Here is a 115,343-nt window from a genome sequence, read left to right on the forward strand (position 1 = left end):
GAACGTCTGCGTGACGACGGCTGGCGCCCGTCGGTCGTGTTCATGGACGCGACCGACGAGGCGCTCGTGCGCCGGTTCGAGTCGGTGCGCCGACCGCACCCGTTGCAGGGCGAGGGGCGCATGCTGGACGGCATCATCCGCGAACGTGAGATCTTGCGCGACCTGCGCTCGAACGCCGACATCCTCATCGACACGAGCGGTCTCAACGTCCACCAACTGTCCGCGAAGGTGCACGAGCTCGTCGGCGACACGGGCGGGCCGGCGTTGCGCGTCGCCGTCATGAGCTTCGGGTTCAAGTACGGCATCCCGCTCGACGCCGACCTCGTCTTCGACATGCGTTTCTTGCCGAACCCGTTCTGGAACCCGGAGCTGCGCCCGTTCAGCGGAAAGGACGAGGTCGTGCGTGATTTCGTCCTCGGTCAGCCGGGGGCCCGTGAGTTCCTCGACGGCGTCCTCGCGCTGCTCGAACCGATGACGCAGGGCTACCTGCGCGAGGGGCGCAGCTACGTCACGCTCGCCGTCGGCTGCACCGGCGGCAAGCACCGCAGTGTCGCGATGGCCGAGGAACTGGCGAAGCGCCTCGCCTCCGATCAGCTCGGGACCCTCGTCGTCCACCGTGATCTGGGGCGGGAGTGAAGCGCCCCGCGGTCGCGGCCCTCGGTGGGGGGCACGGCCTGTTCGCCTCGCTGGAGGCCCTGCGTCTCGTGACGGACAAGATCACCGCCATCGTCACCGTCGCCGACGACGGGGGCTCTTCGGGGCGCCTGCGCGAGGAGTACGACATCCTCCCGCCCGGCGACCTGCGCATGGCGCTGGCCGCTCTGTGCGACAACTCGCAGTGGGGCATCGCCTGGCGTGATGCGCTGCAGCATCGCTTCCCCGGCGAGGGCCCGCTCGGCGGGCACGCCCTCGGCAACCTGCTCATCGCGGGGCTGTGGGATTCGCTGGGAGACCCGATCCAGGGTCTCGACATGGTCGGGCGCCTGCTCAGCGCGCGCGGGCGCGTCCTGCCCATGTCGTTGCAGCCGTTGCGCATCGACGCCAAAGTCCGCGGCGTCGACCCCGCAGATCCGGACGGGGTGCGCGAGGTCTCCGGCCAGGTCGCGGTCGCGCAGACGCCGGGCACCGTGCTCAACCTGCGCCTGTTCCCCGACCCGCCGCAGCCGTGCCGCGAGGCGATCGACGCGGTGCTCGACGCCGACTGGGTCATCCTCGGGCCGGGTTCGTGGTTCACCTCCGTCATGCCGCACCTGCTCGTGCCCGACCTGCTCGACGCCCTCGTGCAGACGAAGGCGAAGCGTATGCTGACGCTCAACGTCCAGATGGACACGGGCGAGACCTCCGGTTTCTCGGCCAGCGATCACCTCGAGGTGCTCGCGGCCCATGCTCCGGCCCTTCACCTCGACGCGATCCTCGCCGACCCGGGCGTCGTCGGTGATGACGCCCGCGCCCGCGAGGCGCTCGAGTCGTCGGCGGCCGCGTTGGGCGCGAGCGTCGTCTACAAGCCGGTCGCCGACCAGGAGAGCGCCGGCGTCCACGACACCCTGCGCCTCGCGACGGCGTACCGCGACGTCATGGAATCGGCCGCCCGCGCCCAGGCGCGGCGTCGCGCGTGACCACCCGTTTGGGCCGGGTGCCACGCGTTCGGCACAATAGATCCTTCGTCCCGCAGGGCGATCGACGAGGAAGGTGCACGACGACATGGCGATGACGGCAGCGGTCAAGGACGAGCTGGCCCGGGTGGTGGTGACGCCGCAGCAGACCCGCAAGTCCGAGGTCGCGGCCATGCTGCGCTTCGCCGGCGGGCTGCACCTCGTCGCCGGGCGGGTCGTCGTCGAGGCGGAGCTCGACACCGGCGTCGCCGCGCGTCGTCTGCGGACGAACATCACGCAGCTCTACGGTCACACGAGCGAGCTCGCCGTCATGAGTGCCGGCGGCATCCGTCGTCAGACGACGTATCTCGTGCGCGTCGCCAAGCCCGAGCTCGCCGTGCAGACCGGCCTCGTCGATGCGAAGGGCCGCCCGGTGCGCGGGCTGCCGCCGAAGATCGTCAACGGCACCCTCGACGACGCCGCCGCCGCGTGGCGCGGCGCGTTCATCGCCCACGGGTCGCTCACCGAGCCGGGCCGTTCGTCGTCGCTGGAGATCACCTGTCCCGGTTCCGAAGTCGCCCTCGCCCTCGTCGGCGCGGCGCGCCGGCTGGGTGTGCCCGCAAAGGCGCGTGAGGTGCGCGGCGTCGACCGCGTCGTCATCCGTGACGGCGAGGCGATCGGCGCGATGCTCACCCACATGGGCGCCGAGGACGCGCGCCTCGTGTGGGAGGAGCGCCGCATGCGCCGTGAGGTGAGGGCCACCGCGAACCGTCTCGCGAACTTCGACGACGCCAACCTGCGCCGTTCGGCGCGCGCTGCCGTCGCCGCGGGCAGCCGCGTCGCGCGGGCGATGGAGATCCTCGGCGAGGACGTGCCCGATCATCTTCGTCAGGCCGGTGAGTTGCGCATCGAGCACAAGGAGGCGAGCCTCGAGGAGCTCGGCGCCCTGGCCGACCCACCGATGACGAAGGACGCCGTCGCCGGACGCATCCGCCGGCTGCTCGCGATGGCCGACAAGCGCGCCGCCGATCAGGGCATCCCCGGCACCGACGCGAACCTCACGCCCGACATGCTCGAGGACGACTGACCCTGCCGCGCCCCGTTCAGCGGCCTGACTGACCGGTAACCTGCCCCGCGGTGCCCCGCGGCCCGCCTGCGTGTCATAGGGTGGAGGTGTTGAAAGACCTCGCGCCTTTCTGGGCGCGTGAGCACTCGATTCCTAGGGAAGGGCAGGGTCCTCAAGTGACCGTCCGCGTTGGTATCAATGGCTTTGGCCGCATCGGCCGCAACTTCTTCCGGGCCGTGAAGGCCTCGGGCGCAGACGTCGAGATCGTGGCGGTGAACGACCTCACCGACAACAAGACGCTCGCCAACCTCCTCAAGTACGACTCGATCCTCGGCCGTTTCGACGGCGAGGTCTCCTACGACGAGAACTCCCTCACGGTCGACGGCAAGAAGATCGCCGCGTTCGCCGAGAAGGACCCGGCGAAGCTCGACTGGGCCTCGGTCGGCGCCGACATCGTCATCGAGTCCACCGGTTTCTTCACGGACGCCGAGAAGGCCAAGGCGCACCTCACCGGTGGCGCGAAGAAGGTCATCATCTCCGCCCCGGCGAAGAACGAGGACATCACGATCGTCATGGGCGTCAACGACGACCAGTACGACGCGTCGAAGCACACGATCATCTCGAACGCCTCGTGCACGACGAACTGCCTCGCCCCGATGGCCAAGGCTCTCAACGACGGCCTCGGCATCGAGCGTGGCCTCATGACGACGATCCACGCCTACACGGGTGACCAGCGTCTGCACGACGCGCCGCACAGCGACCCGCGTCGCGCCCGCGCCGCCGCGATCAACATCGTTCCGACCTCGACGGGTGCCGCCAAGGCCGTCGCGCTGGTGCTGCCGGAGCTCAAGGGCAAGCTCGACGGTTACGCGCTGCGTGTGCCGACCCCCACAGGCTCGGCGACCGACCTGACGTTCGAGGCTCCGCGCGAGACGACCGTCGAAGAGGTCAACGAGATCGTCAAGAAGGCCGCGAGCGAGGGCCCGCTCAAGGGTTACCTGCAGTACACCGAGGACCCGCTGGTCTCGACGGACATCGTCACCGACCCGGCCTCCTGCATCTTCGACTCCGGTCTGACGAAGGTCATCGGCAACCAGGTCAAGGTCGTCGGCTGGTACGACAACGAGTGGGGTTACTCCAACCGCCTCGTCGACCTGACCACGCTCGTCGGCTCCTCCCTCTGATCGGGTCAGGCGTGAAGTCCATCAGCGATCTGGGTGATCTGCGCGGCAAGACAGTGTTGCTGCGCAGCGACCTCAACGTCCCGCTCGACGGTTCGACGATCACCGACGACGGCCGCATCCGCGCATCGGTCCCGACGATCCAGGAGCTGACGAAGGCCGGCGCTCGCGTCGTCGTCGTCGCGCACCTGGGCCGCCCCAAGGGCGAGCCGGAGGCGAAGTACTCGCTGCAGCCCGTCGTCGGGCGTCTGTCGGAACTGCTCGGTCAGGACGTGGCGTTCGCCACCGACACGGTCGGCGACTCGGCGCGTTCCACGGTCGAATCCCTCGGTGACGGCGACGTCGCCCTGCTCGAGAACCTGCGCTTCAATGCGGGCGAGACGAGCAAGGACGAGGCCGAGCGCAAGAAGTTCGCCGAGCAGCTCGCGTCACTGGCGGACGTGTTCGTCTCCGACGGCTTCGGTGTCGTGCACCGCAAGCAGGCGTCCGTCTACGACGTGGCGCAGCTGCTGCCGTCGGCGATGGGTGGGCTCGTCAAGACCGAGGTCGAGGTGCTGAAGCAGCTCACCGAGAACCCGAAGCGTCCGTACGCCGTGGTCCTCGGTGGCGCGAAGGTCGCCGACAAGCTGGCCGTCATCGAGAACCTCATGCAGACCGCGGATCGGCTGCTCATCGGCGGCGGGATGGTGTTCACCTTCCTCGCGGCCGAGGGGCACGAGGTCGGCAAGAGCCTGCTCGACACCGAGCAGATCGAGACGGTCAAGGGCTACATCGCGAAGGCCAAGGAGCTGGGCGTCGAGATCGTGCTGCCGAGCGACGTCGTCGTCGCGCCGGAGTTCGCGGCCGACAAGGGCCACGAGGTCGTCTCGATCGACGCGATCCCGGCCGACCAGATGGGTCTCGACATCGGCCCGGAGTCGGCGAAGCTGTACGCGAGCAAGCTGACGGACTGCAAGACGGTGTTCTGGAACGGCCCGATGGGCGCGTTCGAGATGGAGCCGTTCGCCGCCGGGACGAAGGCTGTCGCGCAGGCGCTCGTCGAGGCCACCGAGAACGGTGCCCTCACCGTCGTCGGTGGTGGCGACTCGGCCGCCGCCGTGCGTCAGCTCGGCTTCTCCGACGATCAGTTCGGGCACATCTCCACCGGTGGTGGGGCGAGCCTCGAATACCTCGAGGGCAAGGAACTGCCGGGCATCTCCGTGCTCGGCTGATCTGACCTCCACAGCTGCGAGCCCCGCCTCCGTCGCTTCGGCGGGGGCGGGGTTCGCGGTATCCGATCAACGTGAAAGGGGAAGCCGGCATGGCTTCGACGAAGAACACGCGCACGCCGCTCATGGCGGGCAACTGGAAGATGAACCTCGACCACCTCGCGGGCACTCACCTCGTGCAGAAGCTCGCGTGGGGCCTGGAGGACAAGCGCCACGACTTCGGGGCCGTCGAGGTCGCCATCCTGCCGCCGTTCACCGATCTGCGTTCGGTGCAGACGCTCGTCGACGGCGACAAGCTCAAGCTCGTCTACGGCGCACAGGATCTGTCGCAGCATGACGAGGGCGCGTACACCGGTGAGATCTCGGGCGCATTCCTCGCGAAGCTCGGCTGCACCTACGCGTGCGTCGGTCACAGCGAGCGCCGTCAGTACCACGGTGAGACGGACGAGATCGTCCGCGCGAAGGTCGAGGCCGCGTACCGTCACGGCCTCACGCCGATCCTGTGCGTCGGTGAGCCGCTCGAGGTCCGTCAGGCGGGCGAGCACGTCGAGCACTGCGTCGCCCAGGTGCGCGCCGCCGTCGCCGGTCTCACGCCCGAGCAGGCGTCGACGCTCGTCGTCGCCTACGAGCCCGTGTGGGCCATCGGCACCGGCGAGGTCGCGACGCCCGCCGACGCTCAGGAGGTGTGCGCCGCCGTCCGCGTCGCCCTCGCCGACGCGTTCGACCAGGAACTCGCGAACAAGGTCCGCGTTCTCTACGGCGGCTCGGTGAAGCCGGGCAACGTCGCGGAGATCATGGCCGGGGACGACGTGGACGGTGCCCTCGTCGGCGGCGCGTCGCTCGTCGCTGACGACTTCATCGGCATCTGCACCTACCAGAACGCCTGAGGCTCGGGCACGCGGTACGCTGGGGGCTGATTTCGCGCGGGCTCACGCCCGCCCCGTCGTGAGGTGAGATTTCTTCGTGGACATTGTCAAGATCCTGCTGCAGGGCCTGCTCGTGCTGAGCAGCCTGTTTCTCGTGCTGTTGATCCTCATGCACAAGGGCAGCGGCGGCGGTCTGTCCGACATGTTCGGCGGTGGCTCCGGCGCCAACCTCGGCGGATCCTCGCGCGCTGAGCGCAACCTCAACCGCATCACCGTCGGCGCTGCGACGATCTGGATCCTCGCCATCATCGGCTTGGGGCTCGTCGAACGCTTCAACTGACGGATTCCATCGGCGCCCATGAGCGCCGACGCGACGAAGCTCGTCATCTCCAGCGGGAGGTGACGAGCTTCGTCGCGTTGGATGGGTGCTTCAGGCGCCGGGCCCGGCTGCCGCCTCGTCGAGCCACCAGATCGTGCGTTCGCGTCCGTGTACGCCGGAGGCCGGGTGAGCGGTTCGATCCGTCGAAGTCGACGCGGCGCGCACCGCGTCTGCCTTGTCGGCCCCTGCGATCATGAGCCACACCTCGCGCGCCGCGTTGAGCGCAGGGAAGGTGAGGCTGATGCGCTGCGGCGGCGGCTTGGGGGAGTCGTTCTCCGCCACGACGCTCGTGTCGTCGACGCGTGTCGTCGCGTGCCCGGGAAACAGGGACGCCACGTGCGTGTCCGGACCCATCCCGAGCATGACGACGTCGAACCGTGGCGCCACCGTGGCCAGCTCGTCGCGGTAACGCGCAACGGCCGCGTCGAGGTCGTCACCGTCCGGGCCGTCCGACGCCGCCATGGCGTGCACGTTCGCCGCGGGCACGCCGACGACGTCGATGAGCACCACCCGAGCCTGCGTCTCGTTGCGCTCGGCGTCCCCCGCGGGCAGGAACCGTTCGTCGCCCCACCACAGGTGCACGTGCGCCCAGTCGATGTCGTCGAGGGAGGCGAGAGCTCGCGCACTCGCCTCACCCATCGACCCGCCCGTCAGGACGACGTGGGCGACGCCCCGGGAGGCCACCGCGTCGGCGATGACCTCCCGCAGGCGTTCGGCGATCGCGTCGGCCAGATCAGCCTTCGTCGCCGCCACGCGTCGTTCGACGTTCGCAGCGCTCACGCGTCGTCCTCGGCGGCGAGCTTCGGCAGGCCGCGCACGAGGGCGTCACGGTAGACCTCGTCCTTGTCGAGGCGCCGCAGCTCCTCGGCGAGGGATGCGACCGCGTCCGGGCGCTGCAGCGCCATCTGACGGTCCGGCTGGCCGGGCTGGCTCAGGATCGCCTGCTCACCGTGACGCGTCAGCAGGATCGGGCCGGAAGCACGCTCCAGCTCGACGCTGATGAGGCCCAGACCGGGTTCACCGAGTCGACGCTCGACCGGGCAGCCGAGTTCGACGCCGAGCCAGCCGCCGAGCAGGTCGGTGGAGGCCGAGTCGCTCGCTCCGGTGACGATGACCTTCGTGACCGGCTCGTACGGCGGCACGTCGAGTGCCCCCGCGAGCAGGCCGCGCCAGCGCGTCGTCCGGGCCCACGCCATGTCCGTGTCGCCGGCGGTGTAGTGCATCGCGCGGCGCAGGATCTCGCTGCGCGGGTCGGCCGACAGCGACGCGTCGGTGATGCGACGCTGCGCCATCCGACCGATCGGGGTCTCACCGATGTTCTCGTCGGCCTCCATCGGCCACCACGCGACGACGGGGGAGTCGGCGAGCAGCAGCGGCGTCAGGGCCGACGCGCCGTGCTGCGCGAGGTCACCGTGCAGACGCAGCACGATGATCTCGGATGCACCGGCGTCGCCGCCGAGACGGATCTCGGCGTCGAGCCACGCGTCGGCGGCATCCGGGTCGGCGACGAGCGCGATGATGCGACTCGGGTGCAGACGCGTGGCCTCCGCCGCGACGTGCAGCGACTCCTCGACGTCCTCACCGCGGCAGACGGCGACGAGCGTCATGACACGCCCGATCGTCATCGAGCCGACCTCGTTGCGCAGTTGGACGAGCTTCTTGGAGATCTCCGTCGTCGACGTCTTGTCCAGGTTGACGATCACGGCATCCTCCAGTGGCGTCCGTCGCGGGCCATCATGTCGTCAGAGCTCTGCGGCCCCCACGTGCCCGACTCGTACTGATCGGGCTGCGCATCCATCGAGGCCCAGAAGTTCTCGATCGGGTCGAGGATCTTCCACGACAACTCGACCTCTTCGTGCCGCGGGAACAACGGCGGATCGCCGAGCAGCACGTCGAGGATGAGACGTTCGTACGCCTCCGGGCTCGAGTCGGTGAACGCCGAGCCGTAGCCGAAGTCCATCGTCACGTCGCGCACCTCGAAGCCGTTCGAGCCCGGAATCTTGGAACCGAACCGCATCGTGACGCCCTCGTCGGGCTGCACCCGGATGACGATGGCGTTGCGGCCGAGCTCCTCGGTCTGGTTCTCGTCGAACGGGGTCACCGCGTTCTTGAATACGACGGCGATCTCGGTGACGCGCTTGCCGAGTCGCTTGCCGGTGCGCAGGTAGAACGGCACACCCGCCCAACGCCGCGTGTTGATGCCGAGCTTGACGGCGGCGTACGTCTCGGTCTGCGAGTCGGGCTTGATGCCCTCCTCCTGCAAGAAGCCGGGCACCTTCTCCGCGCCCTGCCAGCCCTCGGCGTACTGCCCGCGAGCCGTCGAGGCCGCGAGATCCTGCGGCAGCTTCACCGCGGCGAGCACCTTCTCCTTCTCCGTGCGCAGATCCTTCGCGTCGAAGGTCAGCGGCTGCTCCATCGCCGTGATGGCGAGCAGCTGGAGCAAGTGGTTCTGGATGACGTCGCGCGCCGCCCCGATGCCGTCGTAGTAGCCCGCGCGGCCACCGATGCCGATGTCCTCGGCCATGGTGATCTGCACGTGGTCGACGTGGTTGTTGTTCCAGATCGGCTCGAACATCTGGTTGGCGAAACGGAACGCCAGGATGTTCTGCACCGTCTCCTTGCCGAGGTAGTGATCGATCCGGAAGATCGAGTCGGGCGGGAAGACGCTCTCGACGATCGCGTTGAGCTCGCGCGCGCTCTCGAGGTCGTGCCCGAAGGGCTTCTCGATGACGACGCGGCGCCACGCGTCCGGCTTCGTCTCGCTCGGCTTCGTCAGGCCGGCCGTCTCGAGCTGCTCGCAGACCTGCGCGAACGATCCCGGGGGGATCGACAGGTAGAAGGCCGTGTTGCCCTCGGTGCCGCGGCTGTCCTCGAGTTCCTTGAGCGTCTTCGCCAGGTTCTCGAAGGCGGAGGCGTCGTCGAAGGTGCCCTGGACGAAACGGATGCCGTCGGCGAGGTTGGTCCAGACCTCCTCGTCGTAGCCCGTGCGCGCACGCTCCTTGACCGACTCCTTGACGATCTGCATGAAGTCCTGGTCCTCCCAGTCACGTCGGGCGAAGCCGACGAGGGAGAAACCGGGTGGCAGCAGACCACGGTGGAACAGGTCGTAGATGGCCGGCATGAGCTTCTTGCGGGCGAGGTCACCCGTGACGCCGAAGAGCACGACGCTGCAGGGCCCGGCGATGCGGGGCAGGCGCTTGTCCTCCTTGGAACGCAGGGGGTTGTGGCCCTTGGAGATCTCCGTCGGCGGCGTCACCGAGCCTCGCCTCCGGACATCTTCGTCAGGGCCGCGACGACCTGCTTCAGGCCCGCGTCGTGGTCGGCGAGGTGCAGCCGCAGGACGGGCCGGCCGTGGTCGGCGAGGACGGAGGCGTCACCACCGGCCTGCGCATCGCAGAACTGCCCGAAGGTGAAGTCGCGCCCGGGCACGGCGAGATCCTCGCCGGGGACGGTCGTGATCTGCAGGTACACACCGTTCGCCGGGCCGCCCTTGTGGTACTGGCCGGTCGAGTGCAGGAAGCGCGGGCCCCACCCGAAGGTGACGGGTCGTTCCAGCGCACTCTGCAGCGGCGCGCGCGTCGCGGCCAGCTCGGTGTCGGCGAGACGGTCGAGGTAGGCCATGACGGCGAGGTAACCCGTCGGCGTCAGCTGTGCGACGAGCGCCTGGAGCGCCGCATCGAGCGTGTCGGCGCCCGCGAGGAAGTCGGGGCCCGCCGTGCGAACCTCAACGGCGCCGTCGACGAACGCAGGAGCATCAGCGGCGCCCATGCCCGCGTCGAGCAGTTCGCGCGCCGCGGCCTTCGCCGACTCGACGTCCGGCTGGTCGAACGGGTTGATGCCGATGAGGCGGCCGGCGACGGCCGTCGCGACCTCCCACAGCAGCATCTGCGCGCCCAGCGAACCCGAGACGGTCGTGACGGAGTCGCCCTCAGGGGTGCGCTCGTCGTCCTCGGCCGTGAGCAGGACCAGGTTCTCGTCCGCGGCGAGGCTCGAGGGCTCGTCACGCCCGACGACGACGGGCAGCAGGCCCTTGCCGTCCTTGCCCGTCGACTCGGCGATGAGCTGCTCGATCCAGTCACCGAAGCCCGGGATCTGCGTCCCGGCGTCGGCGAGGATCACCTTGTCGCGCAGGGGAGAGGTGCCCCCGAGCACGGCGCCCAGCTGTAGGCCCGGGTTGGCCCCGTCGTCCTCGGCGAGCAGGTCCGTGACGGACTCGGCCTCGTCGAGCAGGGCCTCGACGTCCGCGCCGGCGAGGCCGGAGGGGACGAGACCGAAGGCGGTCAGAGCCGAGTAGCGCCCGCCGACGTTCGGGTCGGCGTTGACGACGGTGAAGCCGCCGGCACGCGAGCTCTCGTCGAGCGGCGAACCCGGGTCGGTGACGATGACGATGCGCTCGGTCGGGTCGATGCCCGCGTCCTCGAACGCCTGCTCATACACGCGACGCTGGCTGTCGGTCTCGACCGTCGAGCCCGACTTCGACGAGACGACGACGAGGGTGTGCTCGAGGTCCTCGGCGAGGGCGGTGCGCACCATGTCGGGCTGGGAGGAGTCGAGCACGACGAGCGGAACACCCGCGGTCGCGCAGATGACCTCCGGCGCGAGCGACGAACCGCCCATGCCGCACAGGACGACGCGAGTCAGGCCCTGGGAGGTGAACTTCTCGCGCAGCGCGGCGATCTCACCGACGAGAGGACGGGATGAGCGGGCGAGGCCCACCCAGGACAGTCGTTTCGCGGCTTCGGACTCGGCGTCGGAACCCCACAGCGTGGGATCCTGCGCGAAGAGTCGGCTCGCGAACTTCTCGGCGACGAGCGCCGGGACGGCAGCGTCGATCGCTGCCGCCCCGGCACCCACGGTGCCGAGGCTGACACCGGAGGAGGTCACTTGTTCTCGCCTGCCTTCTCGAGTTCGGAACGGACGGAGCCGAGCAGCTCTTCCCAGGACTTCTCGAACTTGTCGAGGCCCTCGGTCTCGAGCTTGTCGACGACGTCGGCGTAGGAGACGCCGGCGTGCTCGAGGGCGTCCATCGTCGCCTTCGCCTCGTCGTAGGTGCCGGAGATGCGGTCGCCCTCGACCGTGCCGTGGTCGGCGAGCGCGGCGAGCGTCTTCGGCGGCATCGTGTTGACCGTGTTCGGCGCGGCGAGCTCGGTCACGTACAGCGTGTCCGGCAGGCTCGGGTCCTTGACGCCCGTCGAGGCCCACAGGGGACGCTGCACGTGCGCGCCGTCGTCGGCGAGGGTCTGCCAGCGCGGCGTCGAGAAGACCTCCCCGAACGCCTGGTAGGCGAGGCGCGCGTTGGCGATGCCGGCCTTCGACTTGAGGGCCTTCGCCTCGTCGGTGCCGACGGCGTCGAGACGCGCGTCGAACTCGGTGTCGACGCGGCTGACGAAGAAGGAGGCGACGGAGCGGATCTTCGACAGGTCCTTGCCGTTCTCACGGGCCTGTTCGAGGCCGGTGAGGAAGGCGTTCATGACGCCGCGGTAGCGGTCGAGGGAGAAGATCAGCGTGACGTTGACGCTGATGCCCTCGGCGAGCACGGCGCTGATCGCGGGCAGACCCTCGACCGTCGCCGGGATCTTGATCATGCAGTTCTCGCGCCCGATCGTCTCCCACAGCTGCTTCGCCATGGTGACGGTGCCCTCGGTGTCGCGCGCCATGCGCGGGTCGACCTCGATGGAGACGCGCCCGTCCTCACCGTTCGTCGCGTCGTAGACGGGGCGCAGGATGTCGCACGCGGCCATGACGTCCTTCGTCGTGATCGCGAAGACGGCCTCGTCGACGCCCTGGCCGGCTGCTGCCAGCTCGGCGACCTGCTCGTTGTAGGCGGAGCCGTCGGACAGGGCCGTCGCGAAGATCGTCGGGTTCGAGGTGACACCGACGACGTTGTTCGTCTCGACGAGCTTCGACAGCTCGTCACCGGTGACCATCGGACGGTTGAGGTCGTCGAGCCAGATGGAGACGCCCGCGTCGGACAAGGCCTGGGTGTTGGCGTTCTGAGTCATGGATGAATCACTTTCCTTCGACAGCTGCGATGGATGCTTCGGCGGCCTCGACGACCTTCGCGGGCGTGAAGCCGAACTCGGTGAACAGCGTCTTGGCGTCGGCCGAGGCGCCGAAGTGGTCGATGCCGACGACACGACCGTCCGTGCCGACGATGTCGTACCAGCTCATCGGGTGGCCGGCTTCCACGGCGACGCGCGCCTTGATGTTCTTCGGCAGCACGCTCTCCTTGTAGGAGTCGTCCTGTGCGTCGAACCACTCGCGGCACGGCATGGAGACCACACGGGTGGCAACACCCTTGGCCTCGAGTTCCTTCCGCGCCTCGACGGCGAGCGACAGCTCCGACCCCGTGGCGACGAGGATGATGTTCGGCTCGCCCTCGCTGTCGGCGAGAACGTAGCCGCCCTTGGTGGTGCCCTCGGCGGATGCGAACTCGGAGCGGTCGAGCGTCGGCAGCTCCTGACGGCTCAAGATGAGGCCGGTCGGGGCATCCGTCGTCTCGAGGATCTTCTTCCACGCCTGAGCCGTCTCGTTCGCGTCACCGGGGCGCACGACGTTGAGGTTCGGGATGGCGCGCAGCGCGCTCAGGTGCTCGATCGGCTGGTGCGTCGGGCCGTCCTCACCGACGCCGATCGAGTCGTGCGTCCACACGAACGTCGACGGGATCTGCTGGATGGCGGCGAGGCGCACCGCGGGGCGCATGTAGTCGGAGAACACGAGGAACGTGCCGCCGTAGGCGCGCGTCAGGCCCTCGAGCTCGATGCCGTTGAGGATCATGCCCATGGCGTTCTCGCGGATGCCGAAGTGCAGCGTACGGCCGTACGGGTTGCCCTTCCACGTGCTCGTCGAACGCTCTTCGGGGATGAACGACGGCTGATTGTCCATCGTCGTGTTGTTCGAGCCGGCGAGGTCGGCGCTACCGCCCCACAGCTCGGGCACGACGTCGGCGAGTGCGTTGAGCACCTTGCCGGACGCGGCGCGCGAGGCGATGCCCTTGGCGTCGGCCTCGAAGACCGGGAGGACCTCGTCGAAGTTCGCCGGCAGCTTCTTGGCCTGGACGCGCTCGAGCAGCTCCGCCGCCTCGGGGTTGGCCGACTTCCACGCGTCGAACTTCTTCGTCCACTCGGCGTGAGCGGCCTGTCCGCGCTGGATCGCCTTGCGGGTGTGCGCGATGACGGCGTCGTCGACCTCGAAGGTCTGCTCCGGGTCGAACCCGAGCAGCTCCTTCGTCGCCTTGATCTCGTCCTCACCGAGCGCGGAACCGTGGGCCTTGCCCGTGTTCTGCTTCGTCGGCGCGGGGTAGGCGATGATCGTGCGCAGGATGACGATGGACGGCTTGTCCGTGACCTTCTTGCCCTCTTCGATCGCCTCGAACAGCGCGTCGACGTCCTCGGTGTACTTGCCGCCGTCCTTCGCGGAGGCGCGCCAGTCGACGACGCGCACGTCCCAGCCGTACGACTCGTAGCGCTTGGCGACGTCCTCGGAGAAGGAGACGTTCGTGTCGTCCTCGATCGAGATGTAGTTCTCGTCATAGACGAGGGTCAGGTTGCCGAGCTGCTGGTGACCGGCCAGGGAGCTGGCCTCGGCCGTCACACCCTCCATGATGTCGCCGTCGGAGGCGATGACGTAGACGTGGTGGTCGAACGGCGACTCGCCGGCCGGCGTCTTCGGGTCGTACAGGCCCTTCTGACGGCGCTGCGCCATCGCCATGCCGACGGCGGAGGCGAGGCCCGATCCGAGCGGGCCCGTCGTGATGTCGACGCCCTTGGTGTGGTGCACCTCGGGGTGGCCGGGGGTCTTCGAACCCCACGTGCGAAGCGCCTTCAGGTCGTCGAGCTCGAGGCCCGAACCGGACAGGTAGAGCTGGACATACTGCGTGAGCGAGGAGTGACCGCAGGACAGGACGAAACGGTCGCGGCCGATCCACTCGGTGTCGGTGGGGTCGTACGTCATGAGGTTCTGGTAGATGAGGTAGGCGACGGGTGCCAGGCTCATCGCGGTGCCAGGGTGGCCGTTGCCGACCTTCTGGACAGCGTCGGCGGCCAGCAGGCGGGCCGTGTCGACGGCCCGGACGTCGATGTCGCTCCAGCCGGCCTTGTCAGCCTTCGGCAGGGCGAGTGCGTCGGAACGCTCGGGGGTGGACTGATCCGTGGTCACGGGTCTGGCTCCTTCGTGTCGGAATCGAACTCGAGGCGAGCCTAGTCCTCGTCGAGGTCGCGAGTCACCCTGAGTAGACTGGCCTGAGACGGACCCTCGTCCGCCTGCCCCGATCGCACCGATGAAGGACACCGTGACAGCGCTCGAACAGGACACGACCGTGCCGAACCGCGAGGCCACAGGCCCCGTCGGTGACCGCTCGCTCAAGGCGAAGATCGGCGACTACATCGCGCTGACGAAGCCGCGCATCATCGAGTTGCTGCTCGTCACGACGTTCCCGGTGATGTTTCTCGCCGAGCGCGGCGTACCGGAGGCATGGCTCATCGTCGCGACGCTGGTCGGCGGCACGCTGTCGGCGTCCTCGGCGAACGTGCTCAACTGCTACCTCGACCGCGACATCGACAAGCTCATGCACCGCACCGAGGGGCGACCGCTCGTCACGGGGGCGATCACGCCGCGGGCCGCGCTGATCTTCGGCCTCGTGCTCGGCGTCGCCGCGACACTGTGGCTGGGGCTGCTCGTCAACTGGCTGAGCGCATGGCTCTCGCTCGGCGCCATCGTGCTGTACGTGGGCTTCTACACGATCCTGCTGAAGCGCCGCACGTCGCAGAACATCGTGTGGGGCGGCGTCGCCGGATGCATGCCGGTGCTCATCGGCTGGTCCGCCGTCACGAACTCGGTGTCGTGGTCGGCGCTCGTGCTTTTCCTCGTCGTCTTCTTCTGGACGCCGCCGCACTACTGGCCGCTGTCGATGCGGTTCAAGGACGACTACGCGAACGCCGGCGTCCCCATGCTGCCCGTCATCGCCGAGGACGTGACCGTCGGCAAGCAGATCGTCGCCTACTCGTGGGTGACGGTGCTGACGTCGCTCGCGCTCATCCCGATCGCGCCCATGGGATGGATCTACGCCGTCATCGCCGTCGTCTCCGGCGCCGTGTTCCTGCTCGAGGCGCACATGCTGCTCAAGCGCGCGAAGGAAGGCGCCCCGTACTCGGTGCTCAAGCCGATGCGCCTGTTCCACTACTCGATCAGCTACCTGACGCTGCTGTTCATCGGCGTCGCCCTCGACCCGATCTGGTACTACGCGGTCATCCGCTGATCACACCGAGTCACCGACACGCATCGACTCACTGACGAAGCGGGCCCCACCATCTGGTGAGGCCCGCTTCGTCGTCCGGTGGACACACTCGCGATTCATGTCCACGCCTGCGATTTTCGTCCACATTCGCGGCCACCTGGTCAAGTCCGACGATTGCCGCCGCCAGCGATGAGACGGGTCGTGGTGGAGGGGAAGTCGGCGGAGCAGGCGTCTCAGGGGCGCTCGCGCAGGGAGCAGAGGGCCCAGGTCATCCACGTGACGAGCAGGCACGCGCCGAGCATGTGGAACAGCACCGGCACCCACGGCACGCCCGTGAAGTACTGGACGTAGCCGAGCACGCCCTGCAGCAGAGTGATGACGAGCAGGCCGATCCAGGTGCGTCGCGTGGTGGCAGGGCTGCGCAGGACGAACAGCGAGAGCAGGACGGCGACGACGAGCCCGCAGAACAGCATGACGGCGTCGGCGTGCAGCCACGCGACGCTCCGCGCGTCCCACCCGGTGCGGGCGGGCTCGTCGGCATCGCCGCTGTGCGGACCGGAACCGGTCACCATCGTGCCGAGCACGAGAACGACGAACGCGAGAACGGCGGCGATCTTCGCGACGACGGCGATGGGCGTCGGCACGAGCGGTCGCTTCGGCCCGTCGCCCTCGCGCCCACGCCACACGAGCCACGCGGACGCCGTGACGAGCAGCATTGACAGCATGAAGTGCAAGGCCACGATGAACGGGTTGAGATCCATGTGAACCGTGATGCCACCGACGACGGCCTGCAGCACGATGCCGAGGACGACGCACCCGGCGGGCAGGAGCAGGCGACGACGCGTGCGAGCCCAGAAGAAGATGCCCAGGCACAGCGCGATGGCGACGATACCGACGACGCCCGTCAGCGTCCGGTTGCCGAACTCGATGTACTTGTGCCAGGACTGTTCCTGCTCCGGCACCGGCGTGTACGAGCCGGGAACGCACTGCGGCCATGTCGGGCACCCGAGCCCCGAACCGGTGAGACGCACGAGCCCACCCGTCACGACGATGCCGATCTCGACGACCAGGTTGAGCCAGAACAGCCGCTTCAACCACGGGTTGACGGGACGAGATTCAGGAGGCGCGACGGGCGCGGCGCCAACGGCCGCGTCGGACGTCATCGGGGAGGAGTGAGTCACGACATCCAAGCGTAGTGGGCGCCCATCACAGATCGGACGCCCGGGCGCGCCTGGGGCGGGGGACCTTCGTCACCACCTGCCGGAGCCACGTGGGCGCTAGGCACAGGCTCGCTTGCCACGCAGCAGGGAAAATTTCAGTCGGACCAGCGGAACAACCGCGACGCGGCGAACGTCAGCACAGCACCCCAGATGACGAGCACGACGAGGGGGAGCGCCAGCGGTCCCGAGCCGGTGAGCGCCGAGCGCAGACCGTCGCCGAGCGCGCCGGTGGGCAGGAAGCGCGCGATCGGCTCCCACCACGACGGGTACTGCGTGGTCGCGAGCAGCAGGCCACCGCCGACGGCGAGCAGGACCCACAGCAGGTTTGCGACGACGAGGACACCCTCGGCGCGGATCCGGCCCGCGACGACGAGAGCGAGCGCGACGAATACCCAGCACGCGAGCAGCAGGAACACGATGGCGAGCGGCACGCCCACCCAGTGCGGGTGCCAGCCGAGCACGAGCCCGAGCCCGCCGAGGACGAGCGTCTGCACCGCGACGACACCGGCGACCGCCACCGCCTTGGCGACGAGCAAGCCGCGGCTGCCGAGGGGCGTCACACCGAGCAGTCGCAGCACGCCGTAGCGTCGGTCGAAGCCCGTCGCGATGGCCTGGCCGGTGAACGCCGTCGACACCACGGCGAGCGCGAGGATGCCCGGCGTCGCGAGGTCGATCCGGCGCCCCGGGCCGAGATCCGGCGTCGAGGCGAAGTGCAGTCCGAGCAGGGCCATCGCCGGGAGCAGCAAGGAGACGAGCAGCTGCTCGCCGTTCGCGAGCAACGTGCGGCCCTCGAACGCCGCCTGGGCGCGCATCCGTCGGCCGGGCGCAGCCGCCCGGGTCGTCGCGTCAGCAGCCATCGAGCGCTTGGAGGGCACCTCGGCCATCGATGTCGTCGAGGACGCCGACGTCGCCGGGGTCGAATCGGGGCGGGTCATCGCGCGGCCTCCGTCAGGTCGAAGTAGACGTCCTCGAGGTCACGCCCGTGGGTGACCGCATCCAGCGTGCCCTGCGCCACGCACGTTCCCGCGTTCATGATGACGACGTGGTCGGCGAGGCGTTCAGCCTCCTCGAACGAATGCGTCGTGACGACGACGCTCGCGCCGCGGTCGCGTTCGTCGCTGATGATCGCCCACACCTCGCGGCGGGCGTGCGGGTCGAGGCCGGCGGTGGGTTCGTCGAGGAACAGCAGGTCGGGCTGCCCCACCATCGCCGCCGCGAGTGCGACCCGCTGGCGCTGGCCCCCGGACAGGCGTCGCACGCTCGTGCGGTTGTACGACGGGATCTCCAGGCGCGCGGCGAGCTCGTCGACGTCGCGGGGGGCGCGGTAGAACGACGCGAGGTGACGCAGCAGCGCCATCGGCTTGGTTCCCATCGGCAGCCCGCCGTCCTGCAGCATGACACCGACGCGCGCGCGATGATCGGCATCGGCGTTCCACGGTTCGACCCCGAGCACCTGGATGCTGCCCGAATCGGGGCGCCGCAGCCCCTCTGCCATCTCGATGACGCTCGTCTTGCCCGCGCCGTTGCGGCCGAGAACGGCCGTCACTCGACCGGCGGGAGCGCTCCACGACAGCCCGCGCAGGGCGGGGTTGCCGGAGTAGGCGTGCGTGACGTCGCGGATGTCGACGGCAGCCCTCGCGGCGCCGTCGTCGGGGCTTGCGGGCAGTTTCGGCACCCGTGAAGTCTACGCGCGACCCGGCGCCGGGCCCGGGCGCGTCGACTCCCGCGTCGAGGTGAGGTGAACCTCAGTTTCACTCTCCGAGGGAATTACGCAACATTGGTGTTGTTAATTTAGGTGTGAGCCGTTCACGCGAAGGAGGTCGACCATGAACACGCCCACGAACGTGAGCACGCAGCAGGCGGCCTCGAACGCAACGGCACCGGCCACCTCGACCCGCGAACGCGTCCGTACGGCCGTCTCCGAGCACGGCCCCGTGACGGCGGCCGAGCTGGGGCAGCGGATGAACCTCACGCCCGCGGCCATGCGCCGTCACCTCGACGCTCTGCTCGCTGACGGCCTCATCGCCGAACGCGAGGCCCCGACGACAGGTGCACGCCGGCGCGGTCGCCCTGCGCGCGCCTACGTCCTCACCGAAGCCGGCCACGGCGCGATGCCCGACGGCTACGATGCTCTCGCCTCGCAGGTCATCGAGCACCTCATCGAGCTCGGGGGAGAGCAGGCACTCGTCGCCGTCGCGCAGGAACGTGCCCGCGAGCTGGCCCACAGCGTCCGTCCCGCCGTCGAGGCCGCCGGTGACGACCCCGACGCCCGCGCCGACGCCCTCGCACGCGCCCTGTCCCGTCAGGGCTTTGCCGCCTCGACGCGTCCCGTCGCGGAGGGAACCCCGCTCGCCGGCGTACAGCTGTGCCAGGGGCACTGCCCGGTGCAGCACGTCGCGGCGAGCCACCCCGAGTTCTGCGAGGCCGAGCGTGCCGCGTTCTCCGAGGTCCTGGGCGTGCACGTGCAGCGCCTGGCCTCCCTCGCGCACGGTGACCACGTCTGCACGACGTTCATCCCGACGCCCGCCGTGCCACGAGTGCAGGACGCCGGCCCGCCAGGACCGCACGCCGCGCCCGGCGTAAGCCGCCACCTCGACACCCCCGACCAGACCGACGCCCACCAGAAGAAGGAGCAGCGATGAGCACCATCGAAGAGCTCAACCCGGGTCTTGCCGACCTCGGCCGCTACGAGTACGGATGGGCGGACACCGACACCGCCGGCGCATCCGCGAAGCGTGGCCTCAACCCCGACATCGTCGCGGACATCTCGGACCGCAAGAACGAGCCGGAGTGGATGAAGAAGCTGCGCATGAAGTCGCTCGGCCTCTTCGAGAAGAAGCCGATGCCGAACTGGGGCAGCGACCTCACGGGCATCGACTTCCAGAACATCAAGTACTTCGTGAAGTCGACGGAGAAGCAGGCCACGACGTGGGACGAGCTTCCCGAGGACATCAAGAACACGTACGACAAGCTCGGCATCCCGGAGGCTGAGAAGCAGCGCCTCATCGCGGGCGTCGCCGCGCAGTACGAGTCTGAGGTCGTCTACCACCAGATCCGTGAGGACCTGGAGGAGAAGGGCGTCATCTTCGTCGACACCGACACGGGCCTGCGTGAGCAAGAGGAACTCTTCCGCGAGTACTTCGGCACCGTCATCCCCGCCGGTGACAACAAGTTCGCCGCGCTCAACACGGCCGTATGGTCGGGTGGCTCGTTCATCTACGTGCCGAAGGGTGTCCACGTCGACATCCCGCTGCAGGCCTACTTCCGCATCAACACGGAGAACATGGGCCAGTTCGAGCGCACGCTCATCATCGCCGACGAGGGCTCGTACGTTCACTACGTCGAGGGCTGCACCGCGCCGATCTACAAGACCGACTCGCTTCACTCGGCCGTCGTCGAGATCGTCGTGAAGAAGAACGCACGCGTGCGCTACACGACGATCCAGAACTGGTCGAACAACGTCTACAACCTCGTCACGAAGCGCGCCACCTGCGAGGAGGGCGCGACGATGGAGTGGATCGACGGCAACATCGGTTCCAAGGTGACGATGAAGTACCCGGCCGTCTTCCTCATGGGCGAGCACGCGCGCGGCGAGACGCTGTCGATCGCGTTCGCCGGCGAGGGCCAGCACCAGGACGCCGGCGCCAAGATGGTGCACGCCGCCCCGAACACGAGCTCGACGATCGTGTCGAAGTCCGTCGCCCGTGGCGGTGGCCGTACGTCGTACCGCGGTCTCGTGCAGGTGCTCGAGGGCGCCGAACACTCGAAGAGCTCCGTCGTCTGCGACGCGCTGCTCGTCGACCAGATCTCCCGCTCCGACACCTACCCCTACGTCGACGTCCGTGAGGACGACGTGCAGATGGGCCACGAGGCGACCGTCTCGAAGGTGTCCGAGGACCAGCTGTTCTACCTGCGCAGCCGCGGCCTGTCCGAGGAAGAAGCGATGGCGATGATCGTCCGCGGCTTCGTCGAGCCGATCGCCCGCGAGCTGCCGATGGAATACGCGCTCGAACTCAACCGTCTCATCGAACTCCAGATGGAAGGAGCCGTCGGCTGATGACCGCCGAGATCTCTGAACTGGGCAAGACCTCCCAGGCCACCCTCGCAGGCCAGCACACCGACGGCGGGTTCGTGCCGGACCAGTCGCGCGCCGAGCGCAAGAAGTCGTTCGACGTCGCCGACTTCGGCGTGCCGAGCGGGCGCGAGGAGGAGTGGCGCTTCACCCCCGTCGACCGCCTCTCGCCGCTGCTGGCCGAGAAGGTCACGGACGACGACGCGCTCACCGTCACGATCGAGGGTGAGGGTTTCGAGACCGGCACGCTCGCGATCGGCGAGGCCCCGCGCGGCACCGTCCTGACGCCGGGCGACCGCGCGTCGGTGCTCGCGCACGCGCTGACGCAGGACGCGAGCCACCTCGTCATCCCCGCCGAGGCGGAGCTGACGCAGCCGGTGCGCCTGACGATCCACGGTGAGGGCGCCGACAAGCGCGCCAACGGCCATGTCGTCATCGAGGCCAAGCACCACTCGAAGGCTCTCGTCATCCTCGATCACACCGGCTCCGCGCAGGTGACGGCCAACGTCGAGATCATCACCGAGGACGGCGCCGATCTCACGCTCGTCTCCGTCCAACGCTGGGACGACGACGCGCTGCACCTCGCCGATCACACGGCCCTCGTCGGTCGTGACGCGTCATACCGCCACATCGCGGTGACGCTCGGTGGCGCCATCGTCCGCATGAACTCGAACGTCCGCTACGCGGGCCCCGGCGGCGAGGCGACGCTGCTCGGCGTCTACTTCTCCGACGCCGGTCAGCACCTCGAGCACCGCTCGTTCGTCGACCACAACGCGCCGCGCTGCACCTCCCTCGTCACGTACAAGGGCGCACTGCAGGGCGAGACGGCCCGTACCGTCTGGGTCGGTGACGTGCTGATCCGCGCCGAGGCCGAGGGCATCGAGACGTACGAGCTCAACCGCAACCTCGTCCTGACGGACGGCGCCCGCGCCGACTCCGTGCCGAACCTCGAGATCGAGACCGGCGAGATCGAGGGCGCCGGCCACGCGAGCTCGACGGGCCGTTTCGACGACGAGCAGTTGTTCTACCTGCAAGCACGCGGTATCCCCGAGGCCGAGGCGCGTCGTCTCGTCGTGCGTGGCTTCTTCGCGGACATCATCAACAAGATCGGTGTCCCCGAGGTCGTCGACCCGCTCATGCAGGCCATCGAGGCCGAGCTCGCGGCGACGCAGGAGATCGTCGAGGAGCAGGCATGAGTGAGAACGTCGAGTGGGTCAACCTTGCGAGCGTCGAGGAGATCCCGCAGCCCGGCGCGATCAAGGTCGACGTCGACGACCTCGTCATCTGCCTCGCGAAGGACTCGAACGGCGTCATCCACGCGCTCGATGACACGTGCACGCACGCGGCCGTGTCCCTGTCCGAGGGTGAGGTCGACGACGACGGCATCGAGTGCTGGTTGCACGGCTCGAAGTTCAACTATGAGACGGGCAAGCCGATGAGCCTTCCCGCGATGCAGCCCGTCAACGTCTACCCGACGAAGATCGACGGCTCGGCCGTGTTCGTCGGCATCCCCGCCTGAGCCTGGCGCCGGCGCACCCACCAACTTTTCGAACGAAGGACGAAACACCATGTCTACGCTTGAGATTCGCGACCTCCACGTCACCGTCGAGACGGAGAACGGGACGAAGGAGATCCTCAAGGGCGTCAACCTGACGATCAACTCGGGGGAGACGCACGCCATCATGGGCCCGAACGGCTCCGGCAAGTCGACCCTCGCGTACTCGATCGCGGGTCACCCGAAGTACACGATCACCTCCGGCACCGTGACGCTCGACGGCGAGGACGTTCTCGCGATGGACGTCGACGAGCGCGCCCGCGCCGGCGTCTTCCTCGCGATGCAGTACCCCGTCGAGGTTCCCGGCGTCACCGTCTCCAACTTCCTGCGCACCGCGAAGACAGCCGTCGACGGCGAGGCGCCGAAGCTGCGCACGTGGGTCAAGGACGTCAAGGACGCCATGGGCAACCTCAAGATGGATCCGGCGTTCGCCGACCGCAACGTCAACGAGGGCTTCTCCGGTGGCGAGAAGAAGCGCCACGAGATCCTCCAGATGGAGCTGCTCAAGCCGAAGATGGCGATCCTCGACGAGACCGACTCCGGCCTCGACGTCGACGCGCTGCGCATCGTCTCCGAAGGCGTGAACCGCGCCAAGGCGGAGACGAACTGCGGCGTCCTGCTCATCACGCACTACACGCGCATCCTGCGCTACATCAAGCCCGACCACGTGCACGTGTTCGTGAACGGCCGCGTCGCCGAGGAGGGTGGCCCCGAGCTGGCCGACCGTCTCGAGGCCGAGGGCTACGACCGGTACGTCAACGCGGCGGTCGGCAGCGAGGTCAAGGCCTGATCATGGCTGACGTTTCGTTCGACGCGGCGCGCGTGCGAGAGGATTTTCCCGTGCTCGCGCGCCGCGTCCGCGACGGCAAGCCGCTGGTCTACCTCGACTCCGGCGCGACGTCGCAGAGCCCCGAAGCCGTCATCACGGCCGAGGGTGATTTCTACCGGACGGTGAACGCCGCGGTGCACCGCGGTGCGCACCAGTTGTCGGAGGCGGCGACGGATGCCTACGAGGCGGCTCGTGCCACGATCTCCGGCTTCATCGGTGGTGAGGCCGACGAGATCGTGTTCACGAAGAACGCGACGGAGGCGCTCAACCTCGTCGCGTACGCCTTCAGCAACGCAGGTTTCGACGGCGCGCTCGACGGCGTCGACCCGGAGCTGGCCGAGCGGCTGCGCATCGGCCCGGGTGACGAGATCGTGATCACGCCGATGGAGCATCACGCCAACCTCGTGCCGTGGCAGGAGCTCGCGCGCCGCACTGGCGCCACGCTGCGCTGGTGCGAGATCACCGACGACGGCCGCATCGACCTCGACTCGATGCGGGCGACCGTCGGCGAGAAGACGAAGATCGTCGCCTTCTCACACGTGTCGAACGTGCTCGGCACGATCAACCCCGTCGACGAGATCAGCGCGATCGCCCGTGAGGTCGGTGCGTGGGTCGTGCTCGACGCGTGCCAGTCGGTGCCGCACATGCCGGTCGACGTGCGCGAGCTCGACGTCGACTTCCTCGCCTTCTCCGGCCACAAGATGCTCGGCCCCACCGGCATCGGCGTGCTGTGGGCGAAGAACACGACGCTCAACGCCATGCCGCCGTTCCTCACCGGCGGTTCGATGATCGAGATCGTCCGGCTCGAAGGCTCGACATACGCGCCCGCACCGCAGCGCTTCGAGGCGGGCACGCCGAATGCGGCACAGGCCATCGGTCTCGCCGCAGCGTGTGACTACCTCGACGCGCTCGGGATGGCGAACGTCTTCGCGCACGAGCAGGATCTCATCACCTACGCGCTCGAGGGCTTCGCGGCCCGGCCGTGGACCACCGTCCTCGGCCCCCTCGATGCCGCTTCCCGCACGGGCGCCGTCGCGTTCACCGTCGACGAGGTGCACCCGCACGACGTCGGCCAGATCGTCGACGACGCCGGGGTCGCCATCCGCACCGGCCACCACTGCGCGTGGCCGCTGCACCGGCGTCTCAAGGCCGTCGCGAGCAGCCGCATCAGCTTCAACGTGTACTCGACCCGCGAGGACATCGACGCGTTCTTCGCGGCGCTCGATCGCGTGCCGAGCATCTTCGGACTGGAGGTCTGAGATGGATCTGTACCAGGAACTCATCCTCGATCACTCCAAGCACCCGCAGCACGCGGGGCTGCGCGAGCCGTTCGGGGCAGAGAGCCACCACGTCAACACCTCGTGCGGCGACGAGATCACTCTGCGCGTCGACGTCGAGGGCGAGGGTGACGACGCCGTCATCAGGGACGTCAGCTACGACTCGATCGGTTGCTCGATCTCGGTCGCGTCCGCGTCGATGCTCGCCGACAACCTCGTCGGGCACACGCTGCGCGACGCGCAGGAGGTCTTCGGCGCGACGCGCAGCATGCTGACGAGCAAGGGCAAGGACGCCGGCGACGAAGAGGTCATCGGTGACGCGATCGCGCTCGCCGGGGTCTCGCAGTACCCGGCGCGCGTCAAGTGCGCGCTGCTGTCGTGGTCGGCCCTGCAGGATTCGCTCGGCAAGCTCGGCCTCGACCTCGCCGGGAGCGCCGCGAACAGCACGAACAGCGACACCACCGCCAGCAGCGACAAGGAGATCACGGCATGAGCGAGACAACCACCCCGCCCGTCGAGTCGGACGTCGAGGACGTCAAGGAGGCCCTGCGCGACGTCGTCGACCCCGAGCTCGGCATCAACGTCGTCGACCTCGGCCTCGTCTACGGCATCACCGTCGACGACTCCAAGCACGCCGTCATCGACATGACCCTGACGTCCGCGGCGTGCCCGCTGACCGACGTCATCGAGGAGCAGGTCGCGACGGCGCTCATGGACGTCGTCGCCGGCCACTCCCTCAACTGGGTCTGGATGCCGCCGTGGGGCCCGGACAAGATCACCGACGACGGCCGCGAGCAGCTGCGCGCCCTCGGGTTCAATGTCTGAGCCACCGCTACCGTACGACGAAGCCCGCCACCTCGATGGAGGTGGCGGGCTTCGCCGCGCTGTGCGGCGTGCGTCAGGATCGAACGGATCAGACGCGGCCGAAGCGGTAGGAGGAACCGGCGCGCGCGAGCTGCACACGAGAGCCGGGTCGCGGTGCGTGCCAGACCATGCCGTTGCCGGCGTAGACGGCCGCGTGGTAGGCGTAGCCACCGGAGGTGAGGAACGCAAGGTCACCCGGGCGAGCCGAAGCGCGCGAGACGCGGTACGAGGCTCGGTACTGCTGGTTGGCCGTGCGGGGGATCGAGCGACCGACCTGGCGGTAGCTCCAGCTCGTCAGACCCGAGCAGTCGAAGCGCCACGGGCCGGCCGCACCGTAGACGTAGGGGGCGCCGCGTCGGGACGAGGCGCTGGAGACGACGCGGCGAGCGCTCGCCGAGGTGACGGAGGCGCTGGCGGACGAGGCGGTGCCGACCGAGACCGCGCCCAGCGCGGAGGTGGCGAGGGCGGTGCCGACGGCGACCTTGGACGTGTTTCCCAGGAACGAGCGGCGGGACATGTTCTTCATGTCGGATCTCTCCAGGAGCGCTTACGAGGCATGACCTGTCGGGTTCGAGATCCTAGATTCTCGGCCGGCCTGAGCCGGCTTCACCCCAAGAGCCACCAAGGTGGCTCGGATGCTGGGTGCACCGCTCCCGTCGCTCCGCGCAATGCGGTGATACCTGGCCTTCGTGACGGGACTCAGCGACGAAGCAGGGCCGCACCGACGTCGGTGCGGCCCTGCAAGATTACCGTCGGCTCACGGTCGGAACAAATTGAGCGTGCAATCACTTTTGGTCAATTTTCCGACCCGTCCGAGCGTTTTCACGACCTCACTCGACGCTGTCGACGTTGAACGTGTCACACGAGTTGAGGTCGCCCTTCTCGTAGCCGGTCATGAACCACTTCTGCCGAGCCTCCGACGAACCGTGCGTCCAGCTCTCCGGCGTGACGCGACCCTGGGCCTTCTGCTGGATGCGGTCGTCACCGACGGCCGACGCCGCGGACAGCGCTGACTTGATGTCGTCGTCGGTGACCGGCTTGAGCAGCGTGTTGCCGTTCTTGTCCTTCGACTCCGTCGCGTGGGCGACCCAGATGCCGGCGTAGCAGTCGGCCTGCAGTTCGGTACGCACCGAACCCGATTCGGCACCCTTCGGATCCTGCTGTGCGCGGCCGAGGGCACCGAGCAGGTCCTGCACGTGGTGGCCGTACTCGTGGGCCACGACGTACTCCTTCGCCAGGGCGCCGCCATCGGCACCGTACTTGTTCGTCAGTTCTTGGAAGAAGGCGGCGTCGATGTAGACCTTGCGGTCGGTCGGGCAGTAGAACGGGCCCATCTGCGAGCTGGCCGTACCGCAGCCCGAGGACGTCTGCCCGCTGAAGATCACGGTCGGGACGTTCTCGTACTGCGTCCGGCCGTTCGTGAACTTCGGCAGCGCGCTGCCCCAGTAGTCCTGCACCGCGTTGACGGTGCCGACGATGCGGCAGGTGTCGTCACGGTTGGCGTCCGCACCCGTCTTGCACTGCTCGATCGCCTGCGCGACGGAGTCATTCGAACCCGACACGTCCTGCGTGTCCTGGGCATAGCCGTTGAGGCCTGAGCCGTACGAACTGCCCGATGAGCCGGTGCTGCCGCCGCCCGAACTGTCCGGCCCGCCGGTGAGGTTTGGCCCGAAAAGAGCGAAGATGAGCATGAGGATGAGACCGCCGATGCCGCCGACGACCGGGCCCCCGCCCATGCCACCGCCTCCGCCACCGAAGCCACCTGAACCGCCCGAGGTCACCTGCGAGGTGTCGAGCTGCGCGTTGTCGTTGAACGTCAAGAGAGCCTCCGTCTGTCGAGGCGGACGCTGCGTCCGCCTCCCACCATCTCTCGTAGAATACGTGGGTTGGCTTCCCGCCGCAGCGCCCTCGCCGCTGCGCGTCCCGACGCCGCCCCACACCGCCGTCGGCCCACCTCGACGCACCTGCCGCCCCTGAAGGAGCGATTTCACCCGTGATCACCGCCGAAGGCATCGAACTGCGCGCCGGCTCGCGCATCCTGCTCGAGAACGCGACGTTCCGTGTCGCCCCGGGCGACCGCGTCGGCCTCGTCGGGCGCAACGGAGCCGGCAAGACGACGCTGACGAAGGTGCTCGCCGGAGACGGCATCCCCGCAGCGGGCCGCGTCGTCACCTCCGGCGAGGTCGGCTACCTGCCGCAGGATCCACGCACCGGCGACCTCGATGTCCTCGCCCGCGACCGCATCCTGTCCGCGCGCGGCCTTGACGCCATCGCGCGCGACCTGCGCACCGCCGAGACGAACATGGCCTCCGAGGACGACGCCGTGCGCGAGAAGGCGATGAAGCGCTACACGCGCCTCGACGCCGAGTTCACCGCCGCCGGCGGGTACGCCTCGGAGTCGGAGGCCTCGTCGATCGCGAGCAGCCTCGCCCTCGACGAGCGCATCCTCACCCAGCCGCTGCGCACGCTCTCGGGTGGTCAGCGACGCCGCATCGAACTCGCGCGCATCCTGTTCTCCGGCGCGCAGACGCTGCTGCTCGACGAGCCGACCAACCACCTCGACGCCGACTCGATCCATTGGCTGCGCGACTACCTCAAGGCGTACAAGGGCGGGCTCATCGTCATCAGCCACGACGTCGAACTGCTCGACGCCGTCGTCACCAAGGTCTTCCACCTCGACGCCAACCGCGCCGAGCTCGACCAGTACAACGTCGGCTGGAAGGCCTACCTGCAGGCGCGTGAGCAGGACGAGAAGCGTCGCAAGCGCGAGCGTCAGAACGCGGAGAAGAAGGCCGGAGCGCTCATGGCGCAGGCCGACAAGATGCGCGCGAAGGCGTCGAAGGCGACCGCGGCGCAGAACATGGCCAAGCGCGCCGAGCGCCTGCTCGGCAGCCTCGAGGGCGAGCGTCAGCAGGACAAGGTCGCGAAGCTGCGCTTCCCGAAGCCGTCGCCGTGCGGCAAGACGCCGCTCATGGCCGAGGGGCTCTCGCGCTCGTACGGATCGCTCGAGATCTTCACCGACGTCGACCTCGCCATCGACCGCGGCTCGAAGGTCGTCGTCCTCGGTCTCAACGGTGCCGGCAAGACGACGCTGCTGCGGATGCTCGCCGGCGTCGACGCACCCGACACGGGCCGGATCATCGCCGGCCACGGGCTGAAGATCGGCTACTACGCGCAGGAGCACGAGAACCTCGACGTCGAGCGCAGCGTCCTCGACAACATGAAGTCCGCCGCGCCCGATCTCGGCGAGACCGAGGTGCGCAAGGTGCTCGGCTCGTTCCTGTTCTCCGGCGACGACGTCGAGAAGCCAGCCGGCGTGCTCTCCGGTGGTGAGAAGACGCGCCTGTCGCTCGCGCTGCTCGTCGTGTCCGCGGCCAACGTCCTGCTGCTCGACGAACCGACGAACAACCTCGACCCGGCCAGCCGCGAGGAGATCCTGGGCGCGCTGCGCGGCTACGAGGGCGCGGTCGTCCTCGTCAGCCACGACGACGGCGCCGTCGAGGCTCTCGAACCCGAACGCATCCTGCTGCTGCCCGATGGCGTCGAGGATCTGTGGGGCCCCGACTACGCCGACCTCATCTCGCTGGCCTGAGGAGCTCACATGTCCATGGGCGCCGGCTGGCAGATGATGCGCTCGATGTCACGCGACTCGAGCGTCAAGGATCAGCGTCTCGCCCCCGGCACGGTGCGCCGCGTGGCGGGCTACGCCCGCGGTTATCGCCGCACGATCGCGGCGTTCCTCGTCCTCGTCGTGCTCGACGCCGTCATGGTCGTCGCGTCACCGCTGCTGCTCAAGCACATCATCGACGACGGTGTCGTGCCGCGACATCGCGACGTCGTCGTGTGGCTCTCACTCGCCGTCGCGCTCGTCGCCGTGCTCAGCGCGGGCGTCACGATCACGCAGCGCTGGCTGTCAGCGCGCCTCGGCGAGGGTCTCATCTTCGACCTGCGCGCCGACGTGTTCCGCCACGTGCTCGCCCAACCCATCGCGTTCTTCACGCGGGCGCAGACGGGTGCCCTCGTCACGCGCATCAACTCTGACGTCGTCGGTGCGCAGCAGGCGTTCACGACGACGTTGTCGACGGTCGTCAGCAATGCCGTGAGCCTCGTCGTGCTGCTCGTCGCGATGACGTCCTTGTCATGGCAGCTGACGCTGGCCGCCCTTGTCCTCGTGCCGTTGTTCCTGCTGCCGACGCGCTTCCTCGGCCGCCGTCTGGCCGGTCTGACGCGCGAGCAGATGACGTTGAACGCCGAACTCGGCGCGCGGATGACGGAGCGGTTCAACGTCGCGGGTGCGCTGCTCGTCAAGCTCTTCGGGCGCCCGGACGAGGAATCGGCGCAGTACGACGCCCGCGCCGCACGCGTGCGCGACATCGGTGTCTCGATCGCCGCGCAGCGCAGCATGTTCCTCGTCGCGCTCACCCTCATGGCCTCCCTCGCGACCGCGCTCGTCTACGGCCTCGGCGGGGTGCTCGCGGTCGACGGCGCGATGACGGTCGGCACCCTGCTCGCGCTCGCAGCGCTGCTCGGGCGCCTCTACGCACCACTGACGGCGCTGTCGAACGTCCGCGTCGACGTCATGGCCGCGATGGTCTCGTTCGAGCGCGTATTCGAGGTGCTCGATCTCGAACCGCTCGTGCGCGAATCACCCTCCGCCCGGGCGCTTCCTGACGGGCCACTGGGCGTGAGGTTCGACGACGTCACCTTCGCCTACCCGGACGCCGACGTCGTCTCGCTCGAATCCCTCGAGGCGAACGTGACGGGGGACAGACGCGGGGGAGAGGACGTGCTGCGCGGCATCGACCTCGACGTGCCCGCCGGGGCGCTCGTCGCGCTCGTCGGGCCCAGTGGCGCAGGCAAGACGACGCTGACGAACCTCGTGCCGCGTCTGTTCGACCCCACGTCCGGTGCCGTGCGCGTCGGCGGGCTCGACCTGCGCGAGGCGAGCCTCGCCTCCGTCCGCGACCGCATCGGCGTCGTGACGCAGGAGGCGCACATGTTCCACGACACCGTGCGCGCCAACCTCCTCTACGCCCGTCCCGACAGCACCGACGACGACCTGGAAAGCGCCCTCCGTGCCGCGCACGTGTGGAGCCTCGTCGAGCGGCTGCCGCTCGGGCTCGACACGGTCGTCGGCGATCGTGGACACCGCCTCTCCGGCGGGGAGAAGCAGCGCCTCGCCATCGCACGGCTGCTGCTCAAGGCGCCCGACGTCGTCATCCTCGACGAGGCGACCGCGCACCTCGACAGCGAGTCAGAAGCCGCGGTGCAGGCGGCACTCGCGAACGCGCTCGTCGGGCGGACGTCGTTCGTCATCGCCCACCGCCTCTCGACGGTGCGCGACGCGGACGTCATCGTGGTCCTCGAGGCCGGCCGCGTCGTGCAGACCGGCACGCACCGGGAGCTGCTCGCCACCGGTGGGCTCTACGCCCAGCTGCACGCGACCCAGTTCAAGGAGGACTGAGCGCGCTTCAGAGCGTGCGCAGCGCCCCGCCGTCGACGGGGATCGCGATGCCCGTGAGGTAGGACGCGGCCGGGCTCGTGACGAACGCGGCGACGCGGCCGAACTCCTCCGGCGTGCCGTAACGCCCCAGTGGGATGCCCGCCTCGGCCTTCGCCTTCGACGCCTCCGCATCTCCCGTACCGGCGTCGAGGCTCTTGACGCGGTCGGTGTCGATGCGCCCCGGCAGCAGGACGTTGACGCGCCCGCCGCGCGGGCCGTACTCGTCGGCGAGGGTCTTGGCCGCCATCGCGAGGCCTGGACGCAGCCCGTTGGAGATGGCGAGGCCCGGGATGGGCGACTTCACTGACGACGACAGCACGAGCGTCACCGCCATGCCCGAGGCGGGGTCGAAGGGCGTGTCGAGCACGGCGCGGGCCATGCGCAGCCCACCGAGGAAGACGCTCTCGAACGCGTCACGCCACTGCTGTTCGCTCGTGTCCTCGAGGCGGCCGGCGGGCGGGCCGCCGACGGAGATGACGGCGCCGTCGAGGCGTCCGTAGGCTTCCTGCGCCGTGGCGACGAGTCGCTGCGCAGCAGACTCGTCCGCGAGGTCGGCGACGACGGCGCGCACCCCCGCGGGCGAGTCGAGCCGCGCGGCGGCGTCGTCGATGCGCTCCTGATCGCGAGAGGCGATGACGAGGTCGGCACCGTCAGCGGCCAGCGCCTGCGCGCTCGCGAAGCCCAGGCCCGACGAGGCACCGGTGACGACGTAGCTACGGCCGTTCAGTCCACAATCCATGTCACCATCGTGGCACGTCCGGCGCGTGTGCGGAACACGCCGCCCGCCCCTCGTGAAGGGGACGCGCTCAGGCGTCCTCCTCGTCCCAGATGCGCTGCTTGCGCGGGCGGGGTTTCTTCGCGGGCTTCTTCGTCGGGCGGGCGGGTGTCGTGGATCCGGTCTCTGTGAAACCTGTCGCCGAGGCGCTGTCACCGCCTGCCTCGGTGTCATGCGCCACCGGTGCCTCGTCCGCCAACTCCAGCGAGTCCAGGTACTCACGGCGTGCACGCAGCAGGACGAAGGCATACCCGGCGATCGCACCGAGCCACCACTGCAGCGCGTAGCTGAGGTTGATGCCGGCCGCGGAACCCTGCGACGGCCGGTCGAGCGCGGCGGGCCGCGGCGGTGTCGAGCCGTCGGCCAGCTTCTCCGAACGCATTCGGACGTACCCCTGCGCGAGCGTCGCGCCGGTGGCACGCTCCACGTCAGCGACGGAGATCGACGAGACCTGACCGTTCACCTCGGCGCGGCCCAACGATTTCTCGCTCGGGCGGACCCAGCCCGTCAGCGTCACCTCGCCCGTCGGTGCCTGCGGGATCGACGCGGGGCGCGCCGCGGTCTCGCCGTTCGCGACCCACCCGCGGTCGACGACGACCTTCATCCCGTCGACCTCGAACACGCCGAGCGTCTCGTAGCCGAAATCGCCGCCGGGGCCGGGGCGGTTGCGCACCAAGAGTGGTTCGCCGACGTAGTGGCCGCGCCCGGTGACCTGCTTCCACTCGTCCGACTTCGCCGGCGGCCGCGAGGTGCTCAGCTCGCGGCTCATCGGGGTGGGGGTCGCGTCATAGTTGGCGTCGATGCGGTTCTGGACCGTGCTCTTGTCCTCCCAGCGCCCCCACTGCCAGAACCCGGCAATGACGCACAACGTCGCCCACAACGTGGCCACGAGGAGCCAGGTCAGCCAACGTCGGGTCGTGAGAAGTCTCAGCACCGCACCAGCCTATCGACGGGCGCTGAACGTCGCGTGGGCGGCCGCCTCAGCCGTCGGTGGCGCGCAGCTCGGCCGGCCGCACGGTGTCGCGGTGGAAACCGCGCATCGACAGGAACTCGCGCAGTGTCGGCTCGTGCTCGTCGCAGGCGAGCCACACCTTGCGCCGCTCGGGCGTGTGCAGCGTGGGGTTGTTCCAGCGCAGCGCCCAGGTTGCCTCGGCGCGGCAGCCCTTCGCGCTGCAGCGCAGCGCCGGAAATGCGGTGCCGGGTTCGTCACCGGGGGCGGAATCAGCGAGGTTCGCGCGCAGATCCATGGATCTCCTTGTGTGGCACCGGTGGTGGTGTGACGGCGCCCATCGTGTCGATGCGACGCTTGCCCGTCGCGTTCGCGAAGACGACGGCGACGTACGGCAGGATCGCGGCGAGGGCGAAGAACACGAGGCTGAGAGGGCGAAGGGGTGACCAGGTGAGGACGGCGGCGATGAAGCACACCGTCCTGATGCCCATCGAGATGAGATAGCCGCGAATGCGGCGGCGCTGATCGTCCTGCGCCGATTCGGGCAGGCTCGTGGCCGAGAGCCGTCGCTGCCCCTGATCCGCCATGGCCTCACTGTATTCGAGGGCCCCCGGCTGCCCGAAACGCCCCGGATTGGTCTACCCGGGGGTAGTCGATAGCGTGCGACGAAGAACACACCGCCCCATCCCGGAAGGTCCGCATGCCCACCTCGCCCGAGACCACCAGCGCCCCGTCGCGCCGCCGCACCGTCCTCGTCACCGGGGGCAACCGCGGCATCGGGCTCGCCATCGCGCGACGCTTCCAGGCGCAGGGGGACGCCGTCGTCATCATGTCGCGCTCCGGTGAAGACGTCGAGGGCATCCCGGCCGTCACGGGTGACGTGTCGAACTCCGAATCGGTCGACGCGGCGTTCGCGAAGGCCGCGCAGATCGCCGGCGGGCCGATCGAGGTCGTCGTCGCCAACGCCGGTATCACCGACGACGGCCTGCTCATGCGCATGAGCGACGACTCCTTCGAGAACGTCGTCGACACCAACCTCGCCGGCGCCTTCCGCTGCGCTCGTGCGGCGTCGACGGGCATGATCCGGCGCAAGGGCGGGCGCATCATCTTCGTCTCCAGCGTCGTCGGCCTGTTCGGCTCCGCGGGCCAGACCAACTACAGCGCGTCGAAAGCCGGGCTCGTCGGCCTCGCCCGCTCCATCGCGCGTGAGCTCGGCGGGCGCGGCATCACCGCGAACGTCGTCGCGCCCGGCTTCATCGAGACCGACATGACGGCCGCACTGCCCGACGAGCGTCAGGCGGCGTACAAGGCGACGATCCCGGCGGGTCGGTTCGCGCAGCCCGACGAGGTCGCCGCGGCCGTCGCGTTCCTCGCCTCCGACGACTCGGCCTACATCAACGGCGCCGTGATCCCCGTCGACGGTGGCCTCGGCATGGGTCACTGACCGGCGGCCACCCGCCAGTCACCCGCGCACGCACGCCCCCAGTTCCCGCACCATCACGAAAGGCCGGCCATGGGTCTGCTCGAAGGCAAGACGCTCCTCATCACCGGTGTCCTCATGGACTCCTCGATCGCGTTCCACGTCGCGCGCATCGCGCAGGAGGAGGGCGCGCACGTCGTCCTCACGAGCTTCGGGCGCACGATGAAGATCACCCAGACGATCAGTCGGCGCCTGCCGCAACCCGTCGAGGTCGTCGAACTCGACGTGACGAACACCGAGCACCTCGACACGCTCGCCGAGCGTCTGCGCCCCCTCGTCGGCGAACTCGACGGCGTGCTGCACTCGGTCGGCTTCGCGCCCCAGGGCGCGTTCGACTTCATGAGCGCGACGTGGGAGGACGTCTCGACGGCGCTGCACGCGTCCGCGTACTCGCTCAAGGCCCTGGCCGCCGCCTGCGAACCCCTCATGTCGCCGGGGGGCGCGATCGTCGGGCTGACGTTCGACGCGAAGTTCGCCTGGCCCGTCTACGACTGGATGGGCGTCGCCAAGGCGGCGTTCGAGTCGACCAACCGCTACCTCGCGCGCGACCTCGGCCCCAAGGGGCTGCGCAGCAACCTCGTCGCTGCCGGCCCGATCCGTACGACCGCCGCGAAGTCCATCCCGGGCTTCGAGCAGTTCGAGCAGACCTGGGACGAGCGCGCGCCGCTCGGGTGGAACGTCGGCGACCCGGTGCCCGCCGCGCGCGCCTGCGCGGCGCTACTGTCCGACTGGTTCCCGGCGACCACCGGCGAGATCGTCCACGTCGACGGCGGCGTGCACGCGATGGGGCAGTAGGACCAGGGCCGGCCTCGTCCAACCCGTGTCCCGTGGGTGCGCCCCGCTCGCCGGACGCCTACGCTTTCGCCCATGACTCCTGAACCGGCGCACGCGCGAGTCGAGTTGCTCGGCAACCGTGTTCTCGATGGCCCCAACCTCTACTTCACCCGTCAGGCGATCAAGACGACCCTCGACCTGGGGGCGTGGTGCGCGGCCCCCGAGGAGACAGTCTCCGCTGCGTTTCGGGCCCTCGATTCCCGCCGCCCCAAGATCGGCGAACCAGGCGGGCCCGTGCGCGACCGGTGCGTCATGCGCCTCGCGGAGGTCGTGACGCGTCAGATCGCTCAACTGAGCGGCACGGGCCGTCTTGGCGTGCGCGTGCGCCACGGGGAGGAGCCGGGCGAGTACGTCGTCGCCTTCCCGTGGAACCGGCGCGAACGTGGCCGTGCACTGGGGCGCGCCATCGCGCGTGCCCTCGACGATCTGCTCGACACCGAGCGCGCGAACGGCGCCTGTGTGCGCGCCGCCGCCGACGTGAGAGACGCCGAGCAGGGACCGCGCGAGACGCTGCCGCGGCCGCGCGTCCCCGTCATCTCGATCACCGGCACGAACGGCAAGACGACGACGACGCGCCTCGTCGCGCACATCGCGATGACGGCCGGGCGCACGACGGCGTGGAGCTCGACGGACGGCGTCCTCGTCATGGGTGAGCACATCGAGCATGGCGACTACTCCGGCCCGGCCGGCGCGCAGGCCGTCCTCGCGACGCCGGGGCTCGAGGTCGCGGTGCTCGAGACCGCGCGCGGCGGGTTGCTCAACCGCGGCATGGGCGTGCCGTACAACGACGTCAGCGTCGTCACGAACGTCACGTCCGACCACCTCGGCAGCGGCGGCATCAACACCGTCGACCAGCTCGCCGAGGTCAAGGCGATCATCACGAAGGTGACGCGACCCTCCGGCTGGTGCGTGCTCAACGGGGACGACCCGCGCGTGTGGGCGATGCGCGTCGGCACCCCCGCCCAGCTCGTCGCGTTCACTCTCGACCCCAACGCCCCCTGCATCCGCGAGGTGCGCGCGGCGCGCGGCAAGGCGTTCACCGTCATCGACGGCTTCATCGCGTGCATCGAGGACGGCGGCATCGACATGCTCGTCAGCCTCGACGACGTACCGATGACGCTCGCCGGGCTGTCGCGCCACAACGTCGCCAACGCGCTCGCGGGAGCAGCGGGGGCGCTCGCGCTTGGCCTGCCGCGCAGCGCCGTCGTCCAGGGCCTCAAGACCTTCGCGCCCGACGCGACGCTCAACCCGGGGCGCATGAACGTCTACAGCCTCCCGCTCGGGGCAGATCAGCAAGCGAGCGTGATCGTCGACATGGCGCACAACGAAGGTGGCCTCGAGGCCCTGCTCGACGTCGGCCGCGGCCTAGTCGCGCCCGGCTCGCGGCTGCTGCTCGGCCTCGGCACCGGCGGCGATCGCAGCGACGAGATCCTCGTCGCCCTCGGCGAACTCGCCGGGCGCGGCGCCGACGTCGTCCACGTCGTGCACAAGGAGCACTACCTGCGCGGTCGCACGATGGAGGACCTCGAGAAGCACCTGCGCGATGGGCTGTCGCATGTGGGCGCGCACGCGGAGGCGAGCCACGAGACCGAACTCGACGGTCTGCGTGGCTTGCTCGACGTTGCCCACGACGGTGACGTCGTCGCCGTCATGACGCACAGCCACCAGGCCGAACTGCACGCGTGGCTGCTCGAGCACGGCGCGACGACGGACGGCCCACGCGAGATCCGCCGCAAGGTGCGGGCCGCCCGCGGCAGCGGCGACGCCCCCATCGATTCGGTGCCCGACGAGGCACGCGACGACGTCCGTATCGCCATCGACGCGCTCGAACGAGCGGCGTCGCACGACACGTCACCGAGTGTCTTCGGCGACATGGCGACGAGCCTCAAGGCACTGCTCGAGTCGCCCTGACGGCATGCTCGCCGAGGCGACCGGAACACGGACAAGCGGCCGCCACACGACGAACCCCGGCTGCGATCACACAGGATCGCGGCCGGCGTTCGTCGTGTGCCGGCGTCAGCTGCTGGGCAGGAGTTCGTCGATCACGTCGTCCTCGGGCGACTCGAACACGGCGTCGCGGCTGAAGTCGGGGTCGCCGGGGTGAGCGGCCTCGTCGGCGTGGGCGCCGGGCGTCGCGAGGTGCGTCAGGTCCTCGAGCGCGGCCATGACACGGGCGTGCTTGTCGGCGCAGATGACGACGAGGTCGCCGGCGCGCGCTGAGTCGATCGCCACCTGCGTCGCCTCGAGTTCGTCGAGCACGGTCTCGACGCTCGCGGCGCGTGCCTCACCCGAGTCGATCGCCTGCTGGGCACCTTCGGCGACGAGGGCTGCGGTCTCGCCGGGCGCGCGGCGCCGCAGGTTGTCGTCCTCGCGGATGATGACGTGGTCGAACCACTTCGCGGCCAGTTCGCCCATCTCGCGGATGTCCTGGTCCCGTCGATCCCCGGCGGCGCCGACGACGACGGTGCGCTGCACGCGCGTCGACTTGTTCTTGCCGGCGACGTAGCGGTCGACGAACTCGCCGAGCAGCTGCAGACCGGCCGGGTTGTGGCAGTAATCGACGAACACCTCGGCGTGGTCGACCTCGATGCGGTTGAGGCGGCCGGGGGAGAGGTAGTAGCTCGTCGTGAACGTGCGCAGCCCCTGGCGGATGTCGTGCAGCGGGGCACCCGCGGCGAACGCGGCGCCGGCCGCGGCGAGGGCGTTGGCGACGTTCATGCGCGCAGCGCCGTTGAACGTGCTCGGCAGCAGGTGCGTCCACGCGAGCTGCATGGAGCGTCGGCCCTGCTTGAGGACGATCATCTCGCCCTTGTCCGTCGGCTCGAGCACGACGGCGCGGTCGCCACGCACGCAGCGCTCGTCGATGAACTGGCGCACGCGACTACCGGGCGCCTCCATCGAGAACCACACGATCGTGCCGCGGCACACGCGTCGCATGCGGCGCACGTACTCGTCGTCGGCGTTGAGGACGGCGAACCCGTCGCGCGGGACGGCCTCGACGATGACCTGCTTGACGTTCGCGAGATCTTCGAGCGAGTTGATGCCGCGCATGCCGAGGTGGTCGCTCTGGATGTTGGTGACGACGGCGATGTCGTTGCGGTCGTAGCCGAGGCCCTCGCGCAGGATGCCGCCGCGCGCCACCTCGAGCACCGCGAAGTCGACGCGCGGGTTCTGCAGCACCATCTTCGCTGACTTGGGGCCGGAAGCATCACGCGTGATGAGCAGGCGTTCGTCGATGACGATGCCGTCGGTCGAGGTCATGCCGACCTTCTTGCCGAGGCCCTTCATGATGTGCGCGAGCATCCGCGACGTCGTCGTCTTGCCGTTCGTGCCGGTGACGGCGACGATCGGCACGCGCGAGGGTGAGCCGGGCGGAAACAACAGGTCGACGACCGGCTTGGCGATGAACTGCGGCTCACCGACCGTCGGGTGGGTGTGCATGCGGAAACCCGGCGCGGCGTTGACCTCGCAGATGGCGCCGCCGGTCTCACGTACAGGGACGGTGATGTCGGGGCAGATGAAGTCGATGCCCGCGACGTCGAGGCCGATGAGGCGCGCGGCCTCCTCGGCGATCTCGACATTGTCGGGATGCGCGTCCATGGTGCGGTCGATCGAGATGCCCCCGGTCGACATGTTGCCCGTCAGCGCGAGCTTCACCGTCTCGCCCTCGGGCACGACGGCGTCCATCGCGTAGCCCTGGTCGGCGACGAGGTCGCGGGCGGCGTCGTCGACCTTGATCTTCGTCAGCACCTTCTCGTGCCCGTAGCCGCGCCGCGGGTCGGCGTTCGTCAGTTCGATGAGCTCGTCGACGGTGTGCTCGCCGTCACCGACGACGTGCGCGGGCACGCGTTCGGCGATGGCCGCCATCCTGCCGTCGATGATGAGGCAGCGGTAGTCCTTGCCGGTGACGAACGACTCGACCTGCAGCACGCCGCGCCGGCTCTGCGCCATCGCGATGTCGTAGGCCTCGCTGACGGCCTCGTCGTCGGTGAGGTCCAGGCACACGCCGCGGCCGTGGTTGCCGTCGAGCGGCTTGACGACGACGGGGAAGCCGATCTCGCGAGCCGCCTGGATCGCGCCCTCACGCGTGCGCACGACCTCCGACTTCGGCACCGGCAGCCCGGCCGAGCCGAGCAGGTCGAGCGTCAGGCTCTTGTCGCACGCAATGTCGACGGCGAGGGCCGACGTGCGGCTCGTCATCGTCGCGCGGATGCGTTGGGCGTGCACGCCCTGGCCGAGCTGAACGAGGGAGGCGCCGTTGAGGCGCGTCCACGGGATGTCGCGGCTGACGGCCTCGTCGATGATCGCCTGCGTCGACGGGCCGAACGCGCGGCGCTGCACGAGGGCGTGGAACGTCTCGAGCGCGGCCTCGACGTCGAAGCCGTCCTCGGGGTGCACGACGTGGTTGACGATGCGCACGGCGAGCTGGCCGGCGGCAATGCCGACGCTCTCCTCGAGGTAGGCGTAGACGACGTTGTAGCGCCCCTCCTCGCCCTTGACTCCGCGCGTCTTGCCGCGGCGCACGTCGTGCCCGGCCTCCTGCTGCAGCTGCAGCGCGAGGTGCTCGGCGACGTGGCCGAGCCAGGTGCCCTCGTGGAGGCGCTCGACGAAGCCGCCCTCCTTGCCACGCGAGCACGAGTGGTGCTGCAGGCCGGGGAAGAGTTCGACGAGGCGATCCGCGAAGCCGGGGATCGCGTGCGTCGGGTAGTACTCGAGCACGCCGAGATCGACGACGAGGTGGATCGCGGGGTCGTAGGACCACACGTTCGGGCCGCGGTAGACGCGCGTGCTGACGATGCGCAGCGACGGCTCGATGGGGCCCGGTGCCTGCGGGATGTCGATGACGGTCATGTTCTGTTCTTCCCCTCGAAACGACGTGGACGCGATCAGTGACGCAGCGCGGCGGCAGCGGTCGCGGTGTCGTGCTGGTCCTTCGCCGCGGTGACCGCGACGTCGGCGTGCTGTTCGACGAAGTCGGTCAGCGTGGCCGTCTCCAGGTCGAAGGTCGCCCCGTAGGGCAGCGAGTGCACGACGGCACCGGTGACGAGCAGCGGCGCGTCGCGGCGTGCCTCGTGCGCGTCCGTCTGCGCCATGCGCGCGTCGACGACGAATACGGCGCCGGAGCCGATGATCGTCATCTCCCGTCCGTTCGTGATCTCCGCGGCGGTGTCCTCGTCGATGCCCATGCCGAGCAGGCTCGGTGAGCCGGCGACGAGGGAGAGCAGGCGCCCGTAGCGCGAGCGCTGGTCGAAGTGCTGGTCGATGATGACGCCCGGCACGAGGCCGAGGCCCTGCGTCAGCTGGCTCGCGCGCTGACGGGGCGTCACGCCCTCCTCGCCCATCGAGATCATGAACTGGCTCATGATCGACGCGCCGGCGCTCGTGCCGGCGATGACGGCGCCGCGCTCGTGGGCGCGCAGGATGGCCTTGCCGAGGGGCGTGCCGACGATGAGCTGGCTCAGCTTGAGCTGGTTGCCGCCGGAGATGAAGATGCCGCTCGCGGCGTCGATGCGCTCGACGAGTTCTTCTGAGGATGAGTCGACGCGCGACTGCGGGTCGACGCTGCCCACGCTCGGGCAGCCGAGGCGTGTGAAGACGGTCGAGTACACCTCGATGACCTCGTCCGCCATCGACGATGCCGTCGGGATGACGACGATGTTCGACTTGCGGCCGCCGGCGAGGCGCACGAAGCGGCGCAGGATGGTCACACGGCCGATCTTGTCCTCGGCGCCGCCGATGATGAGCAGGGAGCGTCGGGGGTCGCTACGTTCAGGCATGCGCCATATGTTAGGCGTCACGCTGCGTCGCCGCAGCGGCGTCCACGTCCGTCGCGTCGAGCATGACGGTCGCACCATCGGGCGTCTCGAGCGCGTCGAGGTCGTCGGCTTCCTCGATGTCGTCGCGGCTGATGCCGAGGAAGAACAGGACACTGTCGAGGTATGGGACGTTGACAGAGGCGTCCGCCTGCGCCCGCACGACGGGCTTGGCATTGAAGGCGATGCCGAGGCCCGCGAGGGCGAGCATGTCGAGGTCATTGGCGCCGTCGCCGATCGCGACGGTGCGCTCCAGCGGCAGGTGCTCGGCCTCGGCGAACGCGGCGAGCGCACGTGCCTTGCCCTCGCGGTCGACGACGTCGCCGAGGACTCGCCCGGTCAGCGCGCCGTCGACGATCTCGAGGGTGTTGGCGCGCGCGTGGTCGATGCCGAGGGAGGCGGCGAGGGGCGCGACGACTTCGATGAAGCCGCCGGAGACGACGCCGACGGTGAAGCCGAGCCGCTTGAGGGTGCGCACGAGCGTGCGGGCGCCGGGCGTGAGGCGGATCTCGGCGCGCACCTCGTCGAGCACGCTCGCGGGTAGCCCCGCGAGGGCCTCGACGCGTTCGTGCAGCGATTCGGCGAAGTCGATCTCGCCGCGCATGGCGCGCTCGGTCACCTCCGCCACCTCGGCCTCGCGGCCCGCGCGGGCGGCGAGCAGTTCGATGACCTCGTCCTGGATGAGCGTCGAATCGACGTCGAGGACGACGAGTCGGCGGCCACGGCGCGCGAGCCCGGCCTCGGCGACGCTCGCGTCACACCCCGTCTCGTGCGAGGCCTCGAGCACCCGGCGGCGAAGCTCGATGACCTCGACGCCCGAGACGTCGAGCTCGATCGCGGTGACCGGCGTGCGCGCGAGGCGGCGCACGCGGTCGATGTTGCCGCCGTGGTGGACGACCTCGGCCGAGATCTCCGCGAGGGCCTCGGCGGGCAGCGTCGGTGCGAGCAGCGTGACGACGGCGCGTCCGGGCAGGCGCACGACGTCGTCGCTCATGCCCTCGGCGAGCGTCAGGGCGAGCGAGCGCAGGCGGGCGAGGCGCTTCATCTCGAGGACGAGTTCGTCGGGTTCGGCTGCGCTGACGAGGAACGACAGCGTGATGCCACCGCCGAGGACGGCCTGGCCGACGTCGACGATCTCGACGCCGAACTTCGTCATCGCGTCGGTGAGCTCGTGGAACAGCCCGGGGGAGTCGGTGCCCTGGAACGTCAGGCCCAACAGGTCGGTGCGGCGCGCGTCGTTGTTCACCCCTCATTCATAGCGTGAAGGCGCCGCGTTCGCATCCGGTGTTCACGACGTGAGGCCGACCCGCGCCCGAGCGCGAATCGGCCTCACCCCCAGGGGCGTAGCTCGATCAGGGGGTCACGACGGTGCCCTTGCCGACGACGACGATGCCGGAGTCGGTGACGGTGAAGCCGCGGGCGCGGTCGGCGTCGTGGTCGATGCCGACGTGGGTGCCCTCGGGCAGCGTCACGTCCTTGTCGATGATGGCGCGGCGCACGATGCACGAGCGTCCGACCTTGACGCCGTCGAGCAGGATCGAGGAGTCGATGTCGCTGAACGAGCGCACGACGACGATGGGCGAGAGCACCGAGTGGCTGACCGTCGCGCCGGAGATGATGCAGCCGGGGGAGACGATCGAGTCGACGGCGGTGCCGGTGCGCCCGTGGCTGCCATGGACGAACTTCGCGGGCGGCAGGCTCATGCCGGACGTCGTGTGGATCGGCCAGCGGTCGTTGTAGAGGTTGAAGATCGGGTGGATCGAGACGAGGTCCATCTGGGCGTCGAAGTAGGAGTCGATCGTGCCGACGTCGCGCCAGTACCCGCGGTCGCGGTCCTCCGCGCCCGGGATCTCGTTGTCCTTGAAGTCGTAGACGAACGCCTCACCCCGCTCGACGAAGGCGGGGATGATGTCGCCGCCCATGTCGTGCTTGCTGTCCTCCAGGTCGGCATCACGTGTGACCGCCTCGATGAGCGCGTCGGTGGAGAAGACGTAGTTGCCCATCGAGGCGAGCACCTCGTCGGGGCTGTCCGGCAGCCCCTGCGGGTCGGTGGGCTTTTCGAGGAAGGCGCGGATGCGCGCCGGGTTCTGCGGGTCGACGTCGATGACGCCGAACTGGTCGGCGAGCGAGATGGGCTGACGGATCGCGGCGACGCTCGCCTTAGCACCCGAGGCGATGTGCGCATCAACCATGTCCGCGAAGTCCATGCGGTAGACGTGGTCGGCGCCGACGACGACGACGTAGTCGGGCTTCTCGTCGTGGATGAGGTTGAGGCTCTGGTAGATCGCGTCGGCCGAACCGAGGTACCAGTTCTTGCCGACACGCTGCTGCGCGGGCACCGGCGTCACGTAGTTGCCGAGCAGGGAGCTCATGCGCCACGTCGTGGTGACGTGACGATCGAGGCTGTGCGACTTGTACTGCGTCAGCACGACGATGTGCAGGTAGTTCGAGTTGACGAGGTTGCTCAGCGCGAAGTCGATGAGGCGGTAGATGCCACCGAACGGCACGGCGGGCTTGGCCCGGTCCGCCGTCAGCGGCATGAGACGTTTGCCCTCGCCGCCGGCGAGGGCGATGGCGAGAATCTTGGGGCCTCCACGGTTTGGCATGTGACGAGAATATGCCCCGACGTGGCTTCCCTCACACCCCCCGGCGCGGATAACGTTCATGGGGTGAGAGTCGACATCCTGACCAAGGAATATCCGCCCAACATCTACGGCGGGGCCGGCGTGCACGTGGCCGAGCTCGTCAAGGCGCTGCGCAGCAGCGGAATCGACACCCAGGTCCGCGCGTTCGGCGAACCGATCGACGAGCCGGGCACGCAGGGCTTTCCCGACCTTCCCGAACTCGCCGACGCGAACGGCGCCCTCAAGACCCTCGGCGTCGACCTGACGATGGTGCCCGCCGTCGCCGGCGCTGACGTCGTGCACTCGCACACCTGGTACGCCAACTTCGCCGGCCACCTCTCCTCGATGCTCCACGGCATCCCGCACGTCGTGAGCGCGCACAGCCTCGAGCCGATGCGGCCATGGAAGGCCGAACAGCTCGGCGGCGGCTACGCGATCTCCTCCTTCATCGAACGCACCGCCTACGAGGGCGCGGCCGCCGTCATCGCCGTCTCCGAGGGCATGCGCAAGGACGTCCTCGCGAGCTACCCGCAGCTCGACCCGGCGAAGGTCCATGTCGTCCACAACGGCATCGACGCACAGGCCTGGGCGCCCGACCGCAGCGACGCCGCCTTCGAGATCGCGCGCCGTCATGGGGTCGACCCCGAGCGTCCGAGCATCGTGTTCGTCGGGCGCATCACGCGTCAGAAGGGCGTGCCGTTCCTGCTGCGTGCGATGCGTCAGGTGCCTGCGAACGTGCAGCTCGTGTTCTGCGCGGGCGCGCCCGACACCCCCGAGATCCTCGCCGAGGTCGAGGGCCTCATCGACCAGCTGCGCGCCGAGCGCGACGGCGTCGTGTGGATTCCCGACATGCTGCCGCGCGAGGAGGTCGTCGCGCTGCTGTCGCAGGCCACGACGTTCGTCTGCCCGTCGGTGTACGAACCCCTCGGCATCGTGAACCTCGAGGCGATGGCATGCGAAGCGGCCGTCGTCGCAACCGCGACGGGCGGCATCCCCGAGGTCGTCGTCGACGGCGAGACGGGCTGGCTCGTGCCGATCGAGCAGGTGAACGACGGAACGGGTACGCCCGTCGACCCCGATACGTTCGTCGCCGATCTGGCGCGCGCCCTCACCGAGGCGACCTCCGACGTCGAAGAGGCCCGCCGACGGGGTCGAGCCGGGCGTCAGCGCGCCGTCGAGCACTTCGGGTGGGACGCGATCGCCGAGCGCACCCAGCAGGTCTACGCGACGGTGCTCGAAGGCTCCCGTACGGCCTGATACGTCATTGCCGGAGACACGCCGCTCTGAGCACACCGCAACGCGCGATCAACGCTGCCCGTCCTCATCGAGGGCGGGCAGCGTCGTGTGCGAGGCCGATGGCAGCCGCCGTCGCGGCCTGTGCGAGAGCGAGTTCGGCCTCGTCGAGCAGGGAGCGCAGCGTGCGCTCGCGCGCTGCGACGCTACCCGCGTCGAGGCCGCCGCTCGTCGTCAGTGCCTCGTCGAGGGCGGCGACGACGAGGCCGGCCGTCGTGATGATGCGCAGCGCCCGCGGGTGCAGGCCCGGTGGCAACGCCCAGCGCGCGCCGTCGAGGCGTTCGTCGACGCGCTCGCGGGCCGAGGAGCCGAGGAACGGTGCGATCTGCAGGGATTCGAGCACCCCGACATGCGCCAGCAACGCCTCGCGGAAGCGCCGGTCGATGTCGGCCAGGGCGAGTGCCTCGAGGCGGTGGATCGGAATCGGGTCGCTGTCGTGCGGTTCGAGCGTGAGCTTGAGGCCCTCGTCACCGGCCGGCCCGTAATACTCCAGCCGCGGCACGAGAACCCCGCCGAGCGACGGCACGAACAGGCATTCTCCGGCTTCTATCGCAGCCTGCGTCGCGGGTCCGCCGGGCGGCAGCAAACCGCCGTGGAGCCCCGGGCGGGGCAGGTCGATGCAGACGATGCGTTCGCCGAGGTCTCGCCACAGTTCGAGGCGCGGCAGGCCACCCTCGACGGCGTCGACGTCGGGCAGCGCGGCGCCGAGCGCCTCGCTGAGCGGGCGATCGGCGGCGATGGCGTGCGTGGCCCACAGGGCGAGGCGCACGGAGGCAGGCAGTTCGTACACGATCGCCCAGCCTAGTGGCGACAGGTCAGTGCGCCAGAGCCGACGGAAGGTGCTTGCGCGAGAACATCAGGACGACGCCGAGGCTCAGCGCGGCGAGCACGACGCCACCGACGAACATCACGGGGTAGCTCAGCCAGTGGCTGACGACGGCGAGCGCGGCGGGCACGAAGAAGCCGAGGTAGGTGATCGAATAGTAGACAGCCGTCAGTCCCGCGAGGTCCTCGGGACCGGCGATGCGCTGCACCTCCTGCAGGCCGGAGACGAGCAGCATGCCGTAGGCGAGACCGAGGACGGCGGCCGCGACGAGCGCGAGCCACGGGCTGACGAGGCGCGCTGCAAGTGCGGCGATGCCGAGGCCGGGCAGCGTCATCGTCAGGGCGATGATGATGGCGCGCGCGGAGCTGACGTCGTCGAAGCGCTTGCCGACCTGCTGGATGAACAGCCCGCAGCCGAGCGCGACGAGGCACAGCAGGCCCGAGAAGGCGATGCCGAACGAGCCGGTGCGATCACCCATGACGGCGGGCAGCACGGCATAGGCGCATCCCGCGCAGCCGAACACCCACGGCGCCATCGGCAGGACGACGAACAGGAAGCGACGGTGGCCCGCAGCGGGCACGCGCAGGTCGTCGAGGAAGCGTCCCGGCATCTCTTGGGCGGCATGCGTCTCGGGGGCGCGCGTCAGGAGCACGAAGCTCGCCGCCGTGATGACGAGGTGGACGAGGTAGCACAGCTCCGCGGGCAGCGGCGCGAACTGGGCAAGCGCCGCGGCGGTAGCGGCGCCGAGCGCGAATCCGGCCGTCAGGCTGATGGAGGCGCGACGCGCGCCCGCGGCGGCGTCGGCCTCGGCGTCGAACGGCGGGCTCGACAGTTCTTTGATCCACGAGCCGCCGACAACCATGGCGAGCCCGAGCGCCAGGCCGGAGAAGATGCGGCCGACGAAGAGCACGGCCGGCGACCCGGAGCCGACGGCGAGCAGCACCGACGCGATGATCGCGAGGATCGGCGCGGGCAGCATGAGCGGGCGACGGCCCCAGCGGTCGGAGGCCGGCCCGCCGAGCAGCAGCGCTGGCATGATGCCGAGCACGTACGCACCGAGCAGCAGGTCGACGGCGCCCGTCGAGAGCGCGTCGATGTCACGATAGAGCCCGAGCAGCGGCGTGAACTGGTTGCCACCCCACGCGACGGTGAACATCGCCGCCCCGACCGGCAGCCAGGCGGCCCGCGCGCCCCCGGCGCCGGCGCGCTCGGGGGAGTCGACGCTCGTCGTGACGCGTTCGTGGCTGGTGGTGCGGGTCGGGGTGTCGAGTGACACGCGGGGGCCTTTCGTCGGGTGTGGGTGAGTGGGGTGAACTCGGGTGGGCGAGAGGCTCAGGGGAGCAGCCCGTCGTAGGAGTGGTGCAGGTGCGCCGTCAGCTCCTGCTCGAAACCGGTCGCGTCGCCCGCGGCGACGAGGTCGACGAGACGGGCGTGGGCGGTGAGGACGTCGCGGCAGCGGCGATCGTCCTTCCACAGGATGCGCGCGGCCATGCGGCGCTGACGTTCCCCGAGACGCTCGTAGAACTCGGTGAGGATGGCGTTGCCACCGGCCGCGACGAGGTGGGTGTGGAACACGCAGTCGGTCTCGGTGAAGTCGTCGTGGTCGCCGGTTTCGAGGCTCTGGCGCTGCCGGCGCAGGATCTCGCCGAGATCGATGGCGACGTCGCGGTGCTCCTGCGCCTCGACGACGCTGCGCGCCGCACGCGACTCCACCGCGATGCGCGCCTCGACGACGTCACGCACCTCGCGCGGTTCGACGGCGCGCACGAGCGCGCCGCGCTTGGGGTACAGCGTCATCCACCCCTCGGCCTGCAGCCGGACGAACGCCTCGCGCACGGGGGTGCGGGAGACGTCGAGCAGTTCCGAGATCTCACCCTCGCTGATGAGGGCACCACCGGCGATCGAGCCGTCGAGGATGCGGCCCTTCACCTCGCGGTAGACCGCGTCGGCCGCGGAGATCTTCGGCTCGCTCATGCTCGCTCCTCGTTCGGGTGGTCGATCTGCTGCCCACGGTGGTAAGCGTTCGACGCAACATAGATACAAGTTGTAGCTTACACCCGTGTCGGTTGGGCGCCAGGCGCGTCCACGACGTCATCCGTGCCGTGTCGCGTGGCATTCGACCCCGTCGAGTCAGTAGGGTCACGGGTATGAGCGATGTGTTGTCCCTCTCCGGGATCGGTGTCACGCGCGGCGCGCAGAAGCTGCTCGACGACGTCTCGTGGGAGGTGGAGGAAGGCGAGCGCTGGGTCGTCGTCGGCCCCAACGGCGCCGGCAAGTCGACACTGCTCAACGTCGCCGCCGGTCGCATGCATCCCTCGACGGGCGTCGCCGGCATCCTCGGCGAAGTGCTCGGCGCCGTCGACGTGTTCGAGCTTCGCCCCCGCATCGGCCTCGCGACGGCGGCCCTCGCCGAGCGCATCCCCGCCGGTGAGAAGGTCTCCGACGTCGTCGTCACCGCGAGCTACGGCATGGTGGGACGCTGGCGTGAGAAGTACGACAGCTTCGACCACGAACGCGCACGCGAACTGCTCGACGAACTCGGCGCCGCGCACCTCGCCGAGCGTCGCTTCGGCACGCTGAGCGAGGGGGAGCGCAAGCGCGTCCTCATCGCCCGCGCCCTCATGACCGACCCCGAGCTCATGCTGCTCGACGAGCCCGCCGCCGGGCTCGACCTCGGTGCCCGCGAAGACCTCGTGCAGCGCCTCACCGCGCTCGCCGAGGACGTCGACGCACCGGCGCTCGTGCTCGTCACCCACCACGTCGAGGAGATCCCGCCGGGCTTCACCGACATCCTCATGCTGCGCGAGGGCCGCGTCGTCGCCGCCGGCCCGATCGAGTCGACACTGACGGCCGAGAACCTCTCGGAGACGTTCGGTCTCGCGCTCGAGCTCGATCGTCACGGTGAGCGCTGGAGCGCCCGCGCCGCGCAGGCCTGATCGCCGGTGCCGATCCGCATCACCTCACCCGACGACGACCGCGTCGCCGACTACTTCCGCCTCACCGACGTCGCGCTGCGCAAGAAGCTCGAAACCGAGCGCGGCCTCTACATCGCCGAGAGCGAGAAGGTCATCCGCCGCGCCCTCGCGCGCGGCGACCGTCCCCGCAGCTTCCTCATGGGCCAGCGCTGGCTCGACGACCTCGCCGACATCGTCGCGGACGCCGAGGCCGCCGACGTCCCCGTGTACGTGGGGGAGGCCGACGTCATCGAGTCGATGACGGGTTTCCATCTGCACCGCGGGGCTCTCGCGTCGATGAACCGCCCCGCGCTGGCCTTGCCCGAAGAACTGCTGCGTGACGCGCGGCGCGTCGTCGTGCTCGAGGACATCGTCGATCACACGAACGTCGGTGCCATCTTCCGATCGGCCGCGGCGCTCGGCGTCGACGCCGTCCTCGTCACCCCGCGCTGCGCAGATCCGCTGTACCGCCGCTCGGTGCGCGTGTCGATGGGCACCGTGTTCCAGGTGCCGTGGACGCGCATCGACCCGTGGCCCGGCTCGGTGACGCGACTTCAGGAGGCCGGATGGACGGTCGCCGCGATGGCGCTGGCTGACGATTCCGTAACGCTCGACGAACTCGCGGCGCGTGAGCCCGAACGCCTCGCGCTCGTCATGGGCACCGAGGGCGACGGCCTCGGAACGCGAACGGTCGCCGCGTGCGACGTCACCGTCCGCATCCCAATGGCAGGTGGCGTCGACTCGCTCAACGTCGCGGCCGCCAGCGCCGTCGCGATGTACACGCTACGCGTGTGACGGGGCGCGCCGAGGCCCCGACGTCGACGAGCATCCACTCGTGGGCATCGGGGCCTCGTGCTGTGTCGGCTGGCAGCCGCTGAGATCAGTGGCCGGGACGATCAGTGACCGTACAGGCCCGTCGTGACGCCGCGTGCGACGGTCTGGAAGACGGCGTTGAAGCTGAGGACGGCGGGCGTGACCGAGTCGTCGATCGCGAGAGGGTCACCCTCGATCGCGTGGACCGCGAACATGTATCGGTGCTTGCCGTCACCTCCGGGCGGGCACGGCCCCATCCAGCCCTTGACGCCGCCATCACCGGCGACGTGGAAGGCGCCCTCGGGCAACGCGGCGTCACCCGATCCGGCGCCCTCGGCGAGTTCGGTGACGTCCGCCGGGATGCCTGCGATCGCCCAGTGCCAGAAGCCCGACGGGGTCGGCGCATCAGGGTCGAAGCAGGTGACGACGTACGACGTCGTCGTCTCCGGCGCACCGCTCCACGACAGCTGCGGCGAGACGTTCTGCCCGTTCACGCCCCAGCCGTCGTAGACATACGTCTCGGTGAGGTCGCCACCGTCGCTGAAGCTCGTGCTCGTGACGGTGAGGGCCGGGAACACCGGCAGGTGGTCGTAGGGGTTGGGCGCAGTGGTTCGTTCGATGCTCATGGTTCGACCCTACCGACCGCGCCCCAGGATTGAGCGGGTATGGGCCTGAGCCAGCTCAGCGCACGAGCCGGTCGACGAGACGTTCGAGGGTGGCGCCCGGGTCGTTGCTGACCCCGCCGTGCATCGGGCCCGGCTGGACGATCGTCGAACGCGGCGCGCTGATCCAGCCGAAGCGTTGCCCCAGCTTCGGCAGGTCAGGGCGCCCGGGGCACGGCTCGCCGCGCACGTCGGCGCACAGCGAGGCGAGCGACTGCTCGACGTCTGCGGCGGCGAGCGTCGGAGCTAAGGCGGCGAGGCGGGTCGCGTCGAGGTGGAAACGGGCGTCGAGGAAATCGGCCATCTGCGCGTAGAGCGCGACGCCGACGTTGAGGAACTCCTCGCGCTCGATCGACGGCACGAGACGCAGCACGACGTACTGGTAGCCGACGCTCATCGCATCTCACCCGCGAACGCCGGCGACCATGCTTGCGGGGCGGCGAGGCGCGCGAGCAGGTTCTCGACGTAGGCGGCGCGCACGTCGTCGGCGTGCGGCATCGACTCACTCGTCTCGAGCCATTCGTCGGGCACGAGCGTCAGGATCTCGCGCAACAGGCCAGGGGTGACGAGCGCAGCAAGACGCTCGTGTGCGGCCGCTGCGGCCGCGGGCGAGGGGTCGACCACCCCGGCCATGATGTGGGAGCCCAGATCGAAGCGCTGCGCCGCGAAACGCTCCGGGTGGGAGCCCTTCGACGGCCACGAGTAGTGGAAGTACAGCGCCGCACCGTGGTCGATGCACCACGTCTGCCCGTGCCAGCGCACGAGGTTCGGGTTGTGCGGGGTGCGGTCGATGTTCGCGGTGAACGCATCGAGCCACAGGATCGTGGCGGCCTCGTCGGCGGGCGGCGGGATGGAGCCGTCATAGGCGAAGGCGCCCGGCAGCAGGTCGACGCCGAGGTTGAGCCCGACGCTCGCCGTCAGCAGATCTTGCACCTCCTCGTCGGCCTCGTACTTCGCGATGGCCTCCGGCAGCTCGACGAGCTCGAGCTCGGGCACCCGCAGGCCGAGCGCACGGGCGAGTTCGCCGACGACGACCTCGGCGACGAGCACCTTGAGCCCCTGGCCGGCTCCGCGGAACTTGACGACCCACGTCCCGAGGTCGGAACCCTCGACGACGCCGGGCAGCGAGCCGCCCTCACGCAGGGGGACGACGAAGCGCGTCGCCTCGATCTGTTGCAGCACCGCGTCAGCCTAGCGGGATTAGGCTGGTGGACATGGAACTCGTCTACCCTCCCGTTCTCGCCATTGCGCGCAGCCTCTTCGCCGCGCAGGGGCTCAAGTTCACCCTCGTCGGCTCCGAGAACCTGCCGCGCACCGGTGGCGCCGTCGTCATGATGAACCACTTGTCGTACATGGACTTCACGTACGCGGGCTTCCCGGCGATCAAGCAGCGCCGCGTCATCCGATTCATGGCGAAGAAGGAGGTCTTCGACCACAAGATCTCGGGCCCGCTCATGCGCGGCATGAAGCACATCGCCGTCGAGCGCGGCAACGGCGCGCAGAGCTACCGCGACGCCGTCGCTGCCCTGAAGCGCGGCGAGCTCGTCGGCATCTTCCCGGAGGAGACGATCTCCCGCTCATTCGAGCTCAAGTCCTTCAAGACCGGCGGCGTGCGCATGGCGCAGGAGGCCGGGGTGCCGATCGTGCCGATGATCCTGTGGGGTTCGCAGCGTGTGTGGACGAAGGGCAAGCCGAAGCGTCTCGGGCGCACGAACACGCCGATCACCGTCGCCGTCGGTGAGCCGATGACGTACGACGAGACGCTCAGCCCCGAGGAGAACACGCAGCGCGTCAAGGACGCGATGCAGAAGCTGCTCGACGCGGCACGCGCGAATTACCCGACGCTGAGCGGCGCCGACCTCGAGTTCCTGCCCGCCTCCATGGGTGGCACCGCGCCGACGCTCGAGGAGGCCGAGGCCGACGACGCCCGCATCGCCGCCGAGCGGCGTCGCAAGCGTGCCGAGAAGGCTGCGGCGGCGTCCTCGTCGCAGGGCTGAATCCGCGTCGTTCTGGGGTTGTCGGTGTCTCGTGCCACAGTTCGTCCCATGAACGCTGAACACGACACCGGCTTCGACGCCGTCGCCTCCTCCGTGCTGCACGCCCTGGCCGGGCCGGACGCTCGCCTGCGCGACGATCAGCGCGTCGCGGTCGAGGCGCTCGGTCGGCCGGGCGCGCGCGTCGTCGTCGTCCAGGCGACGGGGTGGGGCAAGTCGGCCGTCTACTGGGTGGCGACGGCGATCGCCCGCAGCCGCGGCGCGGGCCCGACGCTGGTCGTCTCACCACTGCTCAGCCTCATGCGCGACCAGGTGGCCGCCGCCGAGCGTGCGGGGTTGCGGGCCGCTGCGATCCACTCCGGCAACCTCGACGCCTGGGGCGCCATCGAGCAGGCCGTGACGGCCGGGCAGCTCGACGTGCTGCTCGTCTCGCCAGAGCGCCTCGCGAACCCGACGTTCGGTGAACGCGTCATGCGTTCGCTCGCGGGTGATTTGGGGCTGCTCGTCATCGACGAGGCGCACGCCCTGTCCGACTGGGGGCACGACTTCCGCCCCGACTACCGCCGCGTCGCCGACGTCCTGACGACGCTCAACCCGGCGACACCCGTGCTCGCGACGACGGCGACGGCCAACGAGCGCGTCACCGAGGATCTGGCGCAGCAGCTGGGGGAGGCCTCCCTCGTGCTGCGGGGGCCGCTCGCCCGCTCGTCGCTGCACCTCGCGGTGCTGCCGGAGATGACGGCGTTGCAGCGCTACGCGTGGGTCGTCGACCATCTCGCGTCACTGCCGGGCAGTGGCATCGTCTACACCCTGACGGTCGCGGACGCCGAGCGTCTCGCGGCGGCCGTGACGGCCGCGCACGGTGACGAGCTGCCCGTCGCTGCGTACACCGGTCAGCTCGAGGCGGCTCAGCGAGAACAGCTCGAGGATGATCTGCGCCACAACCGTGTCAAGGCGCTGATCGCGACGTCAGCGCTCGGGATGGGCTACGACAAGCCCGACCTCGGTTTCGTCGTCCACCTCGGCGCGCCGGCGTCACCGGTGTCGTACTACCAGCACATCGGGCGAGCGGGCCGTGCCATCGACTCTGCCGTCGTCGCGCTGCTGCCCGCCGCGGGCGACGAGAACATCTGGGAGTACTTCGCGACGGCGACGATCCCGAAGAAGGAGCAGGTCGCGACGCTCCTGACCGCACTGCAGGCCGCGGCCGAGCCGATGAGCGTCGTGGCCCTCGACGCGGAGACGGGCCTGCGACGCAACCGGGTCGAGCTGCTGCTCAAGCAACTCGCCGTCGACGGCGTCGTCGAGCGCACCCCCGACGGCTGGCGTGCCACCGGCGTCGAGTGGAGCTTCGACGAGGAGCACTACGCGGGCGTCATCGCGACGCGGGAGCGCGAGGCCGACATCATGCGCCGCTACATCGCCGGCGCCCAGTGCCTCATGAAGCTTCTGCGCACGGCCCTCGACGACCCCGAGGCCGCCGACTGCGGCCAGTGCTCGGTCTGCCTGGGCCACCTGCCCGAGCCGCTGACGACGGACATCAACCCCGCGACGCTCGAACGCATCGCGGCGGTGCTGCGCGCCGAGACCAACACCCTCGAACCGCGCAAGATGTGGCCCGGTGGCGCGTTCGGCACCCGCGGGCGCATCCCCGCGAACCTCGCCGCCGACCCCGGGCGGGTGCTCATCCACGCCGACGCAGCCGAGTGGGAGGACGAGCGGCGAGAGGATCGGCGCGCCCAGGGCACGCAGGAGGCGTCGCAGGCGCTGCAGGAATCCGCGGTGCGCGTGCTCGCGGCCTGGTCGAAGACGTGGCGCCAGCGCCCCTCATGCATCGTCGCGCTGCCGACGCGGGTCGGCTCGGGCGAGGTCAGCACCGCCCGGGTCGAGTCGCTGGCCGCGCACCTCGGCGCCGCGGGCAAGCTGCCGCACACGACGTGGAACGTCGTGCCGCCCAACGTCGGCGATGCCTCGGGCGCCGAGGTGGCGACCGCGTGGCGCGAAGCCCTCGCCGGGAGCGCTCCGCAGGTCGCGGGAGCGAGCGTCCTGCTCGTCGTCGACACCTCGTCGACGACGTGGGAGCCCACCGTCGCCGCGGCCGCGCTACGCGAGGCGGGCGCCGTCTGCGTCCTGCCGCTGCTGGTCCACCGAAGCGTCGGATGACCTCCTGCCCGGGGCCTAGAGTTGGAGTCATGCGCGCACTCACCGTCCTGCCCCTGAGCAAGGATTCCCTCGCCGTCACCGACATGCCCGACCCGACGCCCGGGCCCGGCGACCTGCTCGTCGAGGGCATCGCCCTCGGCGTGTGCGGCACCGACCACGAGATCGCCGACGGTGCCTACGGCTGGGCGCCCGAGGGCGCCGAGCGCCTCGTCCTCGGCCACGAGTCGCTCGGGCGCGTCCTGCAGGCTCCCGAGGGCTCCGACTTCGCCGAGGGCGACCTCGTCGTCGGCATCGTCCGCATGCCCGACACCGTGCCGTGCGTCGCGTGCGCCGCGGGGGAGTGGGACATGTGCCGCAACGGCGAGTACACCGAGCACGGCATCAAGCAGATCCACGGGTTCGGTTCGCAGCGCTGGAGCATCCCCGCCGACCACGCCGTCAAGCTCGACCCGTCGCTGGAGAAGGTCGGCGTGCTGCTCGAGCCGACGACCGTCGTGACGAAGGCCTGGGAGCAGGTCGAGCGCATCGGCGCCCGCGCGACGTTCGCGCCGAAGAAGGTACTCGTCACCGGTGCCGGGCCGATCGGTCTGCTCGGCGCGCTCATCGGCGCCCAGAAGGGCCTCGACGTCTACGTCCTCGACCGGCCCACCGACGGTCTCAAGCCCGAGCTCGTGCGCGACCTCGGCGCCACCTACGTCACGGGCGACGTCATGGAACAGATGCAGCAGATCGCCCCCGACGTCGTCATCGAGGCCACCGGCGCGGTGCCCGTCATCTCGGGCGTGCTCGCCAACAACGTGCCCTACGGCATCGTGTGCCTGACGGGCATCTCCGCGCCGAAGGAGCAAGAGGTCGACCTGGGCCACATCAACCGCGACCTCGTGCTCGACAACGGAGTCGTCGTCGGCTCGGTCAACGCGAACCTGCGTCACTACCAGGGCGCGGCCGAGGTGCTCGCGAAGGCCGACAACGCCTGGCTGGAGCGACTCATCACGCGACGCGTGCCGCTCGAGAAGTTCGCCGAGGCCTTCGAGCGCCGCGACGGCGACGTCAAGGTGGTCATCGACCTGGTGTGAGAGACGACGCCAGCATCGTCCACGTCGACCTCGACGCGTTCTTCGCCTCGGTCGAGCAGCGCGACAAGCCGAGCCTACGTGGACGCCCCGTCATCGTCGGTGGTACCGGCCTGCGCGGCGTCGTCTCGACGGCGTCGTACGAGGCGCGAGCGTTCGGCGCCCGCAGTGCGATGAGCACCGCCGAGGCACGGGCCATCTGCCCGGCCGGCACGGCGTTCCTCTCGCCACGGTTCGAGGCGTACCGCGCGTCGTCGCTCGCCGTCATGGCCGTGCTGCGCGAGCTGTCGCCGCTCGTCGAGCAGGTCTCGATCGATGAGGCGTACGTCGACCTGCGCGGCGCCGACCTCGAGGTCTCGAGCACCGCGCACGTGCGCGAGGTGCTCGAGACCCTACGCCGTGACGTCGCCGACGCAACGGGCGGTTTGAGCGTCAGCGCGGGGGCGGCGTCGTCGAAGATGCTCGCGAAGATCGGCTCCGACCTGAACAAGCCGGCGGGCATCACCGTCGTCGAACCGGGCAGCGAGCTCGAGTTCCTCGCGCCGATGTCGGTGCGCGCGATCAGCGGCGTCGGCCCGGCGACTGCGGCGCGGCTGCGCACCTTCGGTGTCGAGACGGTCGAACAGCTGCGCGCGATGACGCACGTCGATCTCGTCAGCATCTTCGGTGAGCGTCACGGGCATTCCCTCCACGAACTGGCGCGCGCCCGCGACGATCGGGACCTCACCCTCACCCGCGAGGCGAAGAGCGTCTCGCACGAGGAGACGTTCGAACGCGACGTCCACGATCGCGCCGTGCTGCGCCGCGAGATCGAGCGCATCGCGCAGGCCGTCTCCGCTCGCTGCGAGAAGGCCGGAGTCTTCGGGCGCACCGTGCACCTCAAGGTGCGCCTTCCTGACTTCAGTTCGTTGACGCGCAGCTCGACATCACCGACCCCGAGCCGTGACGCCGACGTCATCGCCCGCACGGCTCAGCGCCTGCTCGACGGGCTCGACCTCGCGCAGGGTGTGCGTCTCATCGGTGTGGGCGTCAGCGGTTTCGTCACGCACGCGCAGTCGGGGCTGTTCGAACTCGAGGCTCCCGTCGACACGCCGGCCTTTCCCGAGGCTGTCGGTGAGTCGTCGACAGCCGCCACCCCCAGCAGCGACGACGCTGACCCCGACGCCGACGAGGCGCCGTCGACCCTGCCTCAGGAGTTGACGACGCGTTTCAGCCCCGGCACGACGCCGTCGTGGCGCCCCGGCATGGACGTGCATCACGACGAGTTCGGCGCGGGTTGGGTGTGGGGTTCAGGGCGTGGCCGCGTCACCGTCCGGTTCGAGGGCCCGCTCACCCCGAAGGGTCCGGTGCGTACCTTCGCCGTGGACGATCCGGCGCTGACGCCCGGCGAACCGCCGGCCTGGGACGACGCCGCTGCCGCGTCGCCGTGAGGTAATCGTTAGGTTCTCGGGTCGAACCGGACGAGCGTTCCACGTAGATTGCAGGTACGAAGTCGTCGAAGCGGGGAGCTGGACCGAGCATGAACAACAGTGCATGGCTGATGTGGCTGGGCGTCGCCCTCGCGATGGCCGCCGTCGAGGCTGTCACGGTCGACTTCGTGTTCATCATGCTCGCGCTCGGCGCGCTCGCGGGCGCGATCGCGTCGTACTTCGGTGCGGACTTCGTCATCAGTGCGCCGATCGCGGTGGCCGTCGCCGTCGGGTTGTTGTTCACGCTGCGCCCGATGCTGCGTCGCCGTCTGCGCCCGACGCGCGACAACACCGACATCGGGCCGCGTTCGGTCGTCGGTCAGACGGGGTTCGTCGTCGAGCCGGTCTCCGAGTCGCAGGGCCTCGTCAAGGTGCACGGCGACCTGTGGAGCGCGCGCACCGACGTGCGCACGACGCTGCCCCTCGGTTCGCCCGTCCACGTCATCGACCTGCAGGGCGCGACTCTGCTCGTCGACCCCACCACCACCGAGCGGCGCTGAGCGAGCACTCCCGCCAGCGTCCGCGCATCACGCCGGGTTCGCCCGGCCACAGGGAGGGAACATGTCCCCAGGACTCATCGTCGTCATCCTGCTGCTGGTCTTCGCGGTCGTCGTCGTCATGCGCACGATCCGCATCGTGCCGCAGCAGACGGCTCAGATCGTCGAGCGTCTCGGCTCGTACAACCGCACGCTGACGGACGGTCTGCACATCCTCGTGCCGTTCATCGACCGGGTGCGCGCGAACATCGATCTGCGTGAGCAGGTCGTCACGTTCCCGCCGCAGCCCGTCATCACGAGCGACAACCTCGTCGTCAGCATCGACACCGTCATCTACTACTCGGTGACGGATCCGAAGTCGGCCGTCTACGAGATCGAGAACTTCATCCAGGGTATCGAGCAGCTGACGGTGACGACGCTGCGCAACGTCATCGGTTCGCTCGACCTCGAGCAGACGCTCACCTCGCGTGACCAGATCAACGGGCAGCTGCGCGGCGTGCTCGACGAGGCGACGGGCCGCTGGGGCATCCGCGTGAATCGTGTGGAGCTCAAGGCGATCGACCCGCCGGCGTCGGTGCAGGATTCGATGGAGAAGCAGATGCGCGCCGAGCGTGACCGCCGCGCAGCCATCCTGAACGCCGAGGGTTTCAAGCAGAGCCAGATCCTCACGGCCGAGGGTGAGAAGCAGAGCCAGATCCTGCGCGCCGAGGGTGAGGCGCAGGCCGCCGTCCTCAAGGCCCAGGGTGAGGCGCGCGCCATCCAGCAGGTGTTCGACGCCATCCACCGCGGCAAGCCGACGCAGCGTCTGCTCGCCTACCAGTACCTGCAGACGCTGCCGCAGCTAGCGCAGGGCGATTCGAACAAGATGTGGGTCATCCCCTCGGAGGTCACCGACGCGCTGCGCGGCATCTCGAGCGCTCTCGGCGGCGACGCCGGGCGTCCGGGCGACAACGATGACGAGGAATGGGTCGACCCCGGCACGAACGACGACAACGCGTTCGCCGACACGAAGCTCGAGGACCCTCAGGTCGCGCTCGCCAACGCGCGTGGCCAGGTCGACCAGGCAACGAACGAGGCGGAGGATTCGACGTCCCGCCCGCAGCACCCTTCCGGCGCTGACGACGGTGTGCCCGCCCTCGGCGCATCGGCGATGCCGCAGGCGCCGCGCGGCGCGCAGACGAGGCCCGCCAGCGGGTCCGACGCCGGTCTGCAGCCCGAGCCGGTCGACGCTCCGCGCGAGACCCAGCAGCAGCCGCAGCGTCAGATCCGTCTGCCGCACCGCCCCGAGCAGGACGGCGAGCAGCCGACGGGCCACGCCTGAGCCGAGCCGATGTGCACTCCAAGCGAACGCCTGGTAATGTTCTTCCTCGTTGGAAGGGCGCGAAAGCGGCCGGAAAACACCACCTGTCCGGGTGGCGGAATGGCAGACGCGCTAGCTTGAGGTGCTAGTGTCCTTTATCGGACGTGGGGGTTCAAGTCCCCCCTCGGACACACTTCACGAGAACGCCCCGGTGAGATACCACCGGGGCGTTCTTGCGTGCTGCCCACGCAGGAATGAAAAGGTGGAGCCATGGCTTCTCAGACCTCCTCCGAATCCGACGTCCTGCGCATCTGCCGCGATCTGATCCGCATCGACACGAGCAACTACGGCCCGGGCACCGAGGGCCCCGGCGAGCGTGAGGCGGCCGAGTACGTCGTGGGCCAGCTACAGGAGGTCGGCCTCGAACCCGAACTGTTCGAGAGCGAGCCGGGGCGCGCGAACGTCGTCGTCCGCATCCCGGGGGCCGACCGCGAACGCGGCGCGCTCGTCGTCCACGGCCACCTCGACGTCGTGCCAGCCGACGCCGCCGATTGGTCGCACGACCCGTTCGCCGCCGACGTCGAGGACGGCTGCGTCTGGGGCCGCGGCGCCGTCGACATGAAGGACATGGACGCGATGATCCTCGCGACCGTCCGCGACTTCGCCCGCCGCGGCGTCACTCCGCCGCGCGACCTCGTCGTCGCGTTCTTCGCCGATGAGGAGGCCGGCGGCGTCAAGGGTTCGCACTGGGCCGTCGACCACCGTCCCGAACTGTTCGAGGGCGCCACCGAGGCGATCAGCGAGGTCGGCGGCTACTCCGTCACCGTGCCGAAGAAGGGCGGCGGCGACCAGCGCGCCTACCTGCTGCAGACGGGGGAGAAGGGCATCCGTTGGATCCGCCTCACCGCCCACGGCCGCGCCGGCCACGGCAGCGTCCCCAACGCCGAAAACGCCATCGCGCGCCTCGCCGCGGCGATCGGCCGCATCGACGCCCACGTCTGGCCGCGCCAGTACGTCGCGAGCGTCCGCCAGCTGCTCGACGGTCTCGCCGACATCACGGGCACGACCTACACCGACGAGGACACCGACGCGCTGCTCGCGCACATCCCCGGCGCGCGCACCTTCGTCGAGGGGGCCCTCGCGAACGTGTCGAACCCGACGATGCTCGACGCCGGCTACAAGCACAACGTCATCCCGCAGACGGCGTCGGTCAACGTCGACTGCCGCTTCCTGCCCGGGCACGAGGACGAGCTGATGGACGTCATCGCCGAACTCGCCGGCGAGCACGTGACGATCGAGACGCTGCATCGCGACATCGCGCTCGACGCGCCGTTCGAAGGCCACCTCGTCGAGCGGATGAAGGACGCGCTGCGCACCGAGGACCCGGGCTGCGAGATCCTGCCCTACTGCCTGTCGGCGGGCACCGACAACAAGGCACTCAAGCAGCTCGGCATCAACGGCTACGGCTTCACACCGTTGCGGCTGCCGTCCGATCTGCTCTTCGCGCCGATGTTCCACGGCATCGACGAACGCGTGCCCGTCGAAAGCCTCGAGTTCGGGCAGCGGGTGCTCGCGCGTCTGCTCACCGACTGCTGATCAGAGCCAGCCGCCGTTGTCCTGCGGGCGCATGCGGATGATGCGGCGCCGCAACCAGATGCGGCGGACCCCACCGAGGTAGATGCGGGTGCGGGCCAGCTCCCAGTGCCCGTACTCGGCCTCGTCGGTGAGGCTCTGGCGGATGTCGCTGCGGCTCGCGTCACGCGCGAACGTGAGCGTGCGGTATTCGTACTCGGCCATCTGCACATTCTTGCGCGATCGGGGTAGCGTTTTCCACATGAACGCCGACCCGCGCGCTGCCCTCGAAGCCCTCACACTCGCTTTCGAACGTCACCTCGAGGCGTGCTCAGCGCGTCGCGGTGACGACGACCCCGCCGTCATCGCGGCATCCGACGCCCTGGCCGACGCGTTCGAGACCTACGACGACGCGTTGCTCAACGCGTTCAACGAGATGACGCCGCTCGTCCTGCTCGACGACGACGATTTCGATGATGATGACTTCGACGACGACGATTTCGATGACGACTTCGACGACGAGGACGAGGACGACGATGACCTCGACGATGCTGACGACGAGACGAGCGGCGACGAAAAGCACCGCTCTGCGCGCGGCCGCGGCTGAGGCGAACGCCCCATTGGGCCGAACGCTCGGCCACGGGGGCCGAGCGTTCTGACGACCAAGGCCGCCCGCCGTCAGGCGCCGGCGACCTCGTCGAGCGCCACGACGATCTCGCGCGGCACACTCAGCTCGCCGGCGTGCAGCGCGACACGCAGTTGAGCCGCGGTGCGAGACCCCGCGACGACGGCGTCGATGCCGGGCGCGTGCAACGACCAGGCGAGGGCCAGTTCGGCGGGGTGGACGCCGAGGCCGTCGGCCGCCGTCGCGAGTGATTCGACGACGGCGCGCGTCGTCTCACGTGAGGCTCCGCTCGCCACGAGATCGCCGGAGGCGCGACGCGAATCGGCCGGCGTGCCGTGGCGGTACTTGCCCGTCAGCACGCCGCGCGCGAGCCCGGCGCCCGCGATGACGCCGTAGCCGCGCGCCGCGGCGGCTTCGACGACGTCCGTGGCGTCGGCGCGCAGCAGGTGATGTTCCACAGCGTGCGCGACGAGGTGGACGCCGCGCGCCGCGAGCAGGTGACTGACGTCGACCGCGCGCCAGGGGGGCACGTCACTCAGGCCGACGTCGCTCGCCCGGCCCGTCGTGACGGCCCACTCGAGTGCCGAGGCGACCTCGACGCTCGGGGTGACGCCGTCGTCACCTTCGACGAGCCACAGGTCGACGTGCTCGGTGCCAAGACGCTCCAGCGTCGCATCGAGCGCGGCCATGAGGCCGGCGCGGGAGGTGTCCGGGCCCGGGGCGAAGGGGAGCGCTCCGTGACGGCCGTTGCGCGCGACGAGCTGGTACTCCTCGCGCCGGCGGCCCTCGAGGGCCTCACGCAGCCGCACCTCGGCGGCGCCCGCGTCGACGTCGTTCGTCTCGAACGTGTGCCCGCCGGCAGCGAGGTAGGTGCTCGCCATCTCCTGCGCGCTCTCCGCCGTCACGCCGCGGGCCCACCCGGAAACGCCGAGCACGAACGCGCTGACACGCGTCCCGCTGCCGTTGAGCACGCGCGTCGGCACCCGCGGCGCCGCGTCACCGATGTGGCGAACCACCATCACAACCATCCAGACTTCTTGAACGCGCGCCACAGCAGCACGCCGATCGTCGCGAGCACGGCGATCATCAGGTAGTACCCGTAGTAGAACTCGTACCCACCGCCGCGGCCGCCGAAGTGCACGGACGCCTCCAGCTCCGGCACCGAGTGGAAGTTCGTGCCGTAGATGCCGGCGAGCATCGTCGGCACCGTCGCGATGGCGACCCACGCCGAAATCTTGCGCATGTCGTTGTTCTGCTGCACGCCGACCTGCGACAGGTACGCCGACAGCACGTCCGACAGCAACCGATCGTAGGTCTCGATGTGCTCGCTGACGAGTTGCAGGTGATCGAGCACGTCACGGAAGAACGGCGCGAACCCCTCGTCGACGAACGACGACGCGACGAGGCGCCGCGTCGGCTCGATGAGCGGCTGCACAGCCCACCGCGCCTCGAGCAGTTCGCGCTTCAGTTCGTAGATGTCGCTGACGTCCGTCGTCACGCTCGGCGTGAACACCTGATGCTCGATCGCGAGGACGTCGTCGCTCAGCTCCTCGTCGATGGCGAGGTACTTGTCGACGACCGCGTCCATGACCGAGTAGATGACCGCGACGGGGCCCTTCTCCAGCAGCCTCGGGTCGTGCTCCAACGCGGTGCGCACCGTCTCCAGCGGCGTCGGCTCACCGCGCCTGACGGTGACGACGAAGCGGTCGCCGACGAACACCATGAGTTCGCCGGTCTCGACGTCGGACGTCGCCTCGATGTAGCGCAACGTGCGCATGACGAGGAACGCCATGCCGTCGTAGACCTCGAATTTGGGGCGTTGCCCACCGCCGAGAGCGTCCTCGACCGCGAGGGGGTGCAGGCCGAACTCCGTGGCGATGAGCGAGAACTCGCCGGCCGTCGGATCCTTCAACCCGACCCACAGGAAGCCGTCGTCGTGCTCGCGCAGATCGGCGAGCCCGGCGTGCAGGTCGCCGCAGTCGATGCGCTTGCCGCCGCGATAGACGGCCTGGTCGATGATCACCGTCGTATTCTGCGCTACCGCGCTGCCCGCGCCGTGGCGCGACACGGGTCATGGACGGCCGGGCCGGTAGCCTGGCTTCGTGGCCACCATCATCCTGCTGCGGCACGGGCGCACGAGCGCCAACGCCTCCGGCGTCCTCGCCGGTTGGAGCCCCGACGTCCATCTCGACGAGCTGGGGCGCGCCCAGGCCGACGCCGCCGCCGCGGCGATCAGCGCCTGCTGCACGCCTGAGCGCATCGTCGCCTCGCCGCTCGTGCGCTGCCAGGAGACGGCGGACGCCCTGCGCGCGGCGAGCGGCGCCGCTGTCGAGACCGACGACGCCGTCGGCGAGTGCCGCTACGGCGCCTGGACGGGGCGCAAGCTCAGCGACCTCGCCGGCGAGGAGCTGTGGAAGCAGGTGCAGGAACACCCGTCGCAGGTGACGTTCCCGCCGAGCCCGCAGTTCGAGCACGAGTCGATGCTCGCCATGCAGCGACGCGCCGTCGACGCCGTGCGCGCCCTCGCGCGCGAGCTGGACGAACGCAGCAACGACGAGCAGGGCGGTTCGGGCGTGGGCGTCGTCGTCAGCCACGGGGACGTCATCAAGTCGGTGCTGTCGGACGCGCTCGGTCAGCACCTCGACGACTTCCAGCGCATCGTCCTCGCACCCGCGTCGATGAGCGTCATCCGCTTCGTCGGCGATCGCCCCTTCGTCCTCGCGATGAACGTGACCTCCGGTGGCCTCGGCGAGGCCGTCGGTCTGGCGCGCTCGACGAGCGCCGAATCCACCGTCGGTGGCGCCACCGGCGCGACGCAGTAGGCTCACGGACATGTCTGTAGTCGAGTTCAACCAGCCCGCGCGCTTCGTGGCGGGCACCGTCGGTGAGCCGGGCTCTCGCGAGTTCTACCTGCAGGTGCGTGACGCGCGCCGCGTCGAGGGCGTCGCCATCGAGAAGCAGCAGGTGGCTCTGCTCGCCGAGCGCCTCGAAGAGCTGCTCGACGAGGTCGGCGCCGACCGCGACGAGCCGGCCACCGCACCCGACAACGACCCGCTCGAACTGCCTGTCGACCCGCTGTTCCGCGTCGGCAGCATGAGCGTCAGCTGGAATCCGATGGAGCGCGTCTTCGCGCTCGAGTGCCACGACCTCGACGCCGAGATGGACCAGGACGATGACGGCGCCGCGATCACCGCCATCACGGGCCTGCGCGTCGTGCTCGCCCCGCCCGCCGCGCGCGAGTTCACGCGTCGTTCGCTCGCGCTCGTCGCGCAGGGCCGCCGTCCCTGCCCGCTGTGCAACGAGCCGCTCGACCCGCGCGGCCACGTCTGCCCCCGCGCGAACGGGTACCGACGCCGGTGAGCGAGACGCGCGACGTCACCTCCCGACCACTCGAGCTCGGCACGCCCGAACTGAGCGAGCTCGAGTGGCAGATCGAGGGTCGCCTCGTCGACGCCTCCAACGTCGTCGTGCGGTTGATGACGGCGACGGGGGAGCGCGCCGTGTTCAAACCCGTGCATGGTGAACAACCGTTGCGCGACTTCCGGTCGGGGACGCTCGCGCACCGCGAGGTCGCGACCTACCTCGTCGCCGCCGCGGCCGGCATGCGCTGCGTTCCGGAGACGACGTGGCACGTCGACCCGCAGCTCGGCGAGGGATCCCTGCAGCGCTGGGTCGGACCGCTCGAACCGGCCGAGCAGGACCAGGTGGCGTTGCTCGACGAGGACGAGCTGACTGACGACGTGCACGCGATCGCCGCGTTCGACACCGACGAGGGCCCCCTCGTGCTCGCTCACCACGACGGTGACCCACTACGCGACGTCGCGCTGCTGGACGTGCTGACGAACAACGCCGACCGCAAGGGTTCTCACCTCATCGAGGACACATCGGGCGGGGGAGACATGCAGCTCTACGCCATCGATCACGGCCTGACGTTCCACATCGACGACAAGCTGCGCACCGTCCTGTGGGGCTTCGCCGGTGAACCGTTGAGTGCGGCGCACGACGCGTGCCTCACGGCGCTCCTGGCCGCGCGAGACGGGCTCGGCGCGCAGCTCAGCGCACACCTCGACGATGACGAGGTCGAGGCGTTCTTCGAGCGCGTGGCGGCGCTGCGCACCGCCGGCGTGTTTCCACAGCCGCCGTCCGATCGCTACCCGCTGCCGTGGCCGCCGCTGTGAGAGCCCACGAGGGCCTCGCCGTGACGCGTCCGCCGGGCGGAGGCGTCGGTCGTACCCGTTAGGCTGAGGCGGTGAAATCCTGGTCTCGCCCTGCGCTCAACCCCGTCGCCTCCCCGGCTGGAGCCGACATCGACGTCCGCCTCTTCGACACGGCAGCCGGTGAGATCGTCCCGATCGACCTCGGCGAGCAGGCCGGGCTGTACGTCTGCGGCATCACGCCGTACGACGCGACGCACCTCGGCCACGCGGCCACCTACGTCACCTTCGACATCGCCCAGCGCGTCATGATCGACGCGGGCGCGCAGGTCACCTACGTGCAGAACGTCACCGACGTCGACGACCCACTGCTCGAGCGGGCCGCCCGCGACGACGTCGACTGGCGTGAGCTCGCGACGAGCGAGATCGAGCTGTTCCACGGCGACATGGAGGCCCTCGGTGTCATCCCGCCGCAGCACTACGTCGGCGTCGTCGAGTCGATGACCTTGCATTCGGCCAACGTCGCCCGGCTGCTCGAGCGCGGCCTCGCCTACACCGTCGACGTGCCCGCCGCCGAGAATGCCGGTGCCGGCGCGAAGGACGTCTACCTCGACCTCGCGCAGCAGCCGACGTTCGGTTCGGTCTCGCACTGGGACCGTGAGCAGATGATGGCCGTCTTCGCCGACCGCGGCGGCGACCCAGAGCGTGAGGGCAAGCGGGACGTCTTCGACCCGCTGCTGTGGCGCGCCGAGCGTGAGGGAGAGCCGGCGTGGGACGGCGGCCCCGGCGTCGGACGCGGCCGGCCTGGCTGGCACATCGAGTGCACGTCGATCGCGCTCGAGCATCTCGGCAATGGTTTCACGCTGCAGGGCGGCGGCACCGATCTCATCTTCCCGCACCACGAGATGAGCGCCGTGCAGGCCAACGCGCTGACGGGGCAGCCGCCGTTCGCGCACCACTACGCGCACCAGGGCATGGTCGGCTACGACGGCGAGAAGATGAGCAAGAGCAAGGGCAACCTCGTCAAGGTGTCCGTGCTGCGCCGCGAGGGCGTCGACCCGATGTCGATCCGGCTCGTCCTGCTCGACCAGCACTACCGCACCGACTGGGAGTACACCGACGCGCGGCTCGACGCCGCGAAGGAGCGCCTCGCGACGTGGCGACGCGCCATCGAGGCGGATGGCGTCGACGCGACGCCCACGATCGAAGCGGTCCGCCGCGCCCTGCGCAGCGACCTCGACACGCCCGCCGCGCTCGCCGCGATCGACGCCTGGTGTGCAGCCGAGGGCGAAGAAGCCGTCGGCTCCGCACAGCAGATCCACGACGTCGTCGACGCCCTGCTCGGGGTCAAGCTGTGACCACGACGATCAGCACGGCCAGCGCCGCGACGATGTTCGTCCTGCTCGAAGGCCCGAGCGACGTCGCGGCCGTCGCGGCCCTCATGGAGCGTGACGGGCTCGCGAGCCCGAACGTCGAACTCGTCAACCTGCAGGGCGCGACGAACGTCGGCCGTGTCCTCGGCGAGATCCGGCAGATCCGATCCGACGCCGACGTCGTTGGGCTCTGCGACGCCGCCGACACCCGCGCGGCCGAGAAGGCGCTCGCCGACGACGGGCTGCCCGTGCTCGACGCGAGCGACCTGCCCGTCTATGGCTTCTTCGTCTGCGAACCCGACCTCGAGGGGGAACTGATCCGCGCGCTCGGCGCCGAGCGCGCGAAGGCCGCCATCGAGGGCGCGGGTCTCGGCAGCAAGTTCGATGCGCTGCGCACACAGGCCGCGTGGGCCGACGAACCGCTCGCGGATCAGCTGCGCCGGTTCGCGCGCGCCGCGTCCGGTCGCAAGGAGAACGCGGCCGCTGTGCTGGCCGCGGCGCTCGGCGACGAGGTGCCCGAGCCGCTCGCGATGCTGCTCGACCGGATCAGGTACGCCTGAGCGCAGCTGCCTCCGGGGGCCCTTCGAGCGCGGTCATGACGTGAACGCATCGAAAGCCCAGCGCGGCTTTGCGCGCGAGGATGGCGGTGTTCGTCTCGGCGCAGTAGGTTTGGACCCATTGCGTCGCGCTCGCCTGCGGAAGTGACTGCAGGTGCTCGAGATTGACGACCTTGAGCGCCCGCGCGACGCCCGCACCACGGCAGGAGCGGTCGACGAGCGTGTCGTCCTGCAACGCGATCTGCGGGGCGTCGCTCGCCAGCAGGATCTGCGTGTACCCGGCCGGCCGCCGAGCCAGGCGAGGGTGCGCACGAGGAGATACCCCTCCTCGACGTGACGCTCGTCCTCGCGGCGGCGGGCGTCGCCGTCACGCTTGCCGGGGCGGGTCAGGCCGCCGAGCGGGACGTCGTCGGCCATCTGAGCGGCCAGCGCGTCCCAGTGCGGCGCGAGGTCGGCGGCGGGGGAGCCCGACGAACGAGGTGAACGTCAGGCGTTCGCTGATGGCGCGTTCGGCGCGCAGCGCGGCGTGTCGACCGGCAGCGCGCGCAGCAGCCGTTCCTCGCGGGTGGCGCGCCTCGAGGCCGTGAGCCTCGGCGAACCGGACGCCGCCGTCGTCGTACATTTCGCACTGCAGCGTGACGTCGGGGCCCAGCACGTCGAGCACCGCCGCGGCGAGGGCCGAACCGAAACCGCGTCGTCGGGTGACGTGGGCGTCGTGCGCGCCGCGGGCGACGTGCCCGTCATGGTCGACAACACGTTCGCCACGCCCGTGCTGCAGCAGCCGCTCGCGCTCGGTGCGACGTTGAGCGTGCATTCGGCGACGAAGTTCATGGGTGGTCACGGCGACCTCATGGGCGGCGTCGTCGCGTGTGACGAGGCGTGGGCGTCGCGGCTGCGTCAGGTGCGCGCCATCACGGGGGCGCTGTTGTCGCCCTCGAACGCGTACGGGTTGCACCGTGGGCTGCAGACGCTGCCGATTCGGGTCAAGGCGCAGCAGGAAGGCGCGCGCGCCGTCGCCGAGTGGCTGCTGACGCGCGGCGAGGTGGACGCCGTCATGTGGCCGGGGTTGCCGCAGTTCGACGCCGACGGCGTCGCGGCCCGTCAGATGGCCGGGCCCGGTTCGGTGCTCGCGTTCGGCATGGCCGGCGGTTTTGATGCGGCCGCCGCCGTGACGTCGGCCTGCCGCGTCATCGTGCACGCCGTCTCGCTCGGGGGAGTCGACACGCTCATGCAGCACCCGGCAGCCCTGACGCACCGTCCCGTGGAGGGGGACGCGAAGCCGTCACAGTCGGTGCTGCGCCTGTCCGTGGGCCTCGAAGACCCCGCCGACCTCATCGCCGACCTCAGCCAGGCCTTCGACGCGGTGCAGCAGCGCGGTTGAGCGTGTATCGCTGGGCTACCGGTGGCGGTCACCGCGCTGCGGTGGCCGCCACCGTCCGGGCCGGATGACGCGTGACGCGGCTCAGGTCCTGCACACGCCTGGCGTCAAACCCGATCTCGTCGAGGTCTTCAGCGGCACCCAGCGCCGCCGTCTGCGCGCGATCTGCGCGCGGCCTCATGCGCCGACGCCCCGCGGGGTTCAGCACGCAGCTCCAGACCCAGCGCGTCGAGGACGGCCGTGAGCTTGTCGAGTCGCACCGTGGCCTTGTTCTGCTCGAGCGAGCGGACGAAGCGTCCGGAGACATCAGCCAGTTCGGCCAGCTCGATCTGGCCGAGGCCGAGGCTGCGCCGCCTCGTTCGCACGTCCTGACCAGGCTCATGCACCCTTCATCGGAACGATCGTGCCGTCAGAGCACTCGTCCTAGGCCGATTCGACCCGCGGCACGATCGTTCCGCTTTGGGGTTGCACACACTGCTCGCGCCAACACCGGCACGATCGTCCGACGAGGACCCCTGCTGCCGTCGTCGCGAGAAACTCGGCACGATCATGCCGCTCACGCCAGCCGTTCCGACGGCCCGTCAGACCGTGTCGCCCCCAGGGCCCTGCTCCCCGCGGCGGCTGTCGCCGTCCCGCCGGCGCAGGAACTGCTCGAACTGTTCGGCGATCGCATCGCCGGAGGCCTCGGGCAGTTCGGTGACGTCCATCGAGTGCTCGAGCGTGTCGACGTAGGAGGTCATGTCGCCGTCCTGCGCGACGAGTTCGCTGACGCCACGCTCCCAGGCCCGCGCCTGCTCCTCGAGATCGCCCTCGGGCAGCGCGACGTCGAGCAGTCTCGACAACCCCTGCACCATCGTCCACGTCACCTTCGGCTGCGGGCTGCCCAGCGCGTACTGCGGCATGACGACCCACTGCGCGATCGTCGTCACATCCGAGCGCCCGAGCGCATCGATGAGAATGCCGACGATGCCCGCCGGGCCGACGTACGTCGGCGTCTTCGCGTCATACGCCTCACGCGTCGCCGGCTGCGGCGACGTCAGCGTGACAGGCAGCGGCCGCGTGTGCGGCGTGTCCCCACCGAGCGCACCGCACACCACGACGCGCGCCGGCTCGCTCGCATGGATGGCGTCGAGCAGTTCGGCGAGAAACGCCTTCCACCGGAACGACGGCTCGATGCCCTTGACGATGAGCACGTCGCCCACGGCGTCGAGTCGCGTGTGGAAGATCTCCGTCGTGCGCCAGATGACGCGGCGCTCGCCGTCGACGACGTCGATGCGCGGTTGGTTGACCTGGAAGTCGTAGTAGTCCTCCGGGTCGACGTCGGCCCACAGGCGCGCGCCGGTGGCCTTGACGAGGTGATCCATCGCGTCGAACGCGGCGCCGGTGACGTCGTTCCAGCCCTGGAAGGCGACGAGGACGGTCGGTGGGGTCGACGTGGTGAGGTCGAAGTGACGACGCACAGCGTGTCTCCTTCTGCAGGTCGTGAGAGTGGATCGGGCGCGCGGCGACGATGCGGCGAGGGCCTGACATTCCAGTATGCGGCCAACGGCGTGCACGCTCCAAGGCGGGGCGACGCCGCTCGATAGCATGATGCGACATCCACCCGCCCTCGAAGGGACGTCACGTGAGCAGCCGCTCCAAGGCAACCGACCCGACCACGACCGACCACGACGCCCGCCGCGACGCAGGCGGGGATCGCAGCGAGGAGCTGGCCGCGCTCATGCGTGAGCGAATCCTCGTCATGGACGGCGCGATGGGCACGATGATCCAGCGGCACGGGTTGAGTGAGGACGACTACCGCGGTGAGCGGTTCGCCGACTGGCCGAGCGACCTCAAGGGCAACAACGACCTGCTGTCGCTGACGCAACCCGACATCATCGAGGGCATCCACCGCGAGTACCTCGAGGCCGGCGCGGACATCGTCGAGACGAACACGTTCAACGCACAGCGCATCTCGTTGGCGGATTACGACATGTCCGAGCTCGCGTACGAACTCAACGTCGAATCCGCGAAACTCGCTCGCACTGCTGCCGATTCGGTGACCACCGGGGCGCGTCCGAGGTTCGTGGCCGGCGCGATCGGCCCGACGAACCGCACGGCGTCGATCTCACCGGACGTCAACGACCCGGGCGCGCGCAACGTCAGCTTCGACGACCTCGTCGGCGCCTACCTCGAGCAGGCCCGCGGCCTGGCCGACGGCGGCGTCGACCTCATGCTCATCGAGACGATCTTTGACACGCTCAACGCGAAGGCCGCGATCTTCGCGCTGGAGCAGCTGTTCGAGGAACGCGGGCGGCGCTGGCCCGTCATCATCTCCGGCACGATCACCGACGCCTCCGGCCGCACCCTGTCGGGGCAGACGGGCGAGGCGTTCTGGAACTCGGTGCGTCACGCGCGCCCGCTCGCCGTCGGACTCAACTGCGCGCTCGGCGCCGACGAGATGCGCCCCTACGTCGCCGACCTCTCGCGCATCGCCGACTGTTTCGTCTCCTGCTACCCGAACGCCGGCCTGCCCAACGCGTTCGGCGAGTACGACGAGACACCCGAGGCGATGACGCAGACCGTCGCCGCATTCGCGGGCGACGGCCTCGTCAACCTCGTCGGCGGATGCTGCGGCACCTCGCCCGATCACATCGGGGCGATCGCCGACGCGGTCGCCGCCACGGCCCCGCGCAGCGTGCCCGACGTCGCGCCCGCCCTGCGCCTGTCCGGGCTCGAGCCGTTCACCGTCGACGAGGATTCGCTGTTCGTCAACGTCGGTGAGCGCACGAACATCACCGGTTCGGCGCGCTTCCGCAAGCTCATCAAGGACGGCGACTACGCGACGGCGCTGTCCGTCGCCCGTCAGCAGGTCGAGAACGGCGCGCAGATCATCGACGTCAACATGGACGAGGGCATGATCGACGGCGTCGCCGCGATGGATCGCTTCTGCAAGCTCATCGCCTCCGAACCCGACATCTGCCGCGTCCCGGTCATGGTCGACTCCTCGAAGTGGGAGGTCATCGAGGCCGGGCTGAAGTGCATCCAGGGCAAGTCGATCGTCAACTCGATCTCGATGAAGGAGGGCGTCGAACCGTTCATCGAGCACGCCCGGCTGTGCAAGCGCTACGGCGCGGCGATCGTCGTCATGGCGTTCGACGAGGACGGCCAGGCCGACACCCTCGAGCGGCGCAAGACGATCACGAAGCGGGCCTACGACATCCTCACCGGCCCCGACGTCGACTTCCCGGCCGAGGACATCATCTTCGACCCGAACATCTTCGCGATCGGCACGGGCATCGAGGAGCACGCCAACTACGGCGTCGACTTCATCGAGGGCACGCGATGGATCAAGGCGAACCTGCCCGGCGCCCTCGTCAGCGGTGGCGTGTCGAACGTGTCGTTCAGCTTCCGCGGCAACAACCCGGTGCGCGAGGCGATCCACGCCGTCTTCCTCTACCACGCGGTCGCCGCGGGGATGGACATGGGCATCGTCAACGCCGGCGCGCTCGTCGTCTACGACGAGATCGACCCCGAACTGCGCGAGCTGATCGAGGACGTCGTCCTCAACCGGCGCGCCGACGCGACCGAGCGGCTGCTCGAGGCCGCCGAACAGTACAACTCGAGCGGTGAGCAGGCGGAAGCGAAGACGGAACAGTGGCGCGAACTGCCGGTGCGCGAACGCATCACGCATGCGCTCGTCAAGGGCATCGACGACCACGTCGAAGCCGACACCGAGCAGATGCGCGCCGAGCTGGAGGCCGAGGGCAAGCGTCCGCTCGAGGTGATCGAGGGCCCGCTCATGGACGGCATGGGCGTCGTCGGTGACCTGTTCGGCGCCGGCAAGATGTTCCTGCCGCAGGTCGTGAAGTCGGCGCGCGTCATGAAGAAGGCCGTCGCCTACCTCATCCCGTTCATCGAGGCGGAGAAGGAAGCGAGCGGCGTCACGAGCAAGCAGACGAACGGCACCGTCGTGCTCGCCACCGTCAAGGGCGACGTGCACGACATCGGCAAGAACATCGTCGGCGTCGTGCTGCAGTGCAACAACTACGAGGTGATCGACCTCGGCGTCATGGTCGCTCCGCAGAAGATCCTCGACGCTGCGCGCGAGCACGACGCCGACATCATCGGGCTGTCGGGCCTCATCACGCCGTCGCTCGACGAGATGGTGCACCTGGCCTCTGAGATGCAGCGTCAGGGCTTCACTCAGCCGCTGCTCATCGGCGGCGCGACGACGTCGCGTGCGCACACGGCCGTCAAGATCGACGGGCGCTACGACGAGCCCGTCGTGTGGGTGAAGGACGCCTCGCGCTCGGTTCCGGTCGTCGCTGCGCTGTTGTCGACGGGGGAGCGACGCGAGGCGTTGCTCGCCGACGTCGTCGCCGACTACGACGCGTTGCGCGCCCGACACGCGGCCAAGCGCGACGAGCGTCCGTTGCTGACGCTCGACGAGGCGCGGGCCAACGTCACCGAGATGGACTGGGCTGCAGGCGTTCCCGACGCTCCGGCCCTTGCCGTCGACGGCGCCCCCGTGACGAGGGTGTTCACCGACTACCCGGTGAGCGAGCTGCGTGAGTACATCGACTGGCAGCCGTTCTTCGCCGCCTGGGAGATGAAGGGGCGCTTCCCCGACATCCTGAGCAACCCCGCGCAGGGCGAGGCGGCGCGCAAGCTGTACGACGACGCGCAGACGATGCTCGACCGCATCAGTGACGAGGGCTGGTTGCACCCGGCGGGTGTCATCGGGTTCTGGCCGGCGCAGGCCGACGGTGACGACACCGTGCTGTTCGGCGACGCGTCGCGTTCGGCCGAGGTGGCGCGCCTGCACCACCTGCGTCAGCAGGGCACGCACCGTGACGGCGTGCCGAACCGCTCGCTCGCCGACTTCGTCGCCCCTACGGGTGCGGCCGACGACTGGGTCGGTGCGTTCGCCGTGACGGCTGGGACGGAGCTGCCGGAGCGGATCCGCGCGTTCAAGGACGACCTCGACGACTACTCGGCGATCCTGCTCGAGGCCCTCGCCGACCGCCTCGCGGAGGCGTTCGCCGAGCGGCTGCACGAGCGTGTGCGTCGCGAGTTCTGGGGTTACGAGGCAGGGGAGAAGCTGTCGAACGACGAACTCATCAGGGAGCGCTACCAGGGCATCCGTCCCGCGCCCGGCTACCCGGCGTGCCCCGAGCACACCGAGAAGGACACGCTGTTCGACCTGCTCGACGTGACCGCGTCGATCGGGGTCGAACTGACCGAGTCGCGCGCGATGTGGCCCGGCGCGTCCGTGAGCGGGTGGTACTTCGCGCATCCGCAGGCGCAGTACTTCGTCGTCGGGCGGATCGGGCGCGATCAGGTCGCCGACTACGCTGAGCGCAAGGGATGGACGATGGCCGAGGCCGAGCGCCACCTGGCCCCCAACCTCGGATACGACCCGGAGGACTGACGCGTGAACCCGACGCCGCACCTGAACCATCTCGACGCCCGCCTCGACGCGCTCGACTCATCGGCGTCCTCGCGCGCGGCGCATGGTTCGCATGCCCCCCGCGCGATCCTGTGGGACATGGATGGCACCGTCATCGACACCGAGCCGTACTGGATGGAGGCCGAGCGCGGCCTGATCGAGTCGTACGGGGCGTCGTGGAGCGAGGAGCAGGCGTTCCAGCTCGTCGGCAACGCGCTGCCCGTCACGGGTCGGATGATCAAGGATCAGACGGGTATTCCGTTGACGCCGGACGAGATCGTCGACATCCTGCTCGAGCAGGTCATCGAGAAGCTGAAGCAGCACGTGCCGTGGCGCCCCGGCGCGCAGGAGCTGCTGCTCGCCGCCCACGAGGCGGGGATGCCGTGCGCGCTCGTCACGATGTCGTACGAGTCGTTCGCGCGGGTGCTCGTCGACGCGCTGCCGGCCGGGACGTTCGAGGTCGTCGTCACCGGTGACATGGTGAGCGCGGGCAAACCGGACCCGGAGGCGTACGTGCGGGCCGCGGCAGAGCTGGGCCTGCGCCCGGATCAGTGCGTCGCGATCGAGGATTCGGCGACGGGCGTGCGCTCGGCCGTCGCGGCCGGCGTCCCCACGCTCGCCGTGCCGCATCTCGTCGAGATTCCGCAGCTCGACGGTCTCGTCGTCGTCCCCGACCTCGCCGCCGTCAGCCTCGACGACCTGCCGCGTCTGGCGGAGCAAGCTCGCGCGACGCGCTGATGCTCGAGCCGGCCCGGCAGGCGGTGGCACAGGCGAATGTGACCGAAAATCGCAGATGGGTACGCCGTTCGCGAATGTCGATGTAGATCGCAGATGGGGCGGAGACAAGAGTCGGTGAGGGGCGGAGTCGAGTTGCTCCACCCCTCACCGTTGCGAACCCGTCAGTCCTGGGGCGTGGGGGTTGTCAGGGCGTGGGCGGTGTCGGGTTCGACGTAGACGCTGCGCCCGAGCTCGACGAACGTCTTCGACATCTGCTGCATGCCCTCACGGGCCTCGCTCTCGCTGACGACGCGCTGCTGGGCGCCGGCGTCACCGAAGCGGTCGCGCACGTCCTGGCTGATGCGCATCGAGCAGAACTTCGGCCCGCACATCGAGCAGAAGTGTGCTGTCTTCGCGGCCTCGGCGGGCAGCGATTCGTCGTGGAACTCGCGCGCGGTGTCGGGGTCGAGCGACAGGTTGAACTGGTCGTTCCAACGGAACTCGAAGCGCGCCTTGCTCAACGCGTCATCCCACGCCCGGGCGCCGGGGTGGCGCTTCGCGACGTCGGCGGCGTGCGCCGCGAGCTTGTACGTGATGACGCCGGTCTTGACGTCATCACGGTTCGGCAGCCCGAGGTGCTCCTTCGGCGTGACGTAGCACAGCATCGCGGTGCCACCCATCGCGATCGTCGTCGCGCCGATGGCGGAAGTGATGTGGTCGTAGCCTGGTGCGACGTCGGTGACGAGCGGGCCGAGCGTGTAGAACGGCGCGCCGTCACACCACTCCTGCTGCAGGCGCACGTTCTCCTCGACGAGGTCGAGCGGCACGTGCCCGGGGCCCTCGACCATGACCTGGACGTCGAACTGCCATGCCCGCTTCGTCAGCTCGGCGAGGGTGCGCAGCTCGGAAAGCTGCGCCTCGTCGTTGGCGTCGGCGGTACAGCCAGGGCGCAGGCCGTCACCGAGGGAGAAGGCGACGTCGTAGCGGGCGAAGATCTCGCACAGCTCGTCGAAGTGGGTGTAGAGGAAGTTCTCCTCGTGGTGCGCGAGACACCAGCCGGCCATGATCGAGCCGCCGCGGCTGACGATGCCCGTGATGCGCTCGGCCGTCATCGGCACGTAGCGCAGCAGCACGCCGGCGTGGATCGTCATGTAGTCGACGCCCTGCTCGCACTGCTCGATGACGGTGTCGCGGAAGATCTCCCACGTCAGCTTGTCGGCCTCACCGTTGACCTTCTCGAGGGCCTGGTAGATCGGCACGGTGCCGATCGGGACGGGGGAGTTGCGGAGGATCCACTCGCGCGTTGTGTGGATGTCGTCACCGGTCGACAGGTCCATGACGGTGTCGGCGCCCCACGTCGTCGCCCACGTCAGCTTGTCGACCTCCTCGGCGATCGACGACGTCACGGCCGAGTTTCCGATGTTCGCGTTGACCTTGACGAGGAAGCGACGCCCGATGATCATCGGCTCGCTCTCCGGGTGGTTGACGTTGGCGGGGATGATCGCGCGTCCGGCGGCGACCTCGTCGCGCACGAGTTCGAGGGCGCAGTTCTCGCGGGCGGCGACGAATCGCATCTCGGGGGTGATCAATCCCTTACGGGCGTAGTGCATCTGGGTGACGACGGCGCCGTCCTTCGAGCGCAGCGGTGCGCGACGTTCGCCGCGCCACTCGTGGCTCGCCTCACCGCGTCGGACGGCCGAGCGGCCGTCGTCGAGCAGGGTGCGCTCTCGGCCGGCGTACGTCTCGACGTCGTCGCGCTCGGCGATCCACTCGGCGCGCAACGGCGGCAGCCCGACCTCGGGGTCACTGCCCGGGCCGGAGGTGTCGTACAGCTCGACGGGAGCGTTGGCCGCGCCGGTGCCGGGGGAGTTGTCGAGGATGACCTCGGTGTAGGGCACGCGCAGGCCGTCCGCGTCTCGGTACTGCTTGCGGCGAGCGTCCGATCCGTCAGCGGGGGTGGTTGCGCGCCTCTGAACCGCGGCCGACGCCGGCGACGTGGCTGCTCGGTCGGTGGTGGCCGCGAGGTCGCGGGCGTTGAACGTCGTCATGATGGTGCCTCCTTCGGATCGGACGAAGGCACGGCAAGACCCCACGCAGCAGGCGTCGACGAACGTCGGCACCGAACGGAGGATGAGCGACCATGAGGTCTCCTTGGCTGCCTGCGCCGGCATGATCCGGGTCAGGTCGGGTAGCGGTCGGAGCAGTATCAGCTCCCTCTCAGCCCTGTTCTCAGGACTCCCACGAAGGACGCTTCCGACTATGGCACATCCCGGCAGACGAACGTGACGAAGGGGTCCGTCAGGTTCGTGACGAACCTGACGGACCCCTCCGGTCACGAGTCGTGCTCAGCGGCGCAACATCTCTTCCATCGTCGGCACCGCGACGAACGGATCGCGCGCCCGATTGCGCGTCTCGGCAAGCGTACGAACCGATTTCGACGATGTTCTCGGCGCTTCCCCATCCTTGGACACGCGCGCGTCAGAACCGCCGTTCACCGCCACGTCTGCTGCGCCGAGCACGCGCTGCAGTTGTTGCGTCAACTCACCGGCGGCCTCGCTCGCCCGCGCTTCCAGGCCTCGCCCGGCCCAGTCGTCGGGCGCTGCGTAGACCGCCGTCGGCATGACGAGCGCCTTCATGTACGCGAACAGCGGTCGCAAGGCGGTGTCCGTCACCAGTGAGTGTCGGGCGGAACCGCCCGTCGCGCCGACGATGACGGGCACGCCGCTCAGCACGCCGCCTGCAGTCGCGTCCCAGAACGACTTGAACAAGCCCGTGAAGCTCGCCTTGTACGTCGGCGTCACCGCGACCACGGCGTCGGCCGCGCCCAGCACCTCGTAGGCGTCCGCGAGCGCCGGGGGAGCGAACCCCGTCAACGACGCCGTCGTGATGTCGTGCGCCAGCGCCCGCAGGTCGATCCGCTCGACGACGACCTCGCCGCCCTGCTTCCGCGCACTCTCGACAACCGCGTCGCTCAGCAGCTGGGCGAGACGATGCGTCGACGATTCCTCACTCAGCCCGCCGCTGATCACGGCGAGGCGTGCCGTCCAGTTCGTCATCGTGTTCTCCTTCGTCTCGTTGCTCTGAGTTTGGGCCGAACGTGGCCGCCGGCGTCGCCCGCCGGGCCCGGTCAGCCGAGTTGTCGGCGAACCGGGCTGATGCTCAACGGTCTTCGGCGCGCGTTCCCGTCACGTTGTCGGTCTTCGGAACGCGCGGCACACCTGTCTCGACACTGCCCATCTGACCGGCGTCAGCCGAGGGCGTGTCGGTCGCCTGGGCAGCGCGCGCAGCGAGCAGGCTGGCATGCGTCGGGGCGTCAGGTACGCCGGCGGCGCGTCGGACGTCCATCTCGGCGCGCAGCTGCGGCACGACCTTCGTGCCGAGCAGCTCGATCTGGTGCATGACCTCGGCGTGCGGCAACCCGGCGTGGTCGATGAGGAACAGCTGACGCTGGTAGTCACCGACGTAGTCGCGGAAGCCGAGCGTGGCCTCGACGACCTCGTCCGGCGTGCCGACCGTCAGCGGCGTCTGACGCGTGTAGTCCTCCAACGAACCTGCCCCGCCGTAGACCGGCGCGTGATCGAAGTAGGGGCGGAACGTCTCCATCGCCTTCGCCTTCGACTCGGCCATGAACACCTGCCCACCGAGGCCGACGATCGCGTCCTGCGCCCGGCCGTGACCGTAGTGCTCGAAGCGCTCCCGGTAGAACTGCACCATCTGCGCAGCGTGCTGCGGCGGCCAGAAGATGTGGTTGTGGAAGAAACCGTCACCGTAGTAGGCGGCCTGCTCCGCGATCTCGGGGCTGCGGATCGAGCCGTGCCAGACGAACGGCGCGATGTCGTCGAGCGGGCGCGGGGTCGAGGTGAAACCCTGCAGCGGTGTGCGGAACTTGCCCTCCCACGTCACGTTCTCTTCGTTCCACAGGCGGCGCAGCAGCGCGTAGTTCTCGATGGCGAGCGGGATGCCGTCGCGGATGTCCTTGCCGAACCACGGGTAGACGGGGCCCGTGTTGCCGCGCCCCAGCATGAGGTCGACGCGGCCGCCGGCGAGGTGCTGCGCGTAGGCGTAGTCCTCGGCGATGCGCACCGGGTCCGTCGTCGTGATGAGCGTCGTCGACGTCGACAGGATGATGTTCTTCGTCACCACCGCCAGGTTCGCCATCAGCACGGCCGGGTTGGCCGGTGCGACGAACGGCGGGTTGTGGTGCTGGCCGGTGGCGAAGACGTCGAGGCCCACCTCGTCGGCGAGCTTCGCCATCTCGACGGTGTTCGCGATGCGCTCGTGCTCGCTGACGGTGCGCCCTGTCGTCGGGTTCGTCGTGACGTCACCGACGGTGAAGATGCCGAACTGCATGAGGGCCTCCCTTGGTCCATGCATTCATGTAGTTGAAACTGAAACTACTTGCGGAACGGGACGGCGCGGCCGGTTATTCCAGCTGCGCGCGCGGTGACCCTGGCCCTGCGCGGCCCAACTGCGATCCCCGTACCCATCTGCGATTTTCGTCACATTCAATGGACGTTGGTGGATGAGCGGTCGTCGTCAGCCTCGCCGCGGGGGCGGGCGCAGTGCAGGAGGCGATAGATGCCCGCAACGCGTCACTCGGACGGTGGTTGCCGCTTCGACGACCGGCCCGAACGGTCATCCTTCAGTCGCCATCGACGTCTCCGAGGTCGCCGGTGGTGCGGGGATCGAGCGCGAGACGCGCCGCGTGCTCGGGCAGCGGCGGGGGAGTGCCGCCCCATTCCGGGCAGAGCGCCTTGTGATCGCACCACGAGCACAAGCGCGACTTCCTGGGCCGCCAGTCACCCGTCCGAGCACAGCGCTCGATCGCGCGCCACAGCGCCTTGAGCTTGCGTTCGAGCGCGAGCAAGTCGGCCTCGTCGGGTTGATAACGCAAGAACTGACTGTTGCCCAGGTAGACGAGTTGCAGCATGAGCGGCATGACGCCCCGCGTGCGCCAGATGACGAGCGCGTAGAACTTCATCTGGAACAACGCCTTGTTCTCGAAGAGCTCCGAGGGCGCCCGTCCCGTCTTGTAGTCGACGACGCGGATCTGCCCGCCGGGAGCGACGTCGAGGCGGTCGATGTACCCGCGCAGCGTGAGCCCGTCGAGGTCGGCCTCGACGTAGAGCTCGCGCTCGGCGGGTTCGAGGAACTGCGGGTTCTCCATCGCGAACCACTTCTCGACGAGCTTCTCCGCATCACGCAGCCACGTCGCGAGATCGTGCGGTGTGCTGCCCGCGAGTTCGGCCAGCTCCGGTTCGTCGGTGAGCATGTCCTCCCAGGCATGGGGGACGAGCTCGAGCGCCCGCTCGAGCGTGCGGTTCGGGGCGTCGACGTCGAAGATGCGCTCGAGCACCGAATGGACGAGCGTCCCCCGCGACGCCGCCGCACTCGGCGACTCCGGCAGCTTGTCGATGACGCGGAAGCGATAGAGCAGGGGACACTGCATGAAGTCGGAGGCGCGCGACGGAGACAACGAAGCGGGCATCCGAGAAGTCTAAGGCCCACATAGTCTTGGGGCATGCCCGAGCCAACACCCGGCCTCAAGATCGCCTCGCTGCGCGGCGTCCCCGTCTACATCGGACGCACGTGGCCGATCATCGCCGTCATCATCGTCGCGATCTTCGGCCCGCAGGTCGCCTCGCTGCACCCCGAATGGGGTTTCGGCGCGTACGTCGTCGGCATCGGGTACGCGTTGTTGCTGCTGCTCAGCGTGCTCGTCCACGAGGCGGCGCACGCCCTCGTCGCACAGGCTTGCCACTACCGCGTCACGCATATCGTCGCCGACCTCATGGGCGGCCACACGAGCTACGACACCCCCGACGCGACGCCCGGACGCAGCGCGCTCGTCGCCGCCGTCGGGCCGCTGTCGAACGCGGTGCTCGCGGTGATCGGCTTCCTCGGCCACCGCGCGAGTGACGGCGACGGCGCCGTGCCGCTGCTGCTCGGGGCGTTCGCGTGGAGCAACGCGTTCGTCGCGGCGTTCAACGCGTTGCCCGGTCTGCCGCTCGATGGTGGGTTCCTCGTCGACGCGCTCGTGTGGAAGCTGACGGGCAACCGCGCCACGGGCATGAAGGCCGCCGGCTGGTGCGGACGCATCGTCGCCATCGGCGTGGCCGCGTGGGCCGTGCTCGGGTTCGTACGCGCGCCCGGCTCGCTGTGGAGCCTCGTGTGGCTGCTGTTCATCGCCTCGTTCCTCTGGCGCGGCGCGAGCGTCGCCGTCAACGTCGGCATCAACCGCGAGTTCCTCGGCGGCATCCGAGTCGCCGACGTCATCCGCCCCGCCGTCGCCGTCCCCGCGAGCACGCCCGTCGCGGCACTGCCGGAGACGGGCGACACGATCGTCCTCATCGACGCAGACGGCGCCGCCAGCGCCCTCGTCGCGCCCGGTGCGCACGTGCGGGTGCCCGTGGATCAGCGCCCGCACGTGCCCGCGAGCGCCCTCGGCGAGGCCCTGCTGCCGCATGCGGGCGCCGTCATCTCCTCACCGCAGGACGACGTGATGGCGATCCTGCCCGCGTTCGAGGGCGATCCGACGCCGGGTGTCGTCACCGTCAGCATGCCGGTGGAAGGGCAGCCCGCAGCTGCCGACGACCCGGTCGCGCTGCGACTGGTCGGCATCGCGACGCTCGCCGACCTCGAGCGTGCGATGCAGCGTCACGCGCACGAGAGCGGCACCATGCCGCGGGGCGCCTAGACTTGCTCCCCATGAGCGAGAGCGATCAGACCCCCGCCCCGTCGACCGGCGCCGAGTATCGCCGCGGCCCCTTCCGGGAGGGCGAGCGCATCCAGCTCACCGACCCCAAGGGGCGCATGCACACGATCACGCTGACGCCCGGCAAGCAGTTCCACACCCACCGCGGTCACATCAAGCACGACGACCTCATCGGTTCGCCCGATGCGGTGACGGTGACGAACACGGCGGGCGTCGAGTACCTCGCGGTGCGTCCGCTGCTGAGCGACTACGTCATGTCGATGCCGCGCGGCGCGGCCGTCGTCTATCCGAAGGACGCCGGGCAGATCGTCACGATGGCCGACATCTTCCCCGGCGCACGCGTCGTCGAAGCGGGCGTCGGTTCGGGTGCGTTGTCGATGTCGCTGCTGCGCGCCGTCGGTGAGGATGGGCGCCTGTACTCGTTCGAGCGTCGCGAGGACTTCGCCGCCATCGCCGCGGGCAACGCGCGCGAGTTCTTCGGCGTCGACCACCCGGCGTGGAGCATCACCGTCGGCGACCTGGTCGAGGCGCTGCCGCAGACCGTCGAGTCGGGCACGATCGACCGCGTCGTGCTCGACATGCTCGCGCCCTGGGAGTGCCTCGACGTCGTTCACGAGGCGCTCGCGCCCGGCGGCGTGCTCATCTGTTACGTCGCGACGGCGACGCAGTTGTCGCGCGTCGCCGAGGCCGCGCGCGATCACGGCGGCTTCACCGAGCCGAACGCGTGGGAGAGCCTCGTGCGCGGCTGGCACCTCGAAGGCCTCGCGGTGCGCCCCGAGCACCGCATGCACGCCCACACCGGCTTCCTCATCTCCACGCGCCGCCTCGCCGACGGCGTCGCCGCGCCGCTCGTCAAGCGCCGCCCTGCCAAGGGTGCCTACGGTGACGACGGCGCTCCCGCCAGCGCCCCGGAGCCCACGCCCGACGACGCGTGGACACCCGAAGCCGTCGGCGAACGCCCCGTCTCCGACAAGAAGATGCGCAAGCTCGTGCGCTCGTTCGAGAACACCCCGACGGCACAGGCGCTCGCGGGCGATGACACCGCACGCGCCCCTGAGTCGGCCGGGCCGGCGGGCTCTGACGCCGCTTCGGTGGCGCAGGCGAGCGCCGGCTCGGCCGCCGACGCGGAGACGTCCGTCGCTGCTGAACCGGACGCTGCCGCAGAGAACGCCGAGGCGCCCGTCGCAACCGATCAGGACTGACGCGAGGGTCGTCTCAGACGTCGTCATCGAGGCACGAGCCAGCCATCAGAGCCTCGTCGAACGAGCACGATCCACTTGGGTCGTGCTCGTTCGTCGTCGCGGGTGTGCGCAGGTCGATAGGGTGGAACGAGTGGCTGCTCGGGCCGCGCTTCGGTGCGCACGAGGAGCCAGACGGCTCTGACGAGCACCCCGAAGGCGAAGGAAACGGTGATGAGCGGCCCGAAGTTCGACCCGACGGACCGGACGTCGTCCTCGAACGACACGTCATCAGGCGCGACGTCGCCCGCCGACGTCCTGCGGCTGCGTTCGCAGTTGACGACGGTGTCGTCGCAGAACGAGCGTCTCGTGCGCACGCTCAAGGATGCGCGCGACCAGATCGCGTCGATGAAGGGTGAGATCGAACGTCTCGCGCAGCCGCCGAACAACTACGCCACCGTCATCGCGGCGCATGACGACGGCAGCGCCGACATCTTCTACATGGGCCGAAAGATGCTCGTGTCGTTCTCGCCCGCGATCACGATCGAGGAGCTCGTGCCCGGCCAGGAGGTCATGGTCAACGAGGCCATGAACATCGTCAGGGTCGTCGGGTTCGAGCGCGCCGGCGAGACCGTCACGCTCAAGGAGACGCTCGAGGACGGCCGCCTGCTCGTCGCGACGGGCAACGACGAGGAACGTGTCGTCCGTACCGCCGGGCCGCTCGCGGACGTGACGGTGCGTCCCGGCGACACGCTGCTCATGGAGGCCAAGAGCGGTTTCGTGCTCGAACGGCTGACGCGCGCGGAGGTCTCCGACCTCGGGCTCGAGGAGGTGCCCGACATCGACTACTCCGACATCGGGGGCCTCGCCGGGCAGATCGAGACGATCCGCGACTCCGTCGAGTTGCCGTTCCTGCACGCCGATCTGTACGCCGAGCACCACCTGCGTCCACCGAAGGGCGTGCTGCTCTATGGCCCGCCTGGGTGCGGAAAGACGTTGGTGGCCAAGGCGGTTGCCGCGTCGCTCGCGAAGCAGGTCGCGGCGAAGCAGGGCAACTCGGACGCGACGAGCTACTTCCTCAACATCAAGGGCCCGGAGCTGCTCAACAAGTACGTCGGCGAGACGGAGCGTCACATCCGCGTGCTGTTCCAGCGCGCGCGTGAGGTCGCGAGTTCGGGCACGCCCGTCGTCGTGTTCTTCGACGAGATGGAGTCACTGTTCCGCATCCGTGGCGCCGGCGTCAGCTCGGACGTCGAGACGACGATCGTGCCGCAGCTGCTCGCCGAGATCGACGGCGTCGAGAGCCTCGAGAACGTCATCGTCATCGGCGCGAGCAACCGCGAGGACATGATCGACCCGGCCGTCCTGCGCCCGGGGCGCCTCGACGTCAAGATCCGCATCGAACGCCCCGACGAGGTCGCCGGGCGCGACATCTTCGGCAAGTATCTGACGCCGGCCCTGCCGTTCCACGCCGACGAGATCGCCGCGCACGACGGCGATCCGTCGAAGGTTGCGGCGTCGCTCATCGACATCGCTGCGGGGGAGTTGTATGCCCGCGACGACGCGCACGCCTACCTCGAGGCGACGTACGCGGACGGTTCGCGCGAGGTGCTGTACTTCGCCGACTTCGCGAGCGGCGCGATGATCCAGAACATCGTCGACCGCGCGAAGAAGGCCGCGATCAAGGCCCTTATCACTTCCGAGGAGCGCGGTATTCGCGCGGAGCACGTGCGTCAGGCGTGCCGTGACGAGTTCCGCGAGAACGAGGATCTGCCCGGCACGAGTAACCCCGACGACTGGGCCCGCGTGTCCGGCCGCCGCGGTGAGCGCATCGTCAACATCCGCACGCTCGCGGACAAGAACTGACTGACGCGTCGCCACGGGTCAGTCCCGCAGCACCTCGACGAGCCGCGCGACGCCGCGTTCCAGTTCGGCTTCGTCCGGCGTCCGGCGCCATGCGGGCGAGGACGCGAGGTGCCGTATCGCTGCGGCGATTCCCGAACGGGGAGCCGGATCAGGCGCGACGACGTTCCAGCACGCGCGCGACGAGACGCCAGCCGAGCATGCACGCGCCGTTGAACGCCAGCGCGACGATGACGAACGCGACGGCCGTGCCGTGCCCGGAGACCTGACGCAGGATCATTCCGACGATGACCGTCGTCAGCCACACGATCACTCCCGACGTCAGCGAGCGCCCCGGCAATCGCTTCATGACGACAAGGACGATCCACCCGACGATCGCTCCCACGACGAACGGCCACGCCGTCGTCACGATGCCGGTGAGGGCGTCGGCCTCGCCGTGGTTGCGCCGTCCGACGGCGGCGAAGACGAGGACGACGAGCAGGTCGAGAAGCGGCGCGAGAGCAAGCATGACCCCACCGTATCCGCCGATCTTGCCCGGGTTTCGCAGCGCAGACGCCGCGGAACCCGGACAACATCGACTATATTTATTGTCAATTCAATAGTCGTCGCCCGAGGAGCTTCGTGCCCAGCCGTCACTCACCCGCCCACGCCGAGCCCTCGGCCCGCTCCGGTGCGGGCTCGTCGCGTCAGAGCCTGATCGCCGCCGTCTTGTGCATCGCCGGCACCGTCGTCGCGCTGCAGCAGACGCTCGTCATCCCGCTCATCCCCGAGTGGCCGACGCTGCTGCACACGAGCGCCGACAACACCTCATGGCTCGTCACCGCGACGCTGCTCGCGGGTGCCGTCGCGACGCCCATCCTGGCGCGCCTGGCGGACATGGTCGGCAAGAAGAAGATCATGCTCGTGTCGCTGGCTTTCGTCATCGTCGGCTCGGTCATCGGTGGTATCGGCTCGGGGCTCGGCGCGCTCGTCGTCGCGCGCACGTTCCAGGGCGTGGGCGCGTCGATGATCCCGATCGGCATCAGCATCCTGCGCGACGAGCTGCCACGCGAGAAGGTGGGCGGCGCCGTCGCGACGATGAGCGCGACCCTCGGCATCGGCTCCGCGATCGGGTTGCCGCTCGCCGGTTTCCTCGTCGAGCACTTCTCCTGGCACATGGTGTTCTGGGTGTCGGTCGTCTCCGCGAGCCTCATGTTCGCGGCCGTCGCGCTCGTCGTGCCCGAATCGAAGGTCACCTCGCGCGGACGCTTCGACCTCGTCGGCGCCGTGCTGCTGTCGGCGGCGCTGCTGTGCCTGCTCGTGCCCATCACCAAGGGCGGGCAGTGGGGTTGGGGGAGCGAGCGCGTCCTGCTCCTGTTCGCCGCGAGCATCGCGCTGTTCGCCGTCTGGGCGCCGTACGAACTGCGTCACAACTCGCCGATGGTCGATCTGCGCACCTCGGCGCGACGCCCCGTGCTGCTGACGAACGCCGCGAGCCTGCTCGTCGGCTTCGCCATGTACGCCAACATGATGACGACGACCCAGCAGCTGCAGATGCCCGAGATCACCGGGTACGGCTTCGGCATGTCCGTCATCGCCGCGGGCGTCGCGATGCTGCCCGGTGGCCTCGCGATGGTCGTGCTGTCGCCCGCGAGCGCCGCCGTCACGAAGCGCTTCGGCGCCCGCACGACACTGCTCGCCGGCGCGCTCGGCCTTGCCGCGTCGTACACGCTGCGCGTCTTCCTCACCGGCGCGGTGTGGCAGGTCGTGCTCGGCGCCACGCTGTGCAGCGCCGCGACAGCGTTCGCGTACGCCGCGATGCCGACACTCATCATGCGGTCGGTGCCGCTGACAGAGACCGCGTCCGCGAACGGCCTCAACACGCTGCTGCGCTCGATCGGCACGTCGACGTCGTCCGCCGCCGTCGCGGCGATCCTGACGAACATGGCGATGCACGTCGACGGGCACGACCTGCCGAAGCTCGCCGCGTTCAAGGCCGTCTTCGTCATGGCCGCCATCGCGGCGCTCGCCTCCGCCATCGTCGCTGCGTTCGTGCCGACGGCGCAGCCCGCGTCCGCAAGCGCGCCGAGCGCCACCCCCGCGACGCGCCCCGCCCCGGCGAGCGCCGACAAGGACGCCGTGCGTGGTGGCGACAGCCGCGAGATCGTCGCGACCGGAACGCTCGTCGGCCTCGACGGCCACCCCGTACGCCGCGGCGTCGTGACGGCGCTCGCCAGCGACGGCGCGCACCTCGACTGGGGGCGCGTCGACGACGACGGGTGCTACCGCCTCGCCCTGCCCGGCGCGGGACGCTACGTACTCGTCGCCTCCGCCGAGGGCTGGGCCACACGCTCGCGGATCGTCGAGGTCACGGGCCCCGGTCTGCCGCAGTTGAGCCTCGTCGACCCGCTGCAGCTCACGGGCGCCGTGCGGCGCAGCGACGGTTCACCGGCCGCGCAGGTGCCGGTGACGCTCATCAAGCACTCGGGCGAGTACCACGCGGACACGCTCACCGACGGCGAGGGCCGCTACGTCATGCCGCTGCCGCCGGGCGGGCGCTACGTCGTCGCCGCTCTCGATGCCGAGCACGACGCGACAGCCGCGGCGAGCGTCACCGTGCTCACCGAACCGGTGAGCGCCGACATCACCCTCTGACCCGCCGATTTCGCCCGCGATTTCGGGCGCGGGCACTCGGAATCCCGGGCAACATCACTAGGGTGGCGCCATGACGGTTCAGCGCATCATGGGCATCGAGACCGAGTACGGCGTGCTGCGCCCCGGCGATCAACGGACGACGCCGATGGTGCTGTCGGGCCTCGTCGTGCGCGCCTACGCGAACGACGTTGGCCTCAACGCGGCGCAGAGTCGGTGGGACTACAGCGACGAGTCGCCGTTGCGCGATCAGCGCGGCTACGACATCGCTCGCGAGGTCGCGCACGAGAGCCAGCTGACCGACGACATCGACCCGAGCTTCGCCAACGTCGTGCTCAAGAACGGTGCGCGCCTGTACGTCGACCACGCCCACCCCGAGTACAGCTCGCCGGAGGTGACGACGCCCCGCGACGCCGTCGCGTACGACCGCGCGGGCGAGGTCATCATGCGGCGCACGGCGGCGTTGCTCGCCGACGACGAGGACGGCCCGACGCAGCTGTACAAGAACAACACCGACGGTCAGGGCGCCTCGTACGGCACGCACGAGAACTACCTGCTGCGCCGCGACGTGCCGTGGGCGCGCGTCGTCGCGGGCATGACGCCGTTCTTCGTCGCGCGTCAGGTCGTCACCGGCAGCGGCCGCGTCGGCATCGGCACCGAGAGCGAGCGGGCCGGTTTCCAGCTCACTCAGCGCGCCGACTTCTTCGAGGCCGAGGTCGGTCTCGAGACGACGTTGAAGCGTCCCATCATCAACACGCGCGACGAGCCGCACGCCGACCACCGCAAGTATCGCCGCCTGCACGTCATCGTCGGCGACGCCAACCACGCCGACGTCGCGAACCTGCTCAAGATGGGCATGACGAGCCTCGTGCTCGGCGCTCTCGAGGACGAGGCCCTGCCGCGGATCGTCCTCGCGCGACCGGTCACGTCGATGCGCGCCGTCAGTCACGACCTGACGCTCGCCGAGCCGCTGGACCTCGTCGACGGCCGCGCGATGAGCGCGCTCGACATCCTCGAGGCGTACCGCGATGCCACGCACACGTGGTGGCAGCGGCGCGGCGACGACCCGGTCGAGGAGCAGACGCGCGAGGTCTTCGAGCACTGGGGGCGCGTCCTCGACGGGCTGCGTCGCGACCCCATGAGCCTCGCGGCCGACCTCGACTGGGTGGCGAAGAAGAGCGTCATGGAGGCGTTCATGACACGCCATGATGTCGGGTGGGACGACCCGCGTCTGCGCGCGCTCGACATCCAGTGGTCCGACGTGCGCGCCGACAAGGGCCTGTTCCACACGTTCGAACGCGCCGGTCGCTTCACCCGCGTCGTCAGTGACGAGGACGTCGCGCGCGCCGTCGTCGAGCCCCCGCGCGACACGCGAGCATGGCTGCGCGGCAAGAGCATCGAGGCGTTCGGCAGCGACGTCGCCTCCGCGTCGTGGGACGGGATGGTCTACCGCACCACGCTGCCGTCGAGCTACACGCGCATCCGCCTGCCCGAGCCACTCGCCGGCAGCGCCGAGCAGACCCGCGGTTGGTTCGACGCCGACGTCGCGCACCTCATCGCTCAGGTCGGGCCCGACCTCGTCGTGGAGTGAGCGAATCGGGGCGGGCTGCGCGACGACGTGGCACAGCTGCTCGAAAATTGTGCACTTGCACGGGGTTTGTGCCGCTCATTCCTCCTGCAGATGCGCATTACTCGTGCAACGAGCGCTCCGGCGTTCGGGCGGCGATAGGGTGGCGAACAGCAACCAGCGACGTCATTTCGAGGAGCAACGATGAGCGGTCAGCAGTTCAAGAACGCCAGCGGCAAGGGCGACGACGAGTTCGAGGCAGGCGCAGACGCCGGCCAGGTGCAGGCGGCGTCGTCGACGAGCGACATCGACTCGATGCTCGACGAGATCGACGGCGTGCTCGAGACCAACGCGAGCGAGTTCGTCTCCGGGTTCGTGCAGAAGGGCGGCGAGTGACGCCACGGGCTACGCGCCCGACGCAGGGTTGATGCGATAACGCGATAACGCGACACCACCGCGAGCGGCCCAGACACCGCGTCCAGTCACGACCTCAGCAGTCAGTCAGACGATCAGGAGCAGCCATGGAACGCCGCATCTACGGCATCGAGACGGAGTTCGGCGTCACCGCGACGACGAACGGCCAGCGTCGCCTGACGCCCGACGAGGTGAGCCGCGCGTTGTTCCGCAAGGTCGTCGCGTGGGGGCGTTCGAGCAACGTCTTCCTCGACAACGGTTCGCGCCTCTACCTCGACGTCGGCGCGCACCCCGAGTACGCGACGGCCGAGTGCGACTCGCTGCTTGATCTCGTCGCCCAGGATCGCGCCGGCGAGCGCATCCTCGACGACATGACGAGCGACGCCCAGGCGCGCCTGGCGGAGGACGGCGTCGACGGCACGATCTACGTCTTCAAGAACAACACCGACTCGGCGGGCAACTCCTACGGCTGCCACGAGAACTTCCTGCTCGATCGCGGCGCCGACATGAACCGCATCGCGGAGATCTTCGTCGCGTTCCTCGTCTCCCGCCAGCTCGTCGCGGGCGCCGGCAAGCTGCTCGTGCGCGACGGGCGCACCGTGTTCAACCTGACGCAGCGCGCCGAGCACATCTGGGACGGCTACTCGAGCGCGACGACGCGCTCACGCCCCATCATCAACAGCCGCGACGAACCGCACGCCGACTCGGCGCGCTACCGTCGCCTGCACGTCATCGTCGGCGACTCGACGATGAGCGAGGCGACGACGCTGCTCAAGGTCGGCTCCGCCCACCTCGTGCTGCGCATGATCGAGGCGGGGGAGAGCTTCCCGCGCCTGCACCTCGCCAACCAGATCCAGGCGATCCGCGACGTCTCCGCCGACCCCACCGGCCAGTGCGTCATCGAGCTGCAGGGCGGCACGAGCATGACGGCCCTCGCGATGCAGCACATGTTCCTCGAGCGCGCGACGGCGTTCGTCGAGCGCGAGGGCGACCCCGACCCGGCGATCGCGGACGTCCTCGACCTGTGGGGGCGCACCCTCGAGGCGGTCGAATCGCAGAACTTCACCGGCATCGAGACCGAGATCGAATGGGTCATCAAGCGCAAGCTGCTCACCGACTACGCGGCGCGTCAGGGCCTCGAGTTGGACGACCCGAAGCTCGCCCAACTCGACCTCACGTTCCACGACATCCGCGCCGGACGCGGCGTGTTCGGCCTGCTCGAGAAGGCTGGACGCGTGCGACGCATCGTCGACGACGCCCGCGTCACCGAGGCCATGACGACGCCGCCACAAACAACACGCGCGAAGCTGCGCGGCGATTTCGTCAGGGCCGCGCGTGAGGCGGGGCGTGACTTCACCGTCGACTGGGTGCACCTCAAGCTCAACGACCAAGCCGGCCGCACGCTCATGTGCAAGGATCCGTTCCTCGCCACCGATGCCCGCGTCGATCGTCTCGTCGAGAGCCTGACGACGCCCGTCTGAGACGCCTGCGGGCTCGGACGCACAGGCCCTTGCCAGGCAAAGCACACCCCACGCGGGTTATCGTGGCGGACGACCTGTCACCCATCGCGCGAGGATCCTCTGCTGTGACTTCCCCCAAGCGTCTGCTTGCCCTGGCCGCTCTGCCCATCGTCTTCCTGGCCGGATGCGGCAACGACGACTCGAAGGCCTCCAAGAGCTCGAGCGGCTCCTCCGGCGCCAGCGCGTCGTCGAACGCATCGTCACCGTCGTCGTCGAGCGGGCTGTCCGCACCCGCGACGAAGGGCAACCTCGACGACGTCAAGGTCGACACGAAGGACGCTGCGAAGCCCACCGTCTCGATCCCGAAGGACAAGCTGCCGTTCGGCACGAGCAGCACGAAGCCGAAGATCCTGACGCAGGGTTCCGGCAAGACGGTCGGCGACAACGACATCGTCAAGGCCAACTTCGTCATGGTGAACGGCACGACCGGCAAGACGATCGGTTCGACGTTCGGTGAGACCGTGCCCAGCTTCAACATGAGCGACAACAACAACCTGCCGGGCATCATCAGCACCCTGAAGGGCCAGAAGGCCGGGACGAAACTCGTCGTCTCCCTGCCGCCGAAGGACAGCTTCGGTGCCGCGGGCAACGAGAAGATCGGTGTCGGCGCGAACGACAACCTCGTGCTCTACATGGAGATCAAGGCCACCGACACGCCGCTCAAGGAGGCCCAGGGCACGACCAAGGACGCGCCCGCCGACATGCCGAAGGTCAGCGTCCCCGCCGGCCAGGGCAAGCAGGCGAGCATCACCGTCGCCAAGGGCGCGAAGGCCCCGACGAGCCTCAAGACGGCCACCCTCATCGAGGGCAACGGCAAGAAGGTCGCCTCCGGCGACTCGGTCGCCGTCAGCTACACCGGCCAGATCTGGGGCACGTCGACGATCTTCGACGCCACCGCGAAGCACAACGACGGTGGCAAGCCGTCGGTGTTCGTCATCGGCAAGGGCCAGGTCATCACCGGCTGGGACAAGGCGCTCGTCGGCCAGAAGGTCGGCAGCCGCGTGCTCGTCGTGGTGCCGCCGTCCGAGGGCTATGGCAAGGACGGCAACCAGCAGGCGGGCATCAAGGGCACCGACACCCTCGTGTTCGTCGTCGACATCCTCGCCGCCAACTGACACGCTGAGCCTGTCAGCGACACTTTCTCGAAGGAGCAACCATGGGTTTCGACCCCAAGACGACCAAGCCCGAGATCGACTTCCCCGGTGACACCCCGCCGGCGGAACTCGTCGTCGAGGACATCACCGTTGGTGACGGCGCCACCGTCGAGGCCGGCGACATCATCAAGGCGCACTACGTCGGCGTCTCCTGGTCGACCGGCGAGGAGTTCGACGCCTCGTGGAACCGCGGCGAGCCGCTGGAGTTCACCGCCGGCGTCGGCCAGGTCATCCAGGGCTGGGACGAGGGCCTGCTCGGCATGAAGGTCGGCGGCCGCCGCAAGATCATCATCCCGCCGGCGCTCGGCTACGGCGAGCGCGGCGCGGGTGCCTCGATCGGCCCGAACGAGACGCTGATCTTCGTCGTCGACCTCGTTTCGACGAACAAGCCCGGCGCTGGACGCTCCTTCGGCCTCCGCTGAGGTAGCCTTCGCCGCTCTGGTCGTCCCGCGAGTGGGTTCGGCCTGAGCAACAAGACGGGGTGAGTGCCATCGGTACTCACCCCGTTCTGCGTGCCCGTGGCCATCACGCGGGGCCGAGTGCCGCCAATCGCACACCTGTGCGAATGAGAGGGTAGGCTCTGCAGCAGGACCACGGCGTCAGACCCGACAGCGACGAAGGAGCGAGCGTGGCAGCACGACCCACCCCGGAGGCGAAGACCGAGCGCCTGCTCAACCTCGTCATCGCGCTGCTCTACACGCGCAGGCCGCTGACGAAGGACGCCATCCGTCAGGCCGTGCGCCCGTACACCGAGGCACCGAACGACGAAGCCTTCGACCGGATGTTCGAGCGGGACAAGGACGAGTTGCGTGAGCTCGGCATCCCGCTGCGCGCCGAACCCATCGACATCCTGTTCGAGGACGAGATCGGCTACCGCATCGACAAGCGTGAGTACGAGCTGCCCGACCTGCACTTCGACGCCGACGAACTCGCTGTCCTCGGCCTCGCCTCGCGTGCGTGGCAGCAGGCCAGCCTCGCCGGCCCTGCGGCGGCGGCGATGCGCAAGCTCGAGGCGCTCGACATCAGCCCCGACGTCGAATCGGTCGTCGGCCTCGAACCTCGTATCCGCACCAGCGAACCCGCCTTCGACGCCGTCAAGGACGCGGTGATGACGCGGCGCGCCATCACGTTCACCTACCGCGCGGCCGGGCGGGAGAGCGCTGTGCGTCACGTTCAGCCGTGGACGGTGACGAACCGTCGGGGTCATTGGTACGTCGCCGGGTTCGACACCGACCGTGACGCGCCGCGCGTCTTCCGTCTCTCGCGAATCGAGGGCCCGGTGCGACTCGTCGGCAAGCCGGGCGCCTACGAGGTGCCGGACGATCACGACACGAGCGCCCTCATCGAACGTACCGAACGCACCCCCGACTGGGCGCCTGCCGTCCTGCGGGTGCGCGCGGGGCGAGGACACTCGCTCGTGCGGCGCGCCCGCACCGTCGGCGTCATCGACGAGACGTGGCAGCTCATCGACATCGAGTACGCCGACCCCGGCGTGCTCGCCGACGAAGTCGTCTCCTTCGGCGCCGACGTGCTCGTGGAGAAGCCCGACGAGCTGCGCGAACGTGTCATGGCGCGCCTGCGGGGCGCCTATGAAGCCCAGACGGCGGAGACTGCACCATGAACGCCCGCACTGACAAGGCCGCCCGCTCTGGGGCGATCGACTCTGGGTCCGCCGACACGGGGTCCATCAGCTCGGGGTCGATCAACTCGGGGCCGATCAACTCCGAAGCGGCGACGACGCGCCTGTCACGGCTGCTCACGATGGTGCCGTGGCTGATGAACCGTCAGGGCATCGACATCGAGGAGGCGGCCCGCACCCTCGGCGTCAGCCGCGCGCAGATCGAGGCCGACCTCGAGCTGCTCTTCGTCTGCGGCACACCCGGCCACATGCCCGACGACCTCATCGAGGCCGAGTGGGAGCAGGGGCGTGTCTACATCCGCAACGCCGACGCCATCGCCAAACCGCTGCGCTTCACCCGCGACGAGGCGCTCGCCCTCACCGTCGGGCTGCGCACGCTGCTCGACGTGCCCGGGCTGCAGGAGCGCGACGCCGTCGATCGCGCCCTCGCCAAGCTGAGCGAGGCGACGGGGGAGAGCGGCGCCGCACGCGTCCACGTCAGCCTCGAACGCGATGGTGAGCAGGTGCTCAGCACGCTGCAGGACGCGGTGCGCCGCGCACATCGGGTGCACCTGCGCTACCTTGCGCCGGCCCGGGACGAGGTGACGGAGCGTGACGTCGACCCGCTGCGCCTGTTCACCTCCGACGGCCACTGGTACCTCGAAGGGTGGTGCCGTCGCGCCGAGGGCATGCGCACGTTCCGTCTCGACCGCATCGAGAGCGTCGAGCTCCTCGATGTCCGGGCCGAGATCCCGCAGGACGCGCAGCGCACCGACCTCTCGCGCGGCTTCTTCGCCCCCAGCCCCGACGCGCCGCAGGTGCGTCTGCGGGTGCAGCGGGCCGCGTTCTGGATCATCGACTACTACCCGTGCTTCGACGTCGAACGATCCGACGACGGCGAGCACGCAGACGTCTCACTCGTCCTCGGCGACGGGCGCTGGTTGCGCCGGTTGCTGCTGCAGCTCGGCCGGGACGCCCAGGTGCTCGCGCCTGCCGCGGTGCGGGCGCAGGTCGCCGACGAGGCCCGCCGCGCCCTCGACGCCTACGCCGAGATGCTCGGGGGCACCGTGCCGTGACGTGGTGGATGTGGCTGCTGTTCTGGGCGATCTTCTGGGTCACGGCCGTCGCCTACCTCGCCTGGCGATGCTGGCGCGTGTGGCCGCACGCGCGCGACTTCGCCCGCACGACGTCCGAGGCGTGGTCGCGTCTCGACGAGGCGCGCAACCTCGCCGAGCAGCGATCCGCCGCCGAGAACAGTGCGGCGCTCGTCACGCAGGGCGTCGACGATCTCGCGTGGAACAAGCCGGCCTCGCACTGGCGAGGCGAGCGTCAGCGGGCCCGCGAACGGCAGCGCGACCTGCGCTTGGACTCCCAGGCCGAGGTGTGGTCGTCTTGGCGCGATCCACTAGAGTGAACGACGACCATGCGGCTGCCGCCGCGCCGGAAACTCCCGGGACTCAAGGACTGGCCATGAAAAACCTGCTCGAACACCCCGCGTCACTGCTCATCCTGGTGCTCGTCATCGTCGTGCTCCTGGGCTGGAAGAAGCTGCCCGACATGGCGCGCAGCCTCGGGCGCAGCTCGCGCATCCTCAAGAGCGAGATCGACGAGATGAAGACGGAGAGCAACCGGTCGAAGGCCTCCGGCGCCACCGTCGAGGGTGAGACGGCGAACCCGGTGCACGATGCCAACGGCAACCCGGTCCACTCCGGTGACCCCGTGACGCGCACCGACGCGCACCGCAACGACGTCTGATCGGATCCCGTTCGCTCGTGGCAATCTTCGGACGACGCAAGGACAACCCCGAAGCGCGGATGTCCATCGGCGACCATCTGCGCGAATTCCGCAACCGCGCGATCGTCGCCGGCGTCGCGATCCTGCTGTGCTGCATCATCGGCTGGCACTACTACCAGAACATCTACGACTTCATCGAGCAGCCGTTCCGCGACTACCAGCACGCCCACCCCGAGGCGCACGTCGAGGTCGCGTTCAACGCCGTCACGGCGCCGTTCAACCTCAAGTTGAAGGTCGTGGCGTGGGCCGGCCTCATCCTCGCGGCGCCCGTGTGGCTGTGGCAGATCTGGGCCTTCCTCGTGCCCGGCCTGACGCCGCGGGAAAAGCGCGTCGGCCGCATCTTCGTCGCCTCAGCGATCGTGCTGTTCGCCTGCGGCGTCTACATGGGGTCGCTGACCTTCGGCAACGCCGTCGAGATGTTCATCAGTGCGACGCCGCGCGGCGCGGCCAACTTCGCCGACGGCGGGATGTACTTCTCGTTCGTCACCCGCTTCATCCTGTCGTTCGGGCTGACGTTCATGCTGCCGATCCTGCTGCTGGCACTCAACGCGGTCGGCGTGCTCAAGGGCCGGATCATGCTCAAGGGGTGGCGCTTCGCCGTCATCATCGCAGTGGCCTTCGCGGCCATCATGACGCCGACGCCGGACGTCTACACGATGTTCCTCATGGCAGTGCCGCTCATCGTGCTGTTCTTCGGCAGCGCGGGGCTAGCCCTCGCACTCGACGCGTGGCGTGCACGCAAGGAGAAGCGTGAGCGTCCGGCCTGGATGGACGTCAGCGACGACCAGGCCTCGGCCCTGTGAGGCCCAGGCTGCAGGCACGACACACATGACGCCCGACGGCGGGCTCCCGAGCGGGAGCCCGCCGTTGTCATAGCCTGGGGGCATGTCGTCGCCCGCCGAGAAGTTCGCCCAGGCCGCTCGTCGGCGAAAGTTCGACTCGAGTCACCTCGGCCACTTCGTCGAGACGTTGCCGTACCCGCTCGACGACTTCCAGTCGGAGGCGGCGCGGACCGTGCAGGACGGACGCAGCGTCCTCGTCGCAGCGCCGACGGGTGCGGGCAAGTCCGTCGTCGGCGAGTTCGCCTGCTATCTCGCGGTGCACACCGGGCGCAAGGCGTTCTACACGACGCCGATCAAGGCGCTGTCGAACCAGAAGTACGCCGACCTCGTCGAGATGCTCGGAACGGAGAACGTCGGGCTGCTGACCGGTGACACCTCGCACAACAGTGAGGCGCCGGTCGTCGTCATGACGACCGAGGTGCTGCGCAACATGCTCTACGCGGGCAGTTCGACGCTGGGCGGCCTCGGCTTCGTCGTCATGGACGAGGTCCATTACCTCGCCGACCGCTTCCGCGGCGCCGTCTGGGAAGAGGTGATGATCCACCTGCCCGAGTCGGTGCAGGTCATCGCGCTGTCGGCGACGGTGAGCAACGCCGAGGAGTTCGGCGACTGGATGCAGCAGGTGCGCGGCGACACCGACGTCGTCATCACCGAGCACCGCCCGGTGCCGCTGTACCAGCACATGATGGTCGGCGCGCGCCTGTACGACCTGCTGGGCGAGGACGAACGCGGCGATCGCGTCGTCAACCCCGACCTGCTCTCGCGCATCGCGAGCCTGACGGCGCCCGCGCGCGGCGGTCACCGCTTCGACGCCGGCGCCCCGTCCGGTCGACGTGGGCGCGGCCGCCGTCCCGTGCCGCGTCAGCCGCAGGGGGAGACGTTCCGCCCGGCGCCGCGCGCCGAGGTCATCGCCGCACTCGATCGCGCGGGGCTGCTGCCGGCCATCACGTTCATCTTCAGCCGCGCCGGGTGCGAGGGCGCCGTCGCGCAGCTGCTCGGGTACGGCATGCAGTTGGTCACCGACGATGAGAGCGCCACGATCCGCGCCTACGTCGCCGAGCGCGTCGCGCACATCCCCGTCGAGGATCTTGCCGTCATCGGTTACCACGACTTCGTCGAGGGCCTCGCGCGCGGCTTCGCCGCGCACCACGCGGGGATGCTGCCGACGTTCCGCGAGATCGTCGAGGAACTGTTCGTCACCGGTCAGATCAAGGCCGTATTCGCGACGGAGACGCTCGCTCTCGGCATCAACATGCCGGCGCGCAGCGTCGTGCTCGAACGGCTCGTCAAGTACAACGGTGAAGCTCACGTCGACGTCACGCCCGCGGAGTTCACCCAGCTGACGGGCCGCGCGGGCCGGCGCGGCATCGACGTCGAGGGCCACGCGATCGTCCTGTACAACCGCGGCGTCGAACCGGAGGCGGTCGCAGGCCTCGCATCGCGCCGCACCTACCCGCTGCGCTCGAGCTTCCGCCCGACGTTCAACATGGCCGTCAACCTCGTCCACACCGTCGGACGGGAGCGGGCGCGCGAGGTGCTCGAGTCGTCGTTCGCGCAGTTCCAGGCCGACCGCAGCGTCGTCGGGTTGTCGCGTCAGATCGCCAAGAACAATGAGGGCCTCGAGGGCTACGCCGAGGCGATGCAGTGCCACCTCGGCGATTTCGCGGAGTACGCGGGCATCCGCCGTCGCATCAGCGACCTCGAGAAGAACGCGCAGAAGCGACGCGCCGCCGCCCTGCGCGCCGCCGCGGACCGCTCGCTCGCCGACCTCAGCCCCGGCGACGTCGTGCGCGTGCCGTCCGGGCGACGTGAGGGGCTCGCCATCGTGGTGCGCACCAACCGCGGCGGCAAGCGCGAGGGCCCGAGCCCGTCCGTCGTCACCGAGGACGCACAGCTGCGCCAGATCCGTTCCAGCGACATCCACGCGCCGCTCGAGGTGCTGACGCACCTCGCCATCCCGAAGACATTCACCGCACGCTCGTCGAAGTCGCGCCGCGACCTCGCGGCGACGCTGCGCGCCAAGGTGCCGCACGATCCGCCGAAGCCGTTGCGACGCACCGAGATCGAACCGGACAAGGCCGTCACCGCGGAGATCGAGGAGTTGCGACGCCGGCTCGCCGCCCATCCGTGCCACGCGTGCGAGTACCGCGAGGAGCACGCGCGCTGGGCGCAACGCTGGTGGACGCTGCGCCGCGAGACCGACGCGCTCGTCACGAAGGTCGAGAACCGGACGAACACCGTCGCGAAGCAGTTCGACCGCATCTGCGACCTGCTGCTCGAGTTCGACTACCTCGCGGCCGATCCGTCGGCTGCCGGTGGAGTGAAGCTGACCGACGACGGCGCGATGCTCATGCGCCTGTACTCGGACAAGGATCTGCTCACCGCCGAGTGCCTGCGCTCGGGTGCGTGGAAGGGCCTTGACGCACCGTCGCTCGCGGCGGCCGTCTCGGCGCTCGTCCACGAGTCGCGGCGTGACGTGGTCGGTGAGACCCCGCGCATGCCGAACCGTGATGTCGCCGACGCGCTGGAGCGCACGCACGAGCTGTGGTCGGTCATCGACGACGCGCTCGTCATGCACCGACTGCCCGAGATGGCGGCACCCGACGCGGGCCTGGCCTGGGCCGCGCACCGCTGGGCGAGCGGCCAGGGCCTCGAGACGGTGCTACGCGACGAGGACCTCACCGCCGGCGACTTCGTACGACGCTGCCGTCAGCTCGTCGACGTGCTCGACCAGATCGCCGCCGCCACCGATGACGACGGCATCCGCAGGGCAGCGCGCAAGGCGATCAAGGGCGTGCAGCGCGGCGTCGTCGCGGCTGACCGGATCGACTGAACGTCAGCGGGCGAGGGCTGCGGAAAGGCGTTCAGCGGAGCCGCCCATGTCCCAGCGCGCTGCGAAGTCAGCGAATCCGGCGCCGTCGGCGACGCCCTGCGGGCGCGTCGTGACGAGGTCGTGGGGCACACGGACGTCGAGAGCGACGTCGACGACGCGCGGTGCGACGTCGAGGTAATCGGAGGCTGCCTCGAGACGCGTGCGGCGTGCGCCCTTGATCCGCGGGTCGCCGGAGGCGATGGCGTCGCGGATGGCCGCGAGGGAGCCGAACTCGGCGATGAGGGCCGCCGCCGTCTTCTCACCGATGCCGGCGACACCGGGCAGCCCGTCACTCGTGTCGCCGCGCATGACGGCCATGTCGGCGTAGGCGCGGCCCGTCGCGACGCCGTACCTCGCCATGAGGAAGCTCTCGTCGACGAGGTCGGGGGCCCGCACGCCACCCTTGGCCGTGTAGATGACGCGCACGCCCATCGCGTCGTCGACGAGTTGGAACAGGTCACGGTCACCGGTGACGACGTCGACGGGGCCGGCGTCGCGGAATCGGTGCGTCAGGGTGCCGATGACGTCGTCGGCCTCGTACCCGTCGACGCCGAGGCGGGTGATGCCTGCGAGTTCGAGCAGTTCGCGGATGAGCGGCACCTGCGGGGTGAGGTTCTCGGGGCTCTCCTCGGCGACGTCGGAGCCCTCTTGCACGCGGTGCGCCTTGTAGCTCGGGATCGCCTCGACGCGGAACGCGGGGCGCCAATCGTTGTCCCAGCAGGCGACGATGTCGGTCGGTTCGTACGTCGTGAGCAGCGTCGCGATCATGTCGGCGAAGCCGCGCAGCGCGTTGTTGGGCGTGCCGTCGGCGGCGGTGCGCTCGGGCACGCCGTAGAAAGCGCGGAAGTAGAGGCTGGCAGAGTCGAGCAGCATGAGTCGGCGCGGCGTCATGGGCGCCATCCTGTCACGGTGCGGCGTCGAGCGTCAGTGCTCGTCAGCGCGCGATGTCGGCCATGTGGGCGTCGCAGGCACGGGCGAGGTCGTCGGGGGAGAGCCGCACGTCGAAGCCGCGACGGCCGCCGGAGACGCAGACCCGCGGATGTTCGTGCGCCTGCGCGTCGATGACGACGTCGAGGCGTGAGCGCGTTCCGAGTGGGCTGACGCCGCCGAGGACGTAGCCGGTGAGGCGCCGGACGTCGGCCTCCGCGGCCAGCACAGCTTTCTTCGCGCCGCACGCGGCGGCGACCGCCTTGAGGTCCGCCATCGTCGAGACGGGGACGCAGGCCATCGCGAAGCGGCCGGTGTCGAGCTTCACGACGAGCGTCTTGTAGACCGACGCAGGGTCGAGCCCCAGCGCGGATGCCGCCTCGGCGCCGTAGCTCGTGACGTCGGGATCGTGGGCGTAGGGGAGCGCCTCGTAGGCGATACCGAGCCGGTCGAGGGCGCGGGTCGCGGGCGTGGCGGGTGGTGTGTTCATCGTGCGAGACATCGCGTTCATCCTGCTACCTCATGCGCGACGGATTCAAGGTGCGTGACACGCCTGCGCACACAAGGCATGACGCACCTCGGCCACTGTTCGGCGCCCCGTCGGCCGGGCGCCAGTGCGCTCACCTGCGTTGCTCCTGGGCTGTGGGGCGGCTATGTTGGCTCGAACGCGCCCGTAGCGCGCGTCATTGCGGACGGGCCTCACGCCTAGTAGAAAACTTCGCGGTTCACCCCGCGATGGCCCCAACGGCGTGAGCCCGTCCGCCGCCTCTCGCCTGAGAGGCCTACACTTGGCCGGTGCCCACGAAAGCTCTCCTTCGCGCATTCGGCGCCATCGGCGCCGGGTTGCTCCTGTGGCTCGCGTTTCCCGACCACGGTCTGTGGTGGACGCCGCCAATAGCCGTCGCCCTCATCACGCTGTGCCTCTGGCGCGTGCGGGCGCGCACCGGCGCGCTGCTCGGTTTCGTCTTCGGCATGGCGTTCTTCCTGCCGACGCTGTCGTGGTCGGGCGTCTACGTCGGCGCGTTCCCGTGGACAGCGCTCGCCGTCCTCGAATCGCTCTACATGGCCGCGCTCGGCGCAGCGGTTGCGCTCGTGCAACGTCGCCGCATCGCGCCGTTCGTCGTCGCCTGCCTGTGGGTGATGCAGGAATGGCTGCGCTCGACGACGCCGTTCGGCGGATTCCCCTGGGCACGCCTGTCGTTCTCCCAGGCCGACGCACCGTGGGCACCGCTCATCGCGTGGGTCAGCGCACCCGGCCTGACGTTCGTGCTCGCGCTCGCCGGCGCGGCGCTCGCATCGTGCGTGGCCCTGGCCGCGCCGCGGCTCTTCACGGCGGAGCGGCGGGGGAGTGCGGGCCGAACGTCTGCTTCGGATTCGGCTTCGGTTTCGGACGACGCCCACACCTCAGCGAACGCCACGGGCTCCGGGGCCACGCCTGTTGGTGACGCACGGCCCGACGGCGCGCGCGGCATCACGGCTCGTCTCCCGATCGCCGTGCCCGCTGCGGCCGCGTCGACGGCCGTCCTCGCACTGATCGTCGGCTCACTCATCACGCCCGGCACGAGCGGGCGGATGCTGCGCGTCGTCGGCGTGCAGGGCAACGTGCCCACCGAGGGGCTCGAGTTCAACGCGCAGCGCCGCGCCGTGCTCGACAACCACGTCCACGCGACGCTCGACCTCGCCAAGCAGATCGATGCCGGAGCGACGCCGCGCCCCGATGTCGTCGTCTGGCCCGAGAACGCCTCCGACATCGACCCCAAGCGCAACCCCGACGCGGGCGCCGAGATCGCCTCAGCCCTCGCCGCCGTCAACACGCCGCTCATCGTCGGTGCGGTGCTGAACGAACCACGCCCCGAGGTGTCCAACGCGTCGATGCTCTACCTGCCCGGCAAGGGCCTGAGCGACACCTACGTCAAGCAGCACCCGGTGCCGTTCGGCGAATACATCCCGTACCGCTCGTTCTTCCGCACGTTTTCCTCGCAGGTCGATCTCGTCAAGGCCGACTTCGCCTCCGGGCGCAAGGTCGGGTTGTTCACGCTGCCGAACGCGAAGGGTGACGTGAAGCTCGCCCCGATCATCTGCTTCGAGGTCGCCTACGACGATCTGCTGCGCAAACCGGCGAACCAGGGCGCACAGATCTTCGCCGTCCAGACGAACAACGCGACGTTCGGCCACACCGCCGAGTCGACGCAGCAACTCGCGATCTCGCGCCTACGCGCGCTCGAATACGGCCGCTCGATCATCCACGTCTCGACGGTCGGCGTCAGCGCCCTCATCACCCCCGACGGGCAGCTGCACGAGCGCAGCGAACTGTTCACGCAGAAGGTGCTGACCGGGCAGCTGCCCCTGCGTTCGGACGCGACGCCCGCCCAGCGGCTCGGACGCTGGCCCGAGATCGCCGCCTCCGTCGTCAGCGTCGTCGCGCTCGCGTTCGCGCTGCGTCATGCCCGCCTGCCGCGCCGTCGCCGCAAGAACGGTCGCGGCGACGCCTGAGCCCGCTTTCGCTGGTGCCCACCGGGGTTCCACGACCGGCGATCGCTTCACGATTCGTCGACGAATCGGAACTCTTCGAGCGTGCCCGCGCGTTGAACCAGATGTGAACACCACGACTCGACCTCGCCGCCGCGGCTTCGCGCGCTGGCTCATGCTGGCGTTGCTCGTCGTCCCCGTCGTCGAGGTCTTCATCATCCTCAAGGTCGGGCAGCAGATCGGTGGCCTCAGCACCTTCCTGCTGCTCCTGTTCTGGTCGGCGCTCGGCGCGTGGGTCGTCAAGCGCGAGTTCTCGCGCGCGTTCGGCTCCCTCCGTCAGGCGTTCGGCTCTGGTCGTATGCCTGCGCGCGAGCTTTCCGACGCGGCGCTCGTCCTCATCGGCGGCACGCTGCTGCTCGCCCCGGGCTTCCTCACGGACGCACTCGGCCTGTTCGTCCTGCTGCCCCTCACGCGCCCGCTGACGCGCCGACTGCTCGAAGGTGCCGTCGCACACAAGCTGTTCGGTGCATCTCCCCTTGGTGCGGCCGCCTTTGGTGCCGCGAACGCGGCGCCCGGCCGAGTGCGCTTCACCCGCGTGCGCGCCGCCGATGCGGGCGGCTCTTCGGCGGCCGGTCCGTTACCCGCGCCCGGGCCATACCCCACCGCCGACGCGTTCGCCACGCAGGCCGGGCGAGACGCTGCCTGGAACTCTCCACGACGGGGTGCGTCCGACGTCGTCGAGGGCGAGATCATCGACTGAGTTCGTGAGACGGCTCGGCCGCAGTGCCCCCCGCCGTCACAGGCTGATACCCAAGGCCCTGAACAAGACAGGCGAGCACACACGAAGGCCGCCCCCGAACCGGGGGCGGCCTTGTTCGTCACGACGTGAGCGTCACTTGGACGCGGCAGCACGCTTTCGCTTCGGCTTTTCGCCGCGCGACTCGCGCAGCAGCGTGAGGCGCTCGTCCAGCAGCTCCTCGAGCTCTTCGACGGAACGGCGCTCGAGCAGCATGTCCCAGTGGGTACGCGCCGGCTTCGTGGGCTTGCGGTCGGGCTCGGGGCCGTCGACGAGCAGCGCCTCGAGGCCGCAACGGCACTCCCACAGCGCGGGCACGTCGGCCTCGACGGAGAACGGCAGCTCGATGACGTGGCCCTGAGCGCACTTGTAGCTGACCATCTGTCGCTCGCTGAACGCGATGCCCTCGTCGGTCTCGAGCGAGAGCGTGCTGAGGTTGGTGCCTCGCAGTGAACGTTCTGCCATGGTGTCTCCCTACGTCACACGGGGTTCGTGTTGGTTCGTGATGCGCTGAGCCTGCAGCCCGCGCGATCCTGACGGAACAACGCCGGCCGGGGGCCGTTTGTTCCGCACGCACGCCGACGCGCTGACACACCAGTCTACGGCGCGGACGGGACGCGTCACGAATCGCGTTCGGGGGAGCGGCCGGCGCGCATCCTGCCGCCGGTCTCGAGCCCGGGGCGTCAGCCGGCGGCGCGTGCCCGGGCGCTGCCTCGCTCGACGTCGACGCGGCGCAGCAGCACCGCGCCGAGCGCGAAGAAGACAACGAGCGCGACGATCGACAGGCGGTAGGAGCCAGTCAGCTGGTGCACGAGACCGAACGTGAGGGTGCCGAACCAGCTCGTCCCTCGCTCCATCGCCTGATAGAGGCTGAAGTACTCCGACTCCCGGCCCGTCGGCACGAGCCGCGAGTACAACGACCGGCTGAGTGCCTGCGACCCGCCGAGCACGATGCCGATGCCGACGCCCAGCACGAGCCACAACCCGAACTGCCCCGACGGCAGGAAGAACGCTGCGAACACGACGAGCGTCCACAAGCCGAGGGAGAGCAACACGGCCCGTTTGGCGCCCATCGTCCGCGCGAGCCGACCGAACAGCAGCGCGCCGAGGAAGGCGACGAACTGCACGAGCAGGATCGTCACGATGAGCTGGCTGTCGCCGAAGCCCAGCTCCTCCTTGCCGTACAGGCTCGCCGAGACGATGACCGTCTGGATGCCGTCGTTGAAGAACAGGTACGCGAGCAGGAACGTCATCGTGTCGGGGAAATGCCGCAACTCCGCGAACGTCGAGCGAAGCTGACGGACGCTGCCGCTCACCGCCGCCGTCAGCGAGCCGGTCACGGCCGGGCCGACCCGACGCACGTCCCGTAGGCCGACAACCGGGATGATCGTGAACATGCCCCACCACACGCCGGCACTCAGCAGATTGACGCGCACGGCCTCGCCCGTCGACAGCCCCAACGAGTCGTGCATCGTCATGACGACGAGGTTGACGGCCAGCAGCAGCCCGCCGCCCAGATAGCCGAGCGCCCACCCCCGTGAACTGACGCGGTCACGCTCGTCGTCGCTCGAGATCTGAACGAGCAGCCCGTCGTAGACGACGAGGGAGGCACCCAGACACTGGTTCGCCAGGATGAGCACGACAACACCGAGCTGCCAGTTGCTGCCTGCGACGAAGAACATCGAACTCGCCCCGAGGGCACCGACGAACGCGAACGCGCCCAGCAGGTGCGCCGGGCGCGAGATGCGGTCGGCGATCGCGCCGACGAAGATGAGCAGGATCGCGCTGATGATCGTCGAGACCGTCACCGTGTACGGCGCGAGCGAGCCGGGCGAGATCGGTAGACCGAGCACGTGCAGGTCGGTGTGGCACGCCAGGTCCGTATCCTGCCCCGGGCAGGCCGCCGACTTCGCAACCGCAGTGAGATACGGGGAGAACAGCACCGTCGACGTCGTCGTCACGTACGCCGAGTTGGCCCAGTCGTAGAAGTACCAGCTGCGCTGGCGCCTCGTCCGAACGGTGTCGGGGGGCGGGGTGGGGGCTTCGATCACGGGTGAAGCGTGTCACATCGACGACGCGATTTTCGGTGATGCGAGCCTCTGAGAGGTCAGCGCCGCCGATCGAGGCGCTGCTTGTCGAGGTAGCGCCCAGCCGAGGCGCGCGCCTTCGTGATATGCGCCGAGTACTTGCGGCCCGTGCGCTGGTCGACGAACTCGCCGGCCTTGTCGGTCATGGCGCGCACCTTCTCGGGATTTTGCTGCACGTAGCGGCGACCCTGCGCGACGAGCTGCCTGGCGATGTTGGTCTTCATGGGGCGTGATCCTAGTGGACGTCCGCCGTCTCGTCCTGTGCCCGGGGCAGCAGCAGTGCCGCGAGCTGCTCGGCGGTGTCGACGACGGCCACGGCTCCCGCGCGCGCGAGCTCGTCGTCCGCGGCGTAGCCCCAGCTCACCCCGATCGTCGCGATGCCGTGACGCGCGGCGCCCTCGACGTCGTGGAGGCGGTCGCCGACCATGACGACGTCCGGCCCGGCGTCGCGACCGAGCGCGGCCAGCGCCCGGACGATGACGTCCGCCTTCGCGTCGTCCGGGCGCGTGATGTCGGCCCCGAAGACGCCGTCGAGACCCCCGGTCAGGTATGGCTCGAGGCCGAAGTGGGCGACGATGCGGCGCGCCGTCGGCTGCGGTTTCGACGTCGCGACGGCGACGCTGACGCCGGCAGCGTGCAGCTCGGCGAGCAGGTCGGCCATGCCGGGGTAGAGGTCGTTGTCGAACAGGCGCCCGGCGTTGTAATCCTCGCGGTAGGTGCCGACGATGCCCGGTACCTGCTCGGCCGGGATACCGATGCCTTCGAGGGCGACCTTGAACGGCGGGCCGACGAACGAGTCGAGCACGTGTTGCTCGGGCACCGCGACGTCGTGCACGCCCAGCGCATGCCGCATCGATGCTGTGATGCCGCGCGCCGAGTCGGACAACGTCCCGTCGAGATCGAACAGCACGAGAGTGAGCGGGCCGTGCGGCCAGGTGGTGTCGGCGTCAGCCTGGTGTGAAGCGCCTGTCATGACGCGGCCTGCGCGGTGCCGTGGGTGGGGTTCGCGGTGATGCGCGCGGAGCCGGCCGCGGCGCGGCGCTCAGCGTCGGCGGTGACGGCGTCGACGAACCACGTGAACACCTGCTGCGAACGCACGTCGGCCCCGCTCATCATCTCCGGGTGCCACTGCACGGCCGCGAGGCACCACGCGTCGTCCGCGTGCTGCACCGCCTCGACGAGGCCGTCGTCGGCGCGCGCGACGACCCGCAGCGCGTCGGCGACGGCGTCGAGCGCCTGGTGGTGGAAGGAGTTGACGGCCGCCTTCGTCACACCCCACGCGTCGTGCAGGAACGAGCGCTCCTCGACGCTGATGTGGTGCAGCGGCGAGGCGGGGTTGCCCATCGCCATGTGCTGCTGGTCGGTGCCCGCGTAGCGCAGATCCTGGAACAGGCTCCCGCCGAGGGCCACGTTGATGAGCTGCATGCCGCGGCAGATGCCGAGCACGGGCAGCCGGTTCTCGCGCGCGAGCCGGAGCGCCTCGATCTCGTACGCGTCGCGGATCGGCGACGTCGTCTGGCATTCCTGCTTCGCGGGCTGGCCGTACAGCAGCGGGTCGACGTCGGAACCACCGGCGAGCAGCAAGCCGTCGAGCAGGGCCAGCTGTTGCGGCAGCGTCGAGTGATCCGTCGACGGCGGCAACATGATCGGAATGCCGCCGGCCTGCGTGATCGAGCGCGAATAGTCCTCATTGACGGCGACGCGCCGGTAGCCGGGGAAGAGGTAGTGCGGGTCGTACTCGACGTTGGTGATGATGCCGATGACGGGTTTGCGGGCGCTCATCGTGCGTCCTTCCTGGCCTGGCCCTCGTGGGGCGGTGCGAATATGACCGTGAATCGCGGATGTGTCCGCAGATCGCCGATGTGACCGTAGATCACGAATGTGTCCGTGAATCGCCGATGTGTCAGCTCAGCGGTCCTCGGGGAGCTGCTTCGGGGTGTCGTCGTAGACGCCCAGCTTCCACGGCAAGTACAACGCCGCCGGCAACACGACGTAGCCGACGATCATCGCTGCGACCGCCCACAGGTTGAGGCCGCCGCCAGGGTTGCTGAACTGGCCACGCCAGTCGAACTCGACCATGAGGAACACCGACGCGGCGATCGACAGGATCGGGAACACGACGTCGAGGACGACGCTGCGCTTCACATCGTTCGGGCGGTGCCGCGTGCGCCCGAGGAAGCACAGGATGAGCGCGAGCGGCACCATGACGAACTGCACGAACCGCGTCACCGAACTGATGACCATGATGCCGCGCATCGAGTACCCGAACGCCATCGGCACGACGATCGCGAGCACCGCCGTCACGACGAACGCGACGACCGGCACCCCGCGCTGCGACGTCCGACTTGCCGCGGCGGGCAGCATCCGACGGCGGCTCATCGCGTCGAAGATGCGCGGCGTGTTGAAGCTCGCCGCGACGTTGATGCCGAACATGCTGACGAGGGCGCCGAGGACGATGAGGTCGCGCACGATCGAGTTGTCGAAGGCGCTCGCGAGCACGACGGCGTCCTTCGACTCGAGCACGCCCGTCGGGTTGATCATCATCGCCACGGACACGACGGCCACGTACACGACGATGACGACCGCGACACCGATCGGGATGGCGCGCGGCAGGTTACGGGCCGGGTCTTCCATCTCGCTCGCGGCGCTGCCGGCGCCCCCGAACCCGGTGAACGCGTAGAACGCCGCGAGCATCGCGCCGACGAACGCGGTCGTGTCCATGCTCGGCACGAGAGGGCTGCCGTCGGGGCCCTCGAGATGCGTGAGATCGGAGAAGTGGTTGTCGCCGGTCATCGCCAGCACGACGAGGCCGGCGACGATCGTCAGGACGAGCGCGGCGACCTTACCGATCGTCGAGATGTTGTTGACGACCTTCGTGATGCGTGTGCCCGCCAGGTTGATCGCGAGCAGCACCACCATGAGCAGGACGAAGCCGATCGTGATGTTCGTCGTCGTCACCGCCTCGTGGCCGCCGAAGACGGTGAGCACGGTCGTCACGACGGCCGTCGCCATGACACCCCACGCGATCGCGGCGCCGACGAAGCGCGTCAGGCCGACGTAGAACCCGACGTCGTCACCGAACGCGACCCGCGTGTACGCGAACGCCGCGCCGTTCTCGCTCGTCCAACGGGCCGCGGCGGCGAACATCACGGCGAGGACGGCCGCGAAGACACCGGCGATGACGTAGACGAGCGGCGTCCACGTGCCCGCGACCTTCATGACGGCGCCGGGGGAGAGAAAGATGCCCGAGCCGATGATGCCGTTGATCGTCAGCAGGACGATTGACGCGAGCCCGAACTTGGCGCGCGAGGTCTTGCGCCCGCTGGTGTCATCCCGATTCGCCGCGTCCTGCGGCGTCCCGCCGCGAGTGCGCTGATCAGGCGTCGTCGCGGGCGTCGACGACCCGTCGGCGCTCGCAGACGGGGGTCGAACCCGCCGATGATGCGGCCATGACGACTTCCTCTCCTCGGGCCGTGCCCCGGCGAGGGGACGACGGCGTCAGTCGCGGTGAGTCGCCCACAGACGCATCGCCGCGTGATTCGTCCTCATCTGTCTAGTGCTGCGTTGGCCGCCGGCGACGTGACGTCCGAGGGTTGGGCAGGACGTCAGCGTGGTCACGCCGGCGACGGAGCCGCGGTGCCGTCGGGCCAGGTGAGGGTGCGCGCCGATGTGAAGTGGCGGGGGGTGCCGTCGACGGGGTCGACGAACGCGAGCGTCTTCGCGAGCAACTGCAGCGGACGCGTGAAGTCGTCGATGTCGTCGTCGAGACGCACGTGCGGATAGAGCGGATCGCCGACGATCGGGATGCCGAGACCGTTGAGGTGCAGGCGCAGCTGATGGGTGCGGCCCGTGGCGGGGGTGAGTCGGTAGGTGGCGACGTCGCCGCGCACCTGCCCGAGTTCGATGTCGGTGATGGCGTTGACCGGCGCCCCCGGCACCTCGAACGCCTGCGCGAGGCCGTGCTGCTTGCGGATGTGCGACTCGACCCGACGCGGCAGCTCGAGCGACGGGTCGTACGCCGCGACGGCCTCGTACGTCTTGCTCACCTGCCGCGCTTCGAAGATGCCCTGGTATGCGGCGCGCCAGCGTGGCTCGCGCGTCAGCAGGAGCACCCCCGCGGTGAGCCGGTCGAGGCGGTGAACGGGCACGAGCGTCGGTTCGTCGAGCATCGCGCGCGCCTTGACGACGACCGACTGCGTGACGTGCCTGCCGCGCGGGATGGAAGCGAGGAAGTGCGGCTTGTCGACGACGACGATGCGTTCGTCCTCGTGCAGCACCGTGAGTTCGAACGGCACCTCCGGCTCCTCGCGCAGCTCGCGGTGGAAGTGGACGAACGTGTGCGGCCGGTACGGTTCGTCACCGTTCCAGGATCGGCCGTGGTCGTCGACGAAACGGCCGCGTTCGAGCATCCCGTCGACGTCGACGTGGTCGGGCAGCTTGTCGTGCAGGAACGCCCGCATCGTCGGCCAGGGCATGGGGTTCGTGCGGTCACGATCGGGCGTGCGCACCCATGCGGCACTGAGGCCGTGACGGCGGGGAAGGGGATGAAAATCTGGCACGGACGGCGCTCGCGAACCGTCAGGCGCCCGCGGGCGCGCGGCCCGTCGCGGCGGCGTCAAGGGCGGCGAGGCCCTTGTCGACGTCCTTCGCCACTTTCGCGTTCATGCGGATGAGGGTGAACAGGACGCGCTGCGGCGCGCTCTGCGGACCCGTCATCGTCCAGGTGACGTCGGTTCCGCCGTCAGCGGCGGGGGAGAAGGCGAAGTGGGAGGTGTTCTCCGACTCGAACGGCGCCGTGAACGTGAGCGCGACGGTGATCTCGTGCGGCGTCGAGTCGAGGATCTCCATGTGTCCCGACCCGGCCTTCTTGTCGCCGGCCCACTCGTACTGCGCGCCGACGCCACGTGCGGCCCCCGAATAGGTGCGGCGCAGCTGCGGATCGAGCCCCTCCCACGGTGACCAGTGCACCCACTCGTGGAAGTCGTCGACGAACCCGTGCACCTGCTCGAGCGGCGCAGCGATGTGACGGCTGCGACTGACGCGGAACTCACCCATGCCCCAGAGGATATGCGGGAGCCGCCCGAGCTGCCGCATGCACGGTCCGCTGCCCGTCGGCTGCTCAGCCGAGTGGGATGACAGGGCGGGCTGCGGTCGTCCCCCGGTCGCCCGCGTGGCCTACCTCGCAGCAGGAGTCGCGGAGACAAGGAGCAGGGCGCCGGGCGCCCGCAGGTGCCTCCAGCCACGTAGATTCACGGCATGGGAATCTTTCAGGGCCTCGCCGGCAACATGCAGCAGATCGACCCGCAGCAAGCACATGAGCTCTACGGCCCCTGGCTGCTCGAGGGTGAGCAGATCCAGTCGGCGTACAAGATGCTGCGCGACGGCTTCTGCATGACCAACTTCCGCATCATCACGCTCGATCACCAGGGTGCGACGGGGAAGAAGACTCGCGTCAAGTCGATCCAGCTGGCTGCGATCGTGGACGTCACCGCAGAGACCGCAGGCGGAGGAGTCGACGACTCGGAGATCACGATCACGTACGTCGTGACGCCTTACCTCAGGGCCCACACCCTGCAGTACGGCGAGTACACGTTCGAGTTCCCCAAGAACTTCGACATCGCGGCGCTGTATCGGCATCTCATGGGCATCGCCCTCAACAACCGTCAGAACCTGAACCGCGCGTGACAGTGGTGCCTGCCGGCCTGCGTGCGTAGCCGCTCGACGCGGGGCGGCGCGCCGAGCGAGATGTCGCCTGCGCGCCGAGTTGGGGACTCGACGCGCATGACAGGATCGGGCAATGGTCGAGACGGACGCGTTGATCCCCGAGTCGCTGCGAGCGCTGATGGCCGGTCGGGCGGCTGACGGCGCCGGGCTGCCTGACGGTGAGGCGTGGCTGCGCAGCGTCCCGAAGACGCTCGAGACGCTGCTGGGCACCTGGCGTCTGACGCCGGACGGGCCGTCGATGCACGGTCAGTGCGCGCTCGTCGTGCCGGTGCGGCGGGGTTCGGAGCGGCTCGCGCTCAAGCTCGCGTGGCCGCACGCCGAGGCGCGGCACGAGCACCTGGCGCTGCGCGCGTGGCGCGGTGTCGGAGCGGTCAAGCTCGTCGCGGCCGAACCGTCGTCATGGGCGCTGCTGCTCGAACGGTGTCGGCCGGCGACGCAGCTGGTGGAGATGTCGTCGCTCGACGCGGCGGAGACGATCGGCGCGATCCACCGGCGTCTCGCCGTGCCGGCGTTGCCGCAGCTCGACACGGCGTCTGCGTGGTGCGGCCGGATCGCCGAGCGGCTGACGGGGGAGGAGCTGCCGATGCCGAGGCGGTTCGTCACCCAGGGGGTGTCGTTGGCGAGATCGCTCGCGCAAGAGCGTGGTGTCGACGCGACGCTCGTGCACTCGGATCTGCACGACGACAACGTCATGAACGTGACGCGAGCCGGAGCTGTTGGCGGGCTCGTCGCGATCGACCCGAAACCGGTCGCGGGAAACCTCGCGCTCGCGGTTGCACCGTTGTTGTGGAACCGGTGGGACGAGGCCGCTGACGCCTACAACCTGAGGAATCATCTGCGTTTTCGCGTCGATTACGCGTGCGACCCGATGGGCGTCGCGCCCGAAGCGGCCCGGGCATGGACGATCATTCGGGTGCTTGCCAACGCCTGGTGGGCCTGCCACGACGCGCGCGAGCGACGCGCTCCTGCACCGGATCTGACTCGCGAGGTCGCCATCATCAAGGCCATGCAGGGCTGACGTTCACCCCTGCCCGAACGCCTCGGTTCGAAGGCCTCAGAGAGCTTCCGACTACTGCCCAGCGGCCCCGCCCCACGTGCGATGTACGTCCCCATTCGCGATCTGCGTAGCCATCGGCGACTCACGTCCACCTTCGCGATCTGCGTCCCCATCTGCGATTTTCGGAAGCATTCGCCCCGGCCGTCGCACGTGGCAGGTGAGGTGCCCGGGCCGTGCGGAGCGTCGCGCCACCCGGCGGCGGGCCATCTCGTACGCTGTGGCCATGAGCCATCCCACTGATTCGTCGACGCCCGCCGCGCCCGTCAGCTCGGCCCCGGCGCCTGCGGCGCCACCCGCCGCATCGACCGCCATCCTCACCCCTGAAGCGATCGCGACGGCTGCCGAGGCCGCGATGGCCAAGCGGCCTGTGCGCGAACCGTGGCGCATCGCCATGCTCGCCGTGCTGGGCGGCGCATGGATCGCGCTCGGTTTTGTCTTCTACATCACGACGCAAACGGGCGCGTCGACGATGCCGTGGGGCATCTCGCGCACCATTGGCGGCGTCGCGTTCTCCGTCGGCCTGCTGCTCGTCATCGTGACGGGCGCGGAGCTGTTCACGTCCTCGACGATGACGATCATCGCCAAGGTCGTTGGACGCATCACGTGGCCCCAGTTCGCGCTGCACTGGGTGATCGTGTGGGTGTTCAACTTCGTCGGCGCGCTGCTCGTCGCGGCGCTGTGCTACTTCGGTGGGCTGCAGACGAACGGTAAGAACGGGTGGGGCAAGGTCGTCCTCGACGGCGCGGCTGCCAAGCTGCATCACTCGTGGGGTGAGGCGTTCGTCCTCGGCATCTTCGCGAACCTCGCGGTCTGCCTGGCGGTCTGGATGGCGTTCGCCGGCAAGACGCTCGTCGACAAGGCGTTCGCCGTCGTCGGGCCGGTCGCGCTGTTCGTCGCGACGGGTCTGGAGCACTCGATCGCCAACATGTTCTTCCTGCCGCTCGCCATGATCTTCAAGGATCACGGGGGAGCGAAGTTCCTCAAGGGCCTCGACATGTCGGCGTACTCGGATCTCACCTGGACGCATGTCTTCGTCAACAATCTGCTGCCGGTGACGCTCGGCAACATCATCGGTGGCGGGCTCATCGCGGGCCTGTACCAGTGGTACGCGAACCGTCCGAAGGTCGAGGCAGCTGCGGTCTGAGGATCGCGCTTTACATCCATTAGCTATATTTATGGCGCAGGGGAGTTGCGTCAGGAGGAGACCACCGTGAGCGATGTCGACAAGGCGCAGGTCCTGGAGGACCTCGTCGCACACCTGAGTGAGCGCCTCGACCAGGCCGACGAGGCTGTCGGCCTGCGTCAGCAGGTCGGCGAGGTGATCGAGCAGGACGAGCAGCGCGTCGACGACGTCTCGCATCAGGAGGACGCTGGCGACATGCACGACATGCTCCAGGAGGTCGACAAGACGCAGCAGCGCATCGTCGAGACGGCGAAGGCGTTGACGACGACGGCGTGTGACGTCGTCAAGCCCGGCGCGGTCATCAGTTTCGGCGGCGAGCATTTCGTCGTCGGCGTGGCGACGGACGAGTTCACCTCGGGCGGCACGACCTACCTGGGCATCTCACCGGACGCACCGATCTACGCAGCCATCGAGGGCAAACGAGCCGAAGACACATTCGAGTTCAACGGCACGATGTTGACGCTCGACGACGTGTCCTGACGCTTCGGGCGCGCGGACGTAAGCGTCAGCAGTCTGGCGGCGAGAGCCAGCAGTGGGTCATATCGCACACAGCGGTGTGACCCACTGTCATTGGGACCTCTTCTGCGCCACGTTCGTCATCCGATAATCTACATTATGTTAAGTAAGCGGACGAGGGGCCTTCCCCAGCACCCCCACACGGCCTGTCGCTTTGCTTCCAGGGTGAACCAAGAGCAGATAGCCAGGACCACGCCGCCTATTTGTTGCATCCAATTTGAACCGCGCCGCCCGGTTACAGGCCGACCGGGTGGAATGACCGCTTCTTGTCCCCGATGAGGGAAACGGCCGGTGCTTTCCGACCGGACGTGGGTCGTCGAGCGGTAGCGGCACCCGGTGCACCGCCGCCCCTAAGCGGACTAGGACAGATGGGGACACAGTACGGGCTACGCTGGGCCGTCACGCGCAGAGCGCGCGAGACGCGCCCAGTGCGGCTGTCGCGAACCCACGATCGGGAATACGGATGAACCCCCTACCACCGCCGCCCTTTTCCAACATGTTCAGCGGACCCGGGGCGGAGCGGCCATGAACGACGCCTTGTCCCTCTTGACCGGTGTCGTCGTCGTTCTTGCGATCACCGCAGTGACCGCGTACTTCGTGGCGCAAGAGTTCGCCTACATGTCCGTGGACCGCTCCAAGCTGACGGCTCGCGCGCAGGCAGGCGATGACACGGCACGCCGCACCCTCGCTATCACCCGCCGCACCTCGTTCCTCCTGTCCGGCGCGCAGCTCGGTATCACCGTGACAGGCCTGCTTGTCGGCTACGTGGCCGAACCACTCATCGGAATGGCGCTGTCGTCCATGCTGGGCGGAGTCGGCATCCCCACCGGCATCGGCCTGACCGTGGGCGGCATTCTCGCAATCACCTTCTCCACGTTCGTGCAGATGCTGTTCGGTGAGCTTTACCCGAAGAACTACGCTATAGCTCGCCCCGAGCAGGTCAGCGGCGCTCTCGCACGGTCGAGCGCCCTGTACTTGAAGGTGTTCGGCCCGGCCATCTGGGTGTTCGACAAGTCCGCTGAGCTGCTGTTGAAGCGTGTCGGCATCGAACCGGTGCACGACGTCGAGCAGGCCGCCACAGCGGATGACCTGCACCACGTTGTCGAGGCGTCGAAGCAGACGGGCGACCTCGCGCCGGAACTGTCAGACATGCTGGATCGCATCATCGACTTTCCCACCGAGAACGTCGCTCACGCGATGATCCCCCGCGCTCAGGTCGACTCAGTGCGAACTGAAACAAACATCGCTGAGATGCGCGCTCTCATGGCGAGCGGGCACACGCGCTACCCCGTGATCGACGGCACCGACGACGTCGCCGGTGTCGTGCACCTCGTCGATGTGCTCGCCGCGCAGGATGGCGCTCGGCCGGTCTCGTCGGTGATGCGTCCGGCACTGATCGTTCCTGAGCTGATGGGGTTGTCCACCGCGTTGAGCGAACTCGACCGCGCCAAGCAGCAACTCGCATGTGTCATCGACGAGTTCGGCGGGTTCACCGGCATCATCACCGTCGAAGACCTGGCAGAGGAAGTTGTCGGGGAAATCACCGACGAGCACGACCCGGTCCTACCCGAGTATGCGCCGCTGCCCGATGACGGCCAGTGGGTGATGCAAGGGTCCGTGCACATCGACGAGGTCGAACGTGCTCTTGACGTAGACCTGCCCGAGGGTGAATACGAAACGGTGGCGGGCCTCGTGGTGGGTCGCCTCGGTACGCTCCCGCGCGTCGGTGAGCGTGTCGTCATCGACGTACCCCAGGGCCCGCGTGTACTGGCCGTGGATGAGGACGCCCCGCCATCCCGCCTCGACATCGAAGTTCTTGCTGTGGAACGGCACGTGCCGTCCCTGCTCAGGTTGACCCTGCTCGAACCAGAATCAGCCCCGCACGACACCGAGGAAGAAGGGAGCGACCGATGAATCCCTTCGCCACGACTATCGCGACAATCGCCATCATCGCCCTGTCGGCGTTCTTCGTCGCCGCCGAGTTCTCCCTCATCAACGCGCGCACCCACCGCCTTGAAGACAACCCGTCAGCGTCCGCGCGTGCCGCGCTTCGCAGCTCGGGCGAAATCACGATGCTCCTCGCAGCGTCACAGCTTGGGATCACCGTGTGCACCCTCGCATTGGGTGCCATCACCAAACCTGCCGTGCACCACGCCCTGATGAGACCCCTGGAGATGGTCGGCCTGGGTGAGACGGCTGCCGACGTCGCCGCGTTCGTCCTCGCGCTCATCATCGTCACGTTC

General features: G+C 69.4%; 110 protein-coding genes, 1 tRNA gene and 1 riboswitch (2 of these 112 running past the window's edge). Of the genes, 65 read left to right on the top strand and 46 right to left on the bottom strand.

Annotated features, from left to right (window positions below; translation table 11 throughout):
* From rapZ to secG, 7 genes are all read left to right on the top strand, one after another.
* Positions 1-636, top strand: partial view of an RNase adapter RapZ gene (gene rapZ, locus DYE07_RS01670; protein WP_237723728.1) — the 3' portion only. It extends 237 nt beyond the left edge of the window; 636 of the gene's 873 nt are visible here — the last part of the coding sequence; the start codon falls outside the window, past its left edge; it ends in the stop codon at positions 634-636.
* Positions 633-1,616, top strand: a complete 984-nt coding sequence (locus DYE07_RS01675; protein WP_115296200.1) for a gluconeogenesis factor YvcK family protein — start codon at positions 633-635, stop codon at positions 1,614-1,616. The genes rapZ and DYE07_RS01675 overlap by 4 nt, the downstream gene beginning before the upstream one ends.
* An 85-nt stretch (positions 1,617-1,701) precedes the next feature.
* Positions 1,702-2,679 carry a DNA-binding protein WhiA gene (whiA, locus tag DYE07_RS01680; protein WP_038570925.1) on the top strand — a complete coding sequence of 326 codons (978 nt, stop codon included), beginning with the start codon at positions 1,702-1,704 and terminating at the stop codon, positions 2,677-2,679.
* 155 nt (positions 2,680-2,834) lie between these two features.
* A complete protein-coding gene (gap, locus tag DYE07_RS01685) occupies positions 2,835-3,842 on the top strand; it encodes a type I glyceraldehyde-3-phosphate dehydrogenase (protein ID WP_115296201.1) in 1,008 nt (335 codons plus the stop codon).
* An 11-nt stretch (positions 3,843-3,853) separates the two neighbouring features.
* Positions 3,854-5,050 (top strand): phosphoglycerate kinase, encoded by a 1,197-nt coding sequence (locus DYE07_RS01690; protein ID WP_115296202.1) that lies wholly within the window; start codon positions 3,854-3,856, stop codon positions 5,048-5,050.
* 89 nt (positions 5,051-5,139) lie between these two features.
* Positions 5,140-5,934, top strand: coding sequence for a triose-phosphate isomerase (gene tpiA, locus DYE07_RS01695; RefSeq protein WP_006945363.1), 795 nt, complete (start codon positions 5,140-5,142; stop codon positions 5,932-5,934).
* A 76-nt stretch (positions 5,935-6,010) separates the two neighbouring features.
* Positions 6,011-6,253, top strand: coding sequence for a preprotein translocase subunit SecG (secG, locus tag DYE07_RS01700; RefSeq protein WP_006945467.1), 243 nt, complete (start codon positions 6,011-6,013; stop codon positions 6,251-6,253).
* Positions 6,254-6,343: 90 nt separating this feature from the next.
* Here secG and pgl read toward each other — a convergent pair whose 3' ends face one another.
* From pgl to tkt, 6 genes are read right to left on the bottom strand one after another with little or no spacing between them, the layout of a single operon-like run.
* Positions 6,344-7,072, bottom strand: a complete 729-nt coding sequence (gene pgl, locus DYE07_RS01705) for a 6-phosphogluconolactonase (protein WP_006945379.1) — start codon at positions 7,070-7,072, stop codon at positions 6,344-6,346.
* Complete coding sequence (locus tag DYE07_RS01710) at positions 7,069-7,995, bottom strand: glucose-6-phosphate dehydrogenase assembly protein OpcA (RefSeq protein ID WP_006945474.1); 927 nt, start codon at positions 7,993-7,995, stop codon at positions 7,069-7,071. The genes pgl and DYE07_RS01710 overlap by 4 nt, the downstream gene beginning before the upstream one ends.
* Complete coding sequence (gene zwf, locus DYE07_RS01715; protein WP_115296203.1) at positions 7,992-9,548, bottom strand: glucose-6-phosphate dehydrogenase; 1,557 nt, start codon at positions 9,546-9,548, stop codon at positions 7,992-7,994. Before zwf ends, DYE07_RS01710 begins: the two co-directional genes overlap by 4 nt.
* A complete protein-coding gene (locus DYE07_RS01720) occupies positions 9,545-11,176 on the bottom strand; it encodes a glucose-6-phosphate isomerase (protein ID WP_115296204.1) in 1,632 nt (543 codons plus the stop codon). The genes zwf and DYE07_RS01720 overlap by 4 nt, the downstream gene beginning before the upstream one ends.
* Positions 11,173-12,294: a transaldolase gene (gene tal, locus DYE07_RS01725; protein ID WP_115296205.1), complete on the bottom strand. Its 1,122-nt coding sequence runs from the start codon at positions 12,292-12,294 to the stop codon at positions 11,173-11,175. Before tal ends, DYE07_RS01720 begins: the two co-directional genes overlap by 4 nt.
* A gap of 7 nt (positions 12,295-12,301) precedes the next feature.
* On the bottom strand, positions 12,302-14,449 hold the full coding sequence (gene tkt / locus DYE07_RS01730) for a transketolase (protein WP_074045297.1): 2,148 nt from the start codon (positions 14,447-14,449) through the stop codon (positions 12,302-12,304).
* Between the two features lie 121 nt (positions 14,450-14,570).
* On the opposite strand from tkt, the gene DYE07_RS01735 reads away from it, so the two are divergent.
* Positions 14,571-15,548 (top strand): heme o synthase, encoded by a 978-nt coding sequence (locus DYE07_RS01735; RefSeq protein WP_074045298.1) that lies wholly within the window; start codon positions 14,571-14,573, stop codon positions 15,546-15,548.
* 212 nt (positions 15,549-15,760) lie between these two features.
* On the opposite strand, the gene DYE07_RS01740 is transcribed toward DYE07_RS01735, so the two are convergent.
* The 3 genes from DYE07_RS01740 to DYE07_RS01750 form a co-directional block, all read right to left on the bottom strand.
* The gene (locus DYE07_RS01740; RefSeq protein ID WP_237723727.1) at positions 15,761-16,708 is read right to left on the bottom strand and encodes a COX15/CtaA family protein; all 948 of its coding nucleotides are present in this window, start codon (positions 16,706-16,708) and stop codon (positions 15,761-15,763) included.
* 134 nt (positions 16,709-16,842) lie between these two features.
* Positions 16,843-17,682, bottom strand: a complete 840-nt coding sequence (locus DYE07_RS01745; RefSeq protein ID WP_083607145.1) for an ABC transporter permease — start codon at positions 17,680-17,682, stop codon at positions 16,843-16,845.
* Positions 17,679-18,422: an ABC transporter ATP-binding protein gene (locus DYE07_RS01750; RefSeq protein ID WP_115296206.1), complete on the bottom strand. Its 744-nt coding sequence runs from the start codon at positions 18,420-18,422 to the stop codon at positions 17,679-17,681. The genes DYE07_RS01745 and DYE07_RS01750 overlap by 4 nt, the downstream gene beginning before the upstream one ends.
* 151 nt (positions 18,423-18,573) lie before the next feature.
* Here DYE07_RS01750 and DYE07_RS01755 point away from each other — a divergent pair, with 151 nt between their 5' ends.
* From DYE07_RS01755 to DYE07_RS01790, 8 genes are read left to right on the top strand one after another with little or no spacing between them, the layout of a single operon-like run.
* Positions 18,574-19,389, top strand: a complete 816-nt coding sequence (locus tag DYE07_RS01755) for a helix-turn-helix transcriptional regulator (RefSeq protein ID WP_074045300.1) — start codon at positions 18,574-18,576, stop codon at positions 19,387-19,389.
* Positions 19,386-20,804: a Fe-S cluster assembly protein SufB gene (gene sufB, locus DYE07_RS01760; protein ID WP_115296207.1), complete on the top strand. Its 1,419-nt coding sequence runs from the start codon at positions 19,386-19,388 to the stop codon at positions 20,802-20,804. Before DYE07_RS01755 ends, sufB begins: the two co-directional genes overlap by 4 nt.
* Positions 20,804-22,015, top strand: a complete 1,212-nt coding sequence (gene sufD, locus DYE07_RS01765; protein WP_006945352.1) for a Fe-S cluster assembly protein SufD — start codon at positions 20,804-20,806, stop codon at positions 22,013-22,015. Before sufB ends, sufD begins: the two co-directional genes overlap by 1 nt.
* Positions 22,012-22,338, top strand: coding sequence for a non-heme iron oxygenase ferredoxin subunit (locus tag DYE07_RS01770; protein WP_006945472.1), 327 nt, complete (start codon positions 22,012-22,014; stop codon positions 22,336-22,338). The genes sufD and DYE07_RS01770 overlap by 4 nt, the downstream gene beginning before the upstream one ends.
* Positions 22,339-22,387: 49 nt before the next feature.
* A complete protein-coding gene (gene sufC / locus DYE07_RS01775; protein ID WP_038568278.1) occupies positions 22,388-23,164 on the top strand; it encodes a Fe-S cluster assembly ATPase SufC in 777 nt (258 codons plus the stop codon).
* A 2-nt stretch (positions 23,165-23,166) separates the two neighbouring features.
* Complete coding sequence (locus tag DYE07_RS01780) at positions 23,167-24,462, top strand: aminotransferase class V-fold PLP-dependent enzyme (protein ID WP_115296208.1); 1,296 nt, start codon at positions 23,167-23,169, stop codon at positions 24,460-24,462.
* 1 nt (position 24,463) lies between these two features.
* Complete coding sequence (gene sufU / locus DYE07_RS01785; protein WP_115296209.1) at positions 24,464-24,973, top strand: Fe-S cluster assembly sulfur transfer protein SufU; 510 nt, start codon at positions 24,464-24,466, stop codon at positions 24,971-24,973.
* Complete coding sequence (locus DYE07_RS01790) at positions 24,970-25,305, top strand: metal-sulfur cluster assembly factor (protein ID WP_006945372.1); 336 nt, start codon at positions 24,970-24,972, stop codon at positions 25,303-25,305. The genes sufU and DYE07_RS01790 overlap by 4 nt, the downstream gene beginning before the upstream one ends.
* 88 nt (positions 25,306-25,393) lie before the next feature.
* Here the strand turns inward: DYE07_RS01790 and DYE07_RS01795 are convergent, their stop codons facing one another.
* On the bottom strand, positions 25,394-25,870 hold the full coding sequence (locus DYE07_RS01795; protein WP_083603764.1) for a C40 family peptidase: 477 nt from the start codon (positions 25,868-25,870) through the stop codon (positions 25,394-25,396).
* 3 nt (positions 25,871-25,873) lie between these two features.
* Positions 25,874-26,059, bottom strand: a riboswitch (cyclic di-AMP (ydaO/yuaA leader).
* 115 nt (positions 26,060-26,174) lie between these two features.
* A complete protein-coding gene (ypfJ, locus tag DYE07_RS01800; RefSeq protein ID WP_115296210.1) occupies positions 26,175-27,164 on the bottom strand; it encodes a KPN_02809 family neutral zinc metallopeptidase in 990 nt (329 codons plus the stop codon).
* Between the two features lie 173 nt (positions 27,165-27,337).
* Here ypfJ and DYE07_RS01805 point away from each other — a divergent pair, with 173 nt between their 5' ends.
* Together DYE07_RS01805 and DYE07_RS01810 are read left to right on the top strand one after the other, a co-directional pair.
* Positions 27,338-28,936, top strand: a complete 1,599-nt coding sequence (locus DYE07_RS01805) for an ABC-F family ATP-binding cassette domain-containing protein (RefSeq protein WP_006945441.1) — start codon at positions 27,338-27,340, stop codon at positions 28,934-28,936.
* Positions 28,937-28,945: 9 nt separating this feature from the next.
* Positions 28,946-30,808, top strand: a complete 1,863-nt coding sequence (locus tag DYE07_RS01810) for an ABC transporter ATP-binding protein (RefSeq protein WP_074039340.1) — start codon at positions 28,946-28,948, stop codon at positions 30,806-30,808.
* A gap of 7 nt (positions 30,809-30,815) precedes the next feature.
* Here DYE07_RS01810 and DYE07_RS01815 read toward each other — a convergent pair whose 3' ends face one another.
* From DYE07_RS01815 to DYE07_RS01830, 4 genes are all read right to left on the bottom strand, one after another.
* Positions 30,816-31,586, bottom strand: a complete 771-nt coding sequence (locus DYE07_RS01815; RefSeq protein WP_074039338.1) for an SDR family oxidoreductase — start codon at positions 31,584-31,586, stop codon at positions 30,816-30,818.
* A gap of 67 nt (positions 31,587-31,653) precedes the next feature.
* Positions 31,654-32,556, bottom strand: coding sequence for an SURF1 family cytochrome oxidase biogenesis protein (locus DYE07_RS01820; protein ID WP_115296211.1), 903 nt, complete (start codon positions 32,554-32,556; stop codon positions 31,654-31,656).
* Between the two features lie 46 nt (positions 32,557-32,602).
* Positions 32,603-32,869 carry a hypothetical protein gene (locus tag DYE07_RS01825; RefSeq protein ID WP_006945337.1) on the bottom strand — a complete coding sequence of 89 codons (267 nt, stop codon included), beginning with the start codon at positions 32,867-32,869 and terminating at the stop codon, positions 32,603-32,605.
* A complete protein-coding gene (locus tag DYE07_RS01830; RefSeq protein WP_006945365.1) occupies positions 32,844-33,158 on the bottom strand; it encodes a DUF3099 domain-containing protein in 315 nt (104 codons plus the stop codon). The genes DYE07_RS01825 and DYE07_RS01830 overlap by 26 nt, the downstream gene beginning before the upstream one ends.
* A 113-nt stretch (positions 33,159-33,271) precedes the next feature.
* On the opposite strand from DYE07_RS01830, the gene fabG reads away from it, so the two are divergent.
* The 3 genes from fabG to DYE07_RS01845 all read left to right on the top strand — a co-directional run bounded on the left by fabG (position 33,272) and on the right by DYE07_RS01845 (position 36,796).
* The gene (fabG, locus tag DYE07_RS01835; protein ID WP_115296212.1) at positions 33,272-34,015 is read left to right on the top strand and encodes a 3-oxoacyl-ACP reductase FabG; all 744 of its coding nucleotides are present in this window, start codon (positions 33,272-33,274) and stop codon (positions 34,013-34,015) included.
* Between the two features lie 69 nt (positions 34,016-34,084).
* Complete coding sequence (gene fabI, locus DYE07_RS01840; protein WP_115296213.1) at positions 34,085-34,846, top strand: enoyl-ACP reductase FabI; 762 nt, start codon at positions 34,085-34,087, stop codon at positions 34,844-34,846.
* A 72-nt stretch (positions 34,847-34,918) separates the two neighbouring features.
* Positions 34,919-36,796 (top strand): Mur ligase family protein, encoded by a 1,878-nt coding sequence (locus DYE07_RS01845; protein WP_237723726.1) that lies wholly within the window; start codon positions 34,919-34,921, stop codon positions 36,794-36,796.
* A 105-nt stretch (positions 36,797-36,901) separates the two neighbouring features.
* On the opposite strand, the gene cphA is transcribed toward DYE07_RS01845, so the two are convergent.
* The 4 genes from cphA to glgC form a co-directional block, all read right to left on the bottom strand.
* Positions 36,902-39,736: a cyanophycin synthetase gene (gene cphA / locus DYE07_RS01850; protein WP_115296214.1), complete on the bottom strand. Its 2,835-nt coding sequence runs from the start codon at positions 39,734-39,736 to the stop codon at positions 36,902-36,904.
* Between the two features lie 35 nt (positions 39,737-39,771).
* A complete protein-coding gene (locus DYE07_RS01855) occupies positions 39,772-40,662 on the bottom strand; it encodes a cyanophycinase (RefSeq protein WP_115296215.1) in 891 nt (296 codons plus the stop codon).
* Positions 40,663-40,672: 10 nt separating this feature from the next.
* On the bottom strand, positions 40,673-41,944 hold the full coding sequence (gene serB / locus DYE07_RS01860) for a phosphoserine phosphatase SerB (protein ID WP_115296216.1): 1,272 nt from the start codon (positions 41,942-41,944) through the stop codon (positions 40,673-40,675).
* A gap of 106 nt (positions 41,945-42,050) precedes the next feature.
* Positions 42,051-43,304, bottom strand: coding sequence for a glucose-1-phosphate adenylyltransferase (gene glgC, locus DYE07_RS01865; RefSeq protein WP_115296217.1), 1,254 nt, complete (start codon positions 43,302-43,304; stop codon positions 42,051-42,053).
* A 63-nt stretch (positions 43,305-43,367) separates the two neighbouring features.
* Between glgC and glgA the strand changes: the two genes are divergently transcribed.
* Complete coding sequence (glgA, locus tag DYE07_RS01870; RefSeq protein WP_074039327.1) at positions 43,368-44,579, top strand: glycogen synthase; 1,212 nt, start codon at positions 43,368-43,370, stop codon at positions 44,577-44,579.
* Positions 44,580-44,643: 64 nt separating this feature from the next.
* Here the strand turns inward: glgA and DYE07_RS01875 are convergent, their stop codons facing one another.
* Genes DYE07_RS01875 through DYE07_RS01885 form a run of 3 tightly spaced genes read right to left on the bottom strand, consistent with a single transcriptional unit; the run spans position 44,644 to position 47,415 of the window.
* On the bottom strand, positions 44,644-45,405 hold the full coding sequence (locus DYE07_RS01875; RefSeq protein WP_115296218.1) for an Rv1486c family protein: 762 nt from the start codon (positions 45,403-45,405) through the stop codon (positions 44,644-44,646).
* Between the two features lie 25 nt (positions 45,406-45,430).
* Positions 45,431-46,717 (bottom strand): MFS transporter, encoded by a 1,287-nt coding sequence (locus DYE07_RS01880; RefSeq protein WP_115296219.1) that lies wholly within the window; start codon positions 46,715-46,717, stop codon positions 45,431-45,433.
* A 56-nt stretch (positions 46,718-46,773) separates the two neighbouring features.
* Positions 46,774-47,415 (bottom strand): GntR family transcriptional regulator, encoded by a 642-nt coding sequence (locus DYE07_RS01885; protein ID WP_006945364.1) that lies wholly within the window; start codon positions 47,413-47,415, stop codon positions 46,774-46,776.
* 173 nt (positions 47,416-47,588) lie between these two features.
* Between DYE07_RS01885 and DYE07_RS01890 the strand changes: the two genes are divergently transcribed.
* Together DYE07_RS01890 and DYE07_RS01895 are read left to right on the top strand one after the other, a co-directional pair.
* On the top strand, positions 47,589-48,377 hold the full coding sequence (locus DYE07_RS01890) for an ABC transporter ATP-binding protein (protein ID WP_115296220.1): 789 nt from the start codon (positions 47,589-47,591) through the stop codon (positions 48,375-48,377).
* 6 nt (positions 48,378-48,383) lie between these two features.
* Positions 48,384-49,190, top strand: coding sequence for a TrmH family RNA methyltransferase (locus DYE07_RS01895; protein WP_006945348.1), 807 nt, complete (start codon positions 48,384-48,386; stop codon positions 49,188-49,190).
* A 101-nt stretch (positions 49,191-49,291) separates the two neighbouring features.
* Here DYE07_RS01895 and DYE07_RS01900 read toward each other — a convergent pair whose 3' ends face one another.
* From DYE07_RS01900 to DYE07_RS01910, 3 genes are read right to left on the bottom strand one after another with little or no spacing between them, the layout of a single operon-like run.
* Complete coding sequence (locus DYE07_RS01900; protein WP_115296221.1) at positions 49,292-49,834, bottom strand: YbhB/YbcL family Raf kinase inhibitor-like protein; 543 nt, start codon at positions 49,832-49,834, stop codon at positions 49,292-49,294.
* 55 nt (positions 49,835-49,889) lie between these two features.
* Positions 49,890-50,267 carry a DUF3037 domain-containing protein gene (locus tag DYE07_RS01905; protein WP_115296222.1) on the bottom strand — a complete coding sequence of 126 codons (378 nt, stop codon included), beginning with the start codon at positions 50,265-50,267 and terminating at the stop codon, positions 49,890-49,892.
* Complete coding sequence (locus DYE07_RS01910) at positions 50,264-51,052, bottom strand: HipA family kinase (protein ID WP_006945433.1); 789 nt, start codon at positions 51,050-51,052, stop codon at positions 50,264-50,266. Before DYE07_RS01910 ends, DYE07_RS01905 begins: the two co-directional genes overlap by 4 nt.
* 32 nt (positions 51,053-51,084) lie before the next feature.
* Between DYE07_RS01910 and DYE07_RS01915 the strand changes: the two genes are divergently transcribed.
* From DYE07_RS01915 to DYE07_RS01950, 8 genes are all read left to right on the top strand, one after another.
* Positions 51,085-51,867: a lysophospholipid acyltransferase family protein gene (locus DYE07_RS01915; RefSeq protein ID WP_115296223.1), complete on the top strand. Its 783-nt coding sequence runs from the start codon at positions 51,085-51,087 to the stop codon at positions 51,865-51,867.
* Positions 51,868-51,915: 48 nt separating this feature from the next.
* Positions 51,916-54,027, top strand: a complete 2,112-nt coding sequence (locus DYE07_RS01920) for a RecQ family ATP-dependent DNA helicase (protein WP_115296224.1) — start codon at positions 51,916-51,918, stop codon at positions 54,025-54,027.
* A gap of 29 nt (positions 54,028-54,056) precedes the next feature.
* Positions 54,057-55,103: a glucose 1-dehydrogenase gene (locus tag DYE07_RS01925; RefSeq protein WP_115296225.1), complete on the top strand. Its 1,047-nt coding sequence runs from the start codon at positions 54,057-54,059 to the stop codon at positions 55,101-55,103.
* Positions 55,100-56,530 carry a DNA polymerase IV gene (locus DYE07_RS01930; RefSeq protein WP_006945471.1) on the top strand — a complete coding sequence of 477 codons (1,431 nt, stop codon included), beginning with the start codon at positions 55,100-55,102 and terminating at the stop codon, positions 56,528-56,530. Before DYE07_RS01925 ends, DYE07_RS01930 begins: the two co-directional genes overlap by 4 nt.
* An 89-nt stretch (positions 56,531-56,619) precedes the next feature.
* Complete coding sequence (locus tag DYE07_RS01935) at positions 56,620-57,069, top strand: NfeD family protein (RefSeq protein ID WP_006945462.1); 450 nt, start codon at positions 56,620-56,622, stop codon at positions 57,067-57,069.
* Between the two features lie 61 nt (positions 57,070-57,130).
* Positions 57,131-58,387 (top strand): SPFH domain-containing protein, encoded by a 1,257-nt coding sequence (locus DYE07_RS01940; RefSeq protein WP_006945464.1) that lies wholly within the window; start codon positions 57,131-57,133, stop codon positions 58,385-58,387.
* Positions 58,388-58,472: 85 nt separating this feature from the next.
* Positions 58,473-58,557: transfer RNA gene (locus DYE07_RS01945), tRNA-Leu, on the top strand.
* 79 nt (positions 58,558-58,636) lie between these two features.
* The gene (locus DYE07_RS01950) at positions 58,637-59,962 is read left to right on the top strand and encodes a M20/M25/M40 family metallo-hydrolase (RefSeq protein ID WP_115296226.1); all 1,326 of its coding nucleotides are present in this window, start codon (positions 58,637-58,639) and stop codon (positions 59,960-59,962) included.
* Here the strand turns inward: DYE07_RS01950 and DYE07_RS01955 are convergent, their stop codons facing one another.
* Positions 59,963-60,163: a DUF5703 family protein gene (locus DYE07_RS01955; RefSeq protein WP_038568187.1), complete on the bottom strand. Its 201-nt coding sequence runs from the start codon at positions 60,161-60,163 to the stop codon at positions 59,963-59,965.
* A 37-nt stretch (positions 60,164-60,200) separates the two neighbouring features.
* On the opposite strand from DYE07_RS01955, the gene DYE07_RS14625 reads away from it, so the two are divergent.
* Positions 60,201-60,545, top strand: a complete 345-nt coding sequence (locus DYE07_RS14625) for a hypothetical protein (protein WP_006945469.1) — start codon at positions 60,201-60,203, stop codon at positions 60,543-60,545.
* 71 nt (positions 60,546-60,616) lie between these two features.
* On the opposite strand, the gene DYE07_RS01965 is transcribed toward DYE07_RS14625, so the two are convergent.
* Positions 60,617-61,591 carry an aldo/keto reductase gene (locus DYE07_RS01965; protein WP_115296227.1) on the bottom strand — a complete coding sequence of 325 codons (975 nt, stop codon included), beginning with the start codon at positions 61,589-61,591 and terminating at the stop codon, positions 60,617-60,619.
* On the bottom strand, positions 61,582-62,586 hold the full coding sequence (locus tag DYE07_RS01970) for a magnesium and cobalt transport protein CorA (RefSeq protein ID WP_006947278.1): 1,005 nt from the start codon (positions 62,584-62,586) through the stop codon (positions 61,582-61,584). Before DYE07_RS01970 ends, DYE07_RS01965 begins: the two co-directional genes overlap by 10 nt.
* 79 nt (positions 62,587-62,665) lie before the next feature.
* On the opposite strand from DYE07_RS01970, the gene DYE07_RS01975 reads away from it, so the two are divergent.
* From DYE07_RS01975 to DYE07_RS01995, 5 genes are all read left to right on the top strand, one after another.
* Positions 62,666-63,385: an MSMEG_4193 family putative phosphomutase gene (locus DYE07_RS01975; RefSeq protein ID WP_006947223.1), complete on the top strand. Its 720-nt coding sequence runs from the start codon at positions 62,666-62,668 to the stop codon at positions 63,383-63,385.
* Between the two features lie 10 nt (positions 63,386-63,395).
* Positions 63,396-63,923 carry a DUF3090 family protein gene (locus tag DYE07_RS01980; protein ID WP_006947252.1) on the top strand — a complete coding sequence of 176 codons (528 nt, stop codon included), beginning with the start codon at positions 63,396-63,398 and terminating at the stop codon, positions 63,921-63,923.
* On the top strand, positions 63,920-64,741 hold the full coding sequence (locus DYE07_RS01985) for an SCO1664 family protein (protein ID WP_172462930.1): 822 nt from the start codon (positions 63,920-63,922) through the stop codon (positions 64,739-64,741). Before DYE07_RS01980 ends, DYE07_RS01985 begins: the two co-directional genes overlap by 4 nt.
* A gap of 71 nt (positions 64,742-64,812) precedes the next feature.
* Positions 64,813-66,075 (top strand): cysteine--1-D-myo-inosityl 2-amino-2-deoxy-alpha-D-glucopyranoside ligase, encoded by a 1,263-nt coding sequence (gene mshC, locus DYE07_RS01990; RefSeq protein WP_115296229.1) that lies wholly within the window; start codon positions 64,813-64,815, stop codon positions 66,073-66,075.
* On the top strand, positions 66,072-66,650 hold the full coding sequence (locus tag DYE07_RS01995; protein ID WP_115296230.1) for a hypothetical protein: 579 nt from the start codon (positions 66,072-66,074) through the stop codon (positions 66,648-66,650). The genes mshC and DYE07_RS01995 overlap by 4 nt, the downstream gene beginning before the upstream one ends.
* On the opposite strand, the gene DYE07_RS02000 is transcribed toward DYE07_RS01995, so the two are convergent.
* Positions 66,637-66,882 carry a hypothetical protein gene (locus DYE07_RS02000; RefSeq protein WP_074045323.1) on the bottom strand — a complete coding sequence of 82 codons (246 nt, stop codon included), beginning with the start codon at positions 66,880-66,882 and terminating at the stop codon, positions 66,637-66,639. The genes DYE07_RS01995 and DYE07_RS02000 overlap by 14 nt on opposite strands.
* Before the next feature lie 98 nt (positions 66,883-66,980).
* On the opposite strand from DYE07_RS02000, the gene DYE07_RS14630 reads away from it, so the two are divergent.
* A complete protein-coding gene (locus DYE07_RS14630) occupies positions 66,981-67,130 on the top strand; it encodes a hypothetical protein (RefSeq protein WP_172462931.1) in 150 nt (49 codons plus the stop codon).
* 43 nt (positions 67,131-67,173) lie between these two features.
* Positions 67,174-68,028 carry a trans-sulfuration enzyme family protein gene (locus DYE07_RS02005; protein WP_370447725.1) on the top strand — a complete coding sequence of 285 codons (855 nt, stop codon included), beginning with the start codon at positions 67,174-67,176 and terminating at the stop codon, positions 68,026-68,028.
* A 128-nt stretch (positions 68,029-68,156) separates the two neighbouring features.
* On the opposite strand, the gene DYE07_RS02010 is transcribed toward DYE07_RS02005, so the two are convergent.
* Together DYE07_RS02010 and DYE07_RS02015 are read right to left on the bottom strand one after the other, a co-directional pair.
* The gene (locus DYE07_RS02010; protein WP_115297055.1) at positions 68,157-68,390 is read right to left on the bottom strand and encodes a helix-turn-helix domain-containing protein; all 234 of its coding nucleotides are present in this window, start codon (positions 68,388-68,390) and stop codon (positions 68,157-68,159) included.
* Positions 68,391-68,606: 216 nt separating this feature from the next.
* Entirely contained in the window at positions 68,607-69,485 is an 879-nt protein-coding gene (locus tag DYE07_RS02015) for a proteasome assembly chaperone family protein (RefSeq protein ID WP_006947266.1), read from the bottom strand.
* A gap of 164 nt (positions 69,486-69,649) precedes the next feature.
* On the opposite strand from DYE07_RS02015, the gene metH reads away from it, so the two are divergent.
* Positions 69,650-73,438, top strand: coding sequence for a methionine synthase (gene metH, locus DYE07_RS02020; protein ID WP_115296231.1), 3,789 nt, complete (start codon positions 69,650-69,652; stop codon positions 73,436-73,438).
* 3 nt (positions 73,439-73,441) lie between these two features.
* Positions 73,442-74,194 (top strand): HAD family hydrolase, encoded by a 753-nt coding sequence (locus DYE07_RS02025; protein WP_006947276.1) that lies wholly within the window; start codon positions 73,442-73,444, stop codon positions 74,192-74,194.
* Between the two features lie 161 nt (positions 74,195-74,355).
* Here the strand turns inward: DYE07_RS02025 and thiC are convergent, their stop codons facing one another.
* From thiC to DYE07_RS02045, 4 genes are all read right to left on the bottom strand, one after another.
* The gene (gene thiC, locus DYE07_RS02030) at positions 74,356-76,221 is read right to left on the bottom strand and encodes a phosphomethylpyrimidine synthase ThiC (protein ID WP_115297057.1); all 1,866 of its coding nucleotides are present in this window, start codon (positions 76,219-76,221) and stop codon (positions 74,356-74,358) included.
* Positions 76,222-76,518: 297 nt separating this feature from the next.
* On the bottom strand, positions 76,519-77,229 hold the full coding sequence (locus DYE07_RS02035; protein ID WP_115296232.1) for a CE1759 family FMN reductase: 711 nt from the start codon (positions 77,227-77,229) through the stop codon (positions 76,519-76,521).
* 103 nt (positions 77,230-77,332) lie between these two features.
* Positions 77,333-78,523, bottom strand: a complete 1,191-nt coding sequence (locus DYE07_RS02040) for a CE1758 family FMN-dependent luciferase-like monooxygenase (protein ID WP_115296233.1) — start codon at positions 78,521-78,523, stop codon at positions 77,333-77,335.
* Between the two features lie 292 nt (positions 78,524-78,815).
* Positions 78,816-79,661 (bottom strand): RecB family exonuclease, encoded by an 846-nt coding sequence (locus tag DYE07_RS02045; protein WP_074045326.1) that lies wholly within the window; start codon positions 79,659-79,661, stop codon positions 78,816-78,818.
* Between the two features lie 33 nt (positions 79,662-79,694).
* Between DYE07_RS02045 and DYE07_RS02050 the strand changes: the two genes are divergently transcribed.
* The 3 genes from DYE07_RS02050 (at position 79,695) to arc (ending at position 83,932) form a co-directional block, all read left to right on the top strand.
* A complete protein-coding gene (locus tag DYE07_RS02050; RefSeq protein ID WP_074045327.1) occupies positions 79,695-80,870 on the top strand; it encodes a site-2 protease family protein in 1,176 nt (391 codons plus the stop codon).
* Between the two features lie 11 nt (positions 80,871-80,881).
* The gene (locus DYE07_RS02055) at positions 80,882-82,090 is read left to right on the top strand and encodes a tRNA (adenine-N1)-methyltransferase (RefSeq protein ID WP_074045482.1); all 1,209 of its coding nucleotides are present in this window, start codon (positions 80,882-80,884) and stop codon (positions 82,088-82,090) included.
* Positions 82,091-82,300: 210 nt separating this feature from the next.
* Positions 82,301-83,932: a proteasome ATPase gene (arc, locus tag DYE07_RS02060; RefSeq protein WP_006947264.1), complete on the top strand. Its 1,632-nt coding sequence runs from the start codon at positions 82,301-82,303 to the stop codon at positions 83,930-83,932.
* A 148-nt stretch (positions 83,933-84,080) separates the two neighbouring features.
* Here arc and DYE07_RS02065 read toward each other — a convergent pair whose 3' ends face one another.
* On the bottom strand, positions 84,081-84,437 hold the full coding sequence (locus DYE07_RS02065; protein WP_006947215.1) for a DUF3054 domain-containing protein: 357 nt from the start codon (positions 84,435-84,437) through the stop codon (positions 84,081-84,083).
* A gap of 113 nt (positions 84,438-84,550) precedes the next feature.
* Between DYE07_RS02065 and DYE07_RS02070 the strand changes: the two genes are divergently transcribed.
* From DYE07_RS02070 to DYE07_RS02125, 12 genes are all read left to right on the top strand, one after another.
* Positions 84,551-86,563, top strand: coding sequence for an MFS transporter (locus DYE07_RS02070; protein ID WP_115296234.1), 2,013 nt, complete (start codon positions 84,551-84,553; stop codon positions 86,561-86,563).
* A gap of 70 nt (positions 86,564-86,633) precedes the next feature.
* Complete coding sequence (gene dop / locus DYE07_RS02075) at positions 86,634-88,151, top strand: depupylase/deamidase Dop (RefSeq protein WP_115296235.1); 1,518 nt, start codon at positions 86,634-86,636, stop codon at positions 88,149-88,151.
* A gap of 180 nt (positions 88,152-88,331) precedes the next feature.
* Positions 88,332-88,523: a ubiquitin-like protein Pup gene (locus DYE07_RS02080; RefSeq protein WP_006947260.1), complete on the top strand. Its 192-nt coding sequence runs from the start codon at positions 88,332-88,334 to the stop codon at positions 88,521-88,523.
* 125 nt (positions 88,524-88,648) lie between these two features.
* A complete protein-coding gene (gene pafA / locus DYE07_RS02085; protein WP_006947220.1) occupies positions 88,649-90,022 on the top strand; it encodes a Pup--protein ligase in 1,374 nt (457 codons plus the stop codon).
* Between the two features lie 104 nt (positions 90,023-90,126).
* A complete protein-coding gene (locus DYE07_RS02090) occupies positions 90,127-91,176 on the top strand; it encodes an FKBP-type peptidyl-prolyl cis-trans isomerase (RefSeq protein WP_074039273.1) in 1,050 nt (349 codons plus the stop codon).
* A 41-nt stretch (positions 91,177-91,217) separates the two neighbouring features.
* Positions 91,218-91,637 (top strand): FKBP-type peptidyl-prolyl cis-trans isomerase, encoded by a 420-nt coding sequence (locus tag DYE07_RS02095; protein WP_006947303.1) that lies wholly within the window; start codon positions 91,218-91,220, stop codon positions 91,635-91,637.
* A gap of 206 nt (positions 91,638-91,843) precedes the next feature.
* Positions 91,844-92,836 carry a helix-turn-helix transcriptional regulator gene (locus tag DYE07_RS02100; protein ID WP_006947232.1) on the top strand — a complete coding sequence of 331 codons (993 nt, stop codon included), beginning with the start codon at positions 91,844-91,846 and terminating at the stop codon, positions 92,834-92,836.
* Positions 92,833-93,909, top strand: a complete 1,077-nt coding sequence (locus DYE07_RS02105) for a helix-turn-helix transcriptional regulator (RefSeq protein WP_006947310.1) — start codon at positions 92,833-92,835, stop codon at positions 93,907-93,909. Before DYE07_RS02100 ends, DYE07_RS02105 begins: the two co-directional genes overlap by 4 nt.
* Positions 93,906-94,247 carry a hypothetical protein gene (locus DYE07_RS02110; protein ID WP_006947226.1) on the top strand — a complete coding sequence of 114 codons (342 nt, stop codon included), beginning with the start codon at positions 93,906-93,908 and terminating at the stop codon, positions 94,245-94,247. Before DYE07_RS02105 ends, DYE07_RS02110 begins: the two co-directional genes overlap by 4 nt.
* A 56-nt stretch (positions 94,248-94,303) precedes the next feature.
* Entirely contained in the window at positions 94,304-94,588 is a 285-nt protein-coding gene (gene tatA, locus DYE07_RS02115) for a Sec-independent protein translocase subunit TatA (protein WP_006947258.1), read from the top strand.
* Positions 94,589-94,605: 17 nt separating this feature from the next.
* Positions 94,606-95,430 carry a twin-arginine translocase subunit TatC gene (tatC, locus tag DYE07_RS02120; RefSeq protein WP_006947222.1) on the top strand — a complete coding sequence of 275 codons (825 nt, stop codon included), beginning with the start codon at positions 94,606-94,608 and terminating at the stop codon, positions 95,428-95,430.
* Between the two features lie 82 nt (positions 95,431-95,512).
* Positions 95,513-98,302, top strand: a complete 2,790-nt coding sequence (locus DYE07_RS02125) for a DEAD/DEAH box helicase (RefSeq protein ID WP_115296236.1) — start codon at positions 95,513-95,515, stop codon at positions 98,300-98,302.
* 3 nt (positions 98,303-98,305) lie between these two features.
* On the opposite strand, the gene DYE07_RS02130 is transcribed toward DYE07_RS02125, so the two are convergent.
* Positions 98,306-99,232, bottom strand: a complete 927-nt coding sequence (locus DYE07_RS02130; RefSeq protein WP_006947213.1) for a 5'-3' exonuclease — start codon at positions 99,230-99,232, stop codon at positions 98,306-98,308.
* Between the two features lie 43 nt (positions 99,233-99,275).
* Positions 99,276-99,758 carry a Cys-tRNA(Pro) deacylase gene (ybaK, locus tag DYE07_RS02135; RefSeq protein ID WP_256594768.1) on the bottom strand — a complete coding sequence of 161 codons (483 nt, stop codon included), beginning with the start codon at positions 99,756-99,758 and terminating at the stop codon, positions 99,276-99,278.
* Positions 99,759-100,063: 305 nt separating this feature from the next.
* Here ybaK and lnt point away from each other — a divergent pair, with 305 nt between their 5' ends.
* Positions 100,064-101,761, top strand: coding sequence for an apolipoprotein N-acyltransferase (gene lnt / locus DYE07_RS02140; RefSeq protein ID WP_074045333.1), 1,698 nt, complete (start codon positions 100,064-100,066; stop codon positions 101,759-101,761).
* Positions 101,762-101,864: 103 nt separating this feature from the next.
* Positions 101,865-102,497, top strand: coding sequence for an FxsA family protein (locus DYE07_RS02145; RefSeq protein WP_237723725.1), 633 nt, complete (start codon positions 101,865-101,867; stop codon positions 102,495-102,497).
* A 132-nt stretch (positions 102,498-102,629) separates the two neighbouring features.
* Here DYE07_RS02145 and DYE07_RS02150 read toward each other — a convergent pair whose 3' ends face one another.
* The 8 genes from DYE07_RS02150 to DYE07_RS02185 all read right to left on the bottom strand — a co-directional run bounded on the left by DYE07_RS02150 (position 102,630) and on the right by DYE07_RS02185 (position 109,675).
* Entirely contained in the window at positions 102,630-102,998 is a 369-nt protein-coding gene (locus tag DYE07_RS02150) for an RNA polymerase-binding protein RbpA (RefSeq protein WP_006947299.1), read from the bottom strand.
* Positions 102,999-103,216: 218 nt separating this feature from the next.
* Positions 103,217-104,584 carry an MFS transporter gene (locus DYE07_RS02155; protein ID WP_074039264.1) on the bottom strand — a complete coding sequence of 456 codons (1,368 nt, stop codon included), beginning with the start codon at positions 104,582-104,584 and terminating at the stop codon, positions 103,217-103,219.
* Positions 104,585-104,640: 56 nt separating this feature from the next.
* On the bottom strand, positions 104,641-104,844 hold the full coding sequence (locus DYE07_RS02160; protein ID WP_074039263.1) for an antitoxin: 204 nt from the start codon (positions 104,842-104,844) through the stop codon (positions 104,641-104,643).
* A gap of 11 nt (positions 104,845-104,855) precedes the next feature.
* Positions 104,856-105,593 carry an HAD hydrolase-like protein gene (locus DYE07_RS02165; protein WP_051805878.1) on the bottom strand — a complete coding sequence of 246 codons (738 nt, stop codon included), beginning with the start codon at positions 105,591-105,593 and terminating at the stop codon, positions 104,856-104,858.
* Positions 105,590-106,402, bottom strand: a complete 813-nt coding sequence (locus DYE07_RS02170; RefSeq protein ID WP_074039262.1) for a gamma-glutamyl-gamma-aminobutyrate hydrolase family protein — start codon at positions 106,400-106,402, stop codon at positions 105,590-105,592. The genes DYE07_RS02165 and DYE07_RS02170 overlap by 4 nt, the downstream gene beginning before the upstream one ends.
* 126 nt (positions 106,403-106,528) lie before the next feature.
* Positions 106,529-107,902: an APC family permease gene (locus DYE07_RS02175; RefSeq protein WP_115296237.1), complete on the bottom strand. Its 1,374-nt coding sequence runs from the start codon at positions 107,900-107,902 to the stop codon at positions 106,529-106,531.
* Positions 107,903-108,234: 332 nt separating this feature from the next.
* Positions 108,235-109,095 (bottom strand): pseudouridine synthase, encoded by an 861-nt coding sequence (locus DYE07_RS02180; RefSeq protein WP_006947219.1) that lies wholly within the window; start codon positions 109,093-109,095, stop codon positions 108,235-108,237.
* A 103-nt stretch (positions 109,096-109,198) separates the two neighbouring features.
* On the bottom strand, positions 109,199-109,675 hold the full coding sequence (locus DYE07_RS02185) for an SRPBCC family protein (protein ID WP_160126204.1): 477 nt from the start codon (positions 109,673-109,675) through the stop codon (positions 109,199-109,201).
* A 201-nt stretch (positions 109,676-109,876) separates the two neighbouring features.
* On the opposite strand from DYE07_RS02185, the gene DYE07_RS02190 reads away from it, so the two are divergent.
* From DYE07_RS02190 to DYE07_RS02215, 6 genes are all read left to right on the top strand, one after another.
* Entirely contained in the window at positions 109,877-110,305 is a 429-nt protein-coding gene (locus DYE07_RS02190; RefSeq protein ID WP_006947257.1) for a PH domain-containing protein, read from the top strand.
* Between the two features lie 112 nt (positions 110,306-110,417).
* Entirely contained in the window at positions 110,418-111,362 is a 945-nt protein-coding gene (locus DYE07_RS02195) for an aminoglycoside phosphotransferase family protein (RefSeq protein ID WP_115296239.1), read from the top strand.
* 262 nt (positions 111,363-111,624) lie between these two features.
* Positions 111,625-112,545, top strand: a complete 921-nt coding sequence (locus DYE07_RS02200; RefSeq protein ID WP_115296240.1) for a formate transporter FocA — start codon at positions 111,625-111,627, stop codon at positions 112,543-112,545.
* Positions 112,546-112,611: 66 nt separating this feature from the next.
* Positions 112,612-113,064: a hypothetical protein gene (locus DYE07_RS02205; RefSeq protein ID WP_074039257.1), complete on the top strand. Its 453-nt coding sequence runs from the start codon at positions 112,612-112,614 to the stop codon at positions 113,062-113,064.
* A gap of 561 nt (positions 113,065-113,625) precedes the next feature.
* A complete protein-coding gene (locus DYE07_RS02210) occupies positions 113,626-115,014 on the top strand; it encodes a hemolysin family protein (RefSeq protein WP_115296241.1) in 1,389 nt (462 codons plus the stop codon).
* Positions 115,011-115,343: the start of a CNNM domain-containing protein gene (locus DYE07_RS02215; protein WP_115296242.1), read on the top strand. Its footprint extends 696 nt past the window's final position; the window shows 333 of its 1,029 coding nt (coding positions 1-333); its start codon is at positions 115,011-115,013; its stop codon lies beyond the right edge, outside the window. The genes DYE07_RS02210 and DYE07_RS02215 overlap by 4 nt, the downstream gene beginning before the upstream one ends.

It is taken from the genome of Dermacoccus nishinomiyaensis (assembly GCF_900447535.1).
Lineage (GTDB): Bacteria > Actinomycetota > Actinomycetes > Actinomycetales > Dermatophilaceae > Dermacoccus > Dermacoccus nishinomiyaensis.

Excerpts from the sequence above, each read along its gene's own strand:
- glgC (WP_115296217.1), bottom strand. The coding sequence starts at position 43,304 with ATGCCAAACCGTGGAGGCCCCAAGATTCTCGCCATCGCCCTCGCCGGC.
- DYE07_RS01925 (WP_115296225.1), top strand. The coding sequence starts at position 54,057 with ATGCGCGCACTCACCGTCCTGCCCCTGAGCAAGGATTCCCTCGCCGTC.
- DYE07_RS02160 (WP_074039263.1), bottom strand. The coding sequence starts at position 104,844 with ATGAAGACCAACATCGCCAGGCAGCTCGTCGCGCAGGGTCGCCGCTAC.
- cphA (WP_115296214.1), bottom strand. The coding sequence starts at position 39,736 with ATGACCGTCATCGACATCCCGCAGGCACCGGGCCCCATCGAGCCGTCG.
- DYE07_RS01745 (WP_083607145.1), bottom strand. The coding sequence starts at position 17,682 with ATGACCCGCCCCGATTCGACCCCGGCGACGTCGGCGTCCTCGACGACA.
- DYE07_RS01915 (WP_115296223.1), top strand. The coding sequence starts at position 51,085 with ATGGAACTCGTCTACCCTCCCGTTCTCGCCATTGCGCGCAGCCTCTTC.
- DYE07_RS01950 (WP_115296226.1), top strand. The coding sequence starts at position 58,637 with ATGGCTTCTCAGACCTCCTCCGAATCCGACGTCCTGCGCATCTGCCGC.
- DYE07_RS01935 (WP_006945462.1), top strand. The coding sequence starts at position 56,620 with ATGAACAACAGTGCATGGCTGATGTGGCTGGGCGTCGCCCTCGCGATG.
- fabI (WP_115296213.1), top strand. The coding sequence starts at position 34,085 with ATGGGTCTGCTCGAAGGCAAGACGCTCCTCATCACCGGTGTCCTCATG.
- whiA (WP_038570925.1), top strand. The coding sequence starts at position 1,702 with ATGGCGATGACGGCAGCGGTCAAGGACGAGCTGGCCCGGGTGGTGGTG.
- DYE07_RS02150 (WP_006947299.1), bottom strand. The coding sequence starts at position 102,998 with ATGGCAGAACGTTCACTGCGAGGCACCAACCTCAGCACGCTCTCGCTC.
- DYE07_RS01980 (WP_006947252.1), top strand. The coding sequence starts at position 63,396 with ATGTCTGTAGTCGAGTTCAACCAGCCCGCGCGCTTCGTGGCGGGCACC.
- DYE07_RS01900 (WP_115296221.1), bottom strand. The coding sequence starts at position 49,834 with ATGAGCATCGAACGAACCACTGCGCCCAACCCCTACGACCACCTGCCG.
- DYE07_RS01830 (WP_006945365.1), bottom strand. The coding sequence starts at position 33,158 with ATGGCGGATCAGGGGCAGCGACGGCTCTCGGCCACGAGCCTGCCCGAA.
- tatA (WP_006947258.1), top strand. The coding sequence starts at position 94,304 with ATGAAAAACCTGCTCGAACACCCCGCGTCACTGCTCATCCTGGTGCTC.
- DYE07_RS01795 (WP_083603764.1), bottom strand. The coding sequence starts at position 25,870 with ATGAAGAACATGTCCCGCCGCTCGTTCCTGGGAAACACGTCCAAGGTC.
- DYE07_RS02055 (WP_074045482.1), top strand. The coding sequence starts at position 80,882 with ATGAGCGAGAGCGATCAGACCCCCGCCCCGTCGACCGGCGCCGAGTAT.
- DYE07_RS01810 (WP_074039340.1), top strand. The coding sequence starts at position 28,946 with ATGTCCATGGGCGCCGGCTGGCAGATGATGCGCTCGATGTCACGCGAC.
- DYE07_RS01885 (WP_006945364.1), bottom strand. The coding sequence starts at position 47,415 with ATGAGCGAGCCGAAGATCTCCGCGGCCGACGCGGTCTACCGCGAGGTG.
- DYE07_RS01770 (WP_006945472.1), top strand. The coding sequence starts at position 22,012 with ATGAGTGAGAACGTCGAGTGGGTCAACCTTGCGAGCGTCGAGGAGATC.
- DYE07_RS01920 (WP_115296224.1), top strand. The coding sequence starts at position 51,916 with ATGAACGCTGAACACGACACCGGCTTCGACGCCGTCGCCTCCTCCGTG.
- DYE07_RS01965 (WP_115296227.1), bottom strand. The coding sequence starts at position 61,591 with ATGGTTGTGATGGTGGTTCGCCACATCGGTGACGCGGCGCCGCGGGTG.
- DYE07_RS01855 (WP_115296215.1), bottom strand. The coding sequence starts at position 40,662 with ATGCCTGAACGTAGCGACCCCCGACGCTCCCTGCTCATCATCGGCGGC.
- tal (WP_115296205.1), bottom strand. The coding sequence starts at position 12,294 with ATGACTCAGAACGCCAACACCCAGGCCTTGTCCGACGCGGGCGTCTCC.
- dop (WP_115296235.1), top strand. The coding sequence starts at position 86,634 with ATGACGGTTCAGCGCATCATGGGCATCGAGACCGAGTACGGCGTGCTG.
- thiC (WP_115297057.1), bottom strand. The coding sequence starts at position 76,221 with ATGACGACGTTCAACGCCCGCGACCTCGCGGCCACCACCGACCGAGCA.
- DYE07_RS02050 (WP_074045327.1), top strand. The coding sequence starts at position 79,695 with ATGCCCGAGCCAACACCCGGCCTCAAGATCGCCTCGCTGCGCGGCGTC.
- pafA (WP_006947220.1), top strand. The coding sequence starts at position 88,649 with ATGGAACGCCGCATCTACGGCATCGAGACGGAGTTCGGCGTCACCGCG.
- DYE07_RS02040 (WP_115296233.1), bottom strand. The coding sequence starts at position 78,523 with ATGCAGTTCGGCATCTTCACCGTCGGTGACGTCACGACGAACCCGACG.
- DYE07_RS02095 (WP_006947303.1), top strand. The coding sequence starts at position 91,218 with ATGGGTTTCGACCCCAAGACGACCAAGCCCGAGATCGACTTCCCCGGT.
- arc (WP_006947264.1), top strand. The coding sequence starts at position 82,301 with ATGAGCGGCCCGAAGTTCGACCCGACGGACCGGACGTCGTCCTCGAAC.
- DYE07_RS02170 (WP_074039262.1), bottom strand. The coding sequence starts at position 106,402 with ATGAGCGCCCGCAAACCCGTCATCGGCATCATCACCAACGTCGAGTAC.
- DYE07_RS02035 (WP_115296232.1), bottom strand. The coding sequence starts at position 77,229 with ATGACGAACTGGACGGCACGCCTCGCCGTGATCAGCGGCGGGCTGAGT.
- DYE07_RS01845 (WP_237723726.1), top strand. The coding sequence starts at position 34,919 with ATGACTCCTGAACCGGCGCACGCGCGAGTCGAGTTGCTCGGCAACCGT.
- DYE07_RS02045 (WP_074045326.1), bottom strand. The coding sequence starts at position 79,661 with ATGCCCGCTTCGTTGTCTCCGTCGCGCGCCTCCGACTTCATGCAGTGT.
- fabG (WP_115296212.1), top strand. The coding sequence starts at position 33,272 with ATGCCCACCTCGCCCGAGACCACCAGCGCCCCGTCGCGCCGCCGCACC.
- DYE07_RS02195 (WP_115296239.1), top strand. The coding sequence starts at position 110,418 with ATGGTCGAGACGGACGCGTTGATCCCCGAGTCGCTGCGAGCGCTGATG.
- sufU (WP_115296209.1), top strand. The coding sequence starts at position 24,464 with ATGGATCTGTACCAGGAACTCATCCTCGATCACTCCAAGCACCCGCAG.
- DYE07_RS01755 (WP_074045300.1), top strand. The coding sequence starts at position 18,574 with ATGAACACGCCCACGAACGTGAGCACGCAGCAGGCGGCCTCGAACGCA.
- DYE07_RS01955 (WP_038568187.1), bottom strand. The coding sequence starts at position 60,163 with ATGGCCGAGTACGAATACCGCACGCTCACGTTCGCGCGTGACGCGAGC.
- DYE07_RS02105 (WP_006947310.1), top strand. The coding sequence starts at position 92,833 with ATGAACGCCCGCACTGACAAGGCCGCCCGCTCTGGGGCGATCGACTCT.
- DYE07_RS02200 (WP_115296240.1), top strand. The coding sequence starts at position 111,625 with ATGAGCCATCCCACTGATTCGTCGACGCCCGCCGCGCCCGTCAGCTCG.
- DYE07_RS02130 (WP_006947213.1), bottom strand. The coding sequence starts at position 99,232 with ATGACGCCGCGCCGACTCATGCTGCTCGACTCTGCCAGCCTCTACTTC.
- DYE07_RS01780 (WP_115296208.1), top strand. The coding sequence starts at position 23,167 with ATGGCTGACGTTTCGTTCGACGCGGCGCGCGTGCGAGAGGATTTTCCC.
- DYE07_RS01790 (WP_006945372.1), top strand. The coding sequence starts at position 24,970 with ATGAGCGAGACAACCACCCCGCCCGTCGAGTCGGACGTCGAGGACGTC.
- sufB (WP_115296207.1), top strand. The coding sequence starts at position 19,386 with ATGAGCACCATCGAAGAGCTCAACCCGGGTCTTGCCGACCTCGGCCGC.
- DYE07_RS02210 (WP_115296241.1), top strand. The coding sequence starts at position 113,626 with ATGAACGACGCCTTGTCCCTCTTGACCGGTGTCGTCGTCGTTCTTGCG.
- DYE07_RS02180 (WP_006947219.1), bottom strand. The coding sequence starts at position 109,095 with ATGCCCTGGCCGACGATGCGGGCGTTCCTGCACGACAAGCTGCCCGAC.
- DYE07_RS14625 (WP_006945469.1), top strand. The coding sequence starts at position 60,201 with ATGAACGCCGACCCGCGCGCTGCCCTCGAAGCCCTCACACTCGCTTTC.
- sufC (WP_038568278.1), top strand. The coding sequence starts at position 22,388 with ATGTCTACGCTTGAGATTCGCGACCTCCACGTCACCGTCGAGACGGAG.
- DYE07_RS02190 (WP_006947257.1), top strand. The coding sequence starts at position 109,877 with ATGGGAATCTTTCAGGGCCTCGCCGGCAACATGCAGCAGATCGACCCG.
- DYE07_RS01815 (WP_074039338.1), bottom strand. The coding sequence starts at position 31,586 with ATGGATTGTGGACTGAACGGCCGTAGCTACGTCGTCACCGGTGCCTCG.
- DYE07_RS02065 (WP_006947215.1), bottom strand. The coding sequence starts at position 84,437 with ATGCTTGCTCTCGCGCCGCTTCTCGACCTGCTCGTCGTCCTCGTCTTC.
- sufD (WP_006945352.1), top strand. The coding sequence starts at position 20,804 with ATGACCGCCGAGATCTCTGAACTGGGCAAGACCTCCCAGGCCACCCTC.
- ybaK (WP_256594768.1), bottom strand. The coding sequence starts at position 99,758 with ATGAACACACCACCCGCCACGCCCGCGACCCGCGCCCTCGACCGGCTC.
- DYE07_RS02080 (WP_006947260.1), top strand. The coding sequence starts at position 88,332 with ATGAGCGGTCAGCAGTTCAAGAACGCCAGCGGCAAGGGCGACGACGAG.
- tpiA (WP_006945363.1), top strand. The coding sequence starts at position 5,140 with ATGGCTTCGACGAAGAACACGCGCACGCCGCTCATGGCGGGCAACTGG.
- DYE07_RS01735 (WP_074045298.1), top strand. The coding sequence starts at position 14,571 with ATGAAGGACACCGTGACAGCGCTCGAACAGGACACGACCGTGCCGAAC.
- DYE07_RS01940 (WP_006945464.1), top strand. The coding sequence starts at position 57,131 with ATGTCCCCAGGACTCATCGTCGTCATCCTGCTGCTGGTCTTCGCGGTC.
- DYE07_RS02185 (WP_160126204.1), bottom strand. The coding sequence starts at position 109,675 with ATGGGTGAGTTCCGCGTCAGTCGCAGCCGTCACATCGCTGCGCCGCTC.
- DYE07_RS01825 (WP_006945337.1), bottom strand. The coding sequence starts at position 32,869 with ATGGATCTGCGCGCGAACCTCGCTGATTCCGCCCCCGGTGACGAACCC.
- DYE07_RS02165 (WP_051805878.1), bottom strand. The coding sequence starts at position 105,593 with ATGACAGGCGCTTCACACCAGGCTGACGCCGACACCACCTGGCCGCAC.
- DYE07_RS01890 (WP_115296220.1), top strand. The coding sequence starts at position 47,589 with ATGAGCGATGTGTTGTCCCTCTCCGGGATCGGTGTCACGCGCGGCGCG.
- DYE07_RS02125 (WP_115296236.1), top strand. The coding sequence starts at position 95,513 with ATGTCGTCGCCCGCCGAGAAGTTCGCCCAGGCCGCTCGTCGGCGAAAG.
- DYE07_RS01905 (WP_115296222.1), bottom strand. The coding sequence starts at position 50,267 with ATGAGCGTCGGCTACCAGTACGTCGTGCTGCGTCTCGTGCCGTCGATC.